The following is a 115,343-nucleotide window of genomic DNA, read 5'->3' on the forward strand; positions in this document are numbered from 1 at the left end:
GGGCCCCCCCGCCCCGGGGGGCCCCGGCCGCACTACGATCTCCGCAGCGCCGGGATCCGCCCGGCGCCGGAGCGACTGCGATGGACTATCACGAACGGCTGCCGCCAGAAGTGGCTGAACTCTTCCCCGACGGCGGCGCCGGTCGGACACTCTCAGTGACACTCCCGTCCGGATACGTGGTCTGGCCCGATCCGGGCTATCCGCAGCATCAGCCGGCCAAGCGGCCCGCCTTCTGGATCAGCGACGACCCGGCGCCGTGCGCGCTGTGGTCCCGGCTGCGTGCCGAGACCCACGCGTCGGGTCTGTGGCCGGTGATGCTGGAGGACACCACGCAGCCGTGGTCCACCGGCCAGATCGCCCCCGAGCCGGTCGACGAAATCGACAACTACGACGCGGCCGCCTTCATGGCCGAGGTCTGGGCCGAGTGGGAGGAGCCCGCCGCGGACATCACCCCCTTCGGCCGCTACTCCCCCGGCCTGGCCCCGCCGGGTGAGCGGAGAGAGGATCCCGACGCCCTCGCCGGGCGGTGCGTGGAGGTCCTCGACGGGCGGCCCCTGGGGCTCGTGCCCGTGACCCGCGGCGCCGACGCGCTGACCGCGATGGGATGGCAGGGCGCGCGTCACCACAATCCCTGGACCGCACCCCTGTCGGCGGTGGTGCGCAGCTGGGAGGACCGGTTCGGCGCGCGCCTCATCGGGGTCGGGTTCAACACGCTGGAGCTGAGCGTCGCCGCGCCGCCGACCACCTTCCGGCACGCGCTGCACGTCGCGGCCGAGCACTGGACGTTCTGCCCGGAGGTCATCCTGCAGGGGCCCGGGACCCTGGAAGGGCACGCCGAGGAGATCTGCGGCAGCTCCCTGTGGTCCTTCTGGTGGGAGTGACCCGACCCTCAGGTGAGTTCGGGCCGGATCACCCTCACCCGTCGGCGCCGTCGTCCTTCTTCGGCGCGCGGATGTAGGTGCCCTTCGCGGGAAGGGTGATGACCAGCCCGCGTTCCCGGAGGTCACGGACGGCGCGCCGGGCGGTGCCGAGCGCCACGCCGTACTCCACCGCGAGGTCGCGCTCCCCCGGCAGCCGGGTGGCGGGCCGCAGCTCGCCCTTCTCGATGCGCTTCGCGAGGTGGTCGGCGACCTGCTTGTAACGGTATTCCGGGTCAGATTCGTCGAAAACCGGCTTCTCGTCGCTCACGGAGATCACGCTAGAGCACCGTTGAGCTGCACGAACGCACAGGTAGCGGCCTACCGCTATACACCGCTCTATGTAGCTGCTACGTTACTCACCGAGAGGCCAGACGCTCTGGCGGCCGCTTTCATCGGTGGGTTGGCGGGCCGCCTCGAGCGTCCGGGGGGCGGTGGCGCGCGGGGACTGAACGGTGGCGCCACCGCCCCGGGGGGACGGAGGGCGAAGACTCATGGGCGATGACGACAGCGACCGGGCCCGGCGGATCCAGGCGGCACTGGACGACTTCCGCGCGACACTGGCGAGCGTCCCGGTCGTCGGCGTCGCGCACTGGTCCGAGCTCGAGCAGCTCACCGACCTGATCCGGCGCCATCCGCGAGCGGCCCGCCGGATCCTCGCGGATCTTCCCGAGGAGCGGTGACCCCAAGCGCCGCGGGGCGCCGACCCGCCCGGCGAACGACGCGGCACCGACAGACCGCCTTGCAGATGGTCTTGATCCGCTTTAGCGTTGATGAACTGCACTCGATATCCGAGGTGTTCTTCGTGACCGAGCACGCTGACCGCGAGCAGGAGTCAGAGCCCGAAATCACAAGCAACACCATCCGTGATGCCGCCCTGGGTGCCAGCGTCCAAGCGCGGTCCATTCAGGGGAACATCATTTTCAACGCCGCTCCCCCGGCATCGCATCCGACACCAGCACAATTACCGATATGTCCTTCGCATTTCACGAACCGTGAGCGAGAGATCGCCACGCTGAAACGCCTGGCGCGTGACGCCGCGGAAGGCGATCGGACGATGCTCGCCGTGATCACGGGTCAAGGGGGGATCGGTAAGACGACGCTCGGCCTGTGCTGGCTCCGGAGCGTCAGCTCCGGCTACCCCGACGGCCAGCTCTATATCGACCTCCAAGGATATTCCGGAATACCCCATTTGACACCGGAAGAAGGCCTGGCCAGTCTTCTTCGGTCGCTGGGCGTGGCCGCCGGCGATGTTCCGCTCGCGGCGGAGGAGCAGTCGGCGTTGTTCCGGTCCCTGACCACCGGACGGCGACTCATCATCGTGCTCGACAACGCCGTCTCCGCCGCACAGGTGCGGCCTTTGCTCCCCGGTAACGGCCCGAACATTGTGATCATCACGGCGCGGCGGCAGCTGTCGGGCCTGGCGATGCACGGAGCGACGTTCCTGGACCTCGGCCCGCTGGACCACACCGGTGCGCGGACCCTGCTCGACCGCATGCTCGGCAGCGACCGCACGGCGAGGGAGGCGGGGAAGGCCAGGGAGCTCGCGGAGCTGTGCGGGCGGCTGCCCCTCGCGCTGTGCACGTCCGCGGCGCGGCTGGCGACCCGGCGCCGGTGGCCCATCTCCCGCCTGGTCGACGAGCTCAACGACGAGAGACGCCGGCTGGCCGCCCTGCACGTCGACGACGACCTGTCCGTACGAGCGGTCTTCGACGCGTCGTACGCCGCGCTGCCCGACGAGGCGGCATGCGCGTACCGGCTGCTCGGCCTGCACCCCGGCCCCGACTTCGACCTCGCGGCCGCCGCCGCGGCGGCCGGGCTCGACACGGAGGCGGCCGCCCGTGTCCTGGACGTCCTCGTCGACGCCAACCTGCTCCAGGAAACCGACGACGACCGTTACCGGTTCCACGACCTGTTGCGCCTGCACGCGCGGTCCGCCGCCGACCGGGACGAGACCCCGGCCGCCCGCGACGCAGCGATCCGCCGGATCGTCGACCACTACCTGCGCGGGGCGGCCGTGGCGGACGTGAGCGTGATCCCCGGGCGCCGGCGGCTCAGGGACCACCACACGGACGCCCAGCACCTTCCCCTGGTGGGCAGGGAGGAGGCTCTCGCCTGGCTCGAGGCGGAGCGCCCCAACCTCGTCGCCGTGCAGCGGCTCGCGGCCGAGCACGGCCACGACCGTGAGACCTGGGAGTTCTGTGAGGCGCTGTGGCCGTTGTTCGTCTACCGCAAGCACTACCGCGACTGGCGCGCCACCCACGAGCTCGGCCTGGGCGCGGCGCGCGCCCGCGGGGATCAGCGCGCCGAGGCACGGATCCTCGAACAGCTCGGCTCCGCGCACCTGAACCTCAAGGAATTCGCGGCCGCGCTGGACCACGCGTCGCGGGCCGTGGCACTGGAACGGGCGGCCGATCACCCGGCCGGTGAGGCCACCGCCCTGGAGATTCGCGGGCTGGCCGAGCTGTCCCTCGGACGGCCGGACGACGCGATCGAGACCTTCACCAGGTCGCTGCGCCTCAACGAACGCCTCGGCGTCCGCCGGGGCGTGGCGATCATGACGCGCCGCCTCGGTGACGCGCTGCGCAGCGCCGGACGGCCCGAGGACAGCGTCCGGCACCTGGTCGAGGCCCGGGAGTTCTTCCACGCCGACGGGGACCGGTACAACGAGGTCAGGTCGCTGGGCGGTCTCGCCCGTTCCTACCTGGAGCTGCGGCGGGTCGATGAGGCCGAGCGGGCGCTGCGCACGGCGGTGGACCTCAGCGAGTCGATCGGCGCCACCCACGAGACCGCCAACGCCCACGTGGCCCTCGCGGACGTGGCGGTCCGGCGCGGCCGACCCCGGGACGAGCGGGCTCATCTCGAGTCGGCGCTGGCGATGTACGAGGCTCACGGCGCGCCCGACGCCGAAGAGGTCAGGACACGCCTCGCCCGGATCCGGCAGTCCGGCCCAGCCTGAGCGGGCAGCAGGGACGCCCGGGTCAGGGACCGCAGGGACCTCCCGGTGACCAGCCAGGTGTGCACGAACGACGCGAACGCCCCCGGCGGATGCCAGGAGGGGACGTCGATCATCCATCCGCCGCCCGGGACGGCCACCCGCTCACGCGGTCCCTCGACGACCGCGAGGAGCGCGCCGCTCGGACCCGTCCGGGCTCCCGGTCCGGACCGTACGATCACGTCGGCCACGGCCAGCCAGGCAGGGTCCTCCTCGTCCGCCTCCGCCCGCAGGTGCTCGTCGGTCACCCGGCCGGGCTCGTACGGGCAGGAGAGGGGAAGCGACGCCGACACCACCGAGATGACCGTCTCCCCGATCCGGACGGCCGGTCCCCGGGCCGCCGGGCCGTCGAGCGGGCGGGATCCGACGTGGAGTTCGTTGCGCACGAGCCGCACGGTCACCGGGCCACCTCCAGCGGCCGGGGCGGCGCGACGGGCTCGACGCGGGCCGCCGAGGGCGGTTCGGGCAACTGCAGCAGTTCGTACATCCGGCGGCGCAGGATCGCCGCCGCCTGCCCCGGGCGGGAGGTGAGCCGCGACCGCAGCGCGGCCGAGGCGCCCGGGGCGCAGGCGGCGATCTGCGGCTCCAGGGGCCGCCGCTGATCGAGCCGTGGCGCCGAGCGCCCCAGCAGCGCGACCGCGGAACCGGCCATCACGTCCTCGTCCGGGAACGCCGCGAGGAGGGTCGGGACCCCCAGAGCGGCCCCGTAGCCGGTCACCGAGCCGTGGTCGCCGATGAGACGGTCGGCGGCCACCAGGGCCGCCTGCCAGCCCTGTTCGGGAGGGAGGATCCGTACGCCCAGCCGCCGGCAGTCCTCGAACCACGCCGCCACCTGCCGGCGGCCGTGCCAGCACCAGATGTTCGGGTGGAACGCGACCACGATCCGGTACCGGTCCGAGGGCAGCTCCCGGGCCAGCCGGAGCGGCAGATCGTCGTGGCGACCCAGGAGGGACCGCGGTCCCCACGTGGAGGAGACGAACACCAGCGTCTGGTCGGGCCCGGCGCCCAGCGCCTGCCGGTAGGCCGCCCGCCGGCCGGCGCCGGCGAGCATCCGGTCGAAGGTCGGATCACCGGCGACGAAGGTGACGGGCAGCGCGTCCGGGCACACCTCGCCCACCTGCAGGACCTGGCTCTCGTGGGCGACCGCCAGGGCGGACGGGATGACCCTCCCCCCTGCCGCGATCGCGTCGGCCCGCAGGCCCGGGAGGGGACGACGTCCGGCCGGGCCCCGCCCCGCCCAGCGATGGACGAGGACGCCGGGCGGCGCGCCGTGCGGCAGCGTCAGGACCGGCGCGTGCAGGTCCTGGAGCCGGCCGTCGCCGGCCGCGATCGCGAGGTCGAACGACGTCCGGATCGCCTGGTGGTACGGGATGAGGAGACCGCCCAGGCCGCGCAGGTGGTCCCCCACGCCGACGCGCAGCACCGACGCGGGCGACTCGGTGTAGACGACCTGGATCCGCCGGTCGCCCTCCACCAGCGGAACGACGTCGGCGAGCCGCGTCGCCGCCGTGAGGTGGTGCACCACCACCAGGACGGTGCGCCTCCCGGCGAGCGTCGTCCCCTTCGCCGCGTCGAGCCCGTACGGCCCCGGTCTCCACTCATCACAGGTCATCGCCGACCTCCCGGCTCAGGTCCTCTGTGGACCGCTCGAGCCCACCCTGGGCCGGGAGGTTGGATCGGCCGCTTGCAGCCGACGGGATGACGTCCTTGCACGGCTGCTCAGGGCGGCTCAGAAGGCCACGCGGTTCAGGAGGCCATGCCGTCCAGGGCCGTGAGGCGCAGCGCGAGCGAGCGTGCCTCGGGAACGGCCAGCGCCTGGAAGAGATCGAGCGCCTGCCGCCAGCGGATCTTCGCCGCCTGGCTGCCGTGCAGGTGCAGCGTCACGGTGGCGACCCCGTCGTGGATCCGCGCCTCTTGGTAGAGATCGCCCATCTCGCGCGCCGTCGCCAAGGCCTCCCGATAGCAGTCGAGGGCGTCCTGATAGCGGCCGATGCCCCGATAGGCGTCGCCCATACCCCGGATCGCCCACGTGCGTTCGTACGAGTCGGCGATCTCCTCGGCGATGGCTCTGGCCTTCTTGTGATGGATCAGCGCCTCGTCGTAGCGGTCCATCATCTGGTAGGTGGTGCCGATGTTGTTCAGGACGTCGGCGATGTTCTTACGGTCCCCGGTCTCACGGAACACGACGAGCGCTTCGCGGTAGGCGTCGATGGCCGGCCGGTATCTCCCCTTGTACTGCAGGACGTTGGCGAGGTTGTTCTTCAGTATCGCGCTGTTCTGCCGGCCCGAGATCTGGCTGAAGATGGCCAGCGACTCCTGGTAGAGACTGGTCGCCTCCCGGTGGAACCCGCGCTGCTGCAGCGCTTCTCCCATGTTGTTCAGCGTCTTCGCCTCGCCGCGGCGGTCCCCGACCCGCCGGTAGAGGGCGAGCGCCTGGCGCAGGCAGTCCATCGCCTCTTCGCAGCGGCCCAGGTGCCAGCGGGCGATTCCGCAGTGCGCCAGGCTGTCCGCCTGGCCCCGGTCGTCGCCGATCCTCCGGTAGAGGGCGAGCGCCTCCTGCCCGTACGCCAGGGCCTCCCGGTTCCTTCCGGAGGACCAGTGGATGACACCGATGTGGTCGAGTGATTCGGCCTCGGCTTGGGGATCCCGAAGCTCGCGGTAGGCGTCGAGGGCGCGTTGGGCGTGCTCCAGCGCGTCCCGGAGACGCCCGGTACGGAGCCGGTCGAGGCTGAGTTCGGCCGACGCCTGGGCGAGGTGACGAGCGTCCCCGAGTTCCCGGGCGGCCCGGAGCGCGCGTTCGTGGATCGTCGCCGCCTGCCCCCACTGCCCGGCGGTGTCCAGGAACGCCGCCATCGCGTGCGCGAGACGGACGCCCTGGGTCTTCCATTCGTGGTCGATCGCGTAGTCGATCACACGGAGGCTGTTACGCCACTCCGCCTCCATCCACGCGTGCGCGTCTTCCCGGGTGTTCACGGCGGGAACGTCCTCCGCTGGGCGGGACGACGCCGTCACGGTTCTTCGACGATGCGGATGGAGCAGCCGATCGGCGCGCTGCGCGCTGCGCAGGTAGTAGTCCAGGAGCCGGCCCAGCGCCCTGCGCCGCTCTTGCGAGGAGTCTTCGCGTTCGGCCCGATCGCAGGCGTACCCCCGGATGAGGTCGTGGAAGGAGAGCCGCTCTGCCGGCCCCCTGGTCAAGAGGTGGGATTCGACGAGGCCGTCGATGACCGGCGCGATGTCCGATGGCGTCGTACCGCACAGGGCGGCTGCGGCATGCGTCGTGATGTCGATACAGGGGTCGATCCCCAGCCGGCGGAAGACCCGCCGTTGGTCCGGCGAGAGTCTCTGGTAGGACGATTCGAAGGCGGCCTGGACGGCGTCGCCGCCGACGCCGACATCGAGAACGGTCGATCCGGCCGTCTGGAGATCGTCGATGACCTCCGGCGGCCGTGATCCGGCCCCGCTCCCGATCTGGCTCGCGACCAGATGAATCGCCAGGGGCAGGTGGCCGCACAGGTTCACGATCCGGGTGGCGGTTTCTTCGTCGACACCGTCGCCGGTGTCGGCCAGGCGGTTGAACAGCACCAGGGATTCGTCCGGCGACAGGGTCTCCAGGCAGATCTGCCGCAGGCCGTCGAGGTTCTTGAGCCTGTTCCTGGCGGTGATGATGGTGAAACAGTCCCGCGCGGCGGGAATGAGAGGCCTGACCTGATCTCCGTCCGCGGCGTCATCGAGCACGATGATCGCCCGCCGCCCTGCCATCTCGGCCTGCCACATGGCGGCGCGCCGGGCCGGCGTCGGAGGAACGCTACCGGCCGGAACGCCGAGCATGGTGAGCAGTTCCGCCAGTGCGCCGGCGGGATCGAGACGGGGATGGTGGGGATCGTGGGCGCGCAACGGCAGCAGCAATTGGGCGTCGGGATGACGATCGGCGAGGATGTGCGCCGCGTGAACCGCGAGGGTGGTCTTGCCCACTCCGGGCATGCCTTCGATGACCACCGCCTGAATTCCCGTTCCGCGCTGATCCGTACCGGTGAGGGCTCGCAGTTCGCGGGTCCGGCCGGTGAAGTGGACCGTGCGCGGCGGTAACGTCTTGGGCTGCGGGCCATGGCCGGGGCTTCGGTGCCGTGGTGTGATGGCCAATTCGCCGTCGCGGGCGAGGATCTGGTGCTGCAGTCGCTGCAGCGGGGCGCCGGGGTCCGCGCCCTGAGTCTCCATCAGCCGCCGCTGGATCCGGCGATAGACGGCCAGCGCGTCGGCCTGGCGGTCGCTTCGGTAGAGGGCGAGCATCAGCTGGGCGGTGAACCGTTCGTCCAGGGGATACATGGCGACGAGACGATGCAGTTCGCCGATGATCTCAATGTGGCGGCCCAGGCCCAATTCGAGCTCGATGCGTTTCAGGCGGGCGCGGCGGTGTTCCTCCTCAAGGCTTCGGCGCAGGGCCGGTGTCCACTCGCCCGGCAGACCGGCCAGCGGCTCACCGCGCCAGAGCTCATCCGCCTGCAGGAGCAGGCCTACCGCCGCTGTCGCGTCGCCGCTGTCGGCGATCGCGTCGGCCTGGCGTCCCAGTCGGCGGAATCGGTGCAGGTCGACGGAGTCGGGATCGGTGGTGAGGGTGTAGGTCTGAGCGTTCGAGGTGATCTGCGCGTCACTGCCGGCGTCCCGGAGACGCCCGCGCGTCCGGGAGATGTAACTGGACAGATTGCCCCGCGCCTTGCCGGGAGGGTCATCCCCCCAGAGCCGGGCTGCGAGGACGTCGCAGGACATCGGCCGGCCGCATTGCATCAACAGGAGGGCGAGGACACATCGCTCCATCGGCGAACCGAGATCGTGCGAACGCCCATCGAGCAATAGTTCGATTGGACCGAACAGATGAAACGCGACGTCACCCGAATTTCGGTCCGTCTCCATCCGCCGTGGACCTCCGCTCACCGCAGACCGCTTGTCCTACAACTCGCGGAAAAGCCTGCGGCACGCTCACATGGGGCCAAATGTGCGACGGATCTGGCCAACACGTCAAGGTATCGGCTTTCTTGCCCACAGGCTCGGAATGCATACTCGTGGAGGATGTTTCACCCCAGCATTATTCATTCCTACCAGCGGGATGCAATAACTCCACCGCTCAAGGGTGCAAGCTACTTCCTTAGGAGTTGTCACCGCGCCACGGTTTGAGGCTGATCCGGCTGGCATCCAGGCCCACGCCGGTGACGGCCGCCCAGATCAGATCGCGTATCGCCTGGTAGACGCAGAGCAACGCCCAGGTCTCCTGATAAACCACTTCGGGCGACTTCGAACGCAGATCCGGCTCTCCCGCGCGCTTGTCCTTGATGGCGGAGATGGACTCGCGTATCCGCCATCTGCGGGCGTACAACTGGGCGAGCTCGATCGCCGGCGCCTTGTCCGGGTCGGTCAACGAGGTGATCAGCGTGAACGACTCCGGATCCTCCCCTTCCTCACCCTCCACGGTGTACTCGACGACCCGTACGCGTACGGGCGCCTCCGCCACTGTTGGACCGGTCCACATTTCGGCCAGGTAGGTGCCGTCATCGAGGACCTCCACGGGCGGCCCTGCGGGCGAGTCCGTCCGCCACACCAGCCACAGCCCGCGTTCGGTCAGCGAGTTCCACACCTCCGCCCCCGCGAAGCTCCGCCCCGCCAGGAGAAGCGTGTTCGCGTCCACCGAATCGGCGAGTTGGACGGCCCGCCTCTGCGCGGTCGACCGGTCGCCCTCCACCACCGCGTCGATGACGGCGCCGGTCGCGCATTCGGCGAGGGCGATCACTCGGACCTGGGGAGGCTTCCGCGGGTCCGGCCGGCAGAACGCCTGGTCGTTGGCGGTCGTGTCCGGGACGTCCACCGCCAGCCCGTCCACCGAGCAGACGCGCCGGTCCCGCCAGAACGCCCCCGGAGTCCTCTGGTCGCCGACCGGGCCCGCGACCTCGCCGAACAACGCCTCCATCACCCGCCAGCCCAGTCTGGCCCGCGCCTTGGCGATCGCCCCCGTGGTCGGGACCGCCTTGCCGCCCCAATCGGCGCGGATCCAGGCCAGGCCGTCGAGGAGCCTGCCCAGCACGGCGTCGTATCCGGCCCTCGCCCAGACCCACAGCGCCAGCGTGAAGTAGACGGTGAGCCCGGCGGGGAGCGCGCGGGTGCGCTGCTCACCCACGCCGGTCTCCTTCACGACGGCGTCGACCAGCGCCGGCGGGTACGTCTTGGCCAGCAGGCCCACCATCACCCTGTCCGGCAGTCGATCGTCGGCGGTCCGCTTCTCCCGGGTGAGGCCGGCCATCCCACGAATCTCCTTAAGTCAGGGGTATGAGGGCGATCTTCCGCGTAGCGTTCACTCCGTGACGTCAACCCCCACTACTCACACGAGACCCACCACGCCCATCAACAAGAAGACCCTGGTAGGCGCGGCTACAGGTGTGATCGCGGCCGTCGGCATCGCGGTCATCGCATCCAGCGCCGCATCCGAACAGGACCGGGAGCGGCAGGCGCATCCTAGGGCGAACCACGTACAGGCGGCCCCGGAAATCTGGATGCCGTCGGCATCCCCGAAGATCTGGATGCCTTAGTACCGTCCCCCGGACTTCCCCCTCTCGCTAGACGAAGCTCACAAAGCACCCCGTCTGGCCTAAAAGACGTAAAGGTTGCGCCTCAGGAAACCCCGCCTGGGGCTCAGCTCGAGAACCGCCGATTCCCGACCCCTGAGCCACCACCGCGGCAGGGGATGATCTCCGGGTCTCGGACGACCCGGTCGGCGCCTGCCCGACCTGCCCCTCACCTGCGTGAGAATTCGTGTATGACCGAATCTCGGGAGACGGCCCCGTACTCCGGCCGGACCGCGTGGGTGTGGAACCTGAAGACCCCGCTGCGAGAGTTCTTGCGGACCGAGACCGGCAGCGCGATGGTGCTGCTGGCCGCGACGATCGTCGCGCTGGTGTGGGCGAACGTCGACCCGTCGTCGTACGAACGCCTCTGGCACGCGGCGCTGTCCATCCGCGTCGGCGGCTCGGGGTTGTCGCTGGACCTGCGGACCTGGGTGAACAGCGGCCTGATGACGTTCTTCTTCTTCGTCGTCGGGCTGGAGGCGCGCCGGGAGTTCGACATGGGCGAGTTGCGCGACCGCCGGCGTCTGGTGCTGCCGCTGGTCGCGGGCGTCGGTGGCATGATCGTCCCGATCGCCATCTACCTGGCGGCGAACGGCGGCGGCCCGGCGGCGCACGGCTGGGGCGTCGCAATGTCGACCGACACGGCGTTCGCGCTGGGGATGCTCAGCCTGGCCGCCGCCAAGCTCCCCGCACGGATGCACGCCTTCCTGCTCACGGTGACGGTCGTCGACGACTTCGTCGCCCTGGCGGTCATCGGCGTGTTCTACAGCGAGGCCGTCACGTTGTCCGCGCTCCTGGCGGCGCTCGTCATCTTCGCCGCGATCCTCCTCGTCCGCGCGACGGGCGTGCGGTACGGAATCATCTACCTGCTGCTGGGGGCGGCGGGATGGGTCGCGATGCTCAAGTCCGGGGTCGAGCCCGTGGTCGTGGGCCTGGCGATGGGGTTGATCACGTACGCGTCGCCGGCCGCCCGCACGGACCTGGAGCGCGCCAGCGACCTGTTCCGGGAGTTCCGCGAGCAGCCGACGGCCGAGCTGGCGCGGACCGCGAGCAGCGGGCTGGCCTCGGCCATCTCTCCGAACGAGCGCCTGCAACTGCTGTTCCACCCCTGGACGAGTTATCTGATCGTTCCGCTGTTCGCCCTGGCCAACGCGGGCATCACGATCAGCGGCGGCCTGCTGTCCCGTGCGTTCACCTCCCCGATCACCCTCGGCATCCTCATCGCGTACGTGGTCGGCAAGCCACTGGGGATCACCGCGTCGACGTGGCTGCTCACCCGGCTGAGCCGGGGCAGCGTCCGGCCGCCCGTCGGCTGGGCCGCCGTGCTCGGCGGCGGGACGATCGCGGGGATCGGCTTCACCGTGTCGCTGCTGATCGCGACGCTCGCCTTCAGCGGCCCGCAGCTGGAGGAGGCGAAGCTCGGAATCCTCGCGTCCGCGCTGGTCGCGTCGGCCCTGACCTGGGTGCTGTTCCGCCTGACCGCCATGCTCCCCACACAGCTCCGGCTGCGGGCGCTGATGGGCACGGCCGAGGGCATCGTCGACCTCGCGGTGCCGGTCGACCCGGACCGCGACCACATCCGCGGCCCCGAGCGGGACGCGCTGGTGACGCTGGTCGAGTACGGCGACTTCGAGTGCCCGTACTGCGGCCAGGCCGAGCCGGTCGTCCGCGAGCTGCTGGCGGGGTACGGCGACGTACGGTACGTCTGGCGGCATCTCCCGCTGCAGGACGTGCATCCGAACGCGCAGTTCGCCGCCGAGGCGAGTGAGGCCGCGGCCGCGCAGGGGGCGTTCTGGGAGATGCACGACACGCTGATGGACCACCAGGGCGACCTGCGGCTCGGTGACCTCATCCGGTACGCCGAGGAGCTCGGGCTGGACGTGGCGCGCTTCCGCCGGGACCTGCGCGAGCAGACCGGCGCCTCCCGGGTCGCCGAGGACGTCCAGTCGGCCGACCTCAGCGGCGTCTCCGGCACGCCGACGTTCTTCATCAACGGCCGCCGGCACCACGGCGCGTACGACATCGAGACGCTCACGGCGGCGGTGCGGGCGGCGAAGGCCCGCGCGCTGATCAGCGCCTGATCCGTACTGAACGGGCCGGATGCGCCGGAGACGTACGAGGATGCGCGCGGATGCTCGTTTTCGAACACCAGTTCGAATAGAATGAGGACATGAGACGGCGTGTGTACGACGAACCGGTCCAGGTAGAGGTCCTCGCCGATCGCCCCGCCCGCTTCACCTGGGACGGTTGCGGCTACGAAGTGATCACCTTCGTCAAGATGCTCGGGCTCCAGCGGCCCCGCGATGACGTCGACACCCAGCTGTGGCAGGTCCGGGCCCGCGCGGCCGGGAGCCAGACCCCGGCGACGTACGAGCTGCGCCGCGACCACGGCACGTGGCAGCTGGCCGCGGTCTGGGAGGCCGCAGGCCGGCCCTGAAACGTGACCGGGCGGCCGGAGCACCGCTCCGGCCGCCCGGTCACGCCATGGGAGCGCCCGCGCGGGACGCCGCGGTCCTGCCAGAAGGTGCTCGTGTGGGCGTCGCGGTCCCGTCAGAGGGTGCTCGCGCGGGCGTCGCGGTCCCGCCGTCCGCGTACGCTTGGGTTCCTACCGGAAGCGGGGGGTGACGCGGTGGATCCGGCGGCCGTCGGCGGCGACCCGCCCGCCACCAAGCGCCTGCCCCGGGCCCAGCGGCGCGACCAGTTGCTCGCCGCGGCGGAGCGGGTCATCGCGCGGGACGGCCCCCAGGTCTCCATGGACGCCGTCGCCGCCGAGGCCGGTGTTTCCAAACCGATCGTCTACCGTCACTTCGGCGACAAGAACGGCCTGGCCCGCGCGGTCGGCGAGCGGTTCGCCGTCGCGTTGCTGGCCGACTGGCACGCGGCGCTGGCCGCCCACGCCGATCCGCGCGAACGCACCCACGCCGCCATCGACGTCATCCTGCGGCGGATCGACGAGGCCCCGCAGACGTACCGGTTCCTGACGCGGGGCAGCGCGGAGGGCGCCCCGGCCCTCGGCGACGCGCTCGACGCCTTCCTGCGCATGATCGGGGACGACCTGGCGGACTTCATGGCGTCGGTGAACGAGGACAAGAGCCCCGAGCGGCAGGCACTGCTGCTGACCTGGGGGCATGCCATGGTCGGGCTGGTGCGCAGCAGCGCGGATCTGTGGCTCGACCGGCGCCACGTCGGCCGGGAGGAGCTCGTCGCCCAGCTGACGGACCTTCTCTGGAGCGGGTTCGGGGACGCCGACTGGATGACGGGCCGGCCGCCCGGCACGCGCGGTGACGATGCCGGAACCGCTTGACACACCGGTGCGGAGGGACCCTATGTTACGTGAAGTAACTTATTGATCTCATCGTCGCACGGACCGCGGCCGGCCGCCCGCCGCGGATGAGCCGCAGCAGAGCCGCGAAGGAAGAGAAGTCACATGTTCGCAGGCACCGGAACCCCGCTCGGCGTCGCACTGACACGCCTCGCGGCGGCGGAACCCGAGACGCCGGCACTGACCTGCGGCGGGGTCACCCTGTCCCGGCGCGAGCTGGACGAGCGCGCGAACCGCCTCGCGTGGGAGCTGCGCGACCACGGCGTCCGCGTCGGCGACCGCGTCGCGATCGTCCTGCCGAACGGCATCGACTTCGTCGTCGCGCTGCTGGCCGCATGGAAGGCCGGCGGCACCCCGGTGCCGGTCTCCGACCGCCTGCCGGCCGCCGAACGCGAGCCGGTGCTCGAGCTCGCCCGGCCCGTGGTCGTGATCGCCGCGAGCGGCCCCGGCACCATCCCCCCGTCGGCGGGAGACGGCCAGCCGGAGTCGGCTCCCCCGGGCATCGTCCCGCAGCCCTGGAAGATCCTCGCCTCCGGCGGCAGCACCGGACGTCCCAAGCTGATCGCCACCGTGGAGCCCGGGATCGCCGAGCGCGCGGGCCTGTTCGGCCTCGCGGCGCAGATGTCGGAGGGCGGTGCGGCGCTGGTGACCGCGCCGCTGACGCACAACGGCCCGTTCATGTCCCTCACCGCGGCCCTGCTGTTCGGCAAGCACGTGGTCCTGATGGAGCGCTTCGGCGCGGCGGAGGCGCTCCGGCTCGCCGAGCGGCGCCGCGTCGACTGGATGTACGCCGTGCCGACGATGATGCACCGGATCTGGCGGCTGCCGGAGGCCGACCGCACGGCCGCGGACCTGTCGGCGCTGCGCGTGCTGTTCCACCTCGGCGCGCCGATCGCGCCGTGGCTCAAGCAGGCGTGGATCGACTGGCTCGGCCCGGAGCGGATCTGGGAGCTGTACGCCGGGACCGAGGCGCAGGCCGTCACCCGCATCAGCGGCACCGAGTGGCTCGCCCACCGGGGCTCGGTCGGCCGCCCGCTGACGGGCGACATCGAGGTCCGCGACGAGCTCGGCCGGCCCCTCGGCCCGGGCCGGGTCGGCCAGGTGTGGATGCGCCCGGACGCCGGGCCGACCTACACCTACATCGGCGCCACGGCCCGCTCCGACGGCCGCTGGGAGTGCCTGGGCGACCTCGGCTACATCGACGCCGACGGCTATCTCTACCTCACCGACCGCGACACCGACATGATCCTCGTCGGCGGGTCCAACGTGTATCCGGCCGAGATCGAGGGCGTCCTCGAAGAGCACCCGGCCGTACGCTCGGCCGCCGTCATCGGGCTGCCCGACGAGGACCTCGGATCGGTGCCGCACGCCATCGTCCAAGCCGACGCGGATGTCGACGAGGCGGCGCTGCTCGCCCACCTGCGTGAGCGGCTCGCGGCGTACAAGCTTCCCCGGACGTTCGAGTTCGTCACCGTGCCGCTGCGCGACGACGCCGGGAAGATCCGCCGGGCCGCGCTCCGCGCCGCCCGCCTCCCCGCCGGGCCCCGCGCCGCCGCCGGGACCACCTGATCGCGGACCCTCGTCGGTCAGGGCTTGCGCCAGCGGATCGAGTAGCGCCAGTACAGGTGCCGCCGGAAGCGTGCGCCGGGCAGCAGCCGCAGGGCCTCCCCGCGCACCTGGCCCCAGCTCATCTCCGGGGCCGTCATCGGCATGCCCGCCGGATCCGCCTTGCCGCGGACGCGGTCGACGACCATGACGGCGGGCAGGACCGCGACGTCACGCGCCCAGTCCAGGGGCGTACGGTTGCGGGCCAGGCCGACGACCACCAGTGTCCCGCCGGGGCGCAGCAGGTCCGCCATCCGTGTCAGCGCGCTCGTGAAGTCCATGTGGTGGATCACCGCCACCGAGCAGACCAGGTCGTACGTGCCCTCGGGGAACGGGTGCCGGAGAAAGTCGGCCGCCACGAACTCCATGCCGCCGGACGCGCCGGCGCGTTCGCGCGCCCGCCGGATCATCTCCGCCGACCGGTCGACCCCGGTGACCCGGCGCACCCGGGTCGCGAGCCGGCGGGCGAGCAGGCCCTCACCGCATCCGACGTCCAGTGCCGCCTCGCACGGGTCGGGCATCGCGTCGAGCACCAACCGGTGGTAGTGGGTGTTGTGGTTCCAGTAGTCGTGATCGTCGGTGTGGGTCATCGATCGATGATCTCGGATCGGAGGGCCGTCCGGATCGGACCCTCGTTTATGTGCTCTTTCACCGGGTAGCGGAGGCACCTGACCGGAAAACGACTGCGAAGGAGATGGACGATGAGCAGTGTCATGGAGAGCATCGACGTCCACGTCCCGGTTCACACCGCGTACAACCAGTGGACCCAGTTCGAGGACTTCCCGCAGTTCATGGAGGGCGTGGAGGAGATCCGGCAGGTCAACGACACGCTCACGCACTGGAAGGTGAAGGTCGCGGGCGCGAGCCGCGAGTACGACGCGCAGATCACCGAGCAGCGTCCCGACGAGCGCATCGCCTGGACCTCGGTGGAGGAGCCCAAGAACGCCGGCGTGGTGACCTTCCACCGGCTCGACGACGACAACACCCGGGTCGCCCTGCAGCTGGAGGTCGAGCCCGAGGGCTTCCTCGAGAACGTCGCCGACAAGACCGGAATGGTCAAGCACCGGGCGAAGAACGACCTCAAGCGCTTCAAGGAGTTCATCGAGGAGCGCGGCAGCGAGACCGGCGCCTGGCGCGGCAACGTCGACCGCCCGGACCAGTGACGTCCGTCTCCGGGCCGTCACCGGACGGCACGGAGCCGTGACCTCCCGGAGCCAGGCCGGGCCCGCTCGTGCGGCGGGCCCGGCCTTCTCGCGTGCGCACTAACGCGAGAAAAACTCATGTCCTCTTCTGGTCAGAGGACTACTCATCACCCGGCGGTTGGCGGACAGTGATCCACGCGGTCAACTGATCGAGGTGGTCCCCCATGAGGCGTCTCCCGGCCGTCGTAAGCGCCGTCGTGCCCGCCCTGCTGATCATGCTCGCCCGGCCGGCGACGGCGGACGTCTTCCCCGCCGGGCCGCCCAACGACCCCGACTACGCGCCCGTGGAGAACGGCGCGCCGGTGAGCTGCCTCACCACGGCCGCGCCGGGCGGGGAGCAGCACAACCTCTACTCCTTCATCCCGAAGTGCACGCCCCTCGCGAAGGACCCGGAGAAGGCCGCCGGAATGTCGGTCGACGCGGCCTGGCGGGACTACACGACCGGATCGCCGGACACGGTGATCGCCTACGTCGAGGGCGGGATCAACTGGCACAACGGGGACGTCGCCGACCTCGCGAACAAGGTCTACCTGAACACCGGCGAGCTGCCGAAACCCGCCGGGTCGGACACCTACGACCGGGACGGGGACGGCGCGGTCACCGCCGCCGACTACGCCGACGACCCGCGCGTGCACGACACGAACGGCAACGGCGTCATCGACCCGGAGGACCTCATCGTCGCGTTCTCCGACGGCAAGGACGACGACGGGAACGGGTTCACCGACGACATCTCCGGCTGGGACTTCTACGACGACCAGAACGACCCCGCGACGCCCGACTCCACGTACGGGCACGCCAACGACCAGCAGCGGGTCGCGGCCGCGCAGGCCGACAACGGGAGGTTCGGCGCCGGCATCTGCCCCAAGTGCCGGCTGCTGCCGATCCGCGCCGGCGACGAGGCGCTGGACCGTACGGACGACCTCGCGGCCGCGTGGCTGTACGCGGGCCGGGCCGGAGCCAAGGTCATCGTCAGCACGACGGCGGACCTGGGGTACTCCTCGGCGATGCGCCGCGCCGTGGACAAGCTCTGGAACGACGGTGTGGTCATGGTCGAGTCCAGCAACGACTTCGACTCCACGGACCACCAGGGCGGCATGTTCTGGCCGCACGTCATCCCCGGCAACGGCCTGGTCGCCAACGCCGCGGGCGCGCCGGGCGTCCTGGCCAACACGCTGACGAACACCTACCGCGAGCGCTCGAACCTCACGTCGTTCGGCGCGAAGGCGATGTTCTCGGTGGCCACGCAGGGCGGCTCGACGTCCGAGTCGACCCCGACGACCGGCGGGCTGTTCGGCCTGCTGCTCTCCTACGGCGCGCAGGCCGCGAAGGAGAAGAAGATCGACCGGCCGCTGACCAACGCCGAGGCCGTGCAGGTGCTGCGCGCGACCGCGAGCGACGTCGACGACGCGGGCCTGGGCTGGCCCGGACGGCCGGGATGGGACCGGCAGTACGGCTACGGCCGCCCGAACGCCGCCAAGGCCCTCGCCGCGGTCGCCAAGGGCGACATCCCGCCCGCGACCTGGATCGAGAGCCCGGACTGGTACTCCCTGTACGACCCGGCGACGACCTCCTCCGTGCCGGTCACCGGGCACGTGGACGCCTCCCGCACCGGGAGCTTCCACTACCGGCTGGAGTTCGCGCCGGGCATCGAACCGGCCGACTCGGCGTTCATCGAGGCCGGCACCGGGCAGGGCACCGGGACGTACGACGGCAAGGTGGGCACGCTCGACCTGAGCGAACTGCCGCAGTCCTTCTGGGACAAGGCGTACGCGATGCCCGACGACAAGGAGCTGTCGGCGACCGAGCAGTACACCGTCACCCTGCGGCTGCGGGTGTGGGACGACGCGGGCCGGATGGGCGAGGAGCGCCGCGCCATCGCCGTTCACCACGACGACACGCTGCGGGCGGGCTTCCCGCAGCGTTTCGGGATCGGCGGCGAGAGCCAGCCCGCGCTCGCGGACCTGCAGGGCTCGGGCCACCAGGCCATCGTGTTCGGCGACGCCGACGGCCGGGTGCACGCCATCGACGGGGTGAGCGGCAAGGAGTTGTCCGGCTGGCCCGCGACGACGAACACCGAATCGGCCCGGATCCCCGGCTTCGACCCGGGCCATGAGCCGATCATCGCCCCGGTGGCCGTCGGCGACCTGTTCCACGACGGCCGCCAGGAGGTCGTGGTGACCAGCACGACCGGCCGGACATACGTCTTCGACGCCCAGGGTCGGCTCCTGCCCGGCTGGCCCAAGACGCTGGACGCGGGCGTGAGCAAACCCGCGATCCCCCGGCCCGCGCTGCCCTACACCCGCCTCCCCCACCAGGGCGCGACCGCCTGTCCCGTCCTCGTCGACCTAGACGGCAAGCCCGGCCTGGAGATCGTGCAGGCCGGGTGGGACGGGCGGCTGCACGCCTGGCACGCGGACGGCTCGGACGTCCCCGGCTGGCCGGTGACCGTGGCGGACCCGCCGAAGCCGGCCTCCGGGCTCACCGCGATCGACGACGCGAAGCTCGACGCCACCCCCGCCGTGGCCGACCTCGACGGCGACCACACGCCGGAGATCGTGGTGCGCTCCCAGCACTCCGAGAGCCACGGGGCGGGCATCCAGGCGCTCGGCGCGAATTACGTGTACGCGTACCACGCCGACGGCTCGCCGGTGAAGGGATGGCCGGTGCGGGTGCCGTCGATCATCACGTACTACGGCAGCGCGCAGGAGTTCATCACCGAGGCGGCGAACAGCCCGGCGGTCGCGGACGTGGACGGCGACGGCAAGGACGAGGTCGCCACCGGGCCGTCGTTCTCCGCGACCTTCCTCATCGGCGGCGACGGCACGATCCGGGGCGCGTACGGGCCGCTCAACAATCCGGCGTCCGCGCTGCTGAGCCACGACGCGGCGGCCGTACGGGCGCTGCTGACCGGCTCGTCTCCGGCCCCGGCGGTGGACCTGCCCGCGTCGTTCACGACGAGCGGGGCGTTCGGGCGGTTCGGCGACGCCGGGCGGCTCGGGTACGCCGAGTCCGGGTCGGGCGCGGTGTCGCTGGTCGCCGCGCTGCTGTACCCCGGCAGCGGCACCGCCATCGCCAACTACGAGCGCGGCTACGACGCCGCGACCACGCTCCCGGTCTCGGGGTACCCGCACGCGCGGACCGGCCTGGACTTCCTCGGCGCGCCGCTGATCACTGACGTCACCGGTGACGGCAAGGCCGAGGTCGTCGACGGCGGGGACACCTCGACGATCCACGCGTTCACGCCGTCCGGCCAGGCCGCCGGCTTCCCGAAGTTCACCGGCGGGTGGACGTTGTTCTCCCCGTCCGCCGGCGACCTGGACGGCGACGGCCGCACGGACCTGGTGACGACCACGCGCGAGGGCTATCTGTTCGCCTGGAAGACCGACGGCAGGCCGGACACCGAGTCCTGGACCTACCACCACGACCAGTGGCGCACCGGGCGGTACGGGACGGACACCCGTCCACCCGGCGCCCTGCGCGACCTGCGCCATGACGGCACGACCGTGAGCTTCGCCGCGCCGGGCGACGACGGGTACGCCGGCCGCGCCGCGACCTACCGCGTCGACGCCGACGGCCGGGTCTCGACCGTCACGGCGACCGTGGCCGCGGGCGACCGGCAGAGCCTCACGATCCCGGCGGGCGCACGGAAGGTCGTGGTACAGGCCGTCGACGACGCCGGGAACCTCGGCCCGCCGGCGACCTTCTGAGGGACGACTCGCGGGAGGTGGCCCTCGAGAGGCGCCGGCGGTCCCGAGCGGGCCGCCGGCGCCGCGTCACTCCTCCGGCTTGGCGTCCGGGTGGGCCTCGATGAACTTCTCGTAGACCTCGTCGGCGATCTTGCCGCGCTCGCTCACCTCGATGCCCTCGGCGACGGCCCACTCGCGTACGTCGCTGTTGGAGTAGCCGCGCAGGCGCGGCGCCGTGTCCGACGCGCTCTTGCGGGCCCGGCCCGCCTGGCGGACCTTGGCCGCCTTCTCGATATACGGCGCGAGCTCTCCGAGGAGCTCTTCGAGACGCTTGAAGTTCTCATCGCCGAGATCGATGGTGTACGTTACGCCAGAAACCTCGAAATCCCGCTTGGCGACGTCTTCACCGTCATGCCCATCCAAATCATCCACCATTACGACTTTCGTCGCCACGAGGTATTCCTCTCTCAGCTAACTTTGTCGGGGGTTAGGATAATACGAGCGTACGACAGTCGGTGACGCACGCTCGCGACGCCATCGGCCCGGAGCCATCGTCCCAGGTGGGTGGGCTTGCCCGGCGACGAGCCGCGAAGTGCCCCGGGATCCACCTGGTTCGCGCGTTATTCACCGAGCGATATTTGCCGAATATCCCCCTTTGAGTGGCTATCCAATATTATCGCAGGGAACATCCGCACGCGACGTCACCCGCAGGCCGGGACGACATATCCGTCGCCACGGCCGCCATGCCGGAAAGTGACGGAGCCGGCCGCCCGGCGGCGCTATTCTCCCCACGAATGCAACGCGATCGGCTGGGGGTGCGCCATAAGCGAGACACCGCGTTCGAGACCCGGACCGCTGCTGCGGTCCCTGCCGTTCGGCATGCTCGCGCTCGTCGCCCTGGCCGACTTCTGGGCGAGCCCGGACATCATATTCCGGCCGATGCTCGTCCTCGGCCCCGCCTTCGCGAGCCTGTGGTGCGGGATCCGGCGCACCGCGCTGGTGGGCCTCACCGCCCTGGCGCTGTCCGCCGCCCTCAGCTACCACCACCACACGCTCGGCCGCCGGCACAACACCCTCACGCTCCTCGCCATGGCCGGAGTCGCGGCGGCGAGCGTCGCGGCCAGCGCCGACCGCAAGAAGCGCGAGCGCATCCTCGCCGACGTCCGGTCCGTGGCCGAGGTGGCGCAGCGCGTGCTGCTCCGCCCCGTCCCCCGGCGCGTCGGATCCATCCACGTCGCCGTCGGCTACACCTCCGCGACGGCGGAGGCCAGCATCGGAGGTGACCTGTACGAGGTCACTCCCACCCCGTACGGCGTCCGGGTCATCGTCGGGGACGTCCAGGGCAAGGGGCTGGAGGCGGTCGAGACGGCCGCGGACGTCCTCGGCGCGTTCCGTGAGGCCGCCTACGACGAGCCCGACCTGACCGGTGTCGCGACCCGCATCGAGGCCGCGCTGCGCCGCCGCCTGGACGCGGAGCCCACCGGCCGTCCGGTCCAGGAGGGCTCCGGCCGGCCGCCCGCGGCGGGCTCCGGGCGGACGGCGACGGGCTCCGGGCGCGCGGGAGCGGCCGGTTCCGGGCGGACGGCGGCGGAGGGCGCCGGCGAGAAGTTCGTCACGGCCGTGCTGGCCGAGTTCGGCGAGGCCGAGATCGTCACGCTGCTCAACTACGGTCACCCTTCGCCGTTCGTGCTGCGCGGCGGCGGCGAAGGCGGGTTCGCCGAACCCGACGACGTCGCCCCGCCGTTCGGCCTGTCCGACCTCGGCGCCGCCGCCCCGCGCCCGTACCGCATCAAGTTCGCGCCCGCGGACCAGATGCTGCTGTACACCGACGGGGTCGTCGAGGCCCGCGACGGCGAGGGCCGCTTCTACCCGCTGGCCGAGCGCGCGCACCTGCTCCAGGCCGCCGACCCCGAACAGGCGCTCGGAGACCTGCGCGCCGACGTCCTCCGGCACGTCGGCGGCCGCATCGCCGACGACGCGGCCATGCTCCTCATCCGGCGCAGGTGAGCCGGGGCACGGGCGCGCCCCCAGTCATGGCAGGCTGGTCCGCCATGACGGCGACCGGGTCCCGAGCGGCCCTTCCCCCCAGCACCGTCCGGCCCGCGGCCCGGCTGGCCGACGTACGAATGCGGGGCGTCGAGGTCACCATGGCCTACGTTCCCGACGAGGCGGAGCGGCGACGGCGGGCGGCCGCCGGGCTGACCGGCGTGACCCGCGTCGATCTGCTCGACGTCCTGCTGGGGCTCCCGGCCGGGGCGGCCGTCCCCTGGACCGCCCTGTCGGCCAGGGAGCGGCGGGCCGTCCGCGAGCTCCCGCCCGGATGCGCCGACCTCACGCCGACGGGCGTCGTACGGCGGCTGCGGCGCCCCCTGCGCCCCGAGCTCGCCATCGTCCGGGCGGCGTCCTGGCGGGCCGGCCTCGACCGCGCCGGGCGGTTCGGCGCGTACTGCGCGCGCCTGGTGGTCCTGCCGGGCCCGCCCGCCGACCTCGGCGAGGCGCGGGCGGAGGCCGACTACTGGGGGGTCGGGCTCGTCGCCGGCACCGAGGTCATCGTGCCCCCTGAACCCTTCGGGAGCCGGGCGCACACGCCCGCCGGCTGGGCGTTCGCCGAGGAGCTCCACCTGCGAACGCTCAGGGCCGCGCCGGCGTGACCGACCCGGCCGTCGCGGTGGCGGTGTCCTCGCCGGCCCAGAGCCACAGCGACTCCGGCGGCACGAACACCGGCTCCCGCGCCCGTACGGAGGTGTTGTAGCGGGCGTGCGCGGCGATCGCGTCCCGGCAGAGCCGCCGCCAGTAACGGCGACGGCCCTCCAGCGAGTCGGGGTACACGAGGTTGCGCGCCCACTCGGTCCAGACCGCGACGCCGTGCAGGCGCGCGTCCTTCCAGTCCTCCTGCCGGAGGAAGCTCACGATGCTCCGGCCGCCGCAGCGGGCGCAGCGGCACGGCGGCGCCGGCCGGTCGCCGAAGCGTTCGGCGAGCACGCTGCCCCGCACGTACGCGAGGAGGTCGGGCACCAGGACGCCGGGCGACCGGTCGTCCCCGTTCGCCGGTCCGTACACCGCGGCCTCGCCCGGCGGGACGATCCGCCGCAGCGCGCCGCTGGTCCCGATCGAGGCGGCCAGGCAGCCCTGCGCCACCGCGTCGAGCCCCGCCAGATCCGTACGGAACAGGGCGACGTCCGGGACCTCGGTGACGAGGCGGCGCAGGCCGAGCAGGCCGTTCATCATCCGCCGCGGCGGGTCCGGCCGGCCGCCCAGCATCACCGCCTTCGCGATCGGCGCCTGGGCGAGCACGCCGATCGCCTTGTCGATCAGCCCCGGCGCGAGCCATCCGGCGTCCAGGGGAAGCGACAGGATGACGTCGTCGCGGCCCAGGCCGACCGCGCCCTCGATCGCCGCCTCCACGGCGCCGAAGTCCGCCGCCCGCAGGTACCCGGTGGGAGTGAGCACCGCGTCCGCGCCCGCGTCGATCTGCCCCTGGACGCGCTCCTCCAGGGTGATCTCCATCAGCCCGTCGCCGCCGTCGTCGAACGGGCGATCGCGGGTGGCGACCTTCGCCTCCGCCGCCGCGAGGTCGAACAGGATCGGGCCGCCGAACGCCTGTTCCTCCCGGCACCGCCGGGCCGCCCGCACCGGGTTGGCACCGGTCAGCACCAGACCGCCTCCCGTGCCGACGAGCGCCGCGAGGTCGGAGGCGTCCGACGGGCGGGCATGAGCGAAGACCCGGCCGGCCAGCACCGCGACGGCGCCACCGCGGGCTCTTCCTCCCGCCCCCATCGACTCGCCGGACGCCTGGACTCGCCGGACCGGCGGAACCGGACGACGCATCGTGCGCAATCACCTCAGGAAGTGAAGGCGGAACTCCACTCTCGACGGTGCGCGACGAAAACCGCGTAGTCAATGCCCAGGTCGGCCCGGCTTCGGTAAAGCGACGGCCGCGCGGACCTCGAGCCGGGCCGCCGAGGTCCGGGGCAGCGCGCGCTCGCGAACACACTGCCGGTCCGCTCGACGAGAGCGGCCCCTACTCGGGGTCCCGGCTCTCCTCCCGGTGCGTGAACAGGGAGAGCAGGCCCTCGATGCGGTGATCGGCCTCGGCCGGATGGCGGAAGCGGCGTGTCGGATCGATCGTGTAGTGGTTGCGCCGGCCGACGCGGGTCCGGGTGAGATAACCCGCGGCCTCGAGGTCGGTCACGATCGTCTGGGCGGCCCGCTCGGTGATGCCCGCGACGGCCGCCATGTCCCGCAGCCTCGCCTGTGGGTTCCGGGCGATCTCCAGAAGTACGCGAGCGTGATTCGTCAGAAAGGTCCAGTGCCGGATGGGTCCACCATCCGCGGGCGTGCCCATGGTGCTCCTCATCCGATCCGCGTTCGGGCCGGTCACCGTGCTGCTCGGGTGCGCAAATCAAGAAGTTCGTTTCCGGTATCGGTTGACGTGGTTCTCTCCTCCAGGCATGCTCGGGACATGCGGATTAATCGGCGGCCCGTACGAGCGCACCCTCGTGATGTTAGTGGCCGTCATGGCAGAACGTAACGGACACACGGCAGGAACGATCATGCCGCGCGCGAGCCTCGTCCTGTACGAGGACCGCCAACTCAGCATCATCCAGGTGACACCCCCGGACACGGTGCTTCTGAGGGGCGACATCGACGTCACCAACAGCCACGCCCTCGCCGACGCGCTCGCCCACGTCACAGCGGAGTGGGGGCGCGTGACGGTCGACACCGAGGGCCTCCGCTTCATCGACGTCTCCGGCTGGCGCATCCTCGTCGGCCCCGAATCCCGCCGCGGCCCCCGGCCCCGGCTGCTGAACATCGCTCCCTGCGTCCACCGCCTGAACCAGCGCATGAACGCCATCTGACCGGCTCCGGTCCCCCGCCCTTGACAGTCGAGCGGCGATGCGGTGATTCTGATCAGCCGGTGCATCGCGCTAAGGGGGGCACGAACGGTGGCCGAGCGCATCCATCGCTCATCGAGGATCAGTACGGCCTGCTCGCGAGACCTGTGATGTGGCCTACGGCATGAGCCCACCACGTGAGTCGCCTCCTCCGGCGCCGCGAGTGGACATCACACCGGAGACGGTGGATCGAGCGGCGGCCAACTTCGCGACCGGGCAGCAGGATCTGATCAGGGCGTATACGACGCTTTCGCAGAAGCTGGCCGCGCACTCGGCGGGGATGGCCGGATTCGACAAGGCGGCCCATCAATTAGCGGCGTTCTATGATCCGGCGGCGAAGGCCGCCTTCCAGGCATTCCACACCGCGATCGAGGCTTTGGGCGGCACCTCACTGGGGCTGACCCAGACGATCAACAATCATCTGGCCGCCGACCACCATTCGCGCGCCGACGATCCCGGTAACCCACCGCCGCAGTATCCGGTGCATCCGGTGACACAGAACTTCGCCGTGGCCGCCGCCCCTCCGTCGGTGATCGGAGCGATGAGCTGGGCGCCGCACACCACCGTGCCGCTCATTCGCGTCAGACTTCCACATCTACCCGGATGGGTCGACGACCTCATCGGCACTTCGGACGACTGGCCGCAGGGCAACCCCCAGCTGTTCGACCAGACGGGCGACGCCTGGAGCGAGGCCGCGAAGGAGATCGGACAGGTCGCGTCGTGGCTCGACTGGACCATCACCACGATCCTCGATCCCGCGGACAACGCCGAACACAGCGCGGTCGCCGACTACTGGGCCACCCTTTACCATCCCGCCGACTCCACCACCGTCCTCTCCGGCCTGTCCACCATGTGCCAGGCCCTGGCCCATGCCTGTCACGAGTACGCGCAGGCCATTCGCGATGCCACCAAGATCGTCACTGGTGAGCACATCGCCGAGATCATCATCCTGCTCAGCGCCGAAGCGGCCGCAGGCCTCTTACGGAGGGCGCTGGGGCCCCTTCTTCGCCGTGCCGGCGCCTTCATGCTCCGCTCCGTCACCGGCATCGCCACACGCTGGGCCATCCGGGAAACCCTCGCCGACCTTCTCAGAGCCATCGCCGACACGAAGATCGTCACGGTTGTGAAAGCCGGCTTCGACAAGACGGTCGGCCGCGCGCTGGGCAAGGAGTTGGACAGGGCACAGACGTTCGCCGACTCCGAACTCGCCAAGGCCGCGGACACCCCGGCCAAGCGAGGTATCGCGTACGAGAAGTACTTGAGAGAGAAGCTGGGCGGAGAGGAGTCGTTCAAGGCGGCCAACAGGCAGTTCGACGGTGAATACGTCGGCGCACAAGGACAAACAATGGCAGGCGATGGGGCGTTCGAGAAGCATTGATCTACAGTTCGGATCGCAGTTGAGCGTCGCGCGCGTGCTCGAACGTCTCGCTTCCGCAGGCTGGCAGGCCGCACACGATAGCACTTTCGATGGCAAGATCAATTTTATGACCGGTGACTTCGATTGGAATCTCTGCGCCGCCGCCGACTACGACGATGTCGTACGCAAGATGGATGATGATCTCTCGCAGGGCTCACCGACCGCGATCGCTCTCTGGCTGCCGGACGGCACTGGGATCAATCTGTTGTTCCACGACGACCGATCGAGTCTAACGATTGAGCCGGGAGCGAATCGGCGCGAGTTGCCCGGGGCGCCCGAGGTCACCGACCTCGCCTGGTACTTCACGCGAACGGTGCCATGCCTGGCGGATCTCGGCCTCGACGGTCTCACCGCGATCGATGGCTATGAGTGAACCGAGTCCGGCCTTCGTCGCGTCCCGGCCGGGTTCGATGAGCCATCGGCCGTGGCAAGGTCAGGTGCCGCCCGGCGGACACGCTCCGTCGTAGCCCCAGAGGACGCCTTCCTCGGCAAAAGAATCTAGAATCACGGCAAGCAGAGGAACGGCGGCGGCAATGACCGAAGATATCCGGATATGCATGCCCGCATGCGCGACGGCACCCGGCTTCGCGCGCACGTTGCTGATGCGTCGCCTCAAAAAGTGGAACTATTCCCACATTTCAGACGACGCGGCCCTTATAGCAGCCGAATTGGTGACGAATGCCGTGAAAGCGACTCCCGGCGAGATCATCCGCTTCGTGTGCCGCTGGGAGTACGGCGCGCTCTACATCGCCGTGTGGGACCGCAGTCCGGGCCGTCCCGCACCGCCCCCCGCAGCCGACCCGGCCCTCGGCGATCCGACCGACCTCGACTTCGACACGAACGGGCATCGGGGGCTGCAGATCGTGGACGCACTCGCCCTGGAGTGGGGCTACCGCCCCGATCCCGCCGATCCGAGCGCCGGCCCGTCCTACCGCGGCAAATGGGTCTGGGCCCGCGCCGCCGCCCCTCCTCCATCGGAGGATCACAGCACCGCGGGCGCTCCGCGCCCACCGGCCGAAGAGGAATAGCGTCACCGGCCGACCGGCCGGAGGTCAGGAGTCGGCGATGCGACTCAACAGGTCGGCCGCGCGGGCGAGGGTGGCGCGCTCCTCGGGGTCGAGCCGGGCGAGTTGGCGGTTGAGCCAGTCCTGCCGGGCTGCGAGGGCGGCGTCGGCCTGAGCCCTGCCGTCGCGCGTGGGCACGAACAGGACGCGGCGCCCGTCGGACGGGTCCTTCTCGCGGGTCACGTAGCCGCCGGCGACGAGTCGGTTGACGGTCTGACTCATCGAGCCCGGGGTGACGCGCGCACGGTTGCTGAGCTCGGTGAGGGTGAGGGGCCCGTGCTTGCACAGCGCGGCCAGGGCGAGCACGGCGGCGTCGCCGATCTCACCTTCGGCACGCTCGGATCGGAAGCGGCTGTAGACGCGGGCGACCGCGGCGCGCAGCGCGGTGCCCAGCTCCGGCACGTCAGGGTCGCCGCTCGACGGTCGACTTGCCCGCTCATCCATGAGTCCTTAGTATGCCAAAAGAAAAATACTTAGTTATACAAAAGAGCTACGTGACGGATGTCTGCGACGCCTTCCGCCACGGACTGAAGAGGTCCCATGCCCGACCCCCTCCCCCTGGGCGACACGGCCAGGCCCGACGGGCCGCCCGCGCGAACGCCCGAGGCCCCGTTCGGCCTGCGCTTCACACTGCCGCTCATGCTGGGAACCACCCTGAACCCGGTCAACAGCTCGATGATCGCGACGGGGCTGGCGGCGATCGCGGCCGACTTCCACGTCGGCCCGGGGCGGTCGGCGAGCCTGGTGGCGGTGCTCTACCTGTGCAGCGCGGTCATGCAGCCCACCATGGGCAAGCTCGCCACCCTGTACGGTCCGCGCAGGATCTTCCTGACCGGTGTGGCCATCCTGCTGGTCGGCGGTGTCATCGGCGGTCTCGCCCCGGCCTTCGGCCTCCTGCTGCTGTCGCGGGCCCTGATCGGGGTCGGTTCCTCGGCCTGCTACCCGTCGGCGATGGCACTGGTGCGGCGCCGCGCCGAGCGTCTGGGCACCGGCGTCCCGAGCGTGGTGCTGGGCAACTTCTCCATCGCGTCCCAGGTCGTGACCGTCGTGGGGCTGCCGGTCGGCGGCGTGCTGGCGGGGGTTTTCGGCTGGCGGGCGCTGTTCTTCGTGAACGTTCCCCTCGCCCTGATCGCCCTCGGCTTCGCGGCCCGCCAGGTCGAGCAGGATCCGCCGGCCCGCCGGAGCCGGGGTCTCACCGGCATCCTCGCCGATGTCGACCTCGCGGGCATCGTGCTGTTCGCCGCCTGCGTCGTGAGCCTGCTCATCTTCCTCGACGACCTCGAACGGCCCGCGTGGCCGCTCGCCGGCCTCGCGGCGGCGACGGCCGCCGCGCTGGTCCTCTGGGAGCACCGCGCGGCGTCGCCGCTGATCGACGTGCGCGCTCTCGCGCGAAGCGGCGCGCTGCGGCGCACGTACCTGCGCCAGATGACGACGGGCCTCGGGGTCTACACGGCCATGTACGCCATCACCCAATGGCTCGAGGGCAGCGCGGGCTACGGCTCGTCCCGGGTCGGGGTGATCATGCTGCCGCTCTCGTTGGTGAGCATGGTCCTGGCCCGCATCGTCGCGAAGCGCGGCTGGGTCCGCCGGCCCCTGACGCTCGGCGCGCTCGCCATGGCCGGTGGCGGGCTGACGATGGCGGCCGCACGTCACGATGCCGGGATCTGGCTCCCGCTGGCCATGACCGTGCTGTTCGGATGCACCAACGGCCTGAGCAACTTCGCCAACCAGACCACCTTGTACGTGCAGACACCGGCCGACGGCATCGCCGTCGCCTCAGGCCTGTTCCGCACCTTCGCCTACATCGGCGCGATCTTCTCCTCCAGTCTCATCGGGATCGCCTTCGGCGACCGGGTCACCGACACCGGCTTTCACCACCTGGGCTGGGTCGTCGTGGGGCTCGGCGCGTTCACCGCGCTGGTCACCGCCCTGGACCGCCGAGTCCCGATCAGCGTCGCCGGAGGGCCCAGGGAGCAGGCACCGGCCTCCCAGAACCCTCCGGCGAGTCCGCATCCGACAACGGAAGGCACCCCTGTGCACCTCAGAATCCTCGCGCTGCTGCTGACCCCTCTCGGGCTGCTCCTGCGCCGCAAACGCGCCGGCACCGAGCACAGCGTCCGCAACGCCCCCGAGCTCGCCGCACCGCGGACGTTCGAGCTGACCTCTCCCTCCTTCGACCACGGCGGAACGATCCCCCTCCGGCACGCCACGATGGATCTGGGGCCCAACCTCTCCCCCGAGCTGCGATGGGCCGGGCTGCCCGAGGGCACGGCCCAGCTCCTGCTCGTCATGGAGGACATCGACGTGCCGATGGCCCGGCCCGGCGTTCACCTCGCCGCTCTCCTCCCGCCCGACCCGGCGTACGTCGAGGAGGGAGCGCTGGCGCCGGACAATCCCCGCGTCCGCTACCTGCCCGACCACCGCGGCCGCACCGGCTACCACGGCCCGCGCCCGCTGCCGGGCCACGGCGTGCACCGCTACGGCTTCCACCTCTTCGCCCTGGACGAGGTCATGCCCGAGAACGCGACCGACGCGGATCTGCAGCGGCTGCTCCCCCACGTGGAAGGGCACATCCTGGCCGGCGCCTTCCTGGAGGGAATCCTCCGCGGCTGACCACCGCCGGCTCTGCAGCCGGTCCACCGGCGCGATCAAGGTCTATGGCTGGAGGTCGCGCTGGTACCAGGTGCCCGACTTACCGCCGAGATCGGCCGGGGCGGCCGGGCCGACCGGGACGAACCCGGCCTTGGTCAACACCTTCTGGGACGCGACGTTGGCGTGGGAGGTGGCCGCCCGCAGCGTGCGCAGCCCGTGCCGCGTTGCCGCGATCCGGCACAGCTCCCGGACGGTCGCGGTCGCCACGCCGCGGCCGGCGATCTGCTGCGCGACCCGATAGCCGAGTTTGGCAGTGCCGTCCTCGATGTCGTACAGGTTGAACCGGCCCAGAATCGAGCCGTCATCGGCGACGAGCACGTAGAAGGCACAGATGCCGGCCTCTTGTTCGGCCAACGAGGCGCTGTGCCGGTCGGGGAACCGGTCGAAGAACTCGTCGCCGCGGTCGGAGATCGAAGCAGCGAAATAGGCGCGGTTCACCAGCTCGAAGGCCAGGACCGCCGGGGCATGGCCGGCATGCAACTGCTCTAGCTCGGGCACCGCCCGACTCTACCCAGAGTCGGGCCATGACCAGTCGAAGCAGCGTCGCGGCGGACATCTATGCGAAATACTGACTTCCTGTTACCTGAGCGGAAAGGAGGCGGGGTGTGACCGAATAGGCACATCCTGCCGTGGACGAATCGTCGATGCAGTTCGTCCACCGCCACGACGACCAGTCTCAGACGCACGTGTCCGATTTCACCCGGCCGGGATGGCTGGATCTGCGGAGAAAGGAAGAGGCCCTCGTATGAGTGAGACGGCGACGCCCGGCGGTTCTGTGGCGCGAGGCTCGTGGGCCATGGTCACCGGTTCGACGAGCGGGATCGGGCGGGAGACCGCCCTACGGCTGGCCGAAGACGGATACTCGATCGTGGTCTGTGGCCGTGACAGCGGCCGCGCCGCCGAGACCCGGAAGCTGATCGAGTCGGCCGGAGGACGGGCGGTGGACCTGGTCGCCGACTTCAATGACCCCGCAGCGGTACGCCGCCTGGTCGCCGAGACGAATGAGGCCCTCGACGGCGCCCCCTTGGACGTGCTGGTCAACAATGCCGGCGGTGGCGGTTTCGCGCCGACCGAGGACACGTCAGAGGAGATGTTCGACGCGGCGTTCAACCTGAACGTGAAGGCGCCGTACATCCTGGTGGGAGCGTTCGCGCCCGCCATGGCCCAGCGTGGCCGGGGAGCGATCGTCAACGTCGGCAGCCTCAGCACCACCATGGCGGCCTCGGGAACGAGCGCCTTCCAGGCCGCCAAGGGGGCACTCAGCATGCTGACGAAGTCGTGGACCGCCGAGTACGGACCGCGCGGCGTGCGAGTCAACTCCGTCGATCCCGGCCACATCCTCACCCCGGCCAACGAGCAGATCCGGGACATGATGGGGGGGTATCTCGCCGGCTTGCCGGCGGGCCGGGGCGGCCGGCCGGAAGAGGTGGCCGAGGCCATCCGCTTCCTCGTCTCGCCCCGGGCCTCCTACATCCAAGGCGTTGTACTGACCGTGGACGGCGGCAAGACCGCGGTCGTCGCGATGTGAACCGTCGGGGTCCGCTCGGCGGGAGGACGGTGCCCGGAGCCGGCGAAGCCTGAGCGGCACCGGGCGTTCGTCGGATGAAGGGGGTTCCGGCGGGTCAGCGCACCTCGATGAGCGCGTCGTCCGCCGTACGGCCGTCGTCACCGGCCTCTTGGGGCCGTCGCCGAGGACCGCGCAGGAGAACGTAGACGAAGAGCACCGCCATGACCGCCGCACCGGCCCACATGGCCTGCTGCCAGCCCTCGACGAAGGACTCCCTGGCGGCCCGGGTCAGCGCCTGCGCCTGGGAACCGGCCTCGCCGGCGGCCGCGAGGGCCTTGACGACGCCCTCGCGGGCGGTCGCGGCGGCGTGGTCCGGCACCCCGTGCAGCCGGGAGCCGATGGCGCCGCGGTAGCCGGCGGTCAGGACCGCTCCGAGCAGCGCGACACCGAGCGCGGTGCCAAACTCCCGGGTGACGTCGTTGAGCGCGGACGCGACGCCTTGCCGCTCACGCGGCAGGGCGCTGGTGATGGCCTCGGTGGAGGGCGTCATCGTCAGGCCCATGCCGAGTCCCATGGCGAGCATGCCAGGGAGGATCGACCGGTAGCCGCCGTCGGCGGAGACGCAGGTCGCCATGAGGACCAGCCCCGCGCCGCTCAGGAGGATCCCCGCGGCCATCGTCGAGCGGCTGCCGAGGCGCGCGGCCATCCTGGGGGCGAGGCCGGAGGCGACCATCATCAGCAGCGCCATCGGCATCAGCGCCAGGGTGGAACGCAGGCCGGACCAGCCGAGCACCGCCTGGAAGTACGGGAACAGGACCACGAAGATCCCCGCCTGCACGCCGAAGACCGTCAGGAGCGCCACGGACCCGCTCGCGAGACCGCGCTCGCGGAACAGGCGGACGTCGAGGAGCGGAGCCGGCCGACGCAGCTCCCACGCCACGAATCCGGCGGCGGCGATGACGCCGACGAGGAGGCTCAGCAACGTCGCGGACTCGGTCCAGCCGCGCTCGGGACCCTCGTGGAGGAAGAGAACGAGCCCCACCACCGCGACGACGGACGCGAGCGACCCGACCGTGTCGAACCCGTGCGCCGACGCCTCGCGGGAGTTCGGGACGGAGCGCAGGGTCATGACGATCGCGACGACGACGAGCACGACCGGCAGGACGAACAACCACCGCCAGCTCGCCAGGTCGACCAGCACCGCCGACAGGTACATCCCCAGGATTCCTCCCCCGCCGGCGACACCGGTCCACACGCCGATCGCCTTGGAGCGCTCCTCGTCCGGAAAGGTCGAGGTGATGACGGCGAGGGTGACCGGCATGATCATCGCCGCGCCCACGCCGCTCAGGAAGCGCGCGGCGAGCATGACCCCGGAGGACGGGGCGAGGCCGGCCGCCGCACTCGCCGTTCCGAAGACGACCAGGCCCGCGAGCAGCACCGGCCTGCGCCCCCATCGGTCGCCCAGCGCGCCGAGCGGCAGGAGCAGCGCGCCCAGACTGATCGCGTAGATGTTGATGATCCACAGGACCTCGGACTGGGAGGCGTCGAACGCGGCGGTGAGCTCCGGCTGCGCGACGTTCAGCCCGGACACCGAGGCGATGACCGCCATCAGCGCGACACAGACCGCGACCAGGACCGTACGCCGTCGTCGCGCATCGTGGATGACCGGGTCGGGGACTCTCGCGTCCATGGACGGGCTCGTACTCATGGCATTCCTCTCACGCGGGCAGGGGGTATCGGCGCCGGAGCAGCGGGGCCCGGCGCCGTCGGGTCGTGTGGTCAGTGGCGCCGGGTGGCGCGTACGACGACGTCGTCGAGGTGGACCGCCCGGCCCTCGGGGCCGGTGACCGTACGGGAGGGCTCTTCGGCGGTGACGATCTCCCACGTCTCGCCGTCCAGGCGCGCGGTGATGGCCGCGGCGGTGACCGACGCCTCGGCGGGCGGGTGGTGCCCGTGGCCGGTGGTGCCCGGGCCGTGCCGGTGCCCCACGATGAGCAGCGTGCCGCCGGGAGCCACCCATGCGGCGATGCGGTCGTAGAACTCCAGCTGCGGCATCGCCGGGTGGGCGTAGTGGGTCATGACCAGGTCGTACGGCGCGTCCGGGCTCCAGGCGCTCAGATCGGCCTCGACCCACCGCAGGCGCTCGGTGGCCGCGCTCGCCGCCGCGCGTTCGGCGGCGCGGGCGAGGGCCTCGGACGAGATGTCGGCCGCGGTGACGTGCCAGCCGTGAGAGGCGAGCCAGATCGCCTCGGCGCCGCCGCCACAGCCCGCGTCCAGTGCCGTGCCCGGTGTCAGGCCGCCGGTCTCACGCGCGAGGTACGGGTTCGGCGGATTGCCGCCCATGGTCCCCGGTCCCTCGGCGCGCCCCTGCTGCCAGTGCCGCTCCCAGAAGTCCTTGTCGAAGTCGTACGTCACAGGTCGTCCTCCTTGTTCGCGCTGGTCATGGTGCAGGCGGACGCCGCGTATCCGCAAACGTTGTTGCCGAATGGCAAACTGGGGGGATGGACGAAACCTTCGAGCGCACTCTCGACGCGGTGGGACCGAGGTTGAAGCAGCTCCGGCTGCACCAGGGCGTCACGCTCGCCGCTCTCGCGGCGGAGACCGGCATCTCCACCAGCACCTTGTCCCGGCTGGAGGCGGGGCTGCGACGCCCCACGCTCGAGCAACTGCTGCCGCTCGCCCGCGCGTACGGGGTCACGCTGGACGAACTCGTCGACGCGCCACCGACCGGCGATCCCCGCGTCAACCTGCGTCCCATCCCCTGCGGCGACGGCTCGGTCATCCTGCCGCTGACCCGCAGGCCCGGAGGGATTCAGGCGTACAAGTTCGTCCTCCCGGCCGGCAGCGACGACGCCGAGCCCGAGCTGCGCACCCACGAGGGCTACGACTGGGCCTACGTCCTCAACGGAACGCTCCGCCTCGTCCTCGGGGAGCACGACCTCCTCCTCAGGCCCGGGGAGGCCGCGGAGTTCGACACGCGCATCCCGCACTGGTTCGGGGCCACCAGCGCCGGCCCGGTCGAGTTCCTGAGCCTCATCGGGAAACAGGGCGAACGCGCACACGTCCGCGCCGCCCCGAAACGCGTCGCGACCGAGTAAGGAGCCGACGGGTGGCCCGGCGGACTGGCTAGAGCGGTCTAGAGCGCTCGCGGTACCCGAGGACGTCTCTCTGGCACATGGTGGCCAAGATCCTCGACCGCCACTTCCAGACCGGCGGCCTGTTCGAACTGCTCCTCTGGTACGCCCGCAAGGGCCATAACCCCGACTGGGCCCAGTCGGTTACCGCGTATGAAACGATCGCTCGGATATTTCGCATCTATCAAGGCCAGTACGTCCCAACTCCGTCTCAGACCCAGAAGCACGCGCGAGCCCTGCTGCTTGCGAGCAGCTACGTGAAAGATGTCGAAGAAGCGCTCAAGGCCAGGATGGAGCGGCAGACCGCGGTCCTGGAGCGGCCCGACCCCCCGTGGATCTGGCATCCCTCGATCAGCCGGAGCTCGCGTGTCCTGATCGAGCAGCGATTGGAGACCGGCGAGTGTCGATGCAGCAGAGTTCCTCAGGGACGACGCGCGGGGTGTCCGAGGATGCCCCGCGCGTCCTCTTCAATCCGATCGGAGTCCACCGGAAGGCGGTGCGGCGGCGCGAAGGCTCGGACGGTACGGCTCGTCAGCCTTCCGGGTAGAACAGGAAAAGCGTGCAGCCCGTCGCCGTCTGTGGAACGTGTGAGGAGCCTGCCGGAGCGTGGATGAAAGAGCCTGCCGGGTAGTCGCGCTCGCCGTCGTTGAAGATGCCGGAGACGACGAAGACCTCTTCGGGACCCGGCTCGTGGACGTCGATCCCCTGCCAGCAGGTGTTCGGGTCCATTTCCAGCACATAAGCCCCCGCCCCATCGCCCCCTTTCCACAGCGGGCGCACACGGATGCCCGGGAAGAGTTCACGGACCGGGGCGTCCTGAACGTTGGACCACGCATAGGCAGGGGTGCTCTGTTCTGTCGTCATGGGGCCAGCCTGGCGGGCGACCGCGGCCGCGCCGAGTGTCAAGAAAGACGTGTAGCGGTACTTTTCCGCCATGCATCGGGTAACGGCGCTCGTCCGCCCACCGCAATCGACCTTCGAACTCGCCTGCGCGGCCCAGGTCTTCGGGATCGAGAGGCCGGTACTTCCGGCCCGGTACGCCTTCAGCGTGTGCACGGAGCGCCCCGGCGCGGTGGCGACGCTCGCGGCGTACGACATGCTGGTCACCGACGGCTTGGACGCGCTCGACCGGGCGGACACCGTGATCATCCCGGGCTGGCTGCCCATCGACGAGCCACCCTCACCTGCGGTCATCCGAGCGCTGCGCCGCGCGCACTCCCGCGGAGCGCGGGTGGTCAGCATCTGCTCCGGCGCCTTCGCCCTCGCGCACGCCGGACTGCTGGACGGACGACGGGCGACCACGCACTGGGCGCAGGCCGACGAGCTCGCCGCGCGCTTCCCGAACATCCAGGTCGACTCGGACGTGCTGTACGTGGACCACGGTGACGTCGCCACCAGCGCCGGCGCCGGGGCGGGCTTCGACCTGTGCATACATCTCGTACGCCGGGACCAGGGCGCCCGGTACGCCGCCCACATCGCGCGAACCATGGTCATGCCGCCCCACCGCGAGGGCGGACAGTTGCAGTACTCGGCACCGCCACATCCAGCCCAGATCGACGACACCCTCGCGCCGCTGCTGGAGTGGATCGCCGAACGACTGAGCGAACCGATGACCGTCGAGACCATGGCCGCGCACACGGGCGTCTCAGCGCGTACCCTCACCCGGCGGTTCGTCGAACAACTCGGCACGAGCCCCGGGCAGTGGCTGCTCGCCCAGCGCATCGCCAGAGCCCAGGACCTACTGGAGTCGACCGATCTCCCGTTGGACGTCATCGCCCGCCGCGTCGGTCTCTCCTCGGCCACCAACCTCCGCAGGCGCTTTCTCAACGGCCTTGGCACGACGCCCGGCGCCTACCGCCGCGCGTTCCAGGCCACGCCACGATGACGACCGATCGACGCAACCGCCCACCGACGCCCCGATCGGCGGATCTAGCGGCATTTCACGCAGACGACAAGCGTTGCGGATCGCGTGTGATCAGCGCATAGCGCCGAGAGTATTCGTTGCTCCGACCACGAAAACCCTCGGCGGTACACCGCCGGCCTTACGACTCCGGCAGCCGGGACCCGCACCACGGCCCGGGACAGCGCCGGCAGCCAGCACGGCACGGTCACCACGGCCGCTTCGCCACTGGGATCGAGGCCCCTCGATCCGCACCAGGGCCATCGTGATTCGAGTACACAGGTCAGGTCGCGATACCCGTGATCGCGGCCGCCGACGCGCGTTGGCAGACGGACGCCGGCGCCACCCGCACGTACCTACGTGCGTGGCAGTGCGGCCGGACCGACGCGATGCCCAAGGGGCGTGATCTGCGCCCGCGCCGGTCCGGCGCGTCCGAACCCTCGTGAAGCGTGACCGTCGTCACCTGGCTCAAGTCGCCGACACTTCACGACTCTCCGCTCTCCGGCGGCGTGAAAGTCCCGCTGCGCGCGTAGTACGTCCGGGAACCGCCGTCAGGCTTCCTGGCGGCGCGCGAGCAGGGCGAGCAGCTCGGCGGCCACCGCCTTCGGGTCCTCGTAGACCGGGGTGTGTCCGGTGTCGAGCAGGCGCAGCCGCGCGCCCGGGATGGCCTCGGCCAGTTCCCGTGACTGGTCCGGCGTTCTCGCCGGATCGTGCAGGCCGTGCAGCACGGTGACCGGGCAGTCGATCTCGGGCAGTGCCGGGGTCAGATCCAGGTCCCGCTGACTGCGCAGGGCGTCCAGCGCGGCCTGGACGGGGACCGAGGCCGCGTAGGCGAGCAGTTCGTCGCGGAAGGCCGGGTCGGGTGGCGTGGCGAATGACCGGTCCAGCACCCTGGCGTGCAGCTGCGGGCCCCAGTCCGTGGCCAGCGAGGCGACGATGGCGTCCACGTCGCCATGGCCGCGCATATGTGCGCCGGTGTCCACGAGCATCAGGGCGGCCACCAGCCCGGGGTGTCCGGCCGCCAGGCGCAGCGCGATGGCGCCGCCGGTGGAATGCCCGATGACGATCACCGGCGTGCCGTGCCGCCGTGTGATGTGTGCGGCGAGCCGGTCGGCGACCGTGCCGAGGTCCCAGGGGCCGGAGTCGGTCATCCAGGACACCGCGTCGATATCGGCCTGCCCGGCCAGGCGCTGCGCCAGCGGCCGGAATACCGCGGGCGCGCACAACGTGCCCGGAACGGCCAGCACCACGGGCCGTCGTGCGGGCCGCTCGTACTCGACATGCGGAATCTGCGCCGCCACGGCCCGCCCCCTGGGGTTTCGTCAACGCGATTCAGAACAGATCGGTCACACGTTAGGGCACGCCGCGGCGTTTCTCCTCACCAGGGTTCCGGTCCACGTGGTCGCCGGGAACGGGGCGGCTCAGGGGGTCAGGAGGCGGCGGGGGCCGGGGCCCTGCTCGGCGAGCACGTCGTTCGGGTTGACGAGCGTGCACTGCTCGAAGGAGAGGCAGCCGCAGCCGATGCACTCGGTGAACCGGTCCCGCATCCGTTCCATCTTCGCGATGCGCTCGTTGACCTCCTTCTGCCAGTACTCGGAGACGCCGACCCAGAAGTCGCGGGTGAGTTCGGCGTCCGGCGGCAGCATGTCGAGGACGTGGCCGACGCAGTCGAGCGGCATGCCGACGCTCTGCGCCGCGCGGATGAAGGCGACCCGGCGCAGCGTCGTGCGGTGGTACCGGCGCTGGTTGCCGCTGGTGCGGCGGCTGTGGATGAGGCCCTGCCGTTCGTAGAAGCGCAGGGCCGAGGCGGCGACGCCGCTGCGCTCGGAGAGCTCTCCGATCGTCAGCTCCTTGGTGATCTTCGGGTGCTGGTGATCCATGCCGGGCAGCCTAGCTTGACTTCAACCTTTGTTTAAGTCCGATGGTGGTGCCCACGGCCGCTCCACCGGCGGTCGTGACACCACCATCGAGACGAACAGGGGTTCTGTCATGTCCGAGAGCACCGAGCGGTTCAGGGTCGCCGTCATCATCGGGAGCGTCCGCGAAGGACGGTTCGGCACGACCGTCGCCGACTGGTTCGCGGGCCGGGCCCGCGAACGTACGGACGTCGAGGTCGACGTCATCGACCTGGCCGAGGTCGGGCTGCCGCTGACGTTCCCGGCGTTCGGATCGGCGCCGGCACCCGGGACGGCCCGCGCGCTGGAGAGGGTGACGCCACGCCTCGCCGCGGCCGACGCGTTCGTCGTCGTGACACCGGAGTACAACCACAGTTTCCCGGCCTCGCTGAAGAACCTCATCGACTGGCATCACACGGAGTGGCACGCCAAGCCGGTCGGCTTCGTGTCGTACGGGGGCCTGTCCGGTGGGCTGCGGGCGGTCGAGCATCTTCGCCCGGTCTTCGCCGAGGTGCACGCCGTCACGGTCCGCGAGACCGTCAGCTTCCACAGCGCCTGGGAGCGGTTCGACGCGGAGGGGCGGCCGGTCGACCCGGCCGGGTGCAATGCGGCCGCCAAGGCCCTGCTCGACCAGCTGCTGTGGTGGGCCCGCGCGCTGCGCGAGGCGCGCGCCGTCCGTCCGTACGCCGCCTGACGCCGAGCCTCATGACGAACGGGACATCCCCATGACGACCACCTCCACTTGTCACCCCGACACCCGCTCCGGGCCACCGCGCGGCGCTCCCGCTCCGATGGCGATCGCCATGGTCATCGTGCTCGGATCGATCATGACGGTCATCGACGTGACCATCGTCAACGTCGCCCTTGGCCGGCTGTCCCAGGGCTTCCACGCGCCGGTCGCGACCATCCAGTGGGTGGCCACCGGGTACACCCTCGCGCTGGCCTCGGTGATCCCCGCCACGGCGTGGGCGGTCGGCCGGTTCGGCGCCAAGCGCGCCTACCTGACGTCGATCGGGGTGTTCACCCTGGGCTCGGCGCTGGCGGGGCTCGCCTGGAACACGGGCTCGCTGATCGGCTTCCGCGCGCTGCAGGGTCTCGGCGGTGGGATGATCACGCCGCTGGCGATGACGATCGTCATCCGGGCCGCCGACCCGGAACGCCGGGGCCGGATGATGAGCGTGCTGGGCATTCCGGTTCTGATCGGGCCGCTGGCCGGGCCGATCCTCGGCGGCTGGCTGGTCGACAGCGCCTCCTGGCGCTGGATCTTCTTCATCAACGTTCCGATCGGGGCGCTGGTGCTCCTGCTGGCCGGCCGGATCTTCCCGGCCGACGCGCCGGAGCCGGGGCACCGCCTCGACGTTCCGGGCCTGCTGATGCTCTCTCCGGGGCTGGCCATGGCGATCTACGGGCTGGCCACCGGGGGTGAGCACGGCGACTTCGGCACCGCGAAGGTGCTCGTCCCCACCCTGGCGGGCGCCGCGCTGGTGGCCGGGTTCGTCGTCCGCGGGCTGACGGCCCGGCATCCGCTGATCGACCTGCGGCTGTTCCGGCGGCGGTCGTTCGCGACCGCCGCCGGATCCCTGGTGTTCTTCACCTGCGCCTACTTCGGGTCGATGCTGCTGCTGCCGCTGTACTACCAGGTCGTACGGGGGCAGAGCGCGACGGCCTCCGGGCTGCTCGGCATCCCGCAGGTGCTGACCACCGGCACCACCATGCAGATCGCCGGCCGGCTGACCGACAAGGTGTCTCCCCGGCGGCTGGTGCCCGTGGGGATCGCCCTGGCGAGCATCGGGTTCCTCGTCTTCACCACCCAGGTCCACGCCGACACGCCGTACTGGCACCTCGTCCTGCCGCTCGCCGTGACCGGCGTCGGGGTGGGAATGACGATCATGCCGGCGATGACGGCGGCGACCCGGAACGTCCCGAATGATGAGGTTCCCGGTGCCAGCACGGCGCTGAACATCACCCAGCAGGTCTCCGCCGCGCTCGGCACGGCCCTGATCTCGGTCGTCCTCGCCGGGGCGATGCGCGACCGGCTGCCCGGCACCGCCGAGCGGGGCATCGGCGCGGTCCGGGCGCTCCCGGCGCCGGCCAGGCACGCGATCGCTCCTCCGCTGGCCGACGCCTTCCAGCACACCTACGTCTGGGCCGTGGTCCTGATGGCCCTGGCCCTGCCGCCCGCGCTGTTCCTGCCGGGCCACTCCTCGAAAGGACGGAAGTCATGACCACGGCACTGGTGTTGGGGCCCGGCGGCGTCGTCGGCACGGCCTGGACGGCGGGTCTGGGTGTCGGGCTGCGCCGGGCCGGTGTCGACCTGGCGGGGGCCGACCTGATCGTCGGCACCTCGGCGGGCGCGATCGTCGGCGCGATGCTCGCGACCGGCAGGGATCTCGAACGGTTGGGCGCCCCGCCGCGGACCGGCACCGAGACGCCGGGCCCGGCGGTGGATCCGGCGCGGTTGAGCGAGGTGTTCGCCGTGCTCGGCGACCGGAGTCTGGACCCGGTGGAGGCGCGGCGACGGGTCGGCCGGATCGCCCTCGCCGGGACGGGCGAGGAGGAGGCGCACCGGTCCCGGATGGCCGCCCTGACCGGCACCGGCTGGCCGGACGGCCGCCTGCTGATCACGACGGTCGACGTCGAGTCCGGTGAGCGGCGGGTCTGGAGTCGCGACGACGGCGCGCCGCTGGCGTCCGCCGTGGCGGCGAGTTGCGCCATGCCGGGCGTCTACCCGCCGATCACCCTCGGCGGCCGGCGGTACATGGACGGCGCGCTGGCCGGGGGCGCGAACGCGGACCTGGCCGCCGGCGCCGGGGCGGTGATCCTCGTCGAGCCGCTGGCCCACCTCCTTCCGTCGGAGGCGACGGCCGCGCCGCCCGCCGTGCGGATCGTCCCCGACCGGGCGGCGATCGAGGCGTTCGGACCCGATCTGCACGACCGTGCCGCCTCCCCGGCGTCGTACGAGGCGGGAGTCCGGCAGGCGGCCGGCGCCGCCGAGGCGATCCGGGATGCCGGGTTGGCGGCCCGGCTCCGCCCGGGCGGCCCCGAAGGTAAAACAGACCGGCGATCTATGTAAAACACACATATCTCGGCATAGGGTGGGAGATGTCGCTCGGCCGCCGTCCGGGTCGTACAGGGCCGCGGGCGGCCGGCGCCGGGAACACCGGCCGGCCACTGACCGGTGCATCTCCGGTGTCGTATCCGCGGGCCGGGCCTGAGCGGAGGAGGTTCCCCTTGTCCGTTTCCACGCCGCCGTCGCTGCCGACACGCCGCGAGCGCCCGTTCGACCCGCCCCGGGAGTACCGCCTGCTGCGGGAGGAGGACCCGGTCAGCAGACTCTCGTTCCCGGACGGCAAGGTCGGCTGGCTGCTCACCCGGCACGAGGACGTCCGGGCGATCCTCTCGGACCCCCGGTTCAGCTCGGACCGGCTGCGCGCCTCGTCCCCGGTGCGGGCGTTCCCCATACGCCCCGACGAGCCCGTTTTCCGCTCCGGGTCCTTCATCAGCATGGACGCCCCCGAGCACACCCGCTACCGGCGGATCCTCACCCGCTGGTTCACCACCCGGCGGATGCGCGAGCTGACCCCGCGGATCGAGGAGATCGTCGCCGAGCACCTCGACGCGATGGAGCGCACCGGACCGCCGGTCGACCTGGTCCCCGCCTTCGCGCTGCCGATCCCCTCCCTCGTCATCTGCGAACTGCTCGGCGTCCCGTACGAGGACCGGGCCGCCTTCCAGGACTGGACCGGCACACTGCTCAAGGTCGGCGCCGACCGGGACACGATCTTCGCGGCCCGCGACGCGATCTGGGACTACATCCGCGGCCTCATCGACCGCAAACGGCGCGAGCCCGACGACGCGCTGCTCAGCAGCCTGGTCCACGACCCGGACAACGGGCTGACGCCGGAGGAGCTGACCGGCGTCGGGCTGCTGCTGCTCGTGGCCGGGCACGAGACGACCGCCAACATGCTGGCCCTGGGGACCTTGACGCTGCTGACCCATCCGGAGCAGCTGCGGGCGCTGCGCGAGCGGCCGGAGCTGATCGACGGCGCGGTCGAGGAACTGCTGCGCTACCTCAGCATCATCCAGTTCGGGCTCGTGCGCGTCGCCCGGGAGGACGTGGAGATCGGCGGGCACCTCGTACGCGAGGGCGAGACCGTGGTCGCCGCGCTGTCCGCCGCGAACCGCGACCCCGAGCACTACCCCGATCCCGACCGGCTCGACATCACGCGGCCCCCGGCGCAGCATGTGGCCTTCGGCCACGGGTTCCACCAGTGCCTGGGCCAGCAGCTGGCCCGTGCCGAGATGAAGGTCGCCTACCCGGCGCTCTTCGCCCGCTTCCCCGGTCTTCGGCTGGCCGTGCCGCCCGAGGACGTGCCGCTGCGGGACGACATGGTCATCTACGGGGCCTACAGCCTGCCGCTCGCCTGGTGAACGACCGGCCCGCCCGGCCGCGGCCGGGCGGGCCGGCTCTCCGGCGTCAGGTGTGCAGCCACCGCTTCATGCAGGCGAGGAGCTCCTCGGTGTCGACCGGCTTGGCCACGTGATCGGTCGCGCCGGCGGACAGGCTCTTCTCCCGGTCCCCGTGCATCGCGCGGGCGGTGACGGCGATGATCGGCAGGTCCGCGAACCGCGGCATCTCACGGATCGCGGCCGTCGTGGCGTACCCGTCCATCTCCGGCATCATGATGTCCATCAGCACGAGCTCGACGTCGTCGTGCTCGCGCAACACCTCGATGCCCTTCTTGCCGTTGGGCGCGTGGATGACCGACATGCCGTACAGCTCCAGCGCGCTGGAGATCGCGAACACGTTGCGGACGTCGTCGTCGATGATGAGCACCCGGCGGCCGCTCAGCTCGGCGTAGCCGAGCACCTCGGCGTCCTCCTCCGCAGCGGCATCGGCCCGGGCCGGCTCCGTGGGCGGGGTCATGAAGGGCAGCGCGTCGACGAGCCGCCCGCCCGAGAGGTACAGGGTGACACGCTCACGCAGCTCGTCGAGAGAGGGCAGCAGCTCGAACGGGTGGGAGCGGGCCCGTCCGGCGGCCAGCCGCTCCTGGGCGGCGCTGAGCCTGCGGCCGGGGTGGGCCAGCACCGGCAGGCCGCCGAGTCCCGGCTGCCGGTCGAGCCGGTCGAAGAAGGCCGTCGCCGTGGGGAGGCTCGGGTCGAGGAGCACGCAGGCGTGCGGAGCGTCGAGCAGGGCGTCGACCGCCTCGTCGGCGTCGGTCGCGCTGGTGATCTCCACGTTCCCGTGCGTGTCGGCGAGGTCGGCCGCCGCGCTGCGGGCCAGCGGGGTGAGCAGGCCGCCGTCCTCCTCCAGGACCAGCAGCCGGCGCGTCTCGGGGACGACCGGCGCGGCCGCCGGAGTTCCGGCGGCGACCGGAAGGGCGTCGAGTTTCCCGCCGGAGTACTCACCGGGCCTCGGTGCCGTCGGCGGCAGGTAGAGCGTGAACGTGGTGCCGTCCCCGACACGGCTCTTGGCGTGGATCTCGCCGCCGAGCAGCCCCGCGACCTCACGGGAGATCGACAGGCCCAGCCCGGTGCCGCCGTACCGGCGGCTCGTCGTGCCGTCGCCCTGCTGGAAGGCGCCGAAGATCGCCTCCAGGTTCTCCTCCGCGATGCCGATCCCGGTGTCGATCACCTCGAAGGCGAGCACCGGCTCGCCCGGCTCCAGGGACGGCAGGGTGACGTCGTCGGCGAGCCGGATCCGCAGCTCCACGCCGCCGCGCTCGGTGAACTTCACGGCGTTCGACAGCAGGTTGCGCAGGATCTGGCGCAGCCGCTGCTCGTCGGTGTAGATCTCGGCCGGCGCCTCGTCCGCGATGTCGACCCGGAAGTCCAGCCCCTTCTCCGTCGTGAGCGGCCGGAACGTGGTCTCGATGTCCTCCATTAGCCGGGTGACGGCGATGCTCTCGGAGTGGACGTCCATCTTGCCGGCCTCGACCTTGGACAGGTCCAGGATGTCGTTGATCAGCTGCAGCAGGTCGGTGCCGGCCGAGTGGATGATGTTGGCGAACTCGACCTGCTTGGCCGTGAGGTTCCGGCCGGGGTTCTGGGCGAGGATGCGGGCCAGGATCAGCAGGCTGTTCAGCGGTGTGCGCAGCTCGTGCGACATGTTCGCCAGGAACTCCGACTTGTACTTGGAGGCCAGCGCGAGCTGCCGGGCGCGCTCCTCGATCTCCTGCCGGGCCTGCTCGATCTCGAAGTTCTTGATCTCGATGTCGTGGTTCTGCCGGGCCAGCAGCGCGGCCTTCTCCTCCAGCTCGGCGTTGGAGCGCTGCAGCTCCTCCTGCTGGGCCTGCAGTTCCTCGGAGCGGGACCGCAGCTCGGCGGCGAGCCGCTGCGACTCCTCCAGCAGCGCGTCCGTACGGGAGTTGGCGATGATCGTGTTGAGGTTCACGCCCACGGTCTCGGCGAACTGCCGGAGGAAGTCGCGGTGGACCTGTGAGAAGCCGGTCAGGGAGGCCAGCTCGATGACGCCGAGGACCTGCCCCTCGAACACGATCGGCAGCACGATCAGATCGGCGGGCGCGGAGTCGCCGAGACTGGAGGAGACCTTCACGTATCCGGGTGGGGCCTTGTCGACCGTGATGGTCTTCTTCGTACGGGCGGCCTGACCGACGAGGGACTCCCCCAGCCTGAACTCGCGGTCGGCCGGCGCGCCGGCCTCGTGACCGTAACTGGCGATCAGGCGCAGGGAGGTCTCGCCGCCGCCGGCGTCGGTGAGGTAGAAGGTGCCGTACTGCGCGGCGACGAGCGGGGTGATCTCGTCCATGATCAGCTCGGCCACGGTCACCAGGTCGCGGTGGCCCTGCATCTGGCCGGCGATGCCGGCGAGGTTGGTCTTCAGCCAGTCCTGTTCCTGGTTCTCCCGCGTCGAGTCGCGCAGCGACTGCACCATCGCGTTGATGTTGTCCTTGAGCTCGGCGACCTCGCCCTGGGCCTCCACCGAGATCGACCGGGTCAGGTCGCCGGTCGCGACGGCGCTGGTGACCTCGGCGATCGCGCGTACCTGGCGGGTCAGGTTGCCGGCCAGCTCGTTGACGTTCTCGGTCAGGCGCTTCCACGTGCCGGACACGCCCTCGACCTCGGCCTGGCCGCCGAGGCGGCCCTCGCTGCCGACCTCGCGCGCGACGCGCGTGACCTCGGCGGCGAACGACGACAGCTGGTCCACCATCGTGTTGATCGTGGTCTTCAGCTCCAGGATCTCGCCGCGCGCGTCGACGTCGATCTTCTTGGACAGGTCGCCGCGAGCGACGGCCGTCGTGACCTGGGCGATGTTGCGAACCTGGCCGGTGAGGTTGTTCGCCATCGAGTTGACGTTGTCGGTGAGGTCCTTCCAGGTGCCGGCGACGTTGGGGACGTTCGCCTGGCCGCCGAGGATGCCCTCGGTGCCCACCTCGCGGGCCACGCGGGTGACCTCGTCCGCGAACGCGCCCAGCGTGTCGACCATCGTGTTGATCGTCTGCGCGAGCGCGGCGACCTCGCCCTGGGCCTCGACGGTGATCTTCTGCGACAGGTCGCCCTTCGCCACCGCCGTCGCCACCTGCGCGATCGACCGCACCTGCGCGGTCAGGTTCGAGGCCATGACGTTGACGTTGTCGGTGAGGTCCTTCCACGTGCCGGAGACGCCCCGGACGATGGCCTGGCCGCCGAGGTTGCCCTGGGTGCCGACGTCGCGCGCGACGCGGGTGACCTCGTCCGCGAACGCGGACAGCTGGTCGACCATCGTGTTGATGGTCTCCTTCAGCTCGAGGATCTCCCCGCGCGCGTCGACGCGGATCTTCTGCGACAGGTCGCCGCGGGCGACCGCCGTCGTCACCTCGGCGATCGACCGGACCTGGTCGGTGAGGTTCGCCGCCATGACGTTGACCGACTCGGTCAGCGCCTTCCAGGTGCCCGACACGCCCTTGACGTCGGCCTGGCCGCCCAGCCGGCCCTCGGTGCCCACCTCGCGGGCCACCCGCGTCACCTCGTCGGCGAACGACGACAGCTGGTCCACCATCGTGTTGATGGTGTTCTTCAGTTCGAGGATCTCGCCGCGGGCGTCGACCGTGATCTTCTGCGACAGGTCGCCCTTCGCCACCGCCGTCGCCACCTGCGCGATCGACCGCACCTGGGCGGTGAGGTTGCCGGCCATGAAGTTCACCGAGTCGGTCAGGTCGCGCCACGTGCCGCCGACGCCCGGAACCTGCGCCTGGCCGCCCAGCCGGCCCTCGGTGCCCACCTCGCGGGCCACCCGCGTCACCTCGTCGGCGAACGACGACAGCTCGTCGACCATCGTGTTGATGGTGGTCTTGAGCTCCCGGATCTCGCCGCGGGCGTCGACGGTGATCTTCTGGGACAGGTCGCCGCGGGCCACGGCGGTCGCCACCTGCGCGATGTCGCGGACCTGGCCGGTCAGGTTGCCGGCCATGGCGTTGACCGAGTCGGTGAGGTGCTTCCAGTTCCCCGAGACGCCCGGAACCTGGGCCTGGCCGCCGAGCTTGCCCTCCGTGCCGACCTCACGGACCACGCGGGTGACCTCGGAGGTGAACTGGGACAACTGATCGGCCATGCCGTTGAACACGCCGGCGATCTCGTCCATCAGCCCGTCGCCCGTCTGCGGCAGGCGGGTGGCGAAGTCGCCGTCGCGGACGGCGGTCAGCCCGGCGAGGAGCTGGCGCAGGGCTGCCTCGTCCGCGCCGTCGGGCTCGCGCACTGCCGATCTTGCGACATCCCGCTGAGACATGCCCTCACTCCGATCGTCCGCCCACATGCGCGGCGCAAGTGCTCTTCTGTTAGACCGCCATCTACTTGCCTCATGGCAACCATACTGGCAGTGTTACCGTCGGACGCCCCCGGTCTGCGGCGATGTGACGTTCGCGCTGGGGATTGTCCGCTCCCTTCGGACGAGATAAGGGCTTGACCTGACCGCATCCCTCGGGCGTCACGTGACGCTCAACGTACACGCGGCGGGGCCGGCATGACGGTCCCGCCGGATGACGTCATGCGGCTGACCGCTCTTGTCGCCGAGCAGCGACAGCGGCTCGATGACGCGCGCGACCGGACCGCGGCGCGCGCCCTCACGGACATCGCGACGGGCATCCTCGTCGACCGGCTGGGCTGCTCGCCCGCCGAGGCGCTCGGCCATCTGGCGCGCCTCGCGGCCGGCACCGGCACCTCGCTCGTCGACCTGGCGGCGGACCTCGTGAACCTCGCCGCGGACGACCCGCTGGCCGAGGCGGCCCGGCGGGCCGCCGACGAGGGAGGACCCGTCGCGAGCCCCCGGCTGGCGGAGGCGGCCGTCCTCCACGCCGAGGACGGCGACGCGATGGCGGCGGCGCTGCTCGACGAGACCCTCTCCCTGTCCGACGCCGTCGCCGCCGCGCTGTGGGCGCTGCGCCCCGACGGCGCGCTCGAACTCGTCGGCGCCGCCGGGTTCGACCCGCTGGAGCGGGGTCACTGGCGTCGCGTCCCCCCGCAGATGGACAGCCTGCAGCAGCGCGTCGTACGCGGCGGCGCGCCGATCTGGTGGCCGGGCGGACCCGCCCGGCGCCGTGGCCTGCCCCCGCTGACCGGCGCCGGACAGGACGTGGCGCGGGCCATCCTTCCCCTGTCCGCCGACGGCGGATGCGTCGGCGTGCTGGAGATCCGCTGGGCGGCCGGGCTGCCCGGCTTCACGCCTGCCGTACGCGCCGAGCTCACCGCCCTCGCGCGGGTGTGCGCGCGGACGCTGGACGCCCGGCCCGAGTCGGCCGACGAGGACCGGCTGCTCGACGCCGCCGCCGTGCTCACCGCGCTGAGCGACGCGTTCCTGCTGCTGAGCCCCGTCCGTGACGCCTCCGGCCGGGTCGTCGACCTGCGCATCGACCGGATCGGCCGCGAGGTCCCCCGGGTGACCGGATACTCCGCCCGCAGCCTCCTGGGACAGCGTCTCTCGCACATCTCCCCGCAGACGGCCCTGCCCGGCGGGCCGCTCGACGTGAGCCTCGACGTCCTGGAGACCGGCCGGCCCGCCGAGGCCGAGTGGTCGATCGCCGGCGCCGCCGACGAGCCGGTCCACCGCGTGCGCATCGCGCGGATCTTCGACCGCCTCACCTTCACCTGGGACGACGGCGAGCGGATCGGCGCCTCCGGCGCCCTCCTGGAGCAGGTCCAGCGGCTCGGCCGGATCGGCGCGTGGCAGCACGACCTGGTGAGCGGGCGGGTCATGTGGAGCGAGCCGACGTTCGCGCTCTTCGGGCTGCCGGCCTCCGCGCGGGCCATCGGCCTGGAGGAGCTGCCCGGCCACGTCGAGCCGCAGGACCGGGTCACCGTACGGCGTTTCCGCGAGCAGTTGCTGCGGCTGCACCGGCCGGCCTTCGCGACGTTCCGGCTCGTCCGGTCCGACACGTCCGTACGCCAGATCCGCGCCTTCGCCGAGCCGGTCACCGATCCGTCCGGAGCGGTCATCGCGATCCGCGGCGCGTACCAGGACGTGTCGGAGCGCTACCACTCCGAGGTCGCCCTGGCGGCGACCCAGGACCGGCTCGCCGACACCGAACAGCGCGCCGAGGACCAGGAACGCCTGGCACTGCACCTGCAGGAGGCGATCCTGCCGTCGACCGACCAGCCGGTCAGCGCCTTCGGCCTCGACGTCGCCGTCCGTTACCGGCCCGCCGGCGGCGGTCAGCTCGTCGGCGGCGACTGGTACGACGCCGTCGTCCTCCCGAGCAAGAAGGTGCTGCTCGCCGTCGGCGACATCGCCGGGCACGGGCTCGACGCGGTGACGGGAATGATCGCGCTGCGCAACAGCCTCCGCGGCCTGGCGATCACCGGGGCGGGCCCGGCCGAGCTCCTCGGGATGCTGAACAACGTCGCGTACCACCTGACCGGAGGGACGTTCGCCACGGCCATCTGCGCGTTGTACGACCCCTCGGAGCGCTCGCTGCGGTGGGCACGGGCGGGTCACCTTCCTCCCGTCCTGGTCCGCGACGGCGACGCCGGACTGCTGCCCCTGCCCGCCGGATTCCTCCTCGGCCTCGCCCCGGACGCGGTGTACGAGGAGGCCACGACCAGCCTCGAACTCGGCGACGCGCTCCTGCTGTTCACCGACGGCCTCGTCGAACGCCGCGACATCCCCCTCGACGAGGCGCTCCAGGAGCTCATCCGCCTCGCCGGCCGGCCGATCGGCGACGCGGAGCGGTTCAGTGATCACCTGCTCGACGGCACCATCGCGAACACCAATGACGACACCTGCCTGGTCACGATCCACCTACGCTGACCCGGACGACCGGCGGCGGACTCCGGACGGGTGGCGGCTCGCCCGGCGCGTCGGCGGCGGAGCGGAGTGCGGGAAGCGCCGGCGTGCGCGGTCGACTAAACCGATCGCCGTGGAGGCCCCGTTGTCCGCGGGCGGTTCGCCGGCCGCGACGTGGAAGCCCGCCAGGCCCTCGATCAGGGCCTCGCGCGCGGCGGGCGGCATCTCGCGCAGGACGCGGGCGAACTCGGCCTGCCGGCGCTCGCGGAGCTGGGCGAAGACGGCGTTGCCGTTCCGGCTCAGGGAGACGGCCACGGCGCGGCGGTCGGCCGGATCGGTGTCCCGGGAGATGAGCCCCGCCGCCTCCAGCCGGTCGCACAACCGGCTCGCCGACGACAGCAGGGTGCCGAGCTCGCCCGCGAGCGCGCTGATCGTCATCTCGTGGTTGCGGTCGATGACGGCGAGCGCGCGCAACTGGGTCGCCGAGACTCCGAAGCCGGCGACCTCCTGGGCCCTGTCCCACGCGTTGACCAGCGCGGCCGCATACGCTTCGACGATGGCGGCCTGCCGGTCGATGGGCTGGTGCGCACTGGCCATGGTCACACTTTCGCATATTCGGTGACGGAAAGGCGGATCGCCATGTCGTACGAAGAACCCGGCGGCGGAGGTCTCGGGGACGGTAACGCCCTGCGCGAGGCCGAACGCCGGATTTGGCTGGCGGCCCCGCACGAGCTGGCCGACGTCGCCGAGGAGACCGTACGCAAGCTGTGCGGCACCGACGCCGCGGAGATCTACCTGACCGACTACAGGATGGCCTACCTGCAGCCGGTCGCCTCCGGGGAGGCGCCGATCGCGCTGGCCGGCAGCCCCAGCGGGCGGGCCCTGGCCACCGGGGAACCCGTGCTCGAACCGCCCACCACCGTCTCTCCCGGCACCCGGCGGCTCCTGCACCTCCCGCTGACCGTCCTGGGCAACCGGCTCGGTGTCCTGCGCGTCACACTGCCCGATCTCCCGTCCGCCGAGGAGCGGGCCGAACTCCTCGACGTGGCCGCGACGCTGAGCCGCGCGCTGGAGATCGCCGACCGTGCCACCGACCGCTACCGGCAGGCCCGCCGCCGCGAACGTCTGACGCTCGCCGCGGAGATGCAGTGGGAGCTGCTGCCCGGTCGCGTCGGCTCGGCGCCGGAGTACGAGTTCGCCGGTCAGCTGGAGCCCGCCTACGCGGTGGCCGGCGACAACTTCGACTGGAGCGCCGGCCGGGACACCCTGGTCATCTCGGTGACCAACGGGATGGGCGAGGGGACCGCGGCGGCGCTCCTGACCCAGCTCGCCATCGGCGCGATGCGCAACGCCCGCCGCTCGGGCGGCGACCTGCTCGAGCAGTGCGGGCTCGCCGACGAGACGATCTTCCGGCATTACGGCGGCCGGCAGCACGTCGCGACCCTCCTGCTCTGCATCGAGCTGGCGACCGGGGAGGTCACCGCCGTGGACGCGGGCTCACCCGTGATCTACCGGATGCGGGGCGGCGCCGTCGAGCGGGTGCCGCTCGACCGGCAGCTGCCCCTCGGGATGTTCGGCGACACCCCGTACACCGAGGAGCGGTTCACCGTACGGCCCGGCGACCGTCTCGTCATCGTCAGCGACGGCGTGCACGCCGCGCACCTGCCGGGGGCCGTCGCGGCGTACGAGGAGGAGTTCCTGATGCGCGACCTGTCCGAGTCCCGTCTCCAGCCCCCGGCGGACCTGGTCCGCACGCTGCTGCACCGGTTCGTCGACCGTCACCAGGGCACCCAGCTCGCCGACGACGCCGTCGTGGTCTGCCTCGACTGGAAGGGTCGCTGAGCAGGAGCCGGGAGTGCCCGGGCGCGTCCTCACCGAGGTGCGCGCCCGGGCGTGCGGTCAGTTCTGCGGTCCCGGCCCATGGTGGCGCGGGCGACCGCCCTTGCCGCCGGTTCCACCGTTTCCGCCCGGTTTCCCGCCGTTACCGCCGTTGCCGCCCTGGCCGGTATTCCCGGCGAAGGTCACGCCGGTCACGACGTTGCCGTTCATCGTGAGCTTCGCGACCGGGTTGGCCAGGCCGAAGTTCTGGCACTTCAGGTTGCCGAACGACTGCTGCAACCGCATGCCCAGGAAGGTGAACAGGCTGTCGGCCGCGGCCGGCATCGGGCTGGCCTGGCCCGCCAGCATCGGCATGTCCTTCCGCAGCCGCGCCGCCTGGACGGTGTCCATGCCGCGGCAGTACGCCGCCGGCGTCTGCCCGGCGGGCAGCGGAGCCTGGTCCACCCCGGCCCGGTACAAGTTGGTCTTCGCCGTGCTCATCCGGCCGTTCACCAGCGTCATCGGGTTGTTCAGCGGGACGAGCGCGCTCGGCGCCGCCTGGTGGGCGGCGGCCTGGAGCTCGTCCATCGCCAGTGACGTCACCACGGTGCCGGGGTTGGCGAGATCGGGGGCCGTCCACGGTGTGCAGCCGAGGGCCGGGTCGACGAAGACGTCCAGGAGCGCGTTGTCGCTCGGGTTGGCGAGGGTCTGGGCACCGGCGAGCCTGCCCTTGTTCGCCGCCGTGCTCTGCGCGATCCGCCCGTCCGCGGTCGCCAGGTACGTCGTCTGGACGTTGTCGCTCTGGTCCTGGTCGACGAGCGCGAAGTCGCGCGTCGACATGCAGGGCATGCCGTCCTTCGCCGTGCCCAGCGCGGGCACCGTCAGCGTGCCCGCCAGGATCGCGGCGTTCGCGGCCCGGAAGAAGGCCGGCGCGTTGCAGTAGGCGAACTGGCCGAAGACCGAACCGCCCAGGCCGCCCACGCACCTGCCCTGCCGCAGGGCGCCGCCCGTGCCGCGCAGGGTCAGGTTGTCGCCGTTGTAGCCGAACCAGATGCCGACGACGGCGCCGGCCGGAAGGGCGGGCGTCACGGGCGCGGCGGCGGGCCGTGCGCCCTGGTCCACGACCAGCGGACTGTACACCGACAGTTTCCCGGTGGCCGGGTCGATGACCGTCGCCTGGACGAACGCCGACTGGTTGACGTTCGCCTCGTTGCACGGGCCCATCGCCGGGTTCGTCGCGGTCAGCCGATACGGGGTGGCCAGGCCGCGGGCGCTCAGCGGGTCGGCGGGCACGATCAGCGTGCAGTTCGCGTTCGGGTCGGCCGCCGGCGCGCCGCCGCCCGTCGTCGGGGTCGCGCTCGGGCAGGAACTCGGGGCCGCGCTCGGCCTCTTCCGCATCGCCGGAGCGGCGCTCCCGGAGGCCGCGCTCCCCCTCGGGGCGGGCATCGCCGTGCCCGCCGAGCCGCTCGCGCTCGGCAGGGCGGTACCCGCCGACGGCTGCGCGGTGGCGTCGGGTACGGCGGTCCCGGCGGACGGCTGTGCGCCCGCGTCGGGCATCGCGGTGCCGGGCGACGGCGCCGCCGCCGGCGCCCTGCCGGATGCGGCGGCACCGGCCGCGAACCGTGTCGCGGCCCGCACCGCCGGGGAGGGAGCGGCGGTCCCCGGATCCGCGCTCGGCGCACCGGTGGACGGTGCGCCGCCGGGGTCCGCCGTCCCTGCCCCGGCGGAGGGGCCCGCCGCCGCGCCGCCGGGCGGGGAAGCGGTCGGCGAGGCGGCGGGCGTGGCCCCGACCTTGACCTCCTCGGCTCCCTTCTGCGGGAGCCGGCGGCGGCCGGGGCCGGTCCTGGGTGGTCGGTGGGTCGGTGTGGCGCTCGCGCTCGGACAGCCGGGCGCGCCGCCGAACGCCGTGAGCCCCATCTTCGTGGTGAGGGCCACGGCCGAACCGGCGGCGAGGACGAGCGCGACCGCCAGCGGGATGAACAGGCGGAACCGCCGCGAGCGGTTCGGGTCCTTCCAGTTCGACCTTTCCAGGTACGACATTCGGTGTCCTCTCGAGAGACCGGTGGGGCACGCGGCGCGTTCCGCGAGGGCGGCTCGTGACCTCGCTCAGGTCACGCGGGGCGGCGTGTCACCACTTGGTGGAGACCCGGCCGTTCAGGCCGCCGACGACCTGAGCCTGCGAGCCGGTCGGCGTCGGCGTGGGGGTGACGGGAGGCGGTGTCATGGGGGGCGTGCCCGGCGCGGAGTGGGTCGCGGCCGGCGTCATCGGGACGGCCTTGCGGACGAAGCGCCACGCCACCACGCCGACGCGGCCGTTGTCGGCGACGACCACGACCGCGCGCGGCGGGACGACGAGGCGGACCGCGCGCCGCCCCACCACGGCGACGACGGTGGTCGGGCGGCGCACGGAGACGGCCGCGCCGGGCACCCGCCGGTCGGTGGTGCGCAGGCGGCCGACGACCCGCCAGCGCCGCCCGGCCTCGCGCAGGACCGCGACGGAGTGCCCCGCCCGTACGTTCCGGACGGTGTAGCGGGTCGTGAGCGCCACGGTCAGGGGCCTGGTCCGCTGCCGTGCGGTGGCGGAGGGACGGGGTGAGGTCGAGGGGCGGGCCGTGGTGCGCCCGGTGTCGTGGGAGGCGGTGTAGGCGCGGTTCTCGCCGACGTTCCGGGTCACCGTGGTGGACGGGCCGGTCCCGATCGCGGCGATCGCCACGCCGGCCGCGGTCAGCCCGGCGAGAGTCACGCCGGTGACCTTCGTCGATGTCTTCACGGGGTCGCTCCTTCGTCCGTCGTCCGCGGCCCCGTACGGGACCGCCTGGCGGGACTGCCGTGCGACGTCGCTCCCCGCCTGATCCGCGAGCGCGCACCGGTAGTGCCGCTGAGGAATGTAGGGAGCGGCCAGGGCCCGCAGGGCCCATCGGCGGCCGTGTTCGAATCTCGTAATATTTCGCGGCCGTGGGGGCCGGCGACGTCATCCATGCCGTGACCTGGGACGTCGTCCCGTACGTGTCACGCGCCGTACCGGGCCGTGGACAGCGGGAGGCGCACCTCGAAGCGGCAGCCGTGGTCGGTGTTGCGCACCTCGACCGCTCCCGCGTGCGCCTCCACGATGCCGCGGACGATCGCCAGGCCCAGGCCCGCCCCGGAGTCGGGTTCGGGGGTACGGGCGGCGGTGCCGCGCCAGGCGACGTCGAAGACGCGGTCCAGGTCGCCCGGCGGGATTCCGCCGCACGCGTCGGACACCGCCAGCACGGCGTGCTGCTGCCGCCGGCCGGCCTCGACCAGCACGGAGCCCGCGGACGGCGTGTGCCGGATCGCGTTGACCACCAGGTTGGTCAGCGCCCGCGAGAGTTCCCGCACGTCCGCGCGTACGACGACCGGGTCGCCGACCTCGGCGCCGAGCAGGACGCCCTGCGCGCGGGCGAGCGGGTTGGTCCCGGCGACCGCCTGGTCGACCAGGTCGGCCAGGGTGACCCATTCCGGGGAGAGGGCGAGGGCCCCGGCGTGGATGCGGGACAGCATGAACAGGTCGTCGACCATGCCGGACAGCCGGTCGACGGCGAGCCGCATCTGCGTGTGGTAGCGGGACGGCTCGGGGGCCATGCCGTCCTCCAGCGCCTCGACCATGGCCCGCAGCCCGGCGAGCGGCGTCCGCAGGTCGTGCGAGACCCAGGCGACGAGTTCGCGCCGGGAGCGTTCGAGGCTGCGCTCGCGCTCCCGCGCCTGGGCGAGCCGCGCGCTGGTGAGGCTCAGCTCCCGGCTCAGCTCGCCCATCTCCGCCGTCGAGAGGCTCCCGTCCGTCCCCGGAGCGGCCCCGTGCCCCAGGGCGCGTACGGCACGGCGGAGCGTACGGCTGTCGGCGACCATCGCGCGCGCCAGCAGCAGCGCCATCGCCGAGGTGACGATCCCGGAGGCGACGCAGACGGTCAGGACGACGCCGAAGTCCTCCGGGGAGATGAACATCTCCTGCGCCGCGACGACCGTGCCGGTCACCATCGCCAGCACGCTGGCCACCGCCAGCACGAACAGCGCGAGCCGCAGGGACCGGCCGCGCAGCGCCCGCATGACCCCCAGGCCGACGAGCCCGACCCCCGCAGCCGAGCCTCCGCCGATCACGATGACGCAGACGTCGTCACTCATGAGGCCTCCTTCGTCGGAGGGGCGACCGAAAGCGCTGTGCTCAATGGCTCACTCGCTCCGCTCGCTCATGGATCGCCGCCTTCCGCGGGCGTCGCGGCGGCGTCCGGTCCCGGGTCGAAGCGGTAGCCGACGCCCCAGACCGTGACGATGAGCCGGGGGCAGTGCGGGTCGTCCTCGACCTTCTCGCGGAGCCGCCGGACGTGCACGGTGACGGTGGACTCGTCGCCGAACTCCCAGCCCCAGACGTGCTGGAGCAGTTCCGTCCTCGTGAAGACCTGCCCGGGATGCTCGGCGAAGAAGGCCAGCAGGTCGAACTCCCGGCCCGTCAGCGTCAGCGGCTCGCCCGCCTTGACGGCGCGGCGGCCCGCGGCGTCGAGCGTGAGGTCGCCGATCGTCCGGGTCGGAGGGACCGGCGGCGCCTCGGCCGGCTCCACCGGGACCGGGTGCGCGCGGCGCAGCACCGACCGGGCGCGCAGCACGAGTTCCCGGGGGCTGAAGGGCTTGGTCACGTAGTCGTCCGCCCCGAGTTCGAGTCCGCGGACCCGGTCGCCCTCGGTTCCGCGCGCGGTCAGCATGATGACCGGGACCGGGCCGAGTTCGCGGATCCGGCGGTAGACCTCGAAGCCGTCCAGGCCGGGCAGCATGAGGTCCAGAACGACCAGGTCCGGAAGGTGGGCCTCGGCCGACGCCAGCGCCGACGGGCCGTCGGCCGCGCGGCGTACCCGCAGGCCGGCACGGGTGAGGTACGCCGTGACCACTTCGGCCACCATCGGATCGTCGTCGACGACCAGCACCTCGGCGGGGGTGTCCACGGTCGGGAGTGTAAGGACGAACCACCGGAATGGCGGGCGATTCGCCCGATTCGGCGGCGAAGGCTCGGCGTGTGTCCCCGCCCGCGCCATCGGGATCGATATCTTTCCCGTATGTCATCACTCCGGGCGAAGCTCGCCTGCCTCGTCGCGCTCACGTCCGCCCTGGCCGCAGGATGCGGCGGCGGAGGCGGCTCCGGGAAGAACCCGCCCGGAGCCACCCTGCTCCAGCAGGCGGCCACCGCGACGCGGGCCGTGACCAGCCTCGCCTTCGCGCTGCGCACCTCGGGCCATCCCGATCTGAAGGTCGACAGCGCGGACGCGAAGCTGCTGCGCAACGGCAACGCCCAGGGGTCGGCCAAGACGACCCAGCTGGGCCTGTCGATCCAGCTGGACTTCGTGGTCCTCGGCAAGACCGCCTATCTGCGCGGCTTCACCGGAGGGTGGCAGCAGCAGCCGCTGTCCCGGGTGGCGGGGATCTACGACCCGTCCGCCGTGCTCGATCCGAACCGCGGGCTCGTGCAGCTGCTGTCCACCGCCAAGAACGCCGACACGAAGGGCCGGCAGAAGGTCGCCGGGCAGGACTGCTACGAGGTCGACGCGACGCTCGCCAAGGAACCGCTGTCGCGGCTCGTCCCCGGCATCTCGGCCGACACGCCCGCGGAGCTGTCGATCTCCAAGGCGGACCACCGGGTGCTGAAGGCCGACGTGAAGGTGCCCGGTAAGAACGGCGGCAAGCCCGGCACGGCGACGGTCACCTTCACCGACTTCAACAAGCCGTTCTCGATCACCGCCCCGGCCCGGTGAGCCCTCGACGGCCGGGCGGCTCCCGGCGGATCGCCCTCGGCGTGGGCGGCGTGGTCGTCCTGCTCGCGGCCATCGACGCGTACGTCGTCGTGACCGTCCTGGTGACGATGGTCGGCGACCTCGGCGTCCCGGTGAACCACATCGAGCACGCGAGTCTGGTCGTCACGGCGTTCCTGCTCGGCTACGTGGCGGGCATGCCGTTGCTCGGCATGCTGTCCGACCGGTTCGGCCGCCAGGTGATGGTGCAGGCGTGCCTGGCCGGATTCGCCGCGGGCTCGGCCGTGACCGCGCTGGCCGGCTCACTGCCGGTGCTGATCGCCGGGCGCGGGATCCAGGGCCTGGCCGGCGGGGCGCTGCTGCCGATCACGATGGCGCTGGCGGGCGACCTGTGGGAGGAGCGGCGCAGGCCGGCGGTCCTCGGCGCGGTCGGCGCGCTGCAGGAGCTCGGCAGCGTGCTCGGCCCGCTGTACGGGGCCGGAGTGGCCGCGCTGGTCGGCTGGCGCGGCATCTTCTGGATCAACATCCCGGTCACGCTGCTGGCCATGGCGGCGGTCTGGTGGGCGGTGCCGCGGGGACGCCCGGCCGCTCCCACGCGCGTCGACGTGATCGGGGGGCTGCTGCTGGCCGCCGGGCTGGGCCTGCTCGTCGCGGGCCTGTACAACCCGGACCCGCAGCGGTCGGCGCTGCCCTCGTGGGGTGTGCCGTGCGTCGTCGCCGGCGCGGTGGTGATCGTCGCGTTCGCCGGCTGGGAGGCGCGGGCGCGGACCCGGCTGCTCGACCTGCGCGGCGCCCGGCGCGGCGGTCTGTTCGCCGTCCTCGGCGTCAGTCTCCTCTCGGGCGCGGCGCTGATGATCACGCTGGTCGACGTGCAGCTGATCGCGCAGACGCTGCTGGGACGGAACTCGACCGGCGGAGCGTTCCTGCTCGCCCGCTTCCTCATCCCGCTGGCGGTGGCCGCGCTGGCCGGGGGGCTGCTCGCCCGGCGGTGCGCCGAACGCTGGATCGTCGCCGGCGGCATGCTGGTCGCCGCCTTCGGATACGCCCGGATCGCCGCCTGGCCCGTACGGGCCGAGGGTCTCCACTACGACCTGGGGGTGTTCGCCGTCTCCCGGGTCGGCGTGGACCTCGCCGTCGCCGGGCTGGGGCTGGGCCTGGTGATCGCGCCGCTGTCGTCGGTGGCGCTGCGGTCCGTGCCGGCCGTACGGCACGGTGTCGCCTCGGCCGCCGTCGTGGTCGCCCGGATGATGGGCATGCTGCTCGGGGTGGCGGGCCTGAGCGCCTGGGGCTTCTTCCGCTTCCACGCGCTGACCGCGCACCTCGTCACGCCGCTACCGATCGGCGTGTCACAGGCGGAGTTCGCCCGCCGGACGGCCGTTTACCTCGCCGCGGTCCGGGCAGCCCTGCACACCGAGTACGCCGACGTCTTCTGGGCGACCGCCGGGGTCTGCGTCCTCGCCGCCGTCCTCGGCCTGGCGGTCGGCGGACCCGCCCCGGTCGCCGCCGATGAGACGCCCGCGGAGAACCCGTCCGTCCCCGTACGCGCCGAGCCGCCGTCCGCCTGACCGCGCGCCGTCCGGGTCACTCCGACCCGGACCCGCTGTCGCCGCCCAGGTCGTAGACCGCCGCCGGCACGGAGTTCACGTCGGTGGCCTTGACCGCGTGTGCGTGCGCGAACACCGCGTCGAAGTTGGCGGCGTACCCGTCCTCCAGCGCGGCGTCCGCCATGGTGATCATCGCCTCGTCGTGCGAGTGGAAGCCGACCTCGGTGTAGTTGGGGCTGCCGGTCGAGACGACCTTCTGCCGGCTCACCTGGTACCCGCCGTCGATCAGCAGGTACTTCGAGTGCGCGTAGACGTGGCCGTTCTCCGACAGGTAGCGGATCTCGGGGTTGCCGTGGCGGCCGCCCGGTTTCGTCAGGCGGCGGGCGACCCTCTGGCCGATCTGGTCGAAGACCACCTGCACGCGGCAGCCCTCGTCGTCGAGCTTCCAGAGCCGCTTGGCGATCGGCGCCCACGTGAAGTGGCCCACGCTCAGGCGCAGGCGCGTGCCGCCCGCGCACGACACCTTGTCGAGGGCGTCGCTGATCGGGTCGCCCTTCGCCCACGGGAAGAAGTCGATCCGGTACGGCCCGGACCGCACGCTGCGGTGGTAGTCACCGGTCCGGTGCTGGGCGGCCAGGTCCTGGAAGTAGCGCAGGTAGGCGGCGTGCACCCCGGCGTCCTGGATGGTGAGCGCGTCGTTCCACTGGGTGTCGCGGGCGCCGTCCGTGGCGTTGGCGGATGTCTGCAGCACGACGTCCTTGGCGCCCAGCGCGGAGGAGAAGAGGAAGAACTTGTTGTGGTTGAAACTGGGCCCGATGCAGCCGCGGTCGCGGCCGCAGGTCACGACCCACGAGGGCTTCCTCGTGTTGGCGCCGAGGCCGGCGCGCAGCTTCTTGTACGCGGGGTAGGCCGTCGACTCGTGGTCGAGCACGACCTGGACGCGGACTCTGCGCCGGTTCGCGGCGATCAGCTGCCGGGCGGTGTCCAGGCTCGAGAAGTGGTACATCGCGACGGCGATCGTCTGCCCGGCCGGCGTCCCGGCGATCAGACGGGCGACCTGGTCGGCGATCGCGTCCCGCCTGGCGGAGCCGGCCTGTGGCGCGTTGAAGATCGACCGGACGGCCGAGCTCCCCGTCCCGTCCCCGCCGGGCCGCCCGGCGACCGGACCCGGGTCGGCCGCCGGAGGCAGGTCGGCGGCCGCGAGCGCTGCCGTCGCGGGCGGCAGCGTCCCGGCCGCCAGTCCGCACACGGCGAGCACCGCGATCCTCGCCGTCCACCGCATCGTCACGACTACTCCTGTCTCGGGGGGCTCGGGCGAAGAAACCGCAGGTCAGCGCCCAAGTGCCGGGAATCGTACAGGAGTGAACATCTGGCAATCGAGACCCTAAACAGGACGAAAAGGTAAAAATCTTCGGCGTCGTGTCCCGACCGGCAAGATCCTTCGCTCGCTACCGGGGCGGGCCCGGGACCCGGTGACGCGGGTAACAGGAATCTGGCCTTGATCTCGGGCGGGCGGTGGGCGCACGCTCGGGGCATGAGACGCGGATGTTCATGTGGTCACGGATCCAGCTGCTCCTGCTCCAAGGGATGCTCCTGCGGCTGCAACGGCTGACCGGCCGCCGTACGCGCTGACGACCGTCCACCGTGGTCCCGCCAGGAGGAGCCACGGCCGACGGGTCGTGGACCCGTTGAGGTGTCAGGGCCTCCGGCGGCGGACCGCGGTCCGGTCCCGGAATCGCCGGAGGCGGCAGGACGCGTGCGCCGTCAGGCGATCCAGCCGTTGACGCGCGCGCGGTGCAGGGCCTGCCGGGCCGCCGCGCTGTCGAGCATCTCCAGGCCCCTGACCGCCCAGAACCGCAGCGACTCGTCCTCGCTGTCGAGCTGGGCGGCCAGCAGTTCGAGCGCGCCGGGCGACCGGGCCTCGGCGACGAGCTCGAGGAGCAGGCAGCGCAGCTCGTCGTCCTGCTCCTCGCCGAACGCGTCGGCGATGTCGCCGACGTACGCGTCCGCGTGCTCGCGCAGGAAGTCGAAGCCCTGGGCCCGGATCTCCGGATCCGGGCTGCGCATCGAGTCCAGGGCCCGTGCAACGCGCTGGTTCGCCATCAGTCATCCTCGGCGCCGGGTGGTCGTGAACGCACCGCATCGTAGAGGCTCCCTCCGACGATCTTCCGTCTCCCCCGGCGGCTCGGGCAGGGACGGGCATCGAGCATGATGGAAGGGTGACTGGGGCGGGGAATGATGGTGGTGTGTCCGCCGGCGGACGCAGTGGCACGGGACTACTCGGAGCCGATCCGACGTTCGAGACCGCCTTCGCGATGCTGGTCGACCTGGTCGCCGACGGCGACGTCGTCGTCCTGAGCGGGGCCGGCCTGTCCACCGAGTCCGGCATCCCGGACTACCGGGGAGAGACCGGGCGCCGTCGGCGCGCCGACCCGATGACGTACCAGACCTTCGTCGGCAGCGAGGCGGCCCGCCGCCGCTACTGGGCGCGCAGTCATCTCGGGTGGCGGCACGTCGCGCGGGCCGCGCCCAACGCCGGGCACCGGGCCGTGGCCGAGCTACAGCGTCGTGGCCTGGTCGCCGGGATCATCACCCAGAACGTCGACGGCCTGCACCAGGCCGCCGGTGCGCGCGACGTCATCGAACTGCACGGCAGCCTCGACCGTGTGCTCTGTCTCGGGTGCGGCCGGCGTACGCCCCGCGAGGAGCTCGACGAGCGGCTGAGCGCGGCCAACCCCGGCTGGGACGCCGAGGCCACCGTGATCAATCCGGACGGCGACGCGGTCCTCGACGACGACCGGATCGACTCCTTCACCACCGTCGCCTGCCTGAACTGCGGCGGGGTGCTGAAGCCGGACGTCATCTTCTTCGGCGAGAACGTCCCGCGCCCGCGCGTGGACGACTGCTACGCCCTGACCGAGGGCGCCGGGACGCTCCTCGTCCTCGGATCCTCGCTGACGGTGATGTCCGGGTACCGGTTCGTCCGCCGCGCGGCGGAGCGTTCGATACCGGTCGCGATCGTCAACCACGGCCGCACCCGCGGCGACGGCGAGGCGCTCCTGACCCTGGACGCCCCGCTGGGCGCGACCCTCACCGCGATCCTCGCCGAGCTCGGTCCCCGGCCGTGAGCGCGCCCCTCAGGGGGCCCCTCGCTCACGAGCGGAAACGCGTCCACCGGGCGTCCGTGACGGTCACCGCCGGTCCCCTCCTTCCGGCTCACTCATCCGGCAGGAGTTCGCCGTACCCGTGTGCGACGATCCGGGCGGCGGCCTCCTCGTACGACGCCGGGTCCGTGGGCGTCACCGCCGCCAGGCCGTCCACGTACCGGTTGGCCAGGCAGAACATCGCGGCGATCAGCACCGTGTCGTGGATCTCCACGTCGATGGCCCCGGCGGCGCGGGCGGCCGTGATGTGGTCGGCCCGCACGGAGCGCCCGCCCGTCTGCACCGCACGCGCGATCCGGAGCAGCGCCCTGATCTTGTCCGTCACGGGGGCGGCGTCGGCGTCGGCGCAGACCTGGTCGACCAGGGTCCTGCCCTCGGGCAGCTGGGCCGCCGCGAAGGCCCGGTGCGAGGACGCGCAGAAACGGCACTCGTTGAGCGAGGACACGTACGCCGCGATCAGCTCGCGCTCGCCCCGCGTCAGCGGGCTCGGGCCCCGGAGGAGGACCTCGGCCATCTCGCCGATCAGCCGGCCGATCTCCGGGCGGTACCGGAGCAGACCGACGATGCCCGGCGAGTCGTTGCCCAGTTCGATGTACGGCATGGTCTGCCTCTCCGACGTGAGGGGGTGGGGTCCGTCTCCGGCCGGGGCCGTCACGTCCACGGCGCGGTCGGATACCACAGGTATCCGACGTTCGACAGGAGCCGGACGTCCCAGTAGAGGACGGTGAAGACACCGGCGACCAGGAACGCCGCACCGGTCACGAGCGCCGCGCGTCCCGGACGCGCGGCGACCCACCGGCGCACGCGCCCGCCGGTGAGCCGTACGAGGACGACGGTGATGAGCGCCATGAGCAGGACGTTCCCCAGCGACTGGAGGGCGAAGGCGGCCGCTCCGAAGAAGGGGTCGTGGCTCTGCGCGGCGTCACGGAACAGCACCCGGTACAGCGGGTAGGGACGGCCGATGAGGAACCCGCCGATCATCATGCCGACCAGCACGGACCGCGCCTGCGGGAACCGCCTGGACAGGCGGGCGAGCGGGTCGGGGACGACACCGAGCGCGACCAGGCCGAGCAGGACGAAGACGGTGCCGATGACCCCGAAGGCGATCATCGACTGGACGAGGCGCGGCGTGAGGGTGGGCCGGCCCGAAGCCGTCGAGAACTGCGGCATCCGGGTGCCCGCCACGCCCGCGATCGCGCCGTAGGTCGTCGACACGACGACCATGCCCAGGCCGAGCCAGGCCAGCGGCCGCAGCGAGTTCCAGAGCCGTCGCCGCAGGGAGGTCGGCTCGCCCACCATCGGGGCGACGGCGCCGAAGACGGCGATGTTGCAGGCGGTGAACGTACCGGCCAGACCGGACACGAACGCGTAGACGATGCCCGCGGCCGAGCCGGCGATCGGAGTCCGTACGGGATCGTGGCCGAGCAGGGACCCGGCGACGTTCTGACCGATCGTCTTGTCGACGAACTCGGCCGACCAGACGACGGTGAGAAGGAAGGCCGCCAGGACGCTCGCGCCGATGACGACGGCGCGGCGGGTCGCCGAAAGGGTGTCGCCGGGCGCCGGCGCGCGGACGTCGGCGCCGGACGTGACCTGGGCCATGGTGTCCTCCTGAAATAACGGATGATGCGAAATCGGCGGCCGCACAGAGGAATCGCCACTCACATTCACGCACTCCTGCGCTCGCGGATTCCTTCAACTAAATAATCTCCGGAAGTCGTGTCAAGGCAGGTCTCCGGTCCCTGTCCGGACCTGGTCAGAGATACCCCACTCGCCGTCTCAAGCCGACGCCGCACGCCGACGAGTTCCCGGTTTGTAAAGACCAATGATTGCCGAATTCGAGAAAAATCAAGATCATGCCGGAACCCGGGCTGTCCGGGCGGCGTCCTACTCAGGAGGACCGACGTTCCGGGAGGGCCTGATGAACCAGACGTTCGACATCGTGTGGCGCGGTTACGACCGCCGCCAGGTCGACGATTACCTCCGCCGACTCGCGCAGGACCCCGCCGGCACGCCGTTCCCTCCCGCCTTCGACGTGGTGCTTCGCGGCTACGACCGCCACCAGGTGGAGCGGCACCTCACGGAAGGCGGGGCGGCGGGCCGCCCGGACGGCGACGGGCGCGGGCTCCTCGGGGATTTCTTCGACTCCTGAGTCGTGCCCGCTCTCGCTCACCGCTCGCCGGGGGCGGGGTGATCCGTCGCGGGGGTGTGGGCGTACGCGCCGCCGAGGATGTTCTCCCGGCCCCACGCGCCGAGAGGAGCCAGCGCGGCGTTGAGCGAGACGCCGCGGTCGGTCAGCGAGTACTCCACCCGGGGCGGCACCTCGTCGTACGCCTCACGGTGCACGATGCCGTCCTCCTCCAGCTCGCGCAGGTGTGAGGCGAGGACCTTCTCGGTGACGCCCGGCAGGTGCCGGCGCAGCTCGCCGAACCGGCAGGGACGTTCGTCGAGCGCCCACAGGATCAGCACCTTCCACTTCCCGCCGATGACGTCCATCGCGGCATCGATGCCGCAGACGTACGCCCCGGGGCGTCGCGCGGTCGCCAACCCCAGCCCTCCTGCCTGCTCGCTTACCACGAGGTGACCACCCACCTCGAAGTGCGTACTTGATCACCATTCAGTGCCGGCCCCAGCCTAACCAGCATGAACTCGAACAGAACCCCTCTCACGCTTCTCGGCCTGGGCACGATGGGCACCGCGCTCGCCCGCGCCTGGCTCGCCGCCGGGCATCCGCTGACCGTCTGGAACCGCACCGCGGCCCGTGCCGAGGCCCTCGCCGCCGACGGCGCGACGGTCGCCGCGAGCGCCACCGAGGCCGTCGCGGCGAACGACCTCGTCGTGGTCTGCCTGCTCGATGACGCGTCGGTCGCCGAGGTCCTCGCCGGCACGGACCTGGCGGGCAGGGACCTGGTCGACCTCACCACCGGCACCCCGGATGAGGCACGGGCGCGGGCCGCGTGGGCGCGGTCGCGCGGCGCCCGGTTCCTGGACGGCGGGATCATGGCGGTCCCGCCGATGATCGGAGCGCCCGGCGCCGGGGCGTACGTCCTCTACAGCGGTTCCCGCCCGCTCTTCGACGCGCACCGCGCCACGCTGGCCGTGCCCGCCGGCGCCGAGTACGTCGGAACGGATCCCGGTCTCGCGGCCCTGCACGACGTGGCGCTGCTGAGCGCGATGTACGGGATGTTCGCGGGGATCGCGCACGCGTTCGCGCTGATCCGTGGGGAGGGCGTCGCGCCGGGCGCGTTCGCGCGGCTGCTGAAGGGCTGGCTGACCGCGATGACCGCCTCGGTGGACGGGACGGCCGAGCGCCTGGTGAGCGGCGACTACACCCAGGGCGTCGTCTCCGATCTCGCCATGCAGGTGGCGGGCACGGCGACGCTGCTGCGCACGGCCGAGGAGCAGGGAGTCAGTCCCGAGCTGCTCCTCCCGTACGTCGACCTGATGAAGCGCCGCCTGGCCGACGGGCACGGCGACGAGGACACCACGGGCGTCGTCGACCTGCTCGCCCGGCGGCCCGTGTCCGCCGGCTGACCTCCGCCGTGGGACCCGCCGAGACTCCGCCGCCGAATGTCGGCGGGCGCCGATAGGTTCGAGCATGTGATCGAACGCGTGGGGCGGGCTCGTACGCACGACGCGCCCGGCCGCCGCGCCGCCGGAGACGACGCGCCGGTGACGGCGACGGCGGAGCGGCGCGAGCAGCGGGTCGCCGCCGGGGTCGAGGAGCTCGACCGGTGGCTGTGCGACCAGGTCGCCCAGGGTCTCGCGCACGCCGACCGCGCCCCGTCCTCGATATGGGACGGCGTCGCCCGGCGGCTCGTCGACGCCCAGGCCGGCGCGCTGGCGTCCCGGGTGCGGGAGCTCGGCTCGCTGCCTGCCGACGGCCGGCCCGACCGGCTGCTGGAGGAGTACGCCCTGCTGCGGCTGCTGGTCACGGCGTTCCGTCGTCGCGATGAGCTGCCCGCACCGCTGCGGGCCACCGTCCGGTCCCACGTCGGCTTCCCGGTGAGCCAGGAGGAGGTCCTGGCGGGTGACACGGTGCGGGATCACTGGTACGTCGCGGGGTGCCGTGACGTGGAGCAGGACCGCCTCCTCACCCGCCGCGTCTGGCTGCGCGGTCAGGAGACCGGGCGGCCCGCGCTCATCCTGTCCTTCACCGCGCCGGGACAGACGGCGGGCACGCCGGCGCGCACGCCGGGCGCGCAGGCACGGACGCCCGGTGTGGACGGGCGAGCGCCGGACGCGCAGGCACGGACGCCGGACGCGCACGGGCGGGTGCCGGACGCGCCGGTTCCCGCGGGACGGGCGCCGGACCGGGCGGGGCGGGCGCTGGACTCGTCGCTCGGCGTCGGCGACACGGTCGACGCCGAGCTGGCCTTCTACCCGGGGGCCCTGGCGCTGCGCGCACTCGTGGCCGCCCGTCACGCCGCGCCCGTGCGCCGGCCGCCGCGCGGCACGACCGTGCCGGGGCTGCTCCGGGAGTACGCCGACGCGCTGGCCCTCGATCCCTGGCTGGAGCGGTGGCCCGCCGTGCTGGCCGGCGTCCGGCCCGCGCGGGACGAGGCGGGCGGCCCCTGCCTGGTCGACGCGGACGGCGCCGCGCTGCCGCTGCGCGCTTCCGACGTCTGGCGGTTGTGGGCCGTCTCCGGTGGCCGGCCGCTCACCGTCGCCGGCGAGTGGTCGCCGCGCGGGCTGCTGCCGCTGTCCGCCTGGCAGGCCGAGGAAGGGGCCGTGCCGCTGTGACCGATGAGGTGAGCCGTGACCGCGTGGGGTGAGCTGTGAGCGCCTGGGGTGAGCACGTGTCCGCCGCTCTGCTGGGGACGCGGCGGCGGCCGGTGCCGCCGCTCGACGAGGTCCCCGGCGGCCCGGCCGATCCGGCGGCCCGCCTGCTGGACCAGGCGGCGCTACTGACGGTGCGCAGGCGCGCCGGCCGGCGGCCGGTGAGCGCGGAGCCGACCGCGCCCGCCCCGGCGGAGACCGCACCCGTCGTGCCGGACGCGACGGCCGACCGGCTGCGCCGGATCCTGTCGGGCGAGCATGCCCGTGTCCTGCCCGAGTGGCTGGAGGCGGCGGCCCGGAGCGGCCGCCGGGTTCCGCCGCGGCTGCTCCCGGACCTGCTGCACAAGGGGCGCGCGGACCGGGCGCTGCGTCCCTCGATCGCGCGGGCCGCCGGGCGGCGGGGCGTCTGGCTGGCCATGCAGAACCTCGACTGGGCATACCTCGTCGTGGCCGGCGGCGGTGAGGAGGTCGAGGATCCCGGGGTGTGGTCGACCGGCACCCGGGCTCAGCGCATGGCCCACCTGCTGCGATCGCGGGCCACCGACCCGGCCGCGGCCCGTACGACGCTGTCCTCGACGTGGGGGCGCGAGCCGGCGCCGGAGCGAGCGCGATTCCTCACGGCGTTCGAGCGCGGGCTCTCCCTCGCGGACGAGGAGTTCCTGGAGGCGGCCCTGGACGACCGCGGCCTGGAGGTGCGGCGCATCGCGGCCGACCTGCTCGCCCGGCTGCCCGGCTCGGCGTACGCACGGCGCATGACCGAACGGGCGCTCGCCTGCCTGCACCCGGTGGCCGGGCCGGCGGGCGGCCTGGAGCGGATCGCCGTCGAACCACCGGAGCACCACGACGAGGGCATGCAGCGCGACGGCATCCCGTACCACGCGATCGAGCGCGTCGGGAACCGCGCGGGCTGGCTGCGGGAGATCCTCGCTCGTACGCCGCCGTCCACCTGGACCGCGCTGTTCGGCCTGCCTCCGGAGCGCGTCGCCGCGCTGCCGGTCACCACCGGCGCACGGCCCACGCCGGACGAGCACGTCAGACGGGACGTCCACCTCGGATGGGCCCGCGCGGCGGCGCGGCAGCGGGACGCCGCCTGGGCCCGGACGCTGCTGGCGGGCGACGTCGTGCTCGGCGACGTCCCCGTGCTCGCCGACCTGCTGGACGTCCTGCCCGTCGCCGACCGCGAGGATCACGCGGCCGACGCGGTACGCCGGATCGAGGACCACGCTGCCCGTCTCACCGTGCTCGAACGCGTCCCCGGGCCCTGGGCCGGCGCGCTGGCCGACGTGACGATCGCCGCCCTGGCGGATCCCGCCCCCGGGCGGTTCCCCGCCGACCTGTGCCGCCTCGCCGGCGAGCGCCTCGCCCCGGCCGTCGCGCCGCGCCTGGACGAGCTCGCCCGGAGGCACCCCGGCCACCGGCCGCTCGGCGAGCTCGCCGACGTCCTCCGATTCCGGCACGACATGCTCGAGGAGCTGCGGTGACCCCGCCCACGGGGCCAGAGCGGCCCCGGACGAACGGCGAGTGAGAACGACCGAATGACCCCCGACGAAGGAGCCCCTCCGATGACCGAGGCCGTGCTGCGCCCGCACGCCGAGCACCAGTTCGCCGACGAGCTCGCCCTCCTCGCCGAACAGGACGACCGGCCGCGCCCGCCCGGCTGGCGGCTGTCGCCGCGGGCCGTCACGGTCTACCTTCTGGGCGGGACGCTGCCCGACGGCACGGTCGTCACGCCGAAGTACGTCGGCCCGCGCCGCCTGATCGAGGTGGCCGTCGCCACGCTCGCCACGGACCGGGCGCTGCTGCTGCTCGGCGTGCCCGGCACCGCCAAGACCTGGGTGTCGGAGCACCTGGCGGCCGCGGTCAGCGGCGACTCGACGCTCCTCGTCCAGGGCACGGCGGGCACCGCGGAGGAGGCGATCCGGTACGGCTGGAACTACGCGCGCCTGCTCGCCGAGGGTCCGTCGGACCAGGCCCTGGTGCCGAGCCCGGTGATGCGGGCGATGCGGTCCGGCGCCGTCGCCCGGATCGAGGAGCTCACCCGGATGCCATCCGACGTTCAGGACTCCCTCATCACGATCCTCTCGGAGAAGGCCCTGCCCGTTCCGGAGCTGGGCACCGAGGTTCAGGCGCGTAAGGGCTTCACGGTCATCGCGACCGCCAACGACCGGGACCGCGGCGTGAACGACCTGTCCAGCGCGTTGCGCCGCCGGTTCAACACCGTCGTGCTGCCGCTGCCCGCGACGACCGAGGAGGAGGTCGACATCGTCGCCCGCCGGGTCGCCCAGATCGGCACGTCGCTGGAGCTGCCGGAGACCATCGCCGGGCTGGAGGAGATCCGGCGGGTCGTGACCGTCTTCCGCGAGCTGCGCTCCGGCCGCACCGCCGACGGTCGTACGCGCCTGAAGTCGCCCAGCGGCACGCTGAGCACCGCGGAGGCGATCTCGGTGATCACGAGCGGCCGCGTCCTCGCGACCCACTTCGGCGACGGGGTGCTGCGCCCGGCCGACGTGGCCGGCGGCATCGTCGGCACGGTCGTGCAGGACCCGGTGGCGGACCGCGTGGTCTGGCAGGAGTACCTCGAGACGGTCGTGCGCGAACGCCCCGAGTGGAGCGACTTCTACCGCGCCTGCCGCGAGGTCTCCTGACCGTGGCCGCCCCCGCCCACGAGCGCGTCCGGATCTTCGGGATCCGGCATCACGGCCCGGGATCGGCGCGGGCGCTCGGCCGCGCCCTGGAGGAGATGCGGCCCGACGTCGTCCTGATCGAAGGACCGCCCGAGGCCGACGCCATCGTCGATCTCGCAGCCGACCCCGGCATGGTGCCCCCGGTCGCGCTGCTCGCTCACGCCGTGGACGGCGGGGATGGACGGCGGGCGGCGTTCTGGCCGTTCGCGGAGTTCAGCCCCGAATGGCAGGCGATCCGTCACGCTCTCCGGGCGAAGGTGCCCGTGCGCTTCTGCGACCTGCCCGCCGCGTACCTGCTCGCCGATCGGCCGCCGGAGGACGTCCCCGCCGATACCGGTGACGTTCCCGGACCGGACGACGGATCCGGCGTCGCCCTGAAGCCGGGCGATGGGTCCGGCGACGCCACGGCGCCGGGTGACAGACCCGGCGTCACCACGGCTCCAGGTGACGGACCCGGTGGCGACACGGCTCCGGACGACGGACCCGGCGTCGCCACGGCTCCAGGTGACGGACCCGGTGGCGACACGGCTCCGGACGACGGACCCGGCGGGGCCACGGTGCCGGGTGACGGATCCGGTGGCGGCACCGTGCCGGGCGAGGAGTCCGGCCTGGCGGTGGCCGTACGGCTCGATCCGCTGGCCCGGCTGGCCGAGGCGGCCGGTCACGACGACGCCGAACGCTGGTGGGAGGACGTCGTCGAGCACCGCGGCGGCGGCCCCGCGCCCTTCGAGGCCGTCGCCGAGGCGATGGCCGCGCTCCGGGAGCACGCGCCGGCCCTGCCAGAGGACGACCTGCGATGGGAGGAGCGGCGCGAGGCGTACATGCGCCGGACGGTACGCCGCGCCCTCAAGGACGGGTACGAGCGGATCGCGGTCGTCTGCGGCGCCTGGCACGTGCCCGCGATCGCCGCCGCGCTCGGCCCCGCCCGCTCGCCCGGCGCGCCCACCGCCGCGGGTGACGACCGCGCGCTGCGCGGGCTGCCGACGACGAGAGTGGCGATGACCTGGGTGCCGTGGTCGTACGGCCGGCTGGCGAGCCGCTCCGGATACGGTGCCGGCGTCACGTCCCCCGGGTGGTACCACCACCTGTTCACCGCGCCCGACCGCCCGATCGAGCGCTGGTTCACCGCGGTGGCGGCGGTGCTCCGGGCGGAGGACCTGCCCGTGTCGTCCGCCCACGTCATCGAGGCCGTGCGCCTCGCGAACGCGCTCGCCGCCCTGCGCGACCGGCCGCTCGCCGGGCTGGCCGAGGTCACCGAGGCGGCGCTCGCCGTGCTCTGCGAGGGCGCCGAACTCCCCTTGGACCTGATCCAGCGCCGCATGGTCGTCGGCGAGCGCCTCGGCGCCGTACCCGATGGTGCGCCGATGGTGCCGCTGCAGCGGGACCTGCGGGACGAACAGCGGCGGTTGCGGTTCCAGCCGTCGGCGTCCGCCAAGGAACTCGACCTGGACCTGCGCAGACCCGTCGATCTCGACCGCAGCCGGCTGCTGCACCGGCTCCGGCTGCTGGGAGTCCCCTGGGGGGAGCCCGGCGAGTCCCGGCGCGGCAAGGGGACCTTCCGGGAGACCTGGACGCTGGCGTGGCGGCCCGAGTTCGACGTCCGGCTCGTCGAGGCCGGGGCGTGGGGCCTGACGGTGCGAAGCGCGGCGTCCGCGCGGGCACGGGCGCTGGCCGCCGAGGCCGGCGGTCTCGCTGAGCTCACCGCGCTGGCCGAGCGGTGCCTGCCCGCCGACCTCGGCGACGCGCTGCCGGCCGTCATGGCCGCGCTCGCGGACCGGGCGGCGGCCGACACCGACGTCGCCCACCTGATGGCGGCACTGCCCGCGCTGGTCCGCACGCTGCGCTACGGCGACGTCCGGGGAACGTCGGCCGAACCGCTCCGCACCGTGGTCGACGGCCTGGTCGTTCGCATCTGCGTCGGGCTGCCCGCGGAGGTGACCGGCCTCGACGACGTCGCGGCCCGCGCGCTGCTCGGCCGCGTGGACGACGTCCACGACGCGCTGTCGCTCCTCGGCGACGGCGAGCACAGCGCACGCTGGCATGGGATGCTCGCCGCCCTGATCGACCGCCCGGGCCTGCACGGCCTGATCGAGGGACGACTCACCCGGCTGCTGCTGGACGGCGGGCTGGTCGACGACAGGCCGGCCGACGGCCGGCTGCCGGGTGGCGGGCCGGTCGACGACGTGGGCGGCTTCGCGCACGGGAGCGACGGCGCGGACCGGACCGTGGGCGGGATCGGCGACCGGATGGCGCGCGCCGTCTCGGTCGGCGCGTCACCGGCTCGCGCGGCCGCCTGGATCGAGGGGTTCCTGTCCGGTGGCGGGCTGATCCTCGTTCACGACGACCGGCTGCTCGGTCTGGTGGACGACTGGATCGCCGGTCTGCCGCCGGAGTCCTTCACCGCCGTGCTACCGCTGCTGCGCCGGACGTTCGGGACCTTCGAGGGGCCGGAGCGCCGGTCCATCGGGGAGCGGGTGGCCCGGATCGGGACCGCCTCGGCTCCCGGCCTCCTCGAGGACGAGGCGCTCGATCTCGAACGCGCCGCCCCGGCCGTACGCACGGTCATCGGCATCCTCGGCGGGTCACAGGCCGATTCCGGCAACTCCCAGGCGGAGCACGGCAGCCTGCAGGCTGACCTCGAGCGATCGCAGGCGAAACCCGGTCCGGGAGATCGGCCGGGGGCGGCCGGACGGGTGGAGTCGCGGCCGGACGACGGAAGGGGGCGGCCGTGACCGCCGACGCGGAGGCGAACGAGGAACGGCTGCGACGCTGGCGGCTGGTACTCGGCGTTGAGGCGGCCGAGTCCACCGGCGCGGCGCTGACCGGTGAGGACGTGAAGATGGACGCCTCACTGGACGCGGTATACGGCACGGGCGGCCGGGGTGCCGGACGGCGGGGCCGCGGCGCCGGGCTGGGCGCGTCCGCGCCGCAGGTCGCCCGCTGGCTGGGCGACATCCGGGCGTTCTTCCCGTCGACCGTCGTCCAGATCATGCAGCGGGACGCCGTCGAACGCCTCGACCTGACCCGCCTGCTCCTCGAACCCGAGATGCTGGACGCGGTGGAGCCCGACGTCCAGCTGGCCGGCACTCTGCTGTCGCTGAACCGGGTACTGCCCGAGCGGGCCAGGGAGTCCGCGCGGGCCGTCGTCCGCGCAGTGGTCCGCCGGCTGGAGGACCGCCTCGCGAGGCGCCTGAGGTCGGCGGTCGACGGCGCCCTCGACCGGTCCGCGCGGCGGCGCCGTCCCCAGCGCGCCTCCGAGGTCGACTGGCACCGCACCGTCCGCGCCAACCTCCGCCACTACGTCCCGGCGCGCCGGACCGTCGTCCCCGACCACCTGATCGGGTACGCACGGCGGCGCCGGACCGTCGAACGCGACATCGTCCTGTGCGTCGACCAAAGCGGCTCGATGACGGCGTCGGTCGTCCACGCGGGTGTGCTCGGCGCGGTGCTGGCCTCGATGCCGACGCTGCGCACGTCACTGGTCGCGTTCGACACGGCGGTGGTGGACCTCACCGACCGGCTGCGGGATCCGGTCGAGCTGCTGTTCGGCACGCAGCTCGGCGGGGGCACCGACATCAACCGGGCGCTGGCCTACTGCGAGCGCCTGATCACCCGCCCGCGCGAGACCGTCCTCGTCCTGATCAGCGACCTGTACGAGGGCGGCTCGCGCGCCGAGATGCTGAAGCGGGTGGCGGCCCTGACCGCCGCGGGCACGCGGATGGTGGTGCTGACGGCGCTCTCGGACGAGGGCGCCCCCGCGTTCGACCACGCGAACGCCGTCGCGCTGGCCTCCCTGGGCGTTCCCGCCTTCGCCTGCACGCCGGACGCGTTCCCCGACCTGATGGCCGCCGCGATCGAGGGCCGCGACCTGACGGAATGGTCCGGACGGTCCGCTTCCGGCCGTTGACACGCTCCCCAGCCTGACGGCACCGGGAACGCGCGATTTGAGTATTCCCCTACTCACTCCCCCGACGTGATCGTCGAGAACGATTCGTACGAAGACGGGGCCCGAAACAACGACGAGAGGGGATGTCGGGTGATCGTACGATCTCGACCGATCCGCTGGGTGACCGTGGCGCTGCTGGCGCTCACCATGGCGATGTTCGTTCCGGTCACGAGACCTGCGGAGGCGCGAACCGGGACCTACCGGCTCGCGATACTCCAGGTCTCCTACGTTGACTCCACCGATCACGCCTACTCACAGACGCAGCTGCAGGCGGCGGGCGGGGAGCTGTCCACCTACTTCGGTCAGCTGTCGAACGGCCAACTGAACCTGCAGGTCAGCGTCTACTCGGCGCCTCTCACCGCGTCCTGGCAGACCCGAGCGCACTACTGGACGGGCACGGGTGACGACCTCGTACAGCACGCGGTCACCGCGGCGGCGGGATCAGGTCTGCAGCTGAGCGGGCTCGACGGCGTCATCGTGCTGAGCCCGGGAGCGGGCGGCGACTTCACGATCGACCCGCAGGAGGTCCACGCCGGTGGTGTGACCCAGCGGGTGCAGACCTCCTTCGACTTCGAAGGGTGCGGCGGTGACTGCGGAACATCGGGCGGCCCCACGCCCGGTCCGTCGCACGTGTGGTGGAACGGCTGGGCCCATGAGATCGGCCACCAACTGGAGATCGCGGACGGCACGGTCCTCGGCGGCAACTGGAACGGGCATCCAGGCGGCTACAGCAGCGGCTACGACCTCATGGACAGCGGCTACCCCGACAGCGAGAGCGTGTACGGGCTCTCCCAGCCGGAGATCGGCACGAAGACCGTGTTCCCCGGATGGCTGCCGCCGTCGAAGGTCGGTTCGGATCCGGCGCCGTCCACCGGCCTACCCGTCAGCAGGGAGTACGACCTGGCGCCCATCTCGGTGGCCTCCTCGAGCACGCCGTACCTCCAGGGGCTCAAGCTTCCGATCGCGCGGGGCGTGTACCTCACCGTCGAGGCGCGCCAGCGTGTCAGAGCGGACAGTTACAGCGTCGGGCCGGGGATCTTCGATGAGGGCATCCTGCTGCACTCGGTCTCGGAGATGAGCGACCCGCCGGTGCGCCCGATCGACTCGTGCGACTACGTCGGTTCGGGCGGGTGCGTGCGCGACCGCACCGACTCGCGCTGGGCGGACTGCCAGAGCGGTGGTACCACTGTGGCCACCTCGCACCCGTACTGCTGGCCGTACGCGCTCTTCCACGTCGGCGACACCTACACCGACTCCGCCGACAACATCACCGTCCGGGTGACCGGGCACGATACCGGGACCGGCACCTACCACGTGGTCGTCACCCGCAGTGTCATGACGGGGCATCCCCAGCTGTCCATCACGCCGTGGCAGACGGCGCCGATGCACACCTGGGAGACCCGCGACATCTGGGTGGACAGCTCGTGCAACGGATACGGCGTCTACCGGTACGGCACCTATCCCGCCCCGGACGCGAACGTCGGGCAGGGCAACGGCGACGATCCGTGCGTTGGCCACCCCAACCGCGTCTACGCGCGGATCCACAACGTCGGAACGGCCCCCGCCGAGCACGTCGTGCTGGATTTCAAGGCGAGCGACCCGCTCGGCACCGGAGTCGGCCCCGACACCGGATGGCGCGGCATCGGATCCGTGAGCGAGGCGACGTTCCCGGCGCTCGCGGCCATTCCCGCCGGCGGATACGCCGACGTGTACGTCGAGTGGACGCCGGATGTGGATCCGTCCCGGATACCGGACGCCACGTCGTTCTCCTTCCACAGCTGCATCCGGGTCGACGTCGCGCGGGCGCCGGGCGAGACGAGTGACGCCGAGCATCAGGCGCAGGAGAACTTCGAGTACTTCCAGGCGCAGACCGACAGCGGTGGCGGCTCCGGGTTCGCCCCTCGATCCGCCCAGGTCATCCAGCGCAGCATCCACCTGGCGAACGCGTACGACAAGAGCGACCCGAACCCGCGGCTCTTCTACATCACCACCTCGGGCACGCTGCCCGACGGCGCGGAGTGGAGGGTCGCCGACGGGCAGAGCCGGATTCTGCTGCAGAACGGCGAGGTACGCGATGTGCCGGTCACGGTGACCCTCCCGGCGGGCCTTCCAGCGGGCCGCACCTACCAACTGGACGTGGCGGCCGGGACGGTCTTCACCGCGACGGATCCGGCCATCCCCGACCATGGGACGGCGCCGCAGACGCACTCGGAGTACAGAGACGTCGGCGGCGTGGTCATCGACGTCGACACGGTGAAGCCGAGCAGTGTCACCCTCGCGGGCACGCAGTACCAGAGCGGCGACCTGGTCGCCGACGGCCGGCTGACCCCGGGGCTCGCCGGGCAGATCGTCACCGTCGACTACCTGAGCCCGGACGGCGTGCAGTACTCACACCAGGTCCAGGTGCAGAGCGGCGGGGTGTTCACCGACAAGTTCTCCCCGCCCAAGACGCAGGTCGGCAAGTGGCGGCTACGCGCCATCTGGCAGGGCACGTCGTCGGTCTCCAGCGCGGTCACCACGGTCGACGCCGTGGTGACGCCGACCGGCTGATCCGTACATAGGGAAGGGCCGGCGGCGCCCGCACCCGGCTCCGCCACGAGCGCCGGGCGGCTCTCGGACGCGGCGTGGACGGCTCGTACCGCCGTCCACGCCGCTCGCGCGACTCGCGGTGCCGGGTGCGGGTTCCGTCATGGGCCCTGAGCGTGCCGGACATCCGTACGACCGGCGCGCATCAGGCGGGCGAGTTCGGCGCGGCCGGTCACGCCGAGCTTGGCGTACGCCCGGCTCAGGTGATTGTCGACCGTGCGCACCGAGAGGACCAGCGCCGCGGCGATCTCCCTGCTCGTCGCGCCGCGTGCCGCGAGCTCGGCGATCTGGTGTTCCCGGTCGGTCAGCTCGGGCACACTGAGCGCCCGCACCGCCGGGGTGACCGCGCCGTCGCAGCGGTTCGCGAGGCGACGGGCGCGGTCTCCGGCCGCCGGGCTGATCCGCGCGGCCTGCGCCACCGCGTCCGCCGCGTGCAGGGTCAGGCCGAGTTCCTCGAAGCCGTCGGCCGCGCCGAGCAGCCCGCGCACGTCCCCACCGGCCAGCGCCCTGGCGTGCCGGGCGAACACCCCCGTCAGCGGGCCCTCGCACATCTCGCTCAGCGCGGTCAGCCGGTTCACCGCCGGTTCGGCGCCGAGTCGCATCGCGTCGTGCAGCGCGGCGGCCTCGAATCCGGTGAACCCGTACGACCGTGCCCGCCGGGCCGTGCGCAACGCCGCGGCGCGGGCCTCGCGCAGGCGGCCGGTGACCGCCAGCACCCAGGCTTCGGCGAGGTCGATGAGGGGGTTGAGCAGCTCGAACGCCGCCGTACGCGCCTCACCGGCGGCACGCAGCGCCGACACCGCGGTGTCGGCGTCACCGGCCAGCGCGGCGGCATGGGCGAGCTCGCCGAGAGACAGCGGCGTCCACGGCGAACGGTCCAGGTTCGCCACGGCATCGCGTTGCCAGCGCACCGCCTCGACGACCCGGCCGTGGTACCGCGCCGCCCAGCCACGCGCCATGGACAGGCAGCCGAGCGCCCAGGGCCAGCCGCCCACCGTGACGAGCCGTTCGTACGCCTCCCCGGCGGCGCGTTCGGCGGCGGGCAGTTCACCGGCCAGCAGATGCGCCAGCGTCAGCATGGCGTCGATGCCGACCTGCAGGAAGGGGGCCTGCGACGCCCACTCGTCGACGGTGGCCATCGCGGCCTCGGCGGCGGTGCGTGCTCCGGTCACGTCACCCGTCACGGCACGCACGTGGACCAGGGTGCCGTGCGCCTGGGCGGCGGCCACCGACGGCAGCGCCGGGCCGCCCAGCAGCCCGGCCGCCGCCGCGACGGCCGGGCGCCACTGCCCGCCGAGCATCTGCTGCGCGGCGCGCAGGCTGACGAGGACCCCGGCCAGCTCCGGCACCGGCTGACGCGCCGCCTCCTCGTCGAGGACGCGCAGCGCCTCGTCCAGCCGATTCAGTCCCCAGCCCAGGTTGATCGCCCGGTTCACGGCGTAACGGGTGCGCTGTAACTCGTCCGAGCCCGTCAGGTCGGCGAGGGCGAGCGCGGCGGCGGCCTCCTCGGGTTGCGCGGACCAGATCCTGAACTCGGCGAGCGTGAGGGCGGCATCCAGGCCGCCTCCCGCGGCGACCGCGGCTTCGGCGAGGCGTAGCGCCAGCGACAGATCGGACACGGCGTAGGCGAGCGCGGCGGCGGTCAGCAGCGGTCCCGGTTCGGTGGCGGTGCCGCTCTCGAGCCGCCAGGCCGCGATCCGCATGACGTCGTCCCGGCGCCGGTGGCCGTACGCCTCCGTCGCCGCCGCCAACTCCGCCTGGCGACGGCGCGCCCGCAGCACCGGGCAGGACGCGCGGATGACCTCGCCGTAGATCGGGTGGGCGAGCCTGATCTGCGTCCGGCGGCCGTCCGGGACCACGGCCGCGAGCTGCGCCTCCTCCACCGCCTCACATGCCTCCGCGGAGGTGAGCGCGGTGAGCGTGGCCAGCCCCACCGGCTCGCCCAGGGACAGGTACTCCAGCACGGCGAGTTCGTCGGCGCCGAGCCCGGCCAGCCGGTCGTGTACGAGTTCGGCGAGCCGGGGCGAGATCCGTACGGCGCCGGACCCGCGTGGATTCCTCTTCTCTCGCGAACCATCGAAGTCGTCGCCGCTCAGCGTCAGTTCCCGCAGCATCAGGGCGTTCCCGCCCGTCAACCGGTGAAGACGGCGCACGGCCGACTCGGGGATCTCGGGCAGGGCCGCGCGCACGTCACCCACCGTGAACGGGCCGAGCTCCAGCCGCGCCACCCAGTCGTCCTTCCACAGCGCCGTGATCGCGTCGGGTGCGGGCTCCCGGCTGCGGACGGTCAGCAGCAGGAACGCCCGGCCGGCCGCGGCCAGGTGCAGCAGCAGGGTGGCCGAGGCGTCGTCGAGCAGATGCGCGTCGTCCACCGCGATGACGCGTCCGGCGAGCGCCTCGGCCGCCCAGCGCACCATCCCCGCCGGTCCCGTGTCCACCGGCGGATCCGGCGGGAGATGGGGGGCGAACGCGCCGAGCGGTAGCCCCGCACCCGCCCGGGTGGCCTGCACGGAGACGACGTCCCAGTCCGCGCACGCCTCGCGGAGCAGCCTGCTCTTGCCGACGCCGGCCGGTCCCGCGATCAGCAGGCCCCCCTTGACGCGATCACGCGCTGCGGCGCGAATCTCGGCCATTTCGTCCACGCGGCCCACGAAAGGCCAGACGCCGATCATGAGCGGATCTTAAAGTCGACCTTCCCGATTCCGGCATCATCCGGCCATATCCGGCCCCGCCGCCTGGTCTTGCCAGGTGGCCAGGGCCTGGATGGAGGGCCGGGAGTAGCGGCTGAGGGAGGTCGGGGAGCGGTGGCCCTGTCCGGAAGCTATTTGCTGGCTGGTTGGGGGGTGGCGGGTTTGGCGGGAGCGGGACCGCTGCCGGGCTTGGCACGTAGCGGTACTTCTTCGATGGCGGTGGCGGCGATGAGGCCGACGGCGGCGATGGCTGCGCCGACGAGGAAGATCTGGTGGGTGGCGTGGGCGACGGCGTGGAGGTAGGCGTCCTTTGCTGCGGCGGTCATGTGCGCGACGTGGTTGGTGCTTCCTTCGCCTGGTGCGGCGTGGCCTTGGACGGAGCTGGTGAACAGGGAGCCGAAGACCGCGACGCCGAGGGATCCGCCGACGGTGCGGAACAGGGTCGCGGCGGCGGAGGCGGCTCCGATGTCGCGCAGTTCCACGCTGTTTTGGGCGATGGTGTTGGCCATCTGGAGGGTGAAGCCGGTGCCGATGCCGACCAGGACCATGAACAGGCTGGTGGTGAACCGGGCGGTGCCGGTATCCATGGTCGACAGCAGGTACATGCCGACCACCAGTGACGCGGTGCCGAGCACGGGGAAGATCTTGTACTTTCCGGTCTTGGTCATCACCTTCCCGGCGATGTTGGAGGCAATGACGGTGCCGGCCATCATCGGGACCAGCAGCAGACCCGAGTTGGTGGCCGAGGCGCCCTGCACGGTCTGCTGGAAGAGTGGCAAGTAGAGCGTGGCGCCGAACATGGCCACGCCCGCGACGATCAGCAACAGGGAGGCGAGCGGGAAGTTGCGGCTCTCGGTGAAGATCCGCAGCGGCATGAGCGGGTTAGCGGCCCGCTTCTGGGAGGCGATGAACAGAGCCAACCCGGAGGCGGCCCCGGCGGCGAGGGCGAGGATCTGCCAGGATTCCCAGGCGTAGGTGCTGCCCGCCCAGGTGAAGGCCAGCACAGTCGCGGCGATCGTGCTGGTCAACAGCGTGATGCCCAGCCAGTCGATGACGGCCTTCTCCTTGCGGGCCGACGGGACGTGCAGCAGCAGCTGGCACCACACGATGCAGATGATCCCGATGGGGAGGTTGATGTAGAACGCCCACCGCCAGCCGAGGTGGCCGGTGATGAGACCGCCCACCAGCGGGCCGCCGATGCTGCCGAGCGCCATGACGATGGCGACCATGCCCTGGTACCGGCCGCGTTCGCGGGGCGGCAGCAGTGCGCCGATCAGCGCGAACGCTCCTGCGGTGAGCCCGCCTGCGCCGACGCCCTGGACCGCACGGAAGATGATCAACTCGGTCATGGTCGTCGACGCCCCGGACAGGGCCGAGGCGATCAGGAAGAGCACGATCGAGGAAAGGAACATCAGCTTGCGGTTGAAAAGGTCGCCGAGCTTGCCCCAGATCGGGGTCGAGCAGGCCATGGTGAGGGTGTAGGCGGTCACCACCCAGGAGATGTGGTCCAGCCCTCCGATCTCACTGACGATGGTGGGCATGGCGGTGCCGACGATCAGCCCGTCCAGCTGCGCCAGCAGCATGGCGAGCAGGATCCCCAGCAGCACCCAGCGGACGTTCTTGGGCACGGCGGGCTCGGCCGGCTGAGCGGCGCCCGTGGGGGCGGGTGTTGGTGTCGACATGATGGATCACTCCTAGGTGGGGCACTGGTCGAGGCCCCCGGTGCGTTGGCCGTTCAGTGCGCTGCCGTGGCGGTACCGCGGCGCCAGATCGTTCGGATGGACAGGGAGTCGCCGATGCGGGTCGTGGGATCGCCGTCGACCAGGAGCAGGTCGGCTCGTGCTCCGGAGGCGATACGGCCTCGGTCGGTGAGGCCGAACCTGCGGGCCGGTGTGCCGGTCGCCGCGCGAAGCGCCTCCTGAGGGCTGAGGCCCGCTCGGACCAGTAGCTGGAGTTCGTGGTGCAGGCTCGCGCCGTGCACGACGCCGCCGTGGGAGGGCACCGGAACCGAGGAGTCGGTGCCGGCGATGATGTCGACGCCCGCGTCGCGCAGTGCCGCGACGGAACCGAGGACGTCCTCGAAGCGCCCGTCCGGGAAGGTGTTGAAGGTCCCGCGCAGCGTTTCGAGCCAGGGCTCGGGCAGTCGCCGTTCCACCCGGGGGTCCTCGGCGAGCACAACGCCGGTACCGCCCATGACCGAGGCGCTGACGGCCAGGCACGGGGTGACGAAGACGCCGGCGTCGGCGATGGCGGCGATGATCTGCGGTGTGTGCGCCTGGTCGATGAACAGGTGCGCGAAGCCGTCCACGCCGACGTCCAGGGCCTGCTGCGTGGCCGCCACGGTCAGGGCATGGGCGATGACCTGCTTGCCGAGCCGGTGTGCCTCGGCCACTCCTGCCTTCAGGGTCTCGGTGCTGATCATCGGTAGGCCGGGGTGCCCCATGACCGCACCGTCCTCGATCATGACCTTGATGTAGTCGGCGCCTTCGGCTACTCGCGCGTTGACGTAGGCCACGGCCTCCTGAGGGGTCGATACCGAGGGCATGGTCCAGCCGCCGCTGTCGGGGGCGTGATCGCCGAGGTCGCCCATCAGCTCGCTGGGGTGTCCTCCGGGCGCCATCAGAGCGAGCAGGGCGGACCGGACGTCGGCGATCTCGTCGTCGGCGCCGATCTGTGCTCGCTGCTCAGGCGTCCAGTACCCCTGCATCTCCAGCTCGGTGGTGACCCCGAACGCCAATGCGAGCCGCAGCCCTTCCAGCGAGGTGTGGACGTGACCGTCGATCAGGCCCGGCAGCAGCGTGCCGCCCTGGCCGTCGACGAGCTCGGCGTCCTGCGGCGGCTGCTGGCCGACAGAGACGATCTCGGTCCCGTCGATGCCCACAGTGCGGGCGTCCAAGACGTGCTCACCGTCGAAAACGCGGACGTTGGTGATGTAGGTCGACATGATTCCTCCAAAAGGGGTCGAAGAGTCGCTGCCCCCACAAGCTAACGAACATGTTCGCTAAGAACAAGTTCGTTCGGACTCGACGACCGGCGAAACGCCCGCCGACACCAGCGATGCCGGGATGTGTCCGGGCGAATGTAACGAGCCATGCTCCTCATCGAACCTGGATTTACGCAGCGAGCGCGTAGATAATCACACTGAGTGACGCCTCGGTAAGTCGGGCGCGGCTCTACGATTTGTACAGCGCCGAACATGTTCGGTACTGTGGTGTCATGCCTGCCCCTGACGCATCCCCCCGCAGCCGCCGCGACAGGCCCGCCAAGCCGGCCCTCACCGCGGACGGGATCGTCGCTGCGGCCGTCAAGCTGATGAACCAGGGGCACGACCAGGTGACGCTGCGGCTCCTGGCCCGGGAACTCGACACCGGGCCGGCCTCGCTGTACGTCTACTTCCGCAACGCCGACGAACTGCACGCCGCGATGCTGGACGAGATGCTCGGAGAAGTGGACCTCGCCCCGGTGACGGCCCCCGGGGACTGGCGCGAGCGCCTGATGAAGATCCTTGCCTCCTACATCCACATCCTCTACACGCGGCCGAACCTCGCCCGCTCCGCGCTGGTGTCACGGCCACGCGGCCGCAACTACTTCGACCTCATCGAGGCATTGATGAGTGTCCTGTACGAAGGCGGCATGGACACTGAACGCGCAGCCTGGGGAGTGGACCTGCTGCTCCAGCTCGCCACCGCGACCGCCGTCGAACACGGCACCCGCAACCAGGACCCCAACGCCGCGCAGGAATGGCAAGCCTTCCTCACCGCACTGCGCACCATCCGGCCCGACCGGCATCCGCACATTACGGCCGCCACCGCCGAACTGGTCTCAGGCACCCCCGAGGCCCGCAGCCGATGGCAATTCCTCGTCCTGCTCAACGGCATCCTCACAGCCCCCGCCCCGAGCACACGAACCCCCTAAGCTCCGCCTTCAACCTAAAGCGCCCGACCCGACACCCTGACCAGCCCCGGCACGACCACCACGGTCACCGGGCCCCAGCGCTCTTCCACCCAGGCCGGCTGAGGTGGGCGCTCTCAGGGGGCGAGCATGAAGGTGGTGGCCTCCCCGAAATTCAGCGACCCGCCGACCCGCAGCAGGTCCGGATACATCGCGCGGATCAGGTCCTCGTTCCACCGGTCGGCCAGTAGCTTCCCGGCGTGGGGGTAGCGGGCGGTGGTGGCCGCCGGGGTGTCGTCGCGCAGCAGCGTGATCTTGCCCAGGTCCCGGATCCTGGGGGTGAGGGCCTTGCCGACCAGGTCGAACAGCCGCGGATAAGCGCAGGTCAGCTATAGGGTCGTTGGATTTTGGCGATTGCTACGGGGACTCCACCTCAGGACGGCCGCGTGGCGAGCGGAATCGCCGACGCCTTGGGCGGATCGGCACGGCATCGCCACGAACCCGCACCGCCTGCCGGCCAACCCGGGCAGCCTGCCGACGAACCCGCACCGCCTGCCAGCGAACCCGTACCGCGTCGCCGGTGGTGCCTGGATAGGGTGGCCCACGTGATCCCCTGTGCGCGGAGCCGGCCGTGACGGACGGCGATGCCGCGACGGTCCGGGCGCTGACCCGGGTCTGCGCCCCTCCTCTGGTCCCGGAGATCTGCCTGCACCTCGCCGATGAGCCGTTCGCGGCCTGGGAGGCCACGCAGCGCGGCGGAGCCGCGTCGGACGTACCGCCGCCGTTCTGGGCGTTCGCGTGGGCGGGCGGACAGGCCCTCGCCCGCCACGTCCTCGACCATCCGGAGTCGGTGGCCGGGCGGCGCGTCCTGGACCTGGCGAGCGGGTCCGGCCTCGTGGCGATCGCCGCGGCCCTGGCGGGCGCCCGGTCCGTCACGGCCTGCGACATCGACCCCCTCGCCGCGACCGCCATCGGCCTGAACGCCGCGCTCAACGGCGTGCGCCTCGACGTCCTCGCCGACGACGTCCTCGACCGCGACCTCGACGGAGTGGACGTGATCCTCGCCGGCGACGTCTGCTACGACGCGGACCTCGCCGGGGCCATGATGACGTTCCTGCGCGCGCAGCGCCGACGCGGTGTGGAGGTCCTGCTGGGGGATCCGCTGCGGCCCTACCTGCCGGACGGCCTCACGACCGTTGCCCGGTACGAGGTGGCGGGCACCGCCAACCTGGAGGAACGTGCGGTCACCGCGGCGGCGGTGTTCGCGATCCCCCGCTGAGCGGCGGGCTCAGGCGGCGTCGTGGAAGACCAGGCCGAGGGCGCGGCGGTGGCCCGACCGTACGGTGCTGACGCCGTGTCGCACGGCGCCCGCCGACCAGCCCCGCTTGGTCCGGACCGGCCGGTCGCGGGTGGTGAAGACGAGGCCGTGGCCCTGCCGGAGCACGGTGGTGGTGCCCCGTGACTGGGCGCGCGGCCGCTGCTCGACGAGCAGGAACTCGCCGCCCGTGTAGTCGGCGCCGTGCTCGTCCAGACCGATGACGACCTGGAGCGGGAAGAGCATGTCGCCGAACACGTCGCGGTGCAGCGCGTTCCAGTCGCCCTCCCGGTAGCGCAGCAGGATCTGGGCGGACCGGCCCTGTCCGGCGGCGCGGCACATCGCGAGCCACTCGTCCAGGTCGTCGGGCCACGGCGCGGGCCGGCCGAGCCGGGCCGCCCAGTCGCGGGCGATCGGCAGCAGTCGCGGGTAGAAGGCGCGGCGCAGCTCGGCGACCGGCTCGGGCAGGTCGTGCGTGAAATAGCGGTACTCCCCCGAACCGAACCGGTGACGGGCCATGTCGACCGTCGTGCGGAACAGCTCCGCCCGCTCGTACAGGGCGGCGATGGCGTGGCACTCCTCCGAGGTCAGCAGCCGGGGCGTCAGCGCGCAGCCGTACTCGTCCAGCTCCTCGGCGATGGCCGCCCAGTCCGCGGCGTCCACGTGCCGCCTCACCTGCGACGCGGTGTTCTGTGAGCTCATGCCTCCACTCTGTCGCGGAAACGCCCCACCGGACTGGCGGGAATCCGACGCGAGGGTCGGCAGGCCGCTACCCGGTCCAGCGGATCACGGCGGCGGCCCACGTGTAACCGGTGCCGGCGGCCAGGAGAAGGACGTGGTCGCCGGGCGTGAGGTGACCCGTCCGTGCGGCGCGGTCGAGGGCGAGGAGCGGGTCCACGCCGCTCATGTGCCCGGTGTCGTCCAGGTACTCGGCGCGGTCCGGCGGCAGGCCGAGCTCCTTGAGCAGGGCGTCGTGCAGCGAGCGCTTGACGTGCAGGGCGCACAGGAAGTCGGCGCGGTCCACGCCCGAGCGGGCCAGCGCGCCGGCCGCCGCCGCGACGAAGTTCGGCAGGCTGACCGGGTCGAGGCGCTCCTTCAGCGATCGGGGGTCGGGCACGTCGAGGAAGTGCCGCCGCCCGCGTACCGTCCCGGCGTCGGCGGGGGCGACGCTGCCGCCCGCCGGGACCATGACGTCGCCGGAGAAGGACCCGTCGGTGAGCATGTGACAGCCGAGGACCTCCGCGCCCTGGTGCCGGGTGAACAGCGCGGCCACCGCGCCGTCGCCGAAGTCGTAGGCGAAGCGGGCGCGCGGGTTGGTGTAGTCGATCAGGTACGACTCGCGGGAGGCGCCGACCGCGAGCACGGTGGTGAGCTCCTCCTCGGCGCGCAGGAGGTTCCGGCAGAAGCGGACGGCGACCGGTGCCCCGCACGACACGTACGCCATCTCGAACACCGCCGCCCGCCGCAGGCCCAGCAGGTGGGCGACGCGCGGGGCGGCGTGCCAGACGGCGTAGTCCTTCCAGGTCGAGCCGAAGTAGACCAGGGCGTCGACGTCGTCCGGGGAGAGGCCGCGCTCGTCCATGAGGCGGCGGGCGGCCGTCGCCGCCATGTCGCTGACGTGCTCGTCCGGCGCGGCGACGTGCTTGCCGCGCAGGCCGAACCGCTCGACCAGCACGTCCTCGGGAATGCCGCTGCGCCGCGCGATCTCCGCGGCCGGCGTCCAACGGGACGGCAGGTACGCCGCCGTGGCGGCCAGGCCGATCATCCGGCGAACCCCGAGCGCAGCGCGTTCTTGAGCGTCTTGCCGACGGCCGACCGCGGCAGCGCGGGCACCAGCCGTACGTGCCTGGGCACCTTGAACGCCGCGAGGTGCTCCCGGCAGTGCGCGAGCAGCGCGTCGACCGGGACGTCCCCGGCGACGAACGCGCAGCCGACCTCGCCCCAGCGCTCGTCGGGCACCCCGACGACCGCGACCTCGGCGACGCCGGGGAACGCGGCGAGCACCGACTCGACCTCGGCCGGGTAGACGTTCTCGCCGCCGGAGACGTACATGTCCTTCACCCGGTCGCAGATCCGGTAGAAGCCCTCCGCGTCGCGCTCGGCGACGTCGCCGGTGCGCAGCCAGCCGTCCGGGACGGCCTCCCGGGTGGCGGCGGGGTTGCGCCAGTAGCCGGTGAAGACGTTGGGCCCGCGCACGACCAGCTCGCCGCGGCCCGGCCCGTCCAGGGGCCCGTCCGGGCCGAGGAGCGCGACGTCGACGTGCGGGTACGGCTTGCCCGCCCAGCCGACCCGGCCCGCGACCTCCTCCGGCGGCAGGCACAGGACGTTCGGGGCGGCCTCGGTGAGCCCGTATCCCTGGGTGATCCGCACTCCCCGGTCCAGCCAGGTGCGCAGCAGCGGCTCCGGCATCGGCGCGCCGCCGACGACCACGCACCGCAGCGAGGACAGGTCGGCGGTGGCGAACTCCGGCTGTGCCGCCATGAACTGGTACGTCGCCGGGACGCCCATCATCGTGCTCACCCGGCGCTCCGCGATGAGCCGCAACGCGCGACCGGCGTCGAAGGAGGGCTCGAGCACGACGGTGGCGCCCTTCCACCAGGCGAGCAGCGGCTGCACGTTCCAGCCGCCGACGTGGAACTGCGGGAGCACCTGCAGGACGACGTCGTCCTCCCGCAGCTCGCAGCCCCGGTCGAGCGACAGGTTCGTCCAGAAGCAGTTCGCGTGGCTGAGCAGCGCCCCTTTGGGCCGGCCGGTGGTGCCGGAGGTGTAGACGATCAGCAGCCCGGCGTCCGGGCCGGGCTCCCCGTCCCCGGGGAGGCCGTCCTGGCTGGGACCGGCCGCGACGGCGTCGAGGCCCGCGCGGGTCAGGTCCAGGACGGGCCCGCCGAAAGGCGGGGCGGCGAGGCCGGGCGCGGTGAACAGCATCGCCGGTTCGGCGTCGGCGATCTGATAGGCGAGCTCCGGCACGGTCAGCCGGACGTTCATCGGGACGAGGATCAGGCCGGCCTTGGCGCAGGCGAAGAACAGCTCGGCGTGCTCCGGCCGGTTGTCCGTCAGGGTCGCGACCCGGTCCCCCCGCCGGAGGCCGCGTGCGGCCAGCCCGGCCGCCAGCCGCTCCGACCGGTCGTCCAGCTCGGCGTAGGTGATCTCCTCGGTCCCGAACACGATCGCCGTCCGGTGCGGCGTCGTACGCGCCCGGTCGCGAATCCAGCGCCCGAGATTCACGAGGCACCGAGCCCGCGCCGGACGAAGGCGTACATCTCCTCGAAGACGTGCTCCGGCACCTCGCCGGCCTCGGCGTCGTCCCGCCACAGGATCCAGCGCATGCCGATCATCTCGCCGACGCCCATCAGCGCCCAGGCGACGACCTCCGGATCGGCGGGGGCGATCTCCCCGGCGTCCATCGCGCCGCGCAGCCCGGCGACATACCCGTCGGCGATCGCCTGGTAGTGCCGGCGGAGCGCGTCCGGCGCGGCGAACTCCGCCTGCCGGATGATGCGGTACAGCGCCGGGTGCTCGGCCGTGAACCGGAAGAACCCCCGGAACCCGAGCCGTTCGGCCTCCGCGCGGGTGCGGCCCTGCCGGGCGCCCTCGGACATGGCGCGGCGGACCCGGCGGTTCAGGTCGGCGACGAGCTCGTCGAAGATCTGCCGCTTGCCCTGGAAGTAGATGTAGAAGGTGCCCTGCGCGACCTCGGCCGCCTCGGTGATCTTCACGATCGACGCGTCGTGGTAACCGAGGGCGCCGAACACCTGCTCGGCGGCGTCCAGGAGGCTGCGCCGGGTGCGCTCCCCCTTCGCCGACAGCGGCCGCCCGCGCGTGCTGGTGGGCGGCGGCTCCTCCTCGATGCGCCAGGCCATCGGCTCAGCCCGCCAGGTGCGCGTGGAACAGCGCGGCGAACTCCTCCGGCCGCTGGGCGTACGGGAAGTGCCCGGTGCCGGCCATCACCTCTTCCCGGTAGGCGCCGTAGCGGTCGAGGACCTGCCGGGTCTGGGCCTCCATGGGCTGGGCCGGGAAGGCGTCCTCACCCGGCCAGCCGGGGACGTACCCGAGCGCGCCCAGGTGGCCGAGGTCGCACATCGAGGTGTCGGAGACGACCGCGTCCCGGTCGCCGTGCACCCACAGCACCGGGGCCCGGCAGCCCGACTCCGGGAAGGTGCTCCAGTCGAAGTACTTCGGCGACATCGTGTTCAGCACCCCGCGGGAGCCGGGCGCGGTGCCGGGCCAGTGCGGGGACGTCGTCGCGTCGCCGGGGTAGTGGTCGTCGCCGACCCGGGTGCGCAGGATGCCGTCGAGCAGCTCCTCCTCGCTCCGTACGGCCTCGGCGCCCGGGAAGTAGAGCGTCCGGACGACGTTGCGCGGCGACACCGGATGCCCGTCGGTCCGGTCGCCCTCCCGCATGAGCTTGACCAGGTCCGGGTTGGCCGTGCCGCCGCCCGATCCGGCGAAGTCCGGCGTGCAGGGCGTGCCGTCGAGGCGGGTGCCGCCGAAGCCGTACGGGCTGACGGGCGCGACCAGCGTGATCGTCCGCGCGCGCTCGGGGTGCCGGCCGGCCAGGTCCATGACGACGCCGCCACCCATGGAGTGCCCGACGAGGTGGACCGACTCCAGGCCGAGCTCGTCGAGCAGGGTGAGAAGATCGTCGCGGAAGTCGCCGACGCCGCGCGTCGCGTCGATCGGCGCCGGGTCGCTGCGGCCGAACCCGCGCAGGTCCGGGGCGATGCCCCGGTAACCGGGCGGCAGCAGGCGAAGCTGCTCGTCCCAGGCGGAGCCGTCGGACAGGTTGCCGTGCACGAACAGCACCGGCTCGCCCTCGCCCGCCTCTCGCGTGTGAAGGACCATGATTCCCCTCCCGACCGGCTCTTGACGGGGTGCGCCGGCACCGCCAAATTAACAGGTGAATCACCTCTCATAAAAGGGGCGGCGGATGCGCAGAATCCTGGTCACTCTGATCCTCCTGTTGATGTTCGCGTCGCCCCTCCCGGCATACGCGACATCCTCGGTCACGCTCGAGGCGACCTACACCAGCGGCCTGGAGAACGGCTGGGGCACGGTCGAGCGGTACCGCGACACCTCCTCCGGATTCGCCGCCGAGGACTATCCGCCGGGCGGCGTCGGCGACCAGACCGGGCAGACGCAACGGCTGTTCGGCGGGGTGGCGGAGCCGCACTCCTCCCGATTCCTGCTGTACCAGGCGCCGAACGCGCTGACCGGATCGAAGCCCGTGCCGGTGCTGCTCGTGCACGGCGCGAACCAGACCGCCGACCAGGCGTGGGCCAACCCCAACGTCCTCGGCCCGAACGGCTGCGGCAGCGCGAGCTGTCCCTCCACCGGCCTCATGCAGTACCTCGACGGGCGCGGCTACAAGGTCTTCGCGATCGGCTTCCCGCACAAGACCGGTGACGGGTACTACTGGAGCGAGCAGATCGGCGACGCGGTCAAGCTCATCAAGGCCAAGACCGGCGCGTCCCAGGTCGACGTCGTCGGCTGGTCCAAGGGCGCGTTCAACGCCCGCATGTACGTCTCGTCGCTGCGTAAGTCGTGGGGCACCGCGTACGCCGGTGACGTGCGGCGGCTGATCCTGCTCGGCGGGCCGAACAAGGGCTTCGACTGGGGCTTCCGGCACGGCTGGAGCCACGACTTCGCGATCTTCCCGCAGTGCGGCGGCTCCCTCGACGCGCCCGCGCCGCACACCGCGATGGTCTGCTACGGCCTCTGGTACGACGAGACGCAGCTCAGCTACGAGGGCACGGCGTTCCCCGGCGCGCGGCAGATGCTGTACCGCTGGGACGACGTCTACCCGCTGCCGACGACCGAGCAGGACTGGTACACCACCTACTACGGCGGGCAGGGCTACTACACGAGCGGCCGCGGCATCCAGTACAGCATCGACCAGGGCTCGCTGGTGCAGCCGCTGATCGACGCGGGTGTCCCGGCGAGCGTCCCGGTCTACGAGCTGTGCGGGAACTCCCCGACCATGCCGCTGATGCACAATGAGCACACCGGCCCGTCCGACGGCGCGGTGTTCGTCGCCAGCTGCACCAACACCGCCGGGATCGCGAACCGCGCGGCCTCGGCCACCCTGGCCCTCAACCACCTGCAGCTCGGCTGGAACTCCGGCGCGGAGGCCCAGGTGGCCTCCTGGCTGGGCTGATCGGAACAGACGAGAGGACGGCGATGACGACGGGCACGGTGACGGCGGCGGGCGTGCGGATCGCGTACGAGGAGGCGGGCGACGGTCCGCCGCTGCTGCTGATCCACGGTCTCGGCTACCCCCGCTGGGGCTGGGAGCCCGTCGTCGAGCCGCTCGCGAAGACGTACCGGGTCATCACGTTCGACAACCGCGGCATCGGCGGCAGCGACGCGCCGCCGGGGTCGTACGACACCGCGACCATGGCCGCGGACGCGGTCGCGGTGCTGGACGCGGTCGGCGTACGCCGGGCGCACGTGATGGGCGCGAGCCTGGGCGGAATGATCGCCCAGATGGTCGCCCTGGACCACGCCCACCGGGTCGACCGGCTGATCCTGGCCTGTACGACGCCGGGCGGAGCGGAGGCGTACCCGCTGCCGGAGGCGACGCTCGCCCTCATCCGCGAGGCCGCCGGCCTGCCGCCGGAGGAGGCGACGCGGCGCCTGACCGCGAACGCGCTGGCGTCGCCTCGCCCCCTGGAGGACCTCCTCGCCCGCAGGCTCGCCGACCCGCAGGATCCCGCGGCGTGGCAGGCGCAGTCGGCCGCCTCACTCGGCCACGACGCGTACGGGCGGCTGGCCGGCGTCACCGCGCCGACCCTGGTCCTGCACGGCACCGCCGACCGCGTCGTCGACCCACGCAACGCGCCCCTGCTGGCCGAGCGCATCCCCGGCGCGCGGCTGGAGTGGCTACCCGACCAGGGGCACCTCTTCTTCTGGGAGGACCCCGACGGCACGGTCGAACGGGTGCGGCGCTTCCTGGGCTGAGAGCTGCTACCCCTCGGCCGGGCCCACGCGGAACCAGTCGAACGCCGCGCCGTCGCCCGACGCGCCGGCCGGGGCGGTGCCGAACAGGCCGAGCGTCGCCCCGATCCACTTGCCCTGGGAGGCGGTGAACGGCCCGCCGAGCGGCTGGAGGCCGTGGCCGTCCGCGTCGGCCGCGAACCGGCAGACGCCACCCGGCCCGACCTCGATCCGCAGCCGTACCGCGGACCGGCCGCGCGACATCGGGATCGGCGCCACCGCGTCCACCTCGGCCTTGCCCTGGGCGGCCGTCCGGTAGCACAGCGCGAGCCCGGAATCGGTCCGCCGCAGCCCGATCCACGCGTACCCGTAGCCGAGCACGACCAGCCCGGCCCGCGCTCCCGGCGTCCGCGCGTCCAGCGTGAGGGAGGTCGTCGCGACGAACGACTCGGCGGGGAAGCGCTGGCCCAGGACGTTCGGCAGGAGCCGCAGGTCGGCGGTGTCGGCGCTGGGCGAGCAGGCCAGCCGGAGCCGGCCCGCGAGTCTCTCAGCGAGTCACGAAACGGTCAAGGACGCAGGATTCCCCCCGGGACGCCGGACCGGCCGTCCCGGGGGGCGGGGCTCATTCCAGGCCGCGGTACTCGAACCAGTCGAAGTCGGCGACGTTCGTGCTCGGCCGCCCCGTGGCGCCGGCGTACATACCGAGATAGGCGCCGATGAAGCCACCGGCGACCTCGGTGCTCAGCACGGTGCCGTCCACCGTGCCGCCGATCGGCCGCCACGGCGAGCCGGGCACGGCGTACCGGAACGCATAGGCCTGATCGTGCGCCTCGACCGCCAGCCGGACCCGGCCCTCGGGCAGGGCCTCCTCCGCGAGCGTCTCGTCGGCCCCGGCGGCCCTGCGGATCAGGCGGAGCACCCGCCGGCCGTCGCGGAGGGTGACCAGGAGGCGGATCTGGAACTCGTCGTTCTGCAGGAGGACGAGACCGGCGCACTCGTTCTCACCCCGCGGCGCGAAGTCCAGGGCCGTGTGCGCGGCGAAGCGCGCGTGGCTCTGCCGACGGGCGATCAGACTCGGGCACGCGTGCTCGGTCACGGTCTCCGGCCGCAGCCGCAGGCGCAGGTGGCCCGGGCGTTCGGCCAGGTCCCAGAAGCGCTCGCGCGGCGTACGGAGTTGGTTCCAGTGCGGGCCGAGCTCGGGGTCCTCGAAGTTGTCGCAGGCGGGCTCGGCGGGCCAGCGGTGCTCGGGCAGGTCCGGGGCGGCTTCGACGGCCTCGACCCGGCCGGTGCCGGGGGCGAGGACCGGCCAGTCGTCCTCCCACTCCACTCGTGCGAGGAAGGTCTCCCGGCCCAGGTTGCCCATGACCCCGCCGGACGGCCGGATCCCGAGCAGCACCGCCCACCACTCCCCCGTGCCGGTCTCCACCAGGTCGGCGTGCCCGGTCGCGACGATCGGGTGTTCGGTCCCGAGGTGGCGGTGGGTCAGGACCGGGTTGCGCGGGTTCCCCTCGTACGGGCCGGTGACCCGGCGGGACCGTGCCACGGTGACGGCGTGCTCGCGCGCGGTTCCGCCTTCGGCCACCACCAGGTGATAGAAGTCTCCGACCCGGTAGAGGTGCGGGGCCTCCGCCCAGACCGCGTCGTTCAGCGCGCCGTGCCAGAGCACGTGCTCCGGGCCGGTCAGGCTCAGCGTCGCCGGGTCGAACTCCCGCAGCCAGACCTCGGTGTGCCCGTCCGCGTCCACGGGCCGGGTCGCGTGGAACCAGACCCGCCCGTCCTCGTCGAACAGCAGCGACGGGTCGAAGCTCTCGTGCTCGCCCAGCCAGTGCGGCTCGGACCACGGCCCGGCCGGGTCGGTCGCCGTCACCACGAAGTTGCCGGACGGGCCGGTGCCGTCGACCAGCGTGCAGACCACGTAGAAGGTGCCGCCGGCATGGCGGATCGTCGGCGCGTACAGGCCGCCCGACGGCCGGACGCCGTCCAGCGGCAGCTGCTCCGGCCGGTCCAGGACGTGGCCGAGCGGCCGCCAGTGCACCAGGTCCCGGCTGTGGTGGATCGGCAGGCCGGGGAACCACTCGAACGAGGAGGTCACCAGGTAGTAGTCCGCGCCGACCCGGCAGATCGACGGGTCGGGGTGGCAGCCCGGCAGAACCGGGTTGCGGAAGACACGTGCTGACGGCGCCGGCCGTCCTCCGGTGCTCACCACGCCCCGATCAGGCGGCGGGCGAAGCGGTGGACAGCCGGACGCGCAGCTCGGTGGCGAGCTCGACGCGCGGGGTCACGAGCGTCTCGCCGTCGAGGAGTTGGAACAGCGTCCGGGCGGCGACCCGCCCCATCTCCTCGAGCGGCTGGCGCACGGTGGTCAACGGCGGCGACAGCCACTGGCAGAGCGGCAGGTCGTCGAAGCCGACGACGCTGAGGTCCGCCGGAACGCTGAGACCCGCCTGGCGCGCCGCCTCGTAGACGCCCATCGCCTGCTGGTCGCTGCCCGCGAAGATCGCGGTGGGGCAGTCCGGCGACTCGAGCAGGTCGCGCGCGGCCTGGAACCCGCCTTCGTACTGGAAGTCGCCGTACCGGATGAGGCCGCGGTCCAGCTCGATGCCCGCGCGCTCCAGAGCGGCCCGGTATCCGTCGATCCGGGCCTGGGTGCAGAGCATCTCCTGCGGACCGCCGATCGCGGCGATGCGCCGGTGCCCGAGGGAGATGAGGTGCTCGGTCGCCGAGAGGCCACCCGACCAGTTGGTGGCGCCGACGCTGACCAGGTCGGTGTCGGGCAGGTCCACCGGGTCGATGACGACGAGCCCGACTCCCGCCCGCTCGATCTGGGCGCGCTGCGCCGCGGTGATCCGCGAGGTGACCAGGATCACGCCGTCACTGTGGTGCTGCACGCTGAGCGAGGCCCAGCTCGGCGGACGGGCGTCGTCCCCGCGCACGAGCGACACGACGGTGCCCGTGCCGCGCTCGGCGCACTCCGCCTCGACCCCCCGCAGGATCTCCACCGCCCAGGGACTGTCGAGCCCGCTGATGACCACGTCGACCAGCCCGGACCGGCGCGCCCGCCGCACGCCCGGCGGGAGGTAGCTGTGGGCCTTGAGCAGCCGGGTGACCCGCTCCCGGGTGGCCGCGGCGACGTCGGTCCGGCCGTTGAGCACCTTGGACACCGTCGCCGTGGAGACGCCGGCCTCCACGGCGATGTCGGCCAAGGTGGGCCGGGAGCGCCGACCGGTCGTCTGTTCCGATCCCGTTTCGGCTGGACGTGCCACGCACCCCTCCACATCGTCGACCCGTGTGTTTCGAAGATTAGCGCAATCTTTCGACATCCTCCTAGGAGCAGGTCGCCGGGTCAACGACGGGCGGCACTCACGCAGCCCGAGGAGAGCCCCTGCGGGGCGCGCCCGAAGGTGAGCTCAATGGTTTTCGAAAACTATCGACCGCCCCTGTGCCCCACGCCCCGTCCTCTGAGAAGATAGCCGACGTGACCAGCGACGAGCGGATCCCGGGTCCCCCGCAGGTGTTCGACGCCCATCTGCACATCATCGATCCGAGCTACCCGCTCACCGAGAACAACGGCTACCTGCCTCCGGCCTTCACCGTCCCGGACTACCGCGCGCGGACGGCGCCGCTGGGCGTCGTGGGCGGCGCGGTCGTCTCCGGGTCCTTCCAGGGCTTCGACCAGACGTACCTGCTGGACGCCCTCCGGCGGCTCGGCCCGGGCTTCGTCGGCGTGACGCAGCTGCCCGCTTCGGTGACCGACGAGGAGATCACCCGTCTGGACTCCTGCGGCGTCAGGGCCGTGCGGTTCAACGTACGGCGTGGCGGCTCGGAGACCCTCGACCACCTGCGGACGCTGGCCCGGCGCGTGCACGCGGTCGCCCGCTGGCACGTCGAGCTCTACATCGACGCGCGTGAGCTGCCGGAGCTGGCGCCGGTCCTGCGGTCCCTGCCCGCGGTGAGCGTCGACCACCTCGGCCTGTCCGAGGAGGGGCTGCCGGCCCTGCTGTCCCTCGTCGAGCGCGGCGCCCGGGTCAAGGCCACCGGCTTCGGGCGCGTCGACCTCGACGTGGCGAAGGCCGTCCGCGCGGTGCTCGACGTGAACCCGCGCGCGCTGTTCTTCGGCACCGACCTGCCGTCCACGCGGGCCCGGCGGCCGTTCCAGGACGACGACCTGCGGCTGCTCGCCGACCTGGCCGGGCCGGAGCACACGGCCGCGGTCCTTCATGACAACGCCGCCGCCTTCTACCGGGTGTGACGCGCCGGCGGTCGGCGAGGAGATCGAACAGGCGGCGGGTTCCGCGCCGCGCGAGGAGGAGTCCGCCATGCTGCTCGGTGAGGTCCGAGAGGAGATCGTCGACACCTGCCGGCGCCTGTCCGCGGCCGGTCTCCTGCCCGGGACGTCCGGCAACGTCAGCGTCCGGGCCGGCGACCACGTCGCGGTGACCCCCAGTGGCGTGGACTACTCCGAGCTGACCGCCGAGCTCGTCGGCGTGCACGCGCTGGACGGCACCCCGGTCGACGCGCCGCTGAAGCCCACGTCGGAGTTGCCGTTGCACCTGGCGGTGTACGCGGCGAAGGAAACGTCGGCGATCGTCCACACGCACTCGACGGCCGCCACGGTGCTGTCGACGCTCGTCGACGAACTGCCGCCGATCCACTACATGATCGCGCTGTTCGGCGGCCCGGTCCGCGTGACGCCCTACGCGACGTACGGCACCCGGGAGCTGGCCGACGCCACCGTGCGCGCGCTGCGCGAGTCCACGGGCTGCATCCTGGGCAACCACGGCACGGTCGCGGTCGGCGCCGATCTGGGCGCGGCCCGTACCGGCGCCGAGTACCTCGAATGGCTCAGCGAGCTCTACCTGCGCGCCGTGAGCGCCGGCAAGCCCCGCCTGCTGGACGCGGAGGAGATCGCCCGCGTGGCCGCGAAACTCTCCGGCTACGGCCAGACCCCACCGCGCTGACCGCTTCGTCGTCGGATGTGACGATCGCCGCAGGACCCGGCCGGTGGTGTCGGCGTCGCCGGGACGGGTAGCCGACCGATCAGAGGCGGACGCAGTGCCACCGCCCTGACGGAAGGAGTACGCCATGGCCGAGTACGAGCGGTCCCGTGCCTTCGACGCGCCTCCCGAGCTGGTGTTCGACGAGGCGTCCGACCCGGACACGATGGACCAGTGGCTGCCCGGAGAGGTACACCTGGAGTCGGCCGACCTGCCCGAGGTCACCGTCGAACACGGCTCCGAGCGAGAACGTGCACTGATGCGCGCCGAACGCGATCAGCTCCGGGTCGAGTGGGGCACCCGCGACACGGGCGAGTACGCCGGCTGGCTGCAGGTCACCGGCATCGACCCGGACCGCAGCGAGGCCGTCGTCCACCTGTCCTTCTTCGACGAGGAGCACGCGCCGCCCCGCTCCCGGATCGAGCAGGAACTGGCCGAGAGCCTGGATCGCCTGACCGAGAAGGTGCGCCACCGCAGCGAGCGGTCCGGCGGATAGCGCCCGCACCCGGTGACCGGCGGTGGGGCCGGTCACCGGCGGCCCTTTCACATCCGGCGAAGAACCTAAGCAAAGATCACCCAAGGTCTTGCCGACGATGACGACGCAACTCCGGCGCTCACGGAGCGTAGGCCCTAGACTCCCGGGACGCCGAAGAACTGTATCCGGTAGGCGCCGGTGGCCGCGAGTCGGGAGTCGGCACTGAAGGCGACTGAGGAAATGTAGTTCTCGTCGGTCAGTGTGGCGGCCTCGGACCAATCGCGAGTACTCCAAACCTTCACGGAAGACTCACAGCTGAACGCACAGGCAAGAAAACGGCCGTCCGGGCTGAAGGCGATCGATTCCGCGAATTCACTCTCGCCGGTAAGCCTCGCAACATTTCGCCAGGTTGTCGCATCCCAGATCATTACCTGGCCACCACCGCTAGCCAAGAACGAGCCATCCGGACTGAACGAGATCTTTTCGCCCCAGGAATTCTCGTGGGTCAGCACGGCCACCTCTACCCACCTTCGAGTATCCCAAATTCTAATGTTGTCCGTGATGTCTCTGCAACCGACCGCCAACCACGAACCGCCCGGATGGAACACGACCGAAAGAACGTCCTCGCCGATAGGAAGAGTGGTCAGCTCACGCCAATCTTCAGTACTCCAGATCCTGGTCGTCTTGTCTCTGCTACCGGTTGCGACTATTCGGCCGTCTGGGCTGAACGCCGCAGACCGGACCCAGTCATCATGCCCGCGGAGGGTCGTCACCTGTCTCCGCCGCTCGGGCTGCCAGATCCGGGCAGTGTTGTCGCAAGCGGCACTGACGAGTAGCTCGCCATCAGAATTGAACGCCAGTTCGTTGATCGGATCCGCGTGTCCGCTCAAAGTAGCGATTTCAGCCCAGGTCGAAGTGTCGAATATCGTAATGTCCAAGGCACCGCCGGAAACCATGAGCCGACCGTTCGGACTGAAAGCGATCCCGATTGTGAACTTATCGATCGGCGTGCACGCTCTGGTCCACGGCGTAGCGCTCCGAAGCGCCGACGGCGAACACCCGTTCCCCGCAGCAGGCGTTGGCATCCGGCCTTGGATCGGATCTCTGGCGAGCCCAGTTGAATCAAGACGCACCCGCAGCTGGGACGCGCACCCTAAAGCGAGGTATACGTCGTCATCGCTAGGCCAGCCCCGGGCAGCGGGGTGAGCGCAGGCATTACGGACGACTCGGAGATGATGCACACGGTCAAGCGCCACGCCGGTCACTCCGGACAGATATTCCGCACTCTTGGACAGCTGATGGTCCGGGACGTGGGCTTGCAGTTCACTCCATCGGAGGATTATCTCCGACGCTTCCGGCGGTGGCCCATCAACCACATAGTGCACACGGCGACCACGCTGAGCCACACCGCACCTCCTGCTCTCACGCCGGCACGTTCAGAATAATCCGCGAATGCCTGGAGGACTCGCGCGGCGATCAACCACTCGAACAGCCACGGATGCGCCTGCCGCGCCCCGGCATGAACAGGTCGAGGGCGGTTCGCTTCGCATGCCGAGGTTGGAGTCAGATCTCGCTGCGGTCCCAGCCGGTGTCGAGGTTCTGCAGGAGTTCCCTAACGACGGGACGGTGATGGCCGCCGGCGGATGGATCCTCTGCGACCCTTCGCAGCATGTCCGCCGCCGCCCGTACCCTCTCTACGACGCCCTCGCACACATCCACGGGGCCACGCTCCGCATCGTCGTAGATTCCGCACTCCGGATCGGCCACGAAGCAACCCCACCAGTCCAACAGCGCGTGGAGAGCCTCCATGCGCGCCGGGCCGGGCTGATCGGCGATCACTTCCAGGAACAGGGTGGTCGCAGGCACTGCAGCCGCGTACAGCGTCCCCGCGTGATCGTTGCTGACCGCGTACCGCAGATCCGCCACCGCCCTGGCGGCGTGCTCGGCCGACCGAGGATCGCGTAGCGCGTCCACGGCGGCCCGAGCGGACATCGAGTCATAGGCGCGCGCGTCGGTGATCCGTGACCGATCGATGAGATTCACTGGCACTCCTGACGTAGGAACGACCAGGATCGTATGGGCCTGTGCCTGTCAGGGACGGAATCCAGCGCCGGCCCTGTCGCGGCGGGCGGCCTTGCCGCCGACCTGTACACCCGGGCGCGCCGCTCCGGGCCGCGCCTCCCTCACAGACCCGGTGAGGGTGCGCCGAACGCTCGGCGTTCTAACTGACGAAGCAGCGCGAACCTCGCATCTCGCATGCTGTGGCGCGGGTTTTCCGAGCGTTCGGCGCGGCGCGGCCGGTGGCGGTCCTACAGGTGGGCGATCAGGAGTTCTGGGCGTTCTACGCAGTCGGCGACGAAGCGCAGGAAACCGCCGGCCACGCCGCCGTCGCAGACGCGGTGGTCGAAGGTGAAGGACAGCTGCGCCACCTTGCGCAGCCGGATCTCCCCCTCGAACGCCCACGGCCGGTCGGCGATCCGCCCGACGCCGAGCATGGCGGCCTCCGGGTGGTTGATGATGGGGTTTGAGCCGTCCACGCCGAACACTCCGTAGTTGTTCAGGGTGAACGTTCCGCCGGTGAGGTCACGGGGGTCGAGCCGGCCGGCACGGGCGGCCTCGGTGCGCTCGCGGATCCGGGCGCCCAGCTCGGCGAGTGTCAGCCGGTGCGCGTCGCGGACGACCGGGACGAGGAGTCCCCGGTCCGTCTGGGCGGCGAAGCCGAGGTGGACCTGCGGAACCTGGACGATCTCCTCGCGTTCGGTGTCGACATACGCGTTGAGCTCGGGGAACCTCCGCAGCCCGGCGACGCAGATCCGGGCGAACAGCGCCAGCATTCCGATGCGGGCGTCGGGGAGCGTACGGGCGAGTCCCTCTTTGAGCTCGACCAGGGGTGTGGCGTCGACGTCCACCCACGTGCTCGCGTCCGGGATCTCCCGCCTGCTACGGGAGAGCTTCTCGGCGATCGTCCGCCGTACGCCCCGGATCGGGACCCGGACGGGGGCCTGGTCGTCCGCCGACTCCACCGGCTCGGGGGCCACGGTCAGACCGGGGGCCGCCGCCGGAGCCGGGACGGCGGCCTCCGGCGCCTGGGCCGTGGCGGTCGTGGCTCTGCCGGGCCTGGTGGCCGCGGCGATGGCGGCGTCGACGTCCCGGCGGAGCACGACGCCGCCGGGGCCGCTCGGGGTGAGGGCGGCGAGGTCGATGGCGTGCGCCCGGGCGAGTTGGCGGACCACGGGTGAGATGACGCGCGGCGCCTCGGGCCGTACGGTCGTCCGGGCGGCCGAAGTGGCCGAGGCGGCCCGAGGGGCCGCGGCGACCTGAGGCGGGGCGGGGTCACGGCGCTGCGGAAGGGAAATAGTGCGCCCGGCGCGGCGGCGGCGTGAGCGGCGCGCCGCGCTGGTTCCGTAGCCGACAAGGACGTTGCCGGATCCGGCGCGTTCCTCCTCGCGGTACCGCTCGTCGCGGGCCTCACGGCGGCGTTCGTCTGCGGTCGGTGAGTTCTCCCCCGCCGTGTCGTCCGGTCCGGCCGCTACGGTCACCGCGATGAGGGGCTCGCCGACCGCGATGACGGAACCCACCTCGCCGTACAGCCGGGCGACCGTGCCCTCGATCGGGATGGGGACGTCGACGGCGGCCTTGGCGGTCTCGACCTCGACGACGTTCTGGTCGACGGTGACGGTGTCCCCCGGTGAGACGCGCCACTCGGTGATCTCGGCCTCGGTCAGTCCCTCGCCGAGGTCGGGCAGGCGGAAGATCACCTCGGTGCCGGTGGCGATCACGCGGCACCGCCCAGCGGCAGGAAGCGCGGGTCGGGGCGGTCGTCGCGCTGGAGACGGTCGAGGGTGTCGAGGATCCGGTCGACGTTCGGGAGGTGATGCTGTTCGAGCATCGGCGGCGGGTACGGGATGTCGTAGCCGGTCACCCGGAGCACGGGTGCGTGCAGGCTGTGGAAGCAGCGTTCCTGCACGCGGGCCGCGATCTCCGCGCCGACCCCGGCGAACCCGGCGGCCTCGCTGACGATCACACACCGGCCGGTCTTCCGCACCGACGCGGCGACGGTCTCGTCGTCGAACGGGACGATCGTCCGCAGGTCGACGACCTCCAGGTCCCAGCCCTCCTCGACGGCGGCCTCGGCGGCCTCCATCGCGACGGTCATGGTCGGGCCGTAGGCGACGAGCGTCGCGTCGGCGCCCCGGCGGCGGATCGCGGCGCGGCCGAAGGGCTCGGTGCGCGCCGGCAGGGCGACCTGTGACTTCGACCAGTACAGCTTCTTGGGCTCCAGGAAGATCACCGGGTCCGGGTCCTCGATCGCCTCCCGGAGCAGCGAGTACGCGTCATCGGCCGTGGCGGGCGTGACGACCTTCAGGCCGGGCGTGTGCGCGTAGTAGGCCTCGCTGGAGTCGCAGTGGTGCTCGACTCCCCCGATGCCGCCGGCGTACGGAATCCTGATCACCATCGGGAGGGCGACCCGGCCGCGGGTGCGGTTGCGCATCTTGGCCACGTGCGAGGCGATCTGTTCGAACGCGGGGTAGGCGAAGGCGTCGAACTGCAGCTCGACGACGGGCCGGAAGCCGCCCATGGCCATGCCGACGGCGAACCCGACGATCCCGGCCTCGGCGAGCGGCGTGTCGAAGCAGCGGTCCTCGCCGAACTCCGCGGTGAGGCCGTCGGTGATGCGGAAGACGCCGCCGAGCCGTCCGACGTCCTCGCCGAGGATCACGACCCGTTCGTCGGCGGTGAGGGCGTCGCGGAGCGCGGAGTTCAGGGCCTGCGCCATGGTGGTGGACGGAGTGGTCACGTCAGCGCCTCCTCGGCCTCGAGTTCGGAGCGGAGCGACGCCCGCTGTTCGTCCAGTTGCGGGGTCGGGACGTCGTAGACGTGGTCGAACATTCCGAGCGGGGCGAGTTCGGGGTCGGCGTTCATCGCGGTGCGCAGCCGGGCGGCGAACTCCTCGGCGGCCGTCGCCGCCTCCGCGACGTCCTCGTCGGAGAGGTGGCCGCGGCGGCGCAGGTACGCCTCCAGCCGGGCGATCGGGTCGCGCCGTCGCCACTCCTCGGCCTCCGCGTCGGTGCGGTAGCGGGTCGCGTCGTCGGCGTTGGTGTGCGATTCGAGGCGGTAGGTGTGCGCCTCGACCAGGAACGGGCCGTGGCCGGAGCGCGCGTGCTCGGCGGCGGCGGACAGCACCGCGAGCACCGCGACCGGGTCGTTGCCGTCGACGCGCTCGGAGCGGATGCCGTATCCGACGCCCTTGTGGGCCAGGGACGGCGCGGCGGTCTGCCGGTCCAGCGGGACGGAGATGGCGTACTGGTTGTTCTGCACCAGGAACACCACGGGCGCCTTGAACACGGCGGCGAAGTTGAGCGCCTCGTGGAAGTCGCCCTCGCTGGTCGCCCCGTCTCCGACGCAGGCGAGCGCGATGCGGCCGCTGCCCTTGCGCCGCTCGGCGTAGGCGAGGCCGGCGGCGTGGACGGTCTGCGTCGCCAGCGGGGTGCACTGCGGCGCCACGTGGTGGCGGTGCGGGTCGTAGCCGCAGTGGGCGTCGCCGCGCAGCAGGGCGAGGACCTCGGTCGGCTCGATGCCGCGGGTCACCAGCGCCATGGACTCGCGGTACGTGGGGAAGAACCAGTCGCCGTCCTGGAGCGCGAGAACGGCCCCGACCTGACAGGCCTCCTGGCCGTGGCTCGACGGATACACGGCGAGGCGTCCCTGTTTGGTCAGCGCCGTCGCCTGGGCGTCGAACCGGCGCCCGACGACCATCGCGCGGTACGCCCGGCGGAGGGTCTCCGGGCCCGGCAGCGGATAACGGGGCCGGCCCCGTACCGCCGCTCCGGTGTCGGTGAGAAAGCGGACCGGGCGCTCCGAGGGGAGCAGCGCCTCCGGGCCGCCGTCGTGCTGTCGATCCGTCATCCGGCCCCGCCTTCCTTGCTCGGCCAGTGCTAGGAATATCGGTTGAAATAGGCCAAAAGACCAGTAGGCAGCCGAAAACACGGACGAACTGCTCGGGTAGGGGGCGCTCATGGATCATCTGTCCTTCGAGGCGACGGGGGACCCCGGTCCCGCCGGACGAACGGCGCCCCCGCTCGACGACGTGGACCGCGCGATCCTCCGCGAACTGGAGAACGACGGCCGGATGTCCATGCGCACCCTCGCCGAGCGGGTGAGCGTCTCGCGCTCGAACGTCTACGCGCGGGTGGAACGGCTGGTCGCCGAGGGCGTCATCACCGGCTTCACCGCCCGGATCGATCCCGTACGGGCGGGGCTGGGCACCGCGGCGTACGTGCTGCTCACGATCGAGCAGCACTCCTGGCGGGAGGTCACCGCGCGGCTGCGCGAGGTGCCCTACATCGAGCATCTGGCGTTCGTCGGCGGCGACGTCGACCTGGTGATGCTGGTGCGCACGCCCGACAACGTCACACTGCGCGACGTCGTCCTCGCCCGCATCCACGCGCTCCCCGGCATCCGGTCGACGCGCACCTGGCTCATCTTCGACGAGGCGGCCGGCAGCCGCCGCCTCCACTGACGCGATCGTGAAAACGTGGGGCCGTCGTTTCGGAGGCGGTGACGGCCCCCATCACGACGCGATCTCATCGCCCTGTCCGCGCGGCCGGCGAACGGGCGGTGAAGGCCGGTTGTCACGATTCGTGTTCTGAGCACCCTTATCCGCCGCGAGGACGGTCGCCGCGGTCACCGGCTGGGGGTTCTCCCGGAGCACGGCCGGCGCGTGCGGCGTCTTCAACGCCCATTCGCCGGATCGGCGTGAACCTTTTCGTAAAGCCGTGAGCGGCATTCCGCCGCGTACCGGAGGGCCCTCGCGCCGAATGGCGACGGCGCCGGCCCGGGCGGGCGCCGCCCCGGCGACGCCGGGGGCGGGTGCCGTGGACCGCGCGGACCGGCCCGCGACGAGGTCTTGACGGGCCCGCGAGAGCAGGAGCATCATCACCCCCAATCTGAGATCGTTCTCACATTGGAGCTTGCATTGAGCCTGGTACGCCAGCCCGTCCGCCCCCTGGCACCGATTCCCGATACCCTCCGTGGCGATATCGACGTCGCCGTGACACCCGAGATCGAGGCGCGGGTGACCGCCTTCGTCGAGAAGGCCCTGAAGCCGACGACCCGGGTCATCTACCTCGTGGGCTGCGGCGGGTCGCTGTTCATGTTCGGGGCGATGCGCTTCATCCTGGAACGCTCCCCCATCCCCGCGGTGGCGCTGAACGCCGACGAGTTCATGCTGCGCAGGCCGTCCGCCCTCGGCCCGGACTCGATCGTGATCGCCAGTAGCACGAACGGCGGCACCGCCGAGACGGCGCGGGCCGTCCGGTTCGCCCGTGAGGCGGGCGCGCCGGTGCTGCTCGTCACGAAGGACCCGGAGAGCCTCGTCGCCAAGGAGGCGGCGGACATCGTCCTGCACCGCAGCGTCGAGGCCAAGCAGGTCCTCCAGGGCCTCATCGCGTACTCCCTGCTCAAGGCGCAGGGCGTCGCCGACGACTACGACGAGGCCGTGGCCGCCTTCCGCTCCTGCTCGGCGGCGTTCGAGAAGTCCGTGCTGGAACTGGACGACCACCTGCGCGACATCGCGGCGGCGTGCGTGGACGAGCCGTGCGTGTACGTCCTCGGCTCCGGCCCCCTGGAGGGCGCGGCCCAGACGTTCGCGGCCTGCTACCTGCAGGAGATGCAGATCAAGCACGCGGTCGCCACCGGCTCGGGCGAGTTCCTGCACGGCGCGTTCGAGGTCATCGACGGCGAGGTGCCGGTGATCCTGCTCCTCGGCGAGGACTCCACGCGGCCGATGGGACAGCGGACGCTGAACTTCCTGGAGCGCTACAACCACCGCAACCACGTCATCGACGGCGCGTCCCTGTCGCTGCCGGGCGTGCCGGCGGACCTGCGGGCCACCGTCGGGGCGTTCATCATGGCCAGCGCGGTCACGGCCCGGCTGGCGCAGCACTTCGAGGCGTTCTCGGGCCGTCCGCTGACCGACCGCCGCTACATGTGGAAGGTCGAGTACTGATGCGGCTCGCCGCCGTCGGTGACAACATCATCGACTGCTATCCGGAGACCGGGCACATGTACCCCGGCGGCAACTGCGTGAACGTCGCCGTCCACGCGGCACGCGCCGGCGCCCGGTCCTCCTACGTCGGATCGGCCGGGCGGGACGAGCGGGGCGACCAGCTCGCCGCCGCCCTCCTGGCCGAGGGCGTCGACGTCTCACGCCTGCGGCGGCCGGCCGGGCCGACCGGCTACGCCACGGTGGTCAACGTCGGCGGCGAGCGCACCTTCGGGCCGTACGACCGGGGCGTGGCGCGGTTCCGGCTCGACGATGAGGACTTCGAGTTCATCGCGGCCCACGACCTGGCCCACTCCAGCTACTCGGCGCAGCTGGAGGACCAGCTGCCGGCCGTCGCCGAACGCGTGCCCCTGTCGTTCGACTTCGACGCGCACACCGGCGACGAGTACGCCGCCCGGCTGATCCCGCACGTCACGTACGCCTTCTTCTCGGCCTCCCATCTCAGCGAGACCGAGACCGGCGATCTGCTGCGCTGGGCGTGCGGCCAGGGCGCCCGCGTCGCCCTGGCGACCCGGGGATCGGCGGGCGCGCAGCTCTTCGACGGCCGCGAGCTCCTCGCGGAACCGGCCGCGCCGGTCGACGTGGTCGACACCCTCGGGGCCGGAGACACGTTCATCGCCCATATGCTGACCGGCCTGACCTCGGGTTTCGGGAAGCAGAAGACCCTGCGGCGCGCCTGCGCGCACGCCGCACGGGTCTGTACCTCCCTCGGTGCCTTCGGGCACGCCAGACCGATCACCTCCGACCTGACACGGCACCTGTCCGCCACAGCAGCAAAGGAATCATGATGACCGGTACCCGTGGTGGCCGCGCGAGCGTGGCCCTGGCCGCGCTCACGGCGTGCGCGGCGCTCTTCCTGTCCGCCTGCGGCGGCAACGACTCCAAGTCCTCCGCCTCCGGGACCTCGCCGGCCGCGCAGGCGGCGGACCCCGCGGTCGCCAAGCTCGTGCCCGCGAACCTCAAGAGCGCCAAGGTCGCCGTCTTCGGGGACTGGGCCCCGGAGGAGTACGTCGAGAACGGCCAGATCAAGGGCTGGAGCGTCGACGTGGCCAAGGCCATGGCGGCCAAGATGGGGATGACCTTCACCTACCAGGCCACCGGCTTCGACGTCATCATCCCCGGGCTGAACAACGGCCGGTACGACCTGGCGGTGGCCTCGCTCGGCGTGACCCCCGACCGGCTGCAGAGCCTGGACTTCGTCCCCCTGCAGAAGGAGGGCACGGCCTTCGGCTGGAAGAAGGGCGCGGGCCTCAACATCGCCAGGCTGCAGGACGTGTGCGGCAAGTCCGTCGCGGTGCTGACCGGGGCCTGGGAGTACAAGTACCTCACCGACAACAACGCCAAGATCTGCGGCTCGAACCCGATGAAGATCGAGCAGTTCAAGGACCAGCCCTCCGCCGAGCTGGCCGTCACGTCCGGCCGCGTCCAGCTGGTCGCCGCCGGGTCCGGCAAGCTGAAGTACAGCGCCAAGCAGAGCGGCCGGCTCGACACCTCCAGCCTGCTCGTCAACGCCGTCTACAACGGGCTGGGCGTGAAGCAGGGCAGCCCGCTCGGGCCGGCGCTCAAGGCGGCCCTCCAGTCGGTCATCGCCGACGGCACCTACGCCAGGATCCGCTCCAAGTGGGGCGTCAGCAGCCAGGGCGACCTCAAGACCGCCGTCCTCATCACCAAGGCCCACCCCGAGGGCTGAGCCGCCCGGGACCCCTCTGACCAGAAGGAGTCGACGATGACGATCGCGGGCAGCCCCGCCGACCAGGCCGCGCAGGACGGCGGGTTCCGCAGTGCGGAGGGGGCGCGCAAGGTTCCGCTCCGGCATCCGTGGTGGTGGGTCGGAGGGGCCCTGCTCATCCTGGTCATCGGGATGTTCGTGCAGCTCCTCGTCACCAACAAGAACATGGACTGGTCGACGGTCCTGACGTTCCTGTTCGACGGCGAGATCCTCAAGGGGCTGCTCAGGACCCTGGAGCTGACCGTCCTCGCCATGGTGATCGGCCTGGCCCTCGGCATCCTGCTGGCGGTGATGCGGCTGTCGGCCAACCCCCTGTTCCGGGCCGTCAGCTGGCTGTGGCTGTGGTTCTTCCGCGGCGTGCCGCCCCTGGTGCAGATGGTCTTCTGGTTCAACCTGGCGACGTTGCTCCCGAAGCTCAAGCTCGGCATCCCGTACGGGCCCGTGCTGGCGTCCTGGGACACCAACACCGTGATCTCGGCGTTCACGGCGGCCATCCTCGGCCTGTCCCTCACCGAGAGCGCGTACGCCGCGGAGATGATCCGCGCCGGCATCCAGGCGGTGTCGAAGGGGCAGACCGAGGCGGCGCTGTCGATCGGGATGTCACGGTTCCAGGTGATGCGGCGGGTCGTGCTGCCGCAGGCGCTGCGCATCGTCGTGCCGCCGATCGGCAACGACCTCATCTCGATGCTGAAGTTCACCTCGCTGGTGAGCGTCCTCGCCACTCCGGACCTGCTCTACAGCGCACAGATGATCTACTCCCGCAACTACAAGACCATCCCGCTCCTGCTCGTGGCCACCATCTGGTACCTCGTGCTGACCACGCTGCTCACCGTGGCCCAGCAGCAGGTCGAGAAGCGGCTGAAGACGACGCACCACCGGTCCGGCGCGATGAAGAACGTCAAGCGGCTGCGGTTCCTCCCCTCGTTCGGAAAGGCGTGAGCCGGTCATGGTCCCTCTCCTGCGAATCGAGAAGGTCAACAAGGCGTTCGGCGCGAACCACGTCCTGCGGGACGTGTCGCTGGACGTCCACGCCGGTCAGGTGCAGTGCGTCATCGGCCCGTCCGGTTCCGGCAAGAGCACACTGCTGCGCTGCGTCAACCGGCTGGAGGTCCCCGACAGCGGGCACGTCTATCTCGACGGGCAGCCGATGGGCTTCCGCTGGAAGGGCGACGCCCTCCGCGAGATGACCTCGTCCCAGCTCGCGGCGCAGCGCCGCCAGATGGGCATGGTCTTCCAGGGCTTCCACCTGTTCCCGCACCGCCGGGTCATCGAGAACGTCATCGAGGGCCCGGTCGTGGTGAGCGGCGTTGACCGGGCGACCGCGCGCGAACGGGCGATGGAGCTGCTGTCCAAGGTGGGCCTGGCCGACAAGGCCGACGCGTACCCCGACTCGCTGTCGGGCGGGCAGCAGCAGCGCGTCGCGATCGCCCGCTCCCTGGCCATGCGGCCGAAGCTCATGCTCTTCGACGAGCCCACCTCGGCGCTCGACCCCGAACTCGTCGGTGACGTCCTCGCCGTCATGCGGGACCTGGCCGACGAGGGGATGACGATGGTCGTGGTCACCCACGAGATGGGCTTCGCGCGCGACGTCGCCGACCACGTGGTCTTCATGGACGGCGGATGCGTCGTGGAGGCCGGCCCGCCGGGGCACATCTTCGGCGCGCCCGAGCACGAGCGCACCCGCTCGTTCCTGGCCCGGGTGCTCTGAGGTGGCGACCCTGATCCTGTCGGACGCGCAGATCCGGGCCGCCGTCGGCGCCGCCGACGTGGTGGACTCCCAGGATCGCGCCTTCCTCCTGGCCGCCGAGCGCGGGCGCGTACGGTCGGCGCAGACGCACTACACGACGTTCGCGCCGGACGGCATGGCGTTCGTGCACAGCGCCGCCGCCGACGGGGAGACCGGCGTCGTCTTCAAGACCGGCACCCAGCATCCCCGCAACGCGGACCACGGCCTGCCGACCGTCCACGCGACCGTGACCGTGCACGATCCCGACTCCGGCCGGACCGTCGGCGTGCTGAACGGCGCGACGATCACCGCGCTGCGCACCGCGGGCGGTCTGGTCTCGGCGGCGCGGGCCCTGTCCCCCGGCCGGCCGCACACCGTCGGCGTGCTGGGCGCCGGCGCGCAGGCCACCGAGTTCGCCCTCCTGGCGCACGCGCTGCTGCCGGTCGACCGCTTCCTCATGTGGAGCCCCCGGCTGCACGCCCTCGGCCGGGCGCACCTCGACGCGCGCCTGTCGGACCTGCCGGTCGAGGTCGCGGCCTCACCACGGGACCTGTGCGAGCGCAGCCGTACGATCGCCGCCTGCACCCTCAGCCGTACGCCGGTGGTCGAGGGAGCCTGGCTCAGTGCGGGTACGACCGTACTGACGATGGGCTCGTACGCCCCCGACCGGTGCGAGATCGACGTCGCCTGCTCCGCGAAGGCCGCCCTGACCTTCACCGACCTGCCCGAGCAGGCGCTACGGTCGACCGGGCCGGTGCTGGAGGCCGTACGGGCGGGGGTGCTCGAGGAGGAGGCGGTGCGTCCGCTCGCCGAGGTGCTGCGCGGTGATCATCCAGAACACGCCGGCGAAGCGGAAACTGTAGTGTTCCACAGCAACGGCCTGGGTGTTCAGGACGCCGTGCTGGCGTGGCGGGCGTACACCGCCGCCCGCGCGAACGGCATCGGCACCCGGGTCGACCTGTGAACACGCCGCCTCCGTACGACACAGAAGGAACTCAACGTGGCGACTGAACCCGGATCCCGGGAACGCCCCAAGCGGTCGCGGCCCAACATCAACGACGTCGCGAAGCGCGCCGGCGTCTCACGGGCTACCGCCTCCCGCGTGCTCGGCGGATACGGTTACTCCAGCCAGGAGGTCATCGAGCGGGTGAACCAGGCGGTCCGCGAGCTCGGCTACGAGCCGGACCGCATCGCCCGCACGATGCGCAGCGGAAAGTCCGACGTCATCGGCTTCGTCTGCGCCGACATCTCCGACGCGTTCTTCTCCGCCGCCATGCGCGGCATCTGCGACGTCGCGCTGCGCGAGGGCTCCCAGGTCATCGTGATGAACACCGACGACCGGGCGAGCCAGGAACGGCAGGCCACCAAGGTCCTGCTGTCGCACAAGGTCGACGGCATCATCATCACCCCGATCGCGGTGCGCGAACACGGCCACATCGACGCCGTCACCCGCGCCGGGGTCCCCGTCGTCTCCCTCGACCGCCAGCTCAGCGACAGCGGCATCGACAGCGTCGTCGCCGACAACGAGGCCGCGACCGCCGCCGCGATCGGCCACCTCATCGGCCTCGGCCACCGCCGCATCGCCCTCCTCTGCTCCGTCCAGCCCGAGGAGCCCCCCGCGCTGCGCATCGGCAAGGTACGCGCGAGCGTCGCCGGCCCGTCCCGGCCCTCCCACGACCGGGTGCGCGGCTACCTGCGGGCCCTGTCCGCGGCGGGCATCCACCCCGACCGCGACCTCATCGCCCTCGTCCCGCACGACGAGCCGAAACGCCGCATGCACGCGGTGCAGACGATGCTCGAGCTCGAGGACCCGCCGACCGCGCTGTTCACGGCCGACAGCTACATGACCAAGAGCGCGTTCTCACTGCTCTCCGAGCGGGGCATCGCGATCCCCGGCGACATCTCGCTGCTCGGCTTCGACGACCTGGAGTGGACCACCCTGGTCCGCCCCCGGATCTCCGTCGTCGTGCAGCCGTCGTACGAGATGGGCCGCGCCGCCGCCGAGCAGCTGTTCGCCCAGATCGCCCGGAACGGCGCCCCGGGCACCGACGCCCGCGGCCGCCGCACCGTCGTCCCGGCCCGCTTCCTGGAACGCGACAGCGTCGCGGCAGCCCCCTGACCTCGGCTCCGATCCGCCTCATTCGTTCTCTCTTCCGACGTACGCTGAACCCCGATGCGCACACGGCCGCACGCGGCGTCGGCGACACCAGCGAGGCTCGGAGAACCTTCGTGAGTTGACTCCCTCCCGAGCAGTACATCCGGACGCTCCCGAACGCCACGATGTATGCGGCTTTGTACTTCACCGATGTCGACGGCAACCCTTTCGCGCTGCGGTCGGCGCGGTCCGTGGAAGCGTGGCAGTTCCCCGGCGGCAACGTCGAGCATGGTGACGTCACGCCCTTCGACACGGCGATACGCGAGTGCCAGGAGGAGATCTGCCTCGAATTCCAGGGCATTCCGCGCCTTCTCCTGACGCATTTCCTCGCGCCCCGGCCCGGATGGCCATGCGCCAAAGTCGGGTTGTGCGGCTTTCCTGTGCGAGCCCGGCCGCGGGACCTGAGTCGATACCTGATCCCTGGCGGATGGTGACGGTAGAGCGCAGCGATCGCCAGTGATTCGCGGGGGACGGGCAGAGCACCGCGAGCTCGCCATCGGACGGTCCATCGGCGACCCAGGATTCGCGGCGTCTTCCACCCCGCCGGGGCACTGCGCGACCTGAGAGGGCGCCCCCACGTCCGGCCCGCCGTGTTGCGGCGGGCCGGACATTCGGTCAGACGGTGAACTCGACGCCCTGGGCCAACGGCAGGTCGCCGGAATAGTTGATGGTGTTCCTGGCGCGCCCAGCGTCCGAGCCGGACTCGCGGCCGCCACACCGTCGTCCCGGCCCGCTGACGCCCGGTCCTTCTGTCGGGGCGGACTGCGAGACTCGGCTCATGCATGATCGCGCGTGGATCGTCGGCGGAGAGCTCCGCGACCGGCGTTTCGACCTGCCCGACGGAGTGTCCGCCGTGATCTTCGACCGGGCACGGATGGTGGACGTGAGCTTCTCCGCCATGGAGTTCACCGACTTCATGGTCCACGGCAGTGAATTCGAGCGATGCGACTTCTCCGGCACCGCCTTCGACCGATTGTCGATGGGCGCCACCTGCGTACGCGGGCCGTGGGATCGATCGAGCTGGCCGCAGTCGGTCTTCCGGGCCTGCGTGTTCCGGCGTACACGCTTCGCGAGGAAGGTCTTCTTCGGCAACGTCCGGTTCGAAGGTTGCGTGTTCGACCGTTCCCGTCTCAGGGACCAGGTGTTCACCTCCAGCGCCGAGTTCGTCGACTGCGCCTTCCTCGGCCCGGTGAAGAACATCAACTTCTGGGGCCGTCCGGCCCAGCATCAGGCCGCGCTGGGCAGGAGCCACAACGACTTCGCCGGTAACGACTTCACCGGCGCCGAGCTCGACTACATCGCCTTCCACGACATCGACCTGCGGGCTCAGCGTTGGCCCGGCCCGCCCGACTACGCGCTCGTCGACCGGATCAGCGAGCGGGTGGCGGCGGTGCTGCCGTTGGTGGAGCGCTGGCCGGACGCGCAGTACCGGGAGGAGGCACGCTCGAGCCTGAAGTGGCTCGTTCTCACAGCGCGGGGTCGGACCGGCGACCAGGCGCTGGTGAGCCCGAACGACATGGGCCGCAAGCTGCCGGCGCCGCTTCGCAGGGAGCTGTTCGAGGCGCTCAGACGCACATCCAGCGATACATCCCCTGTCTGAGTCACATGGCCTCGCGGCCAGGTTCCGCAGGTCCGTGATGCGTTCGAGTTCGAACGCATCGAGCAGTAGTCGACGAGAACACCCATGGCGCGCGACCCTTATCCGCGCTCTAAGGCAGCCGCCTCCTGCGCGCGGGGGCGTCGCCGTCGCCGTGGTCACGGTGCCGCCGTTGTGGTCTCCTTGCCGTCGACGCTGACGAATCAATGACCGGTTCGCCGGGCCTGTGACGTCAACACCGGCGTCACAGTGGCCGACCGACCCGGCTCAGGGACTTCGCGCGTCGCGCAGGGCGGCCTTGCACCCCCCTTCGTACGACGCGCCCGGCCGGGCTGCGCTGTCCGACGGCTCGCGGGACCGGCCCGACGTCCGGCCCGCCAGGCCTGGGCGGGCCGGGCACTCGGTCAGACGGTGAATTCGACGCCCTGGGCCAAGGGGAGTTCGCCGGAGTAGTTGATGGTGTTCGTGGCGCGGCGCATGTAGCCGCGCCAGGCGTCGGAGCCGGACTCGCGGCCGCCGCCGGTCTCCTTCTCGCCGCCGAACGCGCCGCCGATCTCGGCGCCGGAGGTACCGATGTTGACGTTGACGATGCCGCAGTCGGAGCCCTCCGGTGAGACGAACAGCTCCGCCTCGGCCTGGTCGCGGGTGAAGATGCTGGACGACAGGCCCTGGGGCACCGCGTTGTTGAGCGCGATCGCCTCCTCCAGGCTCTCGTACGGCATGACGTACAGGATCGGGGCGAACGTCTCCCGCGTGACGATCTCGGTCTGCTCCGGCATCCGGACCAGCGCCGGCTCGGCGTAGTACGCGCCCGGGGCCTGGTCCTCGAACCTGCGCCCGCCGCCGGCCACGACCGTGCCGCCCTGGGCGACGGCCGCGTCCAGCGCGCCGCGCATCGCCTCGTACGCGCGCTCGCCGATGAGCGGTCCGACCAGGGTGCCGGCCGTGAGCGGGTTGCCGATCGGGAGGCGGCCGTACGCGTCGGCGAGGCGGCCGACGAGCTCACCGACGACGTCGGTATGGGCGATGACGCGGCGCATGGTCGTGCAGCGCTGGCCCGCCGTACCGGCGGCGGAGAACACGATGCCGCGCACGGTGAGGTCCAGGTCGGCCGAGGGGCACACGATGGCGGCGTTGTTGCCGCCGAGTTCGAGCAGGGAGCGCCCGAAGCGCTCCGCGACGCGCGGGCCGACCGCGCGGCCCATGCGGGTCGAGCCGGTGGCGCTGACCAGGGCGATCCCCGGGTGGTCGACCAGGGCCTCGCCGACCTCGGGGCCGCCGATGAGGACCTGGCTCAGGTTCTCGGGGGCGCCCTCCTCAGCCGCGGCGCGGTCCAGGATCGCCGCGCACGCCAGGGCGGTGAGCGGGGCGAGTTCGGACGGCTTCCAGACGACCGGGTCGCCGCAGACGAGGGCGATCGCGGTGTTCCAGGACCAGACCGCCGCCGGGAAGTTGAACGCGCTGATCACTCCGACGACGCCCAGTGGGTGCCAGGTCTCCATGAGCCGGTGGCCCGGCCGCTCGGAGCTGATCGTGCGCCCGTACAGCTGGCGGGACAGGCCGAGCGCGTAGTCGCAGATGTCGATCATCTCCTGGACCTCGCCGAGCGCCTCGGAGGTGATCTTCCCGACCTCCAGGGTGATCAGTGTGGCGAGGTCCTCCTTGTGCTCGGTGAGCAGCCGGCCGAACCGCTTGACCAGCGCGCCCCGGACGGGCGCGGGGACCCGGCGCCATGCGAGGAACGCCTCCCGGGCCCGGGCGACGGCGTCGTCGACGGCGCCGGCGTCGGCGTCGACCCACCGGACGGCGGCCAGGCGCTCGCCGTTGATCGGCGAGGTGGTCGCGACTCCGGTGCCGAGCGCGTCCACGTCCACACCGCAGCGCTTCGCGGTCTCTCGCGCCAGCGCGGCCAGCTCGTCGGTGCCGGGCAGCGTGGTCACCATCAGGGTTCTCCCTCGGGTAGTCGGTTGTCTCAGACGATATTCAGCTCGGGGCGTGCCCCGGCCAGGGCGAAACGCCGGGCGTCGAGGCCGCTGACGTCGGCGAACGGCGTACGGCCGAGGTACAGGTCGCGGACGACCTCCCCGACGGCCGGGCTCATCAGGAAGCCGTGGCCGGAGAAGCCGGTGGCGTAGATGAACCGGTCGACGCCCTCCGCGGTCCCGATCAGCGCGTTGTGGTCGGGCGTCACCTCGTACAGGCCCGCCCATCCGGTGCCGAAGCCGACGTCCAGCAGGGCGGGCGCGCGGTGGGCCATGGCCTCCCCCAGGCGGGGCAGCCAGGCGTCGGAGCGGTCCAGCTTGAAACCGGGCGTCTCCTCGGGGTCGGACATTCCGATCAGCAGGCCGCGCCCTTCTCGATGGAAGTAGAAGGAGGTGGCGAAGTCGATGGTGAACGCCGTCGGCGGCAGGTCGGGGATCGGCTCGGTGACCAGGATCTGCCGGCGCAGCGGGGTCACCGGCAGGTCGACGCCGACCCATTCGCCGACCTCCCGCGACCAGGCGCCGGCCGCGCAGATCACGGTGTCGGTCTCGATGCGGCCGCCCTCGGTCTGCACCGCGACGATGCGGCCGCCGGCCGTCTCGATGCCGGTCGCCGCGCAGTTCGGGAGCAGCGTCGCGCCGTGCCGGCGGGCCGCGCCGGCGTAGCCGAGGACCACGGACTCGGGCGTACAGTGGCCGTCGGTGGGCGAGTACGCCGCGGCGAGCAGCCCATCGGTGTCGATCAGCGGGGACAGCTCCGCGGCCTCGCGCGGCGTGATGATCCGGCTGGGGACGCCGAAATCGTTCTGGACCGCGACGTTCCGCTCGAACTCCGCGACGGCCTCGGGCGTGTCGAGCAAGAAGAGGTACCCGGGCTTGTGCAGGTCGATCTCCTGCCCGAACCGCTCGGTGAAGGTCTCGAACGTCTGCAGGCTGCGGATGGCGAGCTCGATGTTGACGCGGTCGGAGAACTGCGCGCGCACTCCCCCGGCGGCCTTGGAGGTCGAGCCGGAGCCCAGCGGCCCCTTGTCGATCAGGACCACGTCGGTCACGCCCGCCGCGGCCAGCTCGTACGCTGCGGCGACGCCCATGCAACCGCCACCGATGACGACCGCGGACGCGCGGGCGGGCAGCTCACGACTCATCGAACAGGCTCCTTTCAGACGTGCTCGGGCACGCGGCGGCGCAGGACCATGGCCTCGCGGACGCGGCTCTGGGCCAGCGCGTACGCCGCCTCGTGGGGGGTGATCTCCGCGCGGCGGGACTCGCGCAGCACGGCCACCGCGTTGGCGCGCAGCTTGGTGGAGATCATGGAGAAGACGTCACCGGGCTCCACCTGGAACGGCGAGTACCGGGCGTCCATCGAGTGGGCGGCGGCGACGATGCCGCCGGCGTTGGCGATGAAGTCGGGCACCACCGCGACACCCCGCTTGTGCAGGATCGCGCGGGCGTCGGGGGTCGCCGGGAGGTTCGCGCCCTCGACGACCAGCCTGGCGGTGGTCG

Annotated in this window: 100 protein-coding genes and 1 pseudogene (1 of these 101 running past the window's edge); 54 read left to right on the forward strand and 47 right to left on the reverse strand. The window is 72.0% G+C overall.

What is annotated here, in order from left to right; all coding sequences use genetic code 11:
* Nucleotides 1-155 precede the first annotated feature (155 nt).
* Nucleotides 156-881, forward strand: coding sequence for a DUF4253 domain-containing protein (locus NE234_RS39150; RefSeq protein ID WP_252786077.1), 726 nt, complete (start codon nt 156-158; stop codon nt 879-881).
* A gap of 34 nt (nt 882-915) precedes the next feature.
* Here the strand turns inward: NE234_RS39150 and NE234_RS39155 are convergent, their stop codons facing one another.
* Nucleotides 916-1,188 (reverse strand): GntR family transcriptional regulator, encoded by a 273-nt coding sequence (locus NE234_RS39155; protein ID WP_252786078.1) that lies wholly within the window; start codon nt 1,186-1,188, stop codon nt 916-918.
* Nucleotides 1,189-1,411: 223 nt separating this feature from the next.
* On the opposite strand from NE234_RS39155, the gene NE234_RS39160 reads away from it, so the two are divergent.
* Together NE234_RS39160 and NE234_RS45665 are read left to right on the forward strand one after the other, a co-directional pair.
* Nucleotides 1,412-1,600, forward strand: a complete 189-nt coding sequence (locus NE234_RS39160; protein WP_252786080.1) for a hypothetical protein — start codon at nt 1,412-1,414, stop codon at nt 1,598-1,600.
* 383 nt (nt 1,601-1,983) lie between these two features.
* A complete protein-coding gene (locus tag NE234_RS45665; protein ID WP_252786082.1) occupies nt 1,984-3,876 on the forward strand; it encodes a tetratricopeptide repeat protein in 1,893 nt (630 codons plus the stop codon).
* Here the strand turns inward: NE234_RS45665 and NE234_RS39170 are convergent.
* The 4 genes from NE234_RS39170 to NE234_RS39195 all read right to left on the reverse strand — a co-directional run bounded on the left by NE234_RS39170 (nt 3,807) and on the right by NE234_RS39195 (nt 10,198).
* Complete coding sequence (locus NE234_RS39170) at nt 3,807-4,313, reverse strand: hypothetical protein (protein ID WP_252786083.1); 507 nt, start codon at nt 4,311-4,313, stop codon at nt 3,807-3,809. The two genes, NE234_RS45665 and NE234_RS39170, sit on opposite strands and share 70 nt — an antisense overlap.
* Nucleotides 4,310-5,524, reverse strand: a complete 1,215-nt coding sequence (locus tag NE234_RS39175; protein ID WP_252786084.1) for a hypothetical protein — start codon at nt 5,522-5,524, stop codon at nt 4,310-4,312. The genes NE234_RS39170 and NE234_RS39175 overlap by 4 nt, the downstream gene beginning before the upstream one ends.
* 134 nt (nt 5,525-5,658) lie before the next feature.
* Entirely contained in the window at nt 5,659-8,676 is a 3,018-nt protein-coding gene (locus NE234_RS39190) for an AfsR/SARP family transcriptional regulator (protein ID WP_305886743.1), read from the reverse strand.
* 376 nt (nt 8,677-9,052) lie between these two features.
* Complete coding sequence (locus NE234_RS39195) at nt 9,053-10,198, reverse strand: IS4 family transposase (protein WP_252786086.1); 1,146 nt, start codon at nt 10,196-10,198, stop codon at nt 9,053-9,055.
* 513 nt (nt 10,199-10,711) lie between these two features.
* Here NE234_RS39195 and nhaA point away from each other — a divergent pair.
* The 4 genes from nhaA (at nt 10,712) to NE234_RS39215 (ending at nt 15,411) form a co-directional block, all read left to right on the forward strand.
* On the forward strand, nt 10,712-12,601 hold the full coding sequence (gene nhaA / locus NE234_RS39200) for a Na+/H+ antiporter NhaA (RefSeq protein WP_252786088.1): 1,890 nt from the start codon (nt 10,712-10,714) through the stop codon (nt 12,599-12,601).
* An 89-nt stretch (nt 12,602-12,690) separates the two neighbouring features.
* Entirely contained in the window at nt 12,691-12,957 is a 267-nt protein-coding gene (locus NE234_RS39205) for a hypothetical protein (protein ID WP_252786089.1), read from the forward strand.
* A 192-nt stretch (nt 12,958-13,149) separates the two neighbouring features.
* Complete coding sequence (locus tag NE234_RS39210; protein ID WP_252786090.1) at nt 13,150-13,824, forward strand: TetR family transcriptional regulator; 675 nt, start codon at nt 13,150-13,152, stop codon at nt 13,822-13,824.
* 123 nt (nt 13,825-13,947) lie between these two features.
* Nucleotides 13,948-15,411, forward strand: coding sequence for an AMP-binding protein (locus NE234_RS39215; RefSeq protein WP_252786092.1), 1,464 nt, complete (start codon nt 13,948-13,950; stop codon nt 15,409-15,411).
* Between the two features lie 17 nt (nt 15,412-15,428).
* Here NE234_RS39215 and NE234_RS39220 read toward each other — a convergent pair whose 3' ends face one another.
* Nucleotides 15,429-16,037: a class I SAM-dependent methyltransferase gene (locus NE234_RS39220; RefSeq protein WP_252786093.1), complete on the reverse strand. Its 609-nt coding sequence runs from the start codon at nt 16,035-16,037 to the stop codon at nt 15,429-15,431.
* A 111-nt stretch (nt 16,038-16,148) separates the two neighbouring features.
* Here NE234_RS39220 and NE234_RS39225 point away from each other — a divergent pair, with 111 nt between their 5' ends.
* Nucleotides 16,149-16,610 (forward strand): SRPBCC family protein, encoded by a 462-nt coding sequence (locus NE234_RS39225; RefSeq protein ID WP_252786094.1) that lies wholly within the window; start codon nt 16,149-16,151, stop codon nt 16,608-16,610.
* 203 nt (nt 16,611-16,813) lie between these two features.
* Nucleotides 16,814-20,356 carry an FG-GAP-like repeat-containing protein gene (locus tag NE234_RS39230; RefSeq protein ID WP_252786096.1) on the forward strand — a complete coding sequence of 1,181 codons (3,543 nt, stop codon included), beginning with the start codon at nt 16,814-16,816 and terminating at the stop codon, nt 20,354-20,356.
* A 66-nt stretch (nt 20,357-20,422) separates the two neighbouring features.
* On the opposite strand, the gene NE234_RS39235 is transcribed toward NE234_RS39230, so the two are convergent.
* The gene (locus NE234_RS39235) at nt 20,423-20,788 is read right to left on the reverse strand and encodes a histone-like nucleoid-structuring protein Lsr2 (RefSeq protein WP_252786098.1); all 366 of its coding nucleotides are present in this window, start codon (nt 20,786-20,788) and stop codon (nt 20,423-20,425) included.
* Between the two features lie 426 nt (nt 20,789-21,214).
* Here NE234_RS39235 and NE234_RS39240 point away from each other — a divergent pair, with 426 nt between their 5' ends.
* Entirely contained in the window at nt 21,215-22,342 is a 1,128-nt protein-coding gene (locus tag NE234_RS39240; protein ID WP_252786100.1) for a PP2C family protein-serine/threonine phosphatase, read from the forward strand.
* Between the two features lie 44 nt (nt 22,343-22,386).
* Complete coding sequence (locus NE234_RS39245; RefSeq protein ID WP_252786101.1) at nt 22,387-22,986, forward strand: hypothetical protein; 600 nt, start codon at nt 22,387-22,389, stop codon at nt 22,984-22,986.
* Here the strand turns inward: NE234_RS39245 and NE234_RS39250 are convergent.
* Entirely contained in the window at nt 22,967-24,163 is a 1,197-nt protein-coding gene (locus tag NE234_RS39250) for a hypothetical protein (RefSeq protein ID WP_252786102.1), read from the reverse strand. The two genes, NE234_RS39245 and NE234_RS39250, sit on opposite strands and share 20 nt — an antisense overlap.
* A gap of 193 nt (nt 24,164-24,356) precedes the next feature.
* Complete coding sequence (locus tag NE234_RS39255) at nt 24,357-24,692, reverse strand: helix-turn-helix transcriptional regulator (protein WP_308206983.1); 336 nt, start codon at nt 24,690-24,692, stop codon at nt 24,357-24,359.
* Between the two features lie 196 nt (nt 24,693-24,888).
* Between NE234_RS39255 and NE234_RS39260 the strand changes: the two genes are divergently transcribed.
* From NE234_RS39260 to NE234_RS39275, 4 genes are all read left to right on the forward strand, one after another.
* Nucleotides 24,889-25,194 (forward strand): STAS domain-containing protein, encoded by a 306-nt coding sequence (locus NE234_RS39260; protein ID WP_252786105.1) that lies wholly within the window; start codon nt 24,889-24,891, stop codon nt 25,192-25,194.
* Nucleotides 25,195-25,393: 199 nt separating this feature from the next.
* Nucleotides 25,394-26,608 carry a WXG100-like domain-containing protein gene (locus NE234_RS39265; protein ID WP_252786107.1) on the forward strand — a complete coding sequence of 405 codons (1,215 nt, stop codon included), beginning with the start codon at nt 25,394-25,396 and terminating at the stop codon, nt 26,606-26,608.
* A 34-nt stretch (nt 26,609-26,642) separates the two neighbouring features.
* Entirely contained in the window at nt 26,643-27,020 is a 378-nt protein-coding gene (locus NE234_RS39270) for a hypothetical protein (protein ID WP_252786108.1), read from the forward strand.
* 310 nt (nt 27,021-27,330) lie between these two features.
* Nucleotides 27,331-27,675, forward strand: a complete 345-nt coding sequence (locus NE234_RS39275) for an ATP-binding protein (protein WP_252786109.1) — start codon at nt 27,331-27,333, stop codon at nt 27,673-27,675.
* Between the two features lie 24 nt (nt 27,676-27,699).
* On the opposite strand, the gene NE234_RS39280 is transcribed toward NE234_RS39275, so the two are convergent.
* Nucleotides 27,700-28,155, reverse strand: a complete 456-nt coding sequence (locus NE234_RS39280) for a MarR family winged helix-turn-helix transcriptional regulator (RefSeq protein ID WP_252786111.1) — start codon at nt 28,153-28,155, stop codon at nt 27,700-27,702.
* Between the two features lie 96 nt (nt 28,156-28,251).
* Between NE234_RS39280 and NE234_RS39285 the strand changes: the two genes are divergently transcribed.
* Nucleotides 28,252-30,324 carry an MFS transporter gene (locus NE234_RS39285; RefSeq protein WP_252786112.1) on the forward strand — a complete coding sequence of 691 codons (2,073 nt, stop codon included), beginning with the start codon at nt 28,252-28,254 and terminating at the stop codon, nt 30,322-30,324.
* A gap of 42 nt (nt 30,325-30,366) precedes the next feature.
* On the opposite strand, the gene NE234_RS39290 is transcribed toward NE234_RS39285, so the two are convergent.
* Complete coding sequence (locus tag NE234_RS39290; protein ID WP_252786113.1) at nt 30,367-30,861, reverse strand: GNAT family N-acetyltransferase; 495 nt, start codon at nt 30,859-30,861, stop codon at nt 30,367-30,369.
* Nucleotides 30,862-31,108: 247 nt separating this feature from the next.
* Between NE234_RS39290 and NE234_RS39295 the strand changes: the two genes are divergently transcribed.
* On the forward strand, nt 31,109-31,891 hold the full coding sequence (locus NE234_RS39295) for an SDR family NAD(P)-dependent oxidoreductase (protein WP_252786115.1): 783 nt from the start codon (nt 31,109-31,111) through the stop codon (nt 31,889-31,891).
* 94 nt (nt 31,892-31,985) lie between these two features.
* On the opposite strand, the gene NE234_RS39300 is transcribed toward NE234_RS39295, so the two are convergent.
* Complete coding sequence (locus NE234_RS39300; RefSeq protein WP_252786116.1) at nt 31,986-33,578, reverse strand: MFS transporter; 1,593 nt, start codon at nt 33,576-33,578, stop codon at nt 31,986-31,988.
* 71 nt (nt 33,579-33,649) lie between these two features.
* Nucleotides 33,650-34,285, reverse strand: coding sequence for a class I SAM-dependent methyltransferase (locus NE234_RS39305; RefSeq protein ID WP_252786118.1), 636 nt, complete (start codon nt 34,283-34,285; stop codon nt 33,650-33,652).
* Between the two features lie 86 nt (nt 34,286-34,371).
* On the opposite strand from NE234_RS39305, the gene NE234_RS39310 reads away from it, so the two are divergent.
* Nucleotides 34,372-34,968 carry a helix-turn-helix domain-containing protein gene (locus NE234_RS39310; protein ID WP_252786120.1) on the forward strand — a complete coding sequence of 199 codons (597 nt, stop codon included), beginning with the start codon at nt 34,372-34,374 and terminating at the stop codon, nt 34,966-34,968.
* Between the two features lie 77 nt (nt 34,969-35,045).
* Nucleotides 35,046-35,618, forward strand: a complete 573-nt coding sequence (locus NE234_RS46180; protein ID WP_406567128.1) for a Scr1 family TA system antitoxin-like transcriptional regulator — start codon at nt 35,046-35,048, stop codon at nt 35,616-35,618.
* Here NE234_RS46180 and NE234_RS39315 read toward each other — a convergent pair.
* On the reverse strand, nt 35,536-35,868 hold the full coding sequence (locus tag NE234_RS39315) for a cupin domain-containing protein (protein WP_252786121.1): 333 nt from the start codon (nt 35,866-35,868) through the stop codon (nt 35,536-35,538). The two genes, NE234_RS46180 and NE234_RS39315, sit on opposite strands and share 83 nt — an antisense overlap.
* A gap of 70 nt (nt 35,869-35,938) precedes the next feature.
* Here NE234_RS39315 and NE234_RS39320 point away from each other — a divergent pair, with 70 nt between their 5' ends.
* Nucleotides 35,939-36,889 (forward strand): helix-turn-helix domain-containing protein, encoded by a 951-nt coding sequence (locus NE234_RS39320; protein ID WP_252786123.1) that lies wholly within the window; start codon nt 35,939-35,941, stop codon nt 36,887-36,889.
* 566 nt (nt 36,890-37,455) lie between these two features.
* On the opposite strand, the gene NE234_RS39325 is transcribed toward NE234_RS39320, so the two are convergent.
* Both NE234_RS39325 and soxR read right to left on the reverse strand, forming a co-directional pair.
* Nucleotides 37,456-38,205: an alpha/beta fold hydrolase gene (locus NE234_RS39325; protein WP_252786124.1), complete on the reverse strand. Its 750-nt coding sequence runs from the start codon at nt 38,203-38,205 to the stop codon at nt 37,456-37,458.
* 120 nt (nt 38,206-38,325) lie between these two features.
* Entirely contained in the window at nt 38,326-38,784 is a 459-nt protein-coding gene (soxR, locus tag NE234_RS39330) for a redox-sensitive transcriptional activator SoxR (RefSeq protein ID WP_252786126.1), read from the reverse strand.
* Between the two features lie 109 nt (nt 38,785-38,893).
* Here soxR and NE234_RS39335 point away from each other — a divergent pair, with 109 nt between their 5' ends.
* The 4 genes from NE234_RS39335 (at nt 38,894) to NE234_RS39350 (ending at nt 43,230) form a co-directional block, all read left to right on the forward strand.
* A complete protein-coding gene (locus NE234_RS39335; RefSeq protein WP_252786127.1) occupies nt 38,894-39,493 on the forward strand; it encodes an NADPH-dependent FMN reductase in 600 nt (199 codons plus the stop codon).
* Nucleotides 39,494-39,626: 133 nt separating this feature from the next.
* Nucleotides 39,627-41,024 carry a DHA2 family efflux MFS transporter permease subunit gene (locus NE234_RS39340; protein ID WP_252786128.1) on the forward strand — a complete coding sequence of 466 codons (1,398 nt, stop codon included), beginning with the start codon at nt 39,627-39,629 and terminating at the stop codon, nt 41,022-41,024.
* Entirely contained in the window at nt 41,021-41,872 is an 852-nt protein-coding gene (locus tag NE234_RS39345; protein WP_252786130.1) for a patatin-like phospholipase family protein, read from the forward strand. Before NE234_RS39340 ends, NE234_RS39345 begins: the two co-directional genes overlap by 4 nt.
* A gap of 158 nt (nt 41,873-42,030) precedes the next feature.
* Nucleotides 42,031-43,230, forward strand: a complete 1,200-nt coding sequence (locus NE234_RS39350) for a cytochrome P450 (RefSeq protein ID WP_252786132.1) — start codon at nt 42,031-42,033, stop codon at nt 43,228-43,230.
* A gap of 46 nt (nt 43,231-43,276) precedes the next feature.
* On the opposite strand, the gene NE234_RS39355 is transcribed toward NE234_RS39350, so the two are convergent.
* Nucleotides 43,277-47,524, reverse strand: coding sequence for a HAMP domain-containing protein (locus NE234_RS39355; protein WP_406567129.1), 4,248 nt, complete (start codon nt 47,522-47,524; stop codon nt 43,277-43,279).
* 234 nt (nt 47,525-47,758) lie between these two features.
* On the opposite strand from NE234_RS39355, the gene NE234_RS39360 reads away from it, so the two are divergent.
* Nucleotides 47,759-50,038, forward strand: coding sequence for a SpoIIE family protein phosphatase (locus NE234_RS39360; protein ID WP_252786136.1), 2,280 nt, complete (start codon nt 47,759-47,761; stop codon nt 50,036-50,038).
* Here NE234_RS39360 and NE234_RS39365 read toward each other — a convergent pair.
* A complete protein-coding gene (locus tag NE234_RS39365) occupies nt 50,030-50,611 on the reverse strand; it encodes a MarR family winged helix-turn-helix transcriptional regulator (RefSeq protein ID WP_252786138.1) in 582 nt (193 codons plus the stop codon). The two genes, NE234_RS39360 and NE234_RS39365, sit on opposite strands and share 9 nt — an antisense overlap.
* A 42-nt stretch (nt 50,612-50,653) precedes the next feature.
* Between NE234_RS39365 and NE234_RS39370 the strand changes: the two genes are divergently transcribed.
* Nucleotides 50,654-51,856, forward strand: coding sequence for a PP2C family protein-serine/threonine phosphatase (locus NE234_RS39370; protein WP_252786140.1), 1,203 nt, complete (start codon nt 50,654-50,656; stop codon nt 51,854-51,856).
* Nucleotides 51,857-51,913: 57 nt separating this feature from the next.
* On the opposite strand, the gene NE234_RS39375 is transcribed toward NE234_RS39370, so the two are convergent.
* The 4 genes from NE234_RS39375 to NE234_RS39390 form a co-directional block, all read right to left on the reverse strand.
* Nucleotides 51,914-53,872, reverse strand: coding sequence for a hypothetical protein (locus NE234_RS39375; protein WP_252786142.1), 1,959 nt, complete (start codon nt 53,870-53,872; stop codon nt 51,914-51,916).
* Nucleotides 53,873-53,960: 88 nt separating this feature from the next.
* On the reverse strand, nt 53,961-54,602 hold the full coding sequence (locus NE234_RS39380) for a hypothetical protein (protein WP_252786144.1): 642 nt from the start codon (nt 54,600-54,602) through the stop codon (nt 53,961-53,963).
* 239 nt (nt 54,603-54,841) lie between these two features.
* Complete coding sequence (locus tag NE234_RS39385) at nt 54,842-55,972, reverse strand: sensor histidine kinase (RefSeq protein ID WP_252786145.1); 1,131 nt, start codon at nt 55,970-55,972, stop codon at nt 54,842-54,844.
* 65 nt (nt 55,973-56,037) lie between these two features.
* The gene (locus NE234_RS39390) at nt 56,038-56,784 is read right to left on the reverse strand and encodes a response regulator transcription factor (protein ID WP_308206984.1); all 747 of its coding nucleotides are present in this window, start codon (nt 56,782-56,784) and stop codon (nt 56,038-56,040) included.
* Nucleotides 56,785-56,895: 111 nt separating this feature from the next.
* On the opposite strand from NE234_RS39390, the gene NE234_RS39395 reads away from it, so the two are divergent.
* Nucleotides 56,896-57,588, forward strand: coding sequence for an LppX_LprAFG lipoprotein (locus NE234_RS39395; protein WP_252786147.1), 693 nt, complete (start codon nt 56,896-56,898; stop codon nt 57,586-57,588).
* Entirely contained in the window at nt 57,585-59,150 is a 1,566-nt protein-coding gene (locus NE234_RS39400; protein ID WP_252786148.1) for an MFS transporter, read from the forward strand. The genes NE234_RS39395 and NE234_RS39400 overlap by 4 nt, the downstream gene beginning before the upstream one ends.
* 16 nt (nt 59,151-59,166) lie before the next feature.
* Here the strand turns inward: NE234_RS39400 and NE234_RS39405 are convergent, their stop codons facing one another.
* Together NE234_RS39405 and NE234_RS39410 are read right to left on the reverse strand one after the other, a co-directional pair.
* Complete coding sequence (locus NE234_RS39405; protein ID WP_252786227.1) at nt 59,167-60,411, reverse strand: phospholipase D-like domain-containing protein; 1,245 nt, start codon at nt 60,409-60,411, stop codon at nt 59,167-59,169.
* Between the two features lie 482 nt (nt 60,412-60,893).
* Nucleotides 60,894-61,232 carry a HEAT repeat domain-containing protein gene (locus tag NE234_RS39410; RefSeq protein WP_252786151.1) on the reverse strand — a complete coding sequence of 113 codons (339 nt, stop codon included), beginning with the start codon at nt 61,230-61,232 and terminating at the stop codon, nt 60,894-60,896.
* Nucleotides 61,233-61,444: 212 nt separating this feature from the next.
* Here NE234_RS39410 and NE234_RS39415 point away from each other — a divergent pair, with 212 nt between their 5' ends.
* Nucleotides 61,445-62,257 carry an NAD-dependent protein deacetylase gene (locus tag NE234_RS39415; RefSeq protein ID WP_252786229.1) on the forward strand — a complete coding sequence of 271 codons (813 nt, stop codon included), beginning with the start codon at nt 61,445-61,447 and terminating at the stop codon, nt 62,255-62,257.
* 88 nt (nt 62,258-62,345) lie between these two features.
* On the opposite strand, the gene NE234_RS39420 is transcribed toward NE234_RS39415, so the two are convergent.
* Both NE234_RS39420 and NE234_RS39425 read right to left on the reverse strand, forming a co-directional pair.
* Entirely contained in the window at nt 62,346-62,894 is a 549-nt protein-coding gene (locus tag NE234_RS39420) for a carboxymuconolactone decarboxylase family protein (RefSeq protein ID WP_252786152.1), read from the reverse strand.
* Nucleotides 62,895-62,944: 50 nt separating this feature from the next.
* Nucleotides 62,945-63,895: a hypothetical protein gene (locus NE234_RS39425; protein WP_252786153.1), complete on the reverse strand. Its 951-nt coding sequence runs from the start codon at nt 63,893-63,895 to the stop codon at nt 62,945-62,947.
* 319 nt (nt 63,896-64,214) lie between these two features.
* Between NE234_RS39425 and NE234_RS39430 the strand changes: the two genes are divergently transcribed.
* A complete protein-coding gene (locus NE234_RS39430) occupies nt 64,215-64,445 on the forward strand; it encodes a DivIVA domain-containing protein (RefSeq protein ID WP_252786155.1) in 231 nt (76 codons plus the stop codon).
* A gap of 17 nt (nt 64,446-64,462) precedes the next feature.
* On the opposite strand, the gene NE234_RS39435 is transcribed toward NE234_RS39430, so the two are convergent.
* Nucleotides 64,463-64,840 carry a winged helix-turn-helix transcriptional regulator gene (locus NE234_RS39435; RefSeq protein WP_305886744.1) on the reverse strand — a complete coding sequence of 126 codons (378 nt, stop codon included), beginning with the start codon at nt 64,838-64,840 and terminating at the stop codon, nt 64,463-64,465.
* A gap of 96 nt (nt 64,841-64,936) precedes the next feature.
* Here NE234_RS39435 and NE234_RS39440 point away from each other — a divergent pair, with 96 nt between their 5' ends.
* The 7 genes from NE234_RS39440 (at nt 64,937) to NE234_RS39470 (ending at nt 76,252) form a co-directional block, all read left to right on the forward strand.
* Nucleotides 64,937-65,827: an NAD(P)-dependent oxidoreductase gene (locus NE234_RS39440; protein WP_252786156.1), complete on the forward strand. Its 891-nt coding sequence runs from the start codon at nt 64,937-64,939 to the stop codon at nt 65,825-65,827.
* Between the two features lie 66 nt (nt 65,828-65,893).
* On the forward strand, nt 65,894-67,036 hold the full coding sequence (locus tag NE234_RS39445) for an SWIM zinc finger family protein (protein ID WP_252786158.1): 1,143 nt from the start codon (nt 65,894-65,896) through the stop codon (nt 67,034-67,036).
* 56 nt (nt 67,037-67,092) lie between these two features.
* The gene (locus NE234_RS39450) at nt 67,093-68,553 is read left to right on the forward strand and encodes a DUF5691 domain-containing protein (protein WP_252786160.1); all 1,461 of its coding nucleotides are present in this window, start codon (nt 67,093-67,095) and stop codon (nt 68,551-68,553) included.
* An 81-nt stretch (nt 68,554-68,634) separates the two neighbouring features.
* Nucleotides 68,635-69,717, forward strand: a complete 1,083-nt coding sequence (locus NE234_RS39455) for an ATP-binding protein (protein ID WP_252786161.1) — start codon at nt 68,635-68,637, stop codon at nt 69,715-69,717.
* A gap of 2 nt (nt 69,718-69,719) precedes the next feature.
* Nucleotides 69,720-72,488 (forward strand): DUF5682 family protein, encoded by a 2,769-nt coding sequence (locus tag NE234_RS39460; protein WP_252786163.1) that lies wholly within the window; start codon nt 69,720-69,722, stop codon nt 72,486-72,488.
* The gene (locus tag NE234_RS39465) at nt 72,485-73,663 is read left to right on the forward strand and encodes a VWA domain-containing protein (protein ID WP_252786165.1); all 1,179 of its coding nucleotides are present in this window, start codon (nt 72,485-72,487) and stop codon (nt 73,661-73,663) included. The genes NE234_RS39460 and NE234_RS39465 overlap by 4 nt, the downstream gene beginning before the upstream one ends.
* Before the next feature lie 129 nt (nt 73,664-73,792).
* Nucleotides 73,793-76,252, forward strand: coding sequence for a hypothetical protein (locus NE234_RS39470; RefSeq protein ID WP_252786167.1), 2,460 nt, complete (start codon nt 73,793-73,795; stop codon nt 76,250-76,252).
* 137 nt (nt 76,253-76,389) lie between these two features.
* On the opposite strand, the gene NE234_RS39475 is transcribed toward NE234_RS39470, so the two are convergent.
* The 3 genes from NE234_RS39475 to NE234_RS39485 form a co-directional block, all read right to left on the reverse strand.
* Complete coding sequence (locus NE234_RS39475) at nt 76,390-78,960, reverse strand: helix-turn-helix transcriptional regulator (protein ID WP_252786168.1); 2,571 nt, start codon at nt 78,958-78,960, stop codon at nt 76,390-76,392.
* 149 nt (nt 78,961-79,109) lie between these two features.
* Nucleotides 79,110-80,660: an MDR family MFS transporter gene (locus NE234_RS39480; protein WP_252786170.1), complete on the reverse strand. Its 1,551-nt coding sequence runs from the start codon at nt 80,658-80,660 to the stop codon at nt 79,110-79,112.
* Nucleotides 80,661-80,713: 53 nt separating this feature from the next.
* Nucleotides 80,714-81,922, reverse strand: coding sequence for an amidohydrolase family protein (locus NE234_RS39485; protein WP_252786172.1), 1,209 nt, complete (start codon nt 81,920-81,922; stop codon nt 80,714-80,716).
* 272 nt (nt 81,923-82,194) lie between these two features.
* On the opposite strand from NE234_RS39485, the gene NE234_RS39490 reads away from it, so the two are divergent.
* Nucleotides 82,195-82,893, forward strand: coding sequence for a TetR/AcrR family transcriptional regulator (locus NE234_RS39490; RefSeq protein ID WP_252786173.1), 699 nt, complete (start codon nt 82,195-82,197; stop codon nt 82,891-82,893).
* A 113-nt stretch (nt 82,894-83,006) separates the two neighbouring features.
* On the opposite strand, the gene NE234_RS46185 is transcribed toward NE234_RS39490, so the two are convergent.
* Entirely contained in the window at nt 83,007-83,258 is a 252-nt protein-coding gene (locus NE234_RS46185; RefSeq protein ID WP_406567130.1) for a Tn3 family transposase, read from the reverse strand.
* Between the two features lie 242 nt (nt 83,259-83,500).
* Between NE234_RS46185 and NE234_RS44850 the strand changes: the two genes are divergently transcribed.
* Entirely contained in the window at nt 83,501-84,148 is a 648-nt protein-coding gene (locus NE234_RS44850) for a class I SAM-dependent methyltransferase (RefSeq protein ID WP_252786175.1), read from the forward strand.
* Nucleotides 84,149-84,157: 9 nt separating this feature from the next.
* Here the strand turns inward: NE234_RS44850 and NE234_RS39500 are convergent, their stop codons facing one another.
* From NE234_RS39500 to NE234_RS39520, 5 genes are all read right to left on the reverse strand, one after another.
* On the reverse strand, nt 84,158-84,886 hold the full coding sequence (locus NE234_RS39500) for a 2OG-Fe(II) oxygenase (protein WP_252786177.1): 729 nt from the start codon (nt 84,884-84,886) through the stop codon (nt 84,158-84,160).
* A 67-nt stretch (nt 84,887-84,953) separates the two neighbouring features.
* Nucleotides 84,954-85,949 (reverse strand): 3-oxoacyl-ACP synthase, encoded by a 996-nt coding sequence (locus NE234_RS39505; RefSeq protein WP_252786179.1) that lies wholly within the window; start codon nt 85,947-85,949, stop codon nt 84,954-84,956.
* Nucleotides 85,946-87,409, reverse strand: a complete 1,464-nt coding sequence (locus tag NE234_RS39510; RefSeq protein WP_252786181.1) for an acyl-CoA synthetase — start codon at nt 87,407-87,409, stop codon at nt 85,946-85,948. Before NE234_RS39510 ends, NE234_RS39505 begins: the two co-directional genes overlap by 4 nt.
* A complete protein-coding gene (locus NE234_RS39515) occupies nt 87,406-88,044 on the reverse strand; it encodes a TetR/AcrR family transcriptional regulator (RefSeq protein WP_252786182.1) in 639 nt (212 codons plus the stop codon). The genes NE234_RS39510 and NE234_RS39515 overlap by 4 nt, the downstream gene beginning before the upstream one ends.
* A gap of 4 nt (nt 88,045-88,048) precedes the next feature.
* On the reverse strand, nt 88,049-89,026 hold the full coding sequence (locus NE234_RS39520) for an alpha/beta fold hydrolase (protein ID WP_252786183.1): 978 nt from the start codon (nt 89,024-89,026) through the stop codon (nt 88,049-88,051).
* Between the two features lie 85 nt (nt 89,027-89,111).
* On the opposite strand from NE234_RS39520, the gene NE234_RS39525 reads away from it, so the two are divergent.
* Together NE234_RS39525 and NE234_RS39530 are read left to right on the forward strand one after the other, a co-directional pair.
* Entirely contained in the window at nt 89,112-90,338 is a 1,227-nt protein-coding gene (locus tag NE234_RS39525) for an esterase/lipase family protein (RefSeq protein ID WP_252786184.1), read from the forward strand.
* Nucleotides 90,339-90,361: 23 nt separating this feature from the next.
* Nucleotides 90,362-91,141, forward strand: coding sequence for an alpha/beta fold hydrolase (locus NE234_RS39530; protein ID WP_252786186.1), 780 nt, complete (start codon nt 90,362-90,364; stop codon nt 91,139-91,141).
* 6 nt (nt 91,142-91,147) lie between these two features.
* On the opposite strand, the pseudogene NE234_RS39535 reads toward NE234_RS39530, so the two are convergent.
* From NE234_RS39535 to NE234_RS39545, 3 genes and pseudogenes are all read right to left on the reverse strand, one after another.
* Nucleotides 91,148-91,645 (reverse strand): annotated as a pseudogene (locus NE234_RS39535) (beta-xylosidase family glycoside hydrolase); the annotation flags it as partial.
* A gap of 94 nt (nt 91,646-91,739) precedes the next feature.
* Nucleotides 91,740-93,323, reverse strand: a complete 1,584-nt coding sequence (locus tag NE234_RS45670) for a glycoside hydrolase family 43 protein (protein WP_252786187.1) — start codon at nt 93,321-93,323, stop codon at nt 91,740-91,742.
* A 7-nt stretch (nt 93,324-93,330) separates the two neighbouring features.
* Nucleotides 93,331-94,380 carry a LacI family DNA-binding transcriptional regulator gene (locus NE234_RS39545; protein ID WP_252786189.1) on the reverse strand — a complete coding sequence of 350 codons (1,050 nt, stop codon included), beginning with the start codon at nt 94,378-94,380 and terminating at the stop codon, nt 93,331-93,333.
* A gap of 212 nt (nt 94,381-94,592) precedes the next feature.
* On the opposite strand from NE234_RS39545, the gene NE234_RS39550 reads away from it, so the two are divergent.
* The 3 genes from NE234_RS39550 (at nt 94,593) to NE234_RS39560 (ending at nt 96,607) form a co-directional block, all read left to right on the forward strand.
* Entirely contained in the window at nt 94,593-95,366 is a 774-nt protein-coding gene (locus NE234_RS39550) for an amidohydrolase family protein (RefSeq protein WP_252786190.1), read from the forward strand.
* Nucleotides 95,367-95,433: 67 nt separating this feature from the next.
* Nucleotides 95,434-96,075, forward strand: coding sequence for a class II aldolase/adducin family protein (locus NE234_RS39555; RefSeq protein ID WP_252786191.1), 642 nt, complete (start codon nt 95,434-95,436; stop codon nt 96,073-96,075).
* 124 nt (nt 96,076-96,199) lie between these two features.
* The gene (locus NE234_RS39560; protein ID WP_252786193.1) at nt 96,200-96,607 is read left to right on the forward strand and encodes an SRPBCC family protein; all 408 of its coding nucleotides are present in this window, start codon (nt 96,200-96,202) and stop codon (nt 96,605-96,607) included.
* 134 nt (nt 96,608-96,741) lie between these two features.
* Here NE234_RS39560 and NE234_RS39565 read toward each other — a convergent pair whose 3' ends face one another.
* The 5 genes from NE234_RS39565 to pdhA all read right to left on the reverse strand — a co-directional run bounded on the left by NE234_RS39565 (nt 96,742) and on the right by pdhA (nt 102,493).
* Nucleotides 96,742-97,542, reverse strand: a complete 801-nt coding sequence (locus tag NE234_RS39565; RefSeq protein WP_252786195.1) for a WD40 repeat domain-containing protein — start codon at nt 97,540-97,542, stop codon at nt 96,742-96,744.
* A gap of 607 nt (nt 97,543-98,149) precedes the next feature.
* On the reverse strand, nt 98,150-98,635 hold the full coding sequence (locus NE234_RS39570) for a hypothetical protein (protein WP_252786196.1): 486 nt from the start codon (nt 98,633-98,635) through the stop codon (nt 98,150-98,152).
* Between the two features lie 260 nt (nt 98,636-98,895).
* A complete protein-coding gene (locus NE234_RS39575; RefSeq protein WP_252786198.1) occupies nt 98,896-100,365 on the reverse strand; it encodes a dihydrolipoamide acetyltransferase family protein in 1,470 nt (489 codons plus the stop codon).
* Nucleotides 100,362-101,363: an alpha-ketoacid dehydrogenase subunit beta gene (locus NE234_RS39580; RefSeq protein WP_252786234.1), complete on the reverse strand. Its 1,002-nt coding sequence runs from the start codon at nt 101,361-101,363 to the stop codon at nt 100,362-100,364. Before NE234_RS39580 ends, NE234_RS39575 begins: the two co-directional genes overlap by 4 nt.
* 17 nt (nt 101,364-101,380) lie before the next feature.
* The gene (gene pdhA / locus NE234_RS39585; protein WP_252786200.1) at nt 101,381-102,493 is read right to left on the reverse strand and encodes a pyruvate dehydrogenase (acetyl-transferring) E1 component subunit alpha; all 1,113 of its coding nucleotides are present in this window, start codon (nt 102,491-102,493) and stop codon (nt 101,381-101,383) included.
* 109 nt (nt 102,494-102,602) lie between these two features.
* Between pdhA and NE234_RS39590 the strand changes: the two genes are divergently transcribed.
* The 10 genes from NE234_RS39590 (at nt 102,603) to NE234_RS39640 (ending at nt 111,861) form a co-directional block, all read left to right on the forward strand.
* Entirely contained in the window at nt 102,603-103,106 is a 504-nt protein-coding gene (locus NE234_RS39590; RefSeq protein ID WP_252786201.1) for an Lrp/AsnC family transcriptional regulator, read from the forward strand.
* Between the two features lie 531 nt (nt 103,107-103,637).
* A complete protein-coding gene (locus NE234_RS39595) occupies nt 103,638-104,594 on the forward strand; it encodes an SIS domain-containing protein (protein ID WP_252786203.1) in 957 nt (318 codons plus the stop codon).
* Entirely contained in the window at nt 104,594-105,439 is an 846-nt protein-coding gene (locus NE234_RS39600) for a PfkB family carbohydrate kinase (protein WP_252786204.1), read from the forward strand. The genes NE234_RS39595 and NE234_RS39600 overlap by 1 nt, the downstream gene beginning before the upstream one ends.
* Nucleotides 105,439-106,341, forward strand: a complete 903-nt coding sequence (locus NE234_RS39605) for a transporter substrate-binding domain-containing protein (RefSeq protein WP_252786206.1) — start codon at nt 105,439-105,441, stop codon at nt 106,339-106,341. The genes NE234_RS39600 and NE234_RS39605 overlap by 1 nt, the downstream gene beginning before the upstream one ends.
* A 36-nt stretch (nt 106,342-106,377) precedes the next feature.
* The gene (locus NE234_RS39610) at nt 106,378-107,319 is read left to right on the forward strand and encodes an amino acid ABC transporter permease (protein ID WP_252786208.1); all 942 of its coding nucleotides are present in this window, start codon (nt 106,378-106,380) and stop codon (nt 107,317-107,319) included.
* Nucleotides 107,320-107,326: 7 nt separating this feature from the next.
* On the forward strand, nt 107,327-108,088 hold the full coding sequence (locus tag NE234_RS39615; RefSeq protein ID WP_252786209.1) for an amino acid ABC transporter ATP-binding protein: 762 nt from the start codon (nt 107,327-107,329) through the stop codon (nt 108,086-108,088).
* Between the two features lies 1 nt (nt 108,089).
* On the forward strand, nt 108,090-109,070 hold the full coding sequence (locus NE234_RS39620; RefSeq protein WP_252786210.1) for an ornithine cyclodeaminase family protein: 981 nt from the start codon (nt 108,090-108,092) through the stop codon (nt 109,068-109,070).
* A 36-nt stretch (nt 109,071-109,106) separates the two neighbouring features.
* A complete protein-coding gene (locus NE234_RS39625; protein ID WP_252786211.1) occupies nt 109,107-110,225 on the forward strand; it encodes a LacI family DNA-binding transcriptional regulator in 1,119 nt (372 codons plus the stop codon).
* Nucleotides 110,226-110,398: 173 nt separating this feature from the next.
* Nucleotides 110,399-110,695 (forward strand): NUDIX domain-containing protein, encoded by a 297-nt coding sequence (locus NE234_RS39630; protein ID WP_252786212.1) that lies wholly within the window; start codon nt 110,399-110,401, stop codon nt 110,693-110,695.
* 344 nt (nt 110,696-111,039) lie between these two features.
* The gene (locus tag NE234_RS39640; protein WP_252786213.1) at nt 111,040-111,861 is read left to right on the forward strand and encodes a pentapeptide repeat-containing protein; all 822 of its coding nucleotides are present in this window, start codon (nt 111,040-111,042) and stop codon (nt 111,859-111,861) included.
* A gap of 401 nt (nt 111,862-112,262) precedes the next feature.
* On the opposite strand, the gene amaB is transcribed toward NE234_RS39640, so the two are convergent.
* The 3 genes in view from amaB to NE234_RS39655 are tightly spaced (at most 29 nt apart) and all read right to left on the reverse strand, a layout consistent with a single transcriptional unit that may run on beyond the window.
* Nucleotides 112,263-113,801: an L-piperidine-6-carboxylate dehydrogenase gene (amaB, locus tag NE234_RS39645; RefSeq protein ID WP_252786214.1), complete on the reverse strand. Its 1,539-nt coding sequence runs from the start codon at nt 113,799-113,801 to the stop codon at nt 112,263-112,265.
* 29 nt (nt 113,802-113,830) lie between these two features.
* Nucleotides 113,831-114,985, reverse strand: coding sequence for an NAD(P)/FAD-dependent oxidoreductase (locus NE234_RS39650; RefSeq protein WP_252786215.1), 1,155 nt, complete (start codon nt 114,983-114,985; stop codon nt 113,831-113,833).
* 14 nt (nt 114,986-114,999) lie between these two features.
* A protein-coding gene (locus tag NE234_RS39655; RefSeq protein ID WP_252786216.1) for a Glu/Leu/Phe/Val family dehydrogenase crosses the window boundary here: on the reverse strand, nt 115,000-115,343 show its end. It continues 805 nt past the right edge of the window; only the last 344 of its 1,149 coding nucleotides appear in the window; its start codon lies off the right edge, out of view; it ends in the stop codon at nt 115,000-115,002.

It is taken from the genome of Actinoallomurus rhizosphaericola (assembly GCF_024055675.1).
Classification (GTDB): domain Bacteria; phylum Actinomycetota; class Actinomycetes; order Streptosporangiales; family Streptosporangiaceae; genus Actinoallomurus; species Actinoallomurus soli.

Coding starts and splice junctions, on each gene's coding strand:
- NE234_RS39160 (WP_252786080.1), top strand. CDS start 1,412: ATGGGCGATGACGACAGCGACCGGGCCCGGCGGATCCAGGCGGCACTG.
- NE234_RS39175 (WP_252786084.1), bottom strand. CDS start 5,524: ATGACCTGTGATGAGTGGAGACCGGGGCCGTACGGGCTCGACGCGGCG.
- NE234_RS39190 (WP_305886743.1), bottom strand. CDS start 8,676: ATGTCCTGCGACGTCCTCGCAGCCCGGCTCTGGGGGGATGACCCTCCC.
- NE234_RS39195 (WP_252786086.1), bottom strand. CDS start 10,198: ATGGCCGGCCTCACCCGGGAGAAGCGGACCGCCGACGATCGACTGCCG.
- nhaA (WP_252786088.1), top strand. CDS start 10,712: ATGACCGAATCTCGGGAGACGGCCCCGTACTCCGGCCGGACCGCGTGG.
- NE234_RS39205 (WP_252786089.1), top strand. CDS start 12,691: ATGAGACGGCGTGTGTACGACGAACCGGTCCAGGTAGAGGTCCTCGCC.
- NE234_RS39215 (WP_252786092.1), top strand. CDS start 13,948: ATGTTCGCAGGCACCGGAACCCCGCTCGGCGTCGCACTGACACGCCTC.
- NE234_RS39220 (WP_252786093.1), bottom strand. CDS start 16,037: ATGACCCACACCGACGATCACGACTACTGGAACCACAACACCCACTAC.
- NE234_RS39225 (WP_252786094.1), top strand. CDS start 16,149: ATGAGCAGTGTCATGGAGAGCATCGACGTCCACGTCCCGGTTCACACC.
- NE234_RS39230 (WP_252786096.1), top strand. CDS start 16,814: ATGAGGCGTCTCCCGGCCGTCGTAAGCGCCGTCGTGCCCGCCCTGCTG.
- NE234_RS39240 (WP_252786100.1), top strand. CDS start 21,215: ATGCTCGCGCTCGTCGCCCTGGCCGACTTCTGGGCGAGCCCGGACATC.
- NE234_RS39245 (WP_252786101.1), top strand. CDS start 22,387: ATGACGGCGACCGGGTCCCGAGCGGCCCTTCCCCCCAGCACCGTCCGG.
- NE234_RS39250 (WP_252786102.1), bottom strand. CDS start 24,163: ATGCGTCGTCCGGTTCCGCCGGTCCGGCGAGTCCAGGCGTCCGGCGAG.
- NE234_RS39255 (WP_308206983.1), bottom strand. CDS start 24,692: ATGAGGAGCACCATGGGCACGCCCGCGGATGGTGGACCCATCCGGCAC.
- NE234_RS39260 (WP_252786105.1), top strand. CDS start 24,889: ATGCCGCGCGCGAGCCTCGTCCTGTACGAGGACCGCCAACTCAGCATC.
- NE234_RS39280 (WP_252786111.1), bottom strand. CDS start 28,155: ATGGATGAGCGGGCAAGTCGACCGTCGAGCGGCGACCCTGACGTGCCG.
- NE234_RS39285 (WP_252786112.1), top strand. CDS start 28,252: ATGCCCGACCCCCTCCCCCTGGGCGACACGGCCAGGCCCGACGGGCCG.
- NE234_RS39295 (WP_252786115.1), top strand. CDS start 31,109: ATGAGTGAGACGGCGACGCCCGGCGGTTCTGTGGCGCGAGGCTCGTGG.
- NE234_RS39300 (WP_252786116.1), bottom strand. CDS start 33,578: ATGAGTACGAGCCCGTCCATGGACGCGAGAGTCCCCGACCCGGTCATC.
- NE234_RS39310 (WP_252786120.1), top strand. CDS start 34,372: ATGGACGAAACCTTCGAGCGCACTCTCGACGCGGTGGGACCGAGGTTG.
- NE234_RS46180 (WP_406567128.1), top strand. CDS start 35,046: ATGGTGGCCAAGATCCTCGACCGCCACTTCCAGACCGGCGGCCTGTTC.
- NE234_RS39315 (WP_252786121.1), bottom strand. CDS start 35,868: ATGACGACAGAACAGAGCACCCCTGCCTATGCGTGGTCCAACGTTCAG.
- NE234_RS39320 (WP_252786123.1), top strand. CDS start 35,939: ATGCATCGGGTAACGGCGCTCGTCCGCCCACCGCAATCGACCTTCGAA.
- soxR (WP_252786126.1), bottom strand. CDS start 38,784: ATGGATCACCAGCACCCGAAGATCACCAAGGAGCTGACGATCGGAGAG.
- NE234_RS39335 (WP_252786127.1), top strand. CDS start 38,894: ATGTCCGAGAGCACCGAGCGGTTCAGGGTCGCCGTCATCATCGGGAGC.
- NE234_RS39340 (WP_252786128.1), top strand. CDS start 39,627: ATGACGGTCATCGACGTGACCATCGTCAACGTCGCCCTTGGCCGGCTG.
- NE234_RS39345 (WP_252786130.1), top strand. CDS start 41,021: ATGACCACGGCACTGGTGTTGGGGCCCGGCGGCGTCGTCGGCACGGCC.
- NE234_RS39355 (WP_406567129.1), bottom strand. CDS start 47,524: ATGTCTCAGCGGGATGTCGCAAGATCGGCAGTGCGCGAGCCCGACGGC.
- NE234_RS39360 (WP_252786136.1), top strand. CDS start 47,759: ATGACGGTCCCGCCGGATGACGTCATGCGGCTGACCGCTCTTGTCGCC.
- NE234_RS39365 (WP_252786138.1), bottom strand. CDS start 50,611: ATGGCCAGTGCGCACCAGCCCATCGACCGGCAGGCCGCCATCGTCGAA.
- NE234_RS39370 (WP_252786140.1), top strand. CDS start 50,654: ATGTCGTACGAAGAACCCGGCGGCGGAGGTCTCGGGGACGGTAACGCC.
- NE234_RS39375 (WP_252786142.1), bottom strand. CDS start 53,872: ATGTCGTACCTGGAAAGGTCGAACTGGAAGGACCCGAACCGCTCGCGG.
- NE234_RS39385 (WP_252786145.1), bottom strand. CDS start 55,972: ATGAGTGACGACGTCTGCGTCATCGTGATCGGCGGAGGCTCGGCTGCG.
- NE234_RS39395 (WP_252786147.1), top strand. CDS start 56,896: ATGTCATCACTCCGGGCGAAGCTCGCCTGCCTCGTCGCGCTCACGTCC.
- NE234_RS39405 (WP_252786227.1), bottom strand. CDS start 60,411: ATGCGGTGGACGGCGAGGATCGCGGTGCTCGCCGTGTGCGGACTGGCG.
- NE234_RS39410 (WP_252786151.1), bottom strand. CDS start 61,232: ATGGCGAACCAGCGCGTTGCACGGGCCCTGGACTCGATGCGCAGCCCG.
- NE234_RS39415 (WP_252786229.1), top strand. CDS start 61,445: ATGCTGGTCGACCTGGTCGCCGACGGCGACGTCGTCGTCCTGAGCGGG.
- NE234_RS39420 (WP_252786152.1), bottom strand. CDS start 62,894: ATGCCGTACATCGAACTGGGCAACGACTCGCCGGGCATCGTCGGTCTG.
- NE234_RS39425 (WP_252786153.1), bottom strand. CDS start 63,895: ATGGCCCAGGTCACGTCCGGCGCCGACGTCCGCGCGCCGGCGCCCGGC.
- NE234_RS39430 (WP_252786155.1), top strand. CDS start 64,215: ATGAACCAGACGTTCGACATCGTGTGGCGCGGTTACGACCGCCGCCAG.
- NE234_RS39440 (WP_252786156.1), top strand. CDS start 64,937: ATGAACTCGAACAGAACCCCTCTCACGCTTCTCGGCCTGGGCACGATG.
- NE234_RS39455 (WP_252786161.1), top strand. CDS start 68,635: ATGACCGAGGCCGTGCTGCGCCCGCACGCCGAGCACCAGTTCGCCGAC.
- NE234_RS39475 (WP_252786168.1), bottom strand. CDS start 78,960: ATGATCGGCGTCTGGCCTTTCGTGGGCCGCGTGGACGAAATGGCCGAG.
- NE234_RS39480 (WP_252786170.1), bottom strand. CDS start 80,660: ATGTCGACACCAACACCCGCCCCCACGGGCGCCGCTCAGCCGGCCGAG.
- NE234_RS39485 (WP_252786172.1), bottom strand. CDS start 81,922: ATGTCGACCTACATCACCAACGTCCGCGTTTTCGACGGTGAGCACGTC.
- NE234_RS39490 (WP_252786173.1), top strand. CDS start 82,195: ATGCCTGCCCCTGACGCATCCCCCCGCAGCCGCCGCGACAGGCCCGCC.
- NE234_RS39500 (WP_252786177.1), bottom strand. CDS start 84,886: ATGAGCTCACAGAACACCGCGTCGCAGGTGAGGCGGCACGTGGACGCC.
- NE234_RS39505 (WP_252786179.1), bottom strand. CDS start 85,949: ATGATCGGCCTGGCCGCCACGGCGGCGTACCTGCCGTCCCGTTGGACG.
- NE234_RS39515 (WP_252786182.1), bottom strand. CDS start 88,044: ATGGCCTGGCGCATCGAGGAGGAGCCGCCGCCCACCAGCACGCGCGGG.
- NE234_RS39520 (WP_252786183.1), bottom strand. CDS start 89,026: ATGGTCCTTCACACGCGAGAGGCGGGCGAGGGCGAGCCGGTGCTGTTC.
- NE234_RS39525 (WP_252786184.1), top strand. CDS start 89,112: ATGCGCAGAATCCTGGTCACTCTGATCCTCCTGTTGATGTTCGCGTCG.
- NE234_RS39530 (WP_252786186.1), top strand. CDS start 90,362: ATGACGACGGGCACGGTGACGGCGGCGGGCGTGCGGATCGCGTACGAG.
- NE234_RS39555 (WP_252786191.1), top strand. CDS start 95,434: ATGCTGCTCGGTGAGGTCCGAGAGGAGATCGTCGACACCTGCCGGCGC.
- NE234_RS39560 (WP_252786193.1), top strand. CDS start 96,200: ATGGCCGAGTACGAGCGGTCCCGTGCCTTCGACGCGCCTCCCGAGCTG.
- NE234_RS39565 (WP_252786195.1), bottom strand. CDS start 97,542: ATGGTTTCCGGCGGTGCCTTGGACATTACGATATTCGACACTTCGACC.
- NE234_RS39580 (WP_252786234.1), bottom strand. CDS start 101,363: ATGGCGCAGGCCCTGAACTCCGCGCTCCGCGACGCCCTCACCGCCGAC.
- pdhA (WP_252786200.1), bottom strand. CDS start 102,493: ATGACGGATCGACAGCACGACGGCGGCCCGGAGGCGCTGCTCCCCTCG.
- NE234_RS39590 (WP_252786201.1), top strand. CDS start 102,603: ATGGATCATCTGTCCTTCGAGGCGACGGGGGACCCCGGTCCCGCCGGA.
- NE234_RS39600 (WP_252786204.1), top strand. CDS start 104,594: ATGCGGCTCGCCGCCGTCGGTGACAACATCATCGACTGCTATCCGGAG.
- NE234_RS39605 (WP_252786206.1), top strand. CDS start 105,439: ATGACCGGTACCCGTGGTGGCCGCGCGAGCGTGGCCCTGGCCGCGCTC.
- NE234_RS39610 (WP_252786208.1), top strand. CDS start 106,378: ATGACGATCGCGGGCAGCCCCGCCGACCAGGCCGCGCAGGACGGCGGG.
- NE234_RS39615 (WP_252786209.1), top strand. CDS start 107,327: ATGGTCCCTCTCCTGCGAATCGAGAAGGTCAACAAGGCGTTCGGCGCG.
- NE234_RS39640 (WP_252786213.1), top strand. CDS start 111,040: ATGCATGATCGCGCGTGGATCGTCGGCGGAGAGCTCCGCGACCGGCGT.
- amaB (WP_252786214.1), bottom strand. CDS start 113,801: ATGGTGACCACGCTGCCCGGCACCGACGAGCTGGCCGCGCTGGCGCGA.
- NE234_RS39650 (WP_252786215.1), bottom strand. CDS start 114,985: ATGAGTCGTGAGCTGCCCGCCCGCGCGTCCGCGGTCGTCATCGGTGGC.